Genomic DNA, 85718 nt, shown 5'->3' on the forward strand with positions numbered 1-85718 from the left:
GGAAGGGTATTTCAGATCCGAACAGAGCTAGCTTCAAAGCATTTACAAAATTTCATGACAAAGCTTTCGGAAAGGATTACAAATATCAGGATTTCGCGAAAGGTTTTACCTGTGAAATGTTTAGTCCGGATGAATGGGCTAAAGTTTTTGAAGAATCAGGGGCAAAATATGTTGTTCTTACCTCCAAGCACCACGAAGGATATACCCTTTGGCCAAGTGCACAGTCATGGAACTGGAATGCAGTTGACCTGAATCCTCACAGAGATCTTGCAGGAGATCTTATGAAATCTGTAAGAGAGAAAGGGCTTAGAATGGGATATTACTATTCCTTGTACGAGTGGTTCAACCCGCTTTATCATAACAATGTTAAACAATACGTTGATGATCACATGATTCCTCAAATGAAAGATCTGGTAACCCGGTATAAACCCGATGTGTTATGGACTGATGGAGAATGGGACCATCCTTCAGAAACGTGGAAAAGTACAGAGTTTTTGTCATGGTTGTACAACGACTCACCTGCCAAAAACGACATTGTTGTGAATGACAGATGGGGAAAAGAAACCAGAGCTAAACACGGAGGTATTTATACAACAGAATATGATTTAGTGCATGATCAGAATTCTACAGGTATGGAAATCAATCATCCCTGGGAGGAATGCCGAGGAATTGGCTCTTCGTTTGGCTATAACAGAAATGAAAATCTGGAGGATTATTCTTCTTCAAAGGAGTTAATTGATATTCTGGTTGATAAAGTAGCAAGAGGAGGCAATTTATTATTGAATATCGGACCAACGGCAGATGGAAGGATTCCGGTTATTATGCAGCAACGTTTAAAAGATATTGGTCGTTGGTTGAAAGTGAACGGAGAGGCTATTTATGGTACCAGAAAATGGACAAAGGCTCCTAAAGTAGGAAAGAATACCAAAATCTTTTTTACAGCAAAAGGCAAGGATCTTTATCTCATCAGTACAGAATGGAAAGATGAACCAATCGCTATTGAAGGTATTTCAAAAAGCTCAAAAGTGAGTTTACTCGGATTCAATGGCCTGATAAAAACAGGTATTAAGTCTGGTAAATTCCTTATTACTCCGCCTGTGCTTTCTCCATTAACGAACCCAAGCCAATATGCCTGGGTTTACAAAATTGAGAATGTCCTGTAAGTAATGAAAGTATAAAACCTGCTTTAGTCATTGATTCAGCTAAAGCAGGTTTTATGCTAATCAGATATTTTAAAAATCAGTTTCTCTTTGCTTCCTCCCAATAAACATCCATTTCAGCCAAACTCATATCTGTCAGAGATTTTCCTGATTCTTTGGCTTTTTCTTCAAGAAATTGGAATCGTTTTATAAACTTCTTATTGGTTCGTTCAAGCGCAGTTTCAACATTGATATTTATAAATCTGGCATAGTTTACCAGAGAAAAAAGCAAGTCTCCGAATTCTCCTTCAGCTTTTTCCAAGTCTATTGCCTGATTATCAATTACATTAAATTCAGTTTTGAATTCCTGCATTTCTTCTTCTACTTTCTCCCAAACCTGACTTTTTTCCTCCCAGTCGAAACCGGCTCCTCTTGCTTTTTCCTGAATTCTCATTGCTTTAACCAAGGCAGGTAAAGATTTTGGAACACCTCCGAGAACAGATTTATTACCTTCTTTAAGTTTTAAGGCTTCCCAGTTTTGTTTTACCTGTTCTTCATTTTCTACTTTAACATCTCCATAAATATGCGGGTGGCGACTGATTAGTTTCTCACAGATTCCGTGTAATACATCAGAAATATCAAAGGTATTTGTTTCAGAGGCAATTTTTGAATAGAAAACAAGATGAAGCATTATATCTCCGATTTCTTTCTTTACTTCCGGTAAATCGCCCTCTATAATAGCATCAGAGAGTTCATAGGTTTCTTCGATTGTAAGATGGCGAAGGCTTTCAATCGTCTGTTTTTTATCCCAAGGGCATTGCTCCCTTAATTCATCCATAATTGTCAGCAATCTGTTAAATGCCATCAATTGTTCTTGTCTTTTCTCCGGAAGTTGTTGAAATGTCATGCGTTTCAAAAATGTAGTTTTCAGGTCAAAGTTAGTCAAAATCACCATTATTTCGTGGGAAATAACGAGATAGAGTTCTCATTTTAGTGTTGAAATACCATAAAAAAGCCGGAGATTTCGCTCCGGCAAAGTAATTATTATCAGGAAAATATTACAACCCTTTCCACTTTATAGCACAGCCCACAGATTTTGTAAAATTGGTAACCACCGGTTTTCCGGCTAGTAAATTATTTACGGCCTCTTCTACATATTTTTTCGTAGCAGAACCGGCATCCTGAGAATTATCATCAATGGCTCCGACATATTGAAGAATAAAACGATCATTCTCTTTCTTTATCACATAAACCGAAGGAGTTCTGGAAGCTCCAAAAGCTTTGGCAACATCCTGTTTTTCATCCTGAACATAAGTGAATGTATAACCTTTACTTTTGGCAACAGCTTTCATGTTTTCAAAACTGTCTTCTTCATAAGCACTTGGATCATTCGGATTGATGGCTAAAACTGGAAAACCCTGATTCGCAAATTTTTGATTCAGGGCTATAATTCTGCCTTCGTATGCTCTTGAAAAAGGACAATGGTGACAAGTGAATACAATAATATAACCTTTTGCAGTACGATTGTCAGCTAAACTTACCATTTTCCCATCAACACTCCTTAAGTGAAAATCAGAAACGGCATCTCCGATTTCATATCCCTGAGGATTAATATGCTTTTCGGAAAAGGCAAAAATGAAACTGAGTCCGGAAAGAATAACCAAAGCAAGACCTAAAAACCGAACTTTATTGAATAATGTTTTCATTTCTTTAAGATGATAGAATTATTAAAGTATAAATACAAATTAAGTAAGTTTTTCAAATTTCTTATGATGACTTAGAATGATAAACCCTTCTGAATAGCGGATAATTCTTAAAATCTTCCGAATCTTCGAATCAGAACAAGTTATAATTTGATGATCGTAACTAATCTGATAATCAAATTCTTATCAGGTTTTGTATAATACAGAAACCTATACTCTTTAAACGAAAAAAAGGTAAATAGTTTCTATTTTTCTGTTAAAAAATGCTTAATAATCTATGTTTTTTCCTGAAACTCAAATAAATGTATAAAGTTGTTTTCGTTTTTCAAAAGGAATTTCTTAACTTTGCACCCCAATTTATGCATTATACTACTTGGTTTTAAGCTGGTTAGTACCAATGCTGAAAGAAGTTTTTAAATCAAAAAATAACAAAAAATGTACGCAATCGTAGAAATCGCTGGTCAGCAATTTAAAGTTGAGAAAGACCGTTACCTCTACACCCACCGTTTGGCGGGAGAGGAAGGCGCTGCACTGGTTTTCGACAAGGTACTCCTTGTTGACAATGGCGGAGTTATTACTGTAGGAGCTCCGACCGTTACAGGTGCATCTGTATCTGGCAAAATCTTAGCACATGTTCGTGGTGAGAAAGTTATCGTTTTCAAAAAGAAACGTCGTAAAGGCTATCAAAAACAAAACGGTCACCGTCAGGATTTAACAAAAGTTTTAATCGAAGGTATTTCATTATAAGTTTTAAGTCAGGAGTTTACGGTTTTTATACCGCAGACTGAATTCTGTAAGCTATAAACAAAATAAGAAAATGGCACACAAGAAAGGGGCAGGTAGTTCCAAAAACGGTCGTGAGTCGCATAGTAAACGACTTGGTGTTAAGATTTTCGGTGGTCAGCCAGCTATTGCAGGCAATATCATCGTTCGTCAAAGAGGTACAGCACATAATCCTGGTGTAAATGTTGGTCTTGGAAAAGATCATACTTTGTTCGCCCTGATTGATGGTACTGTACATTTCAAAAAAGGGTTCAAAGGACGTTCTTTTGTAGAAGTACTCCCTTTTCATAATGCTGTTTTAGTTGATGCTCCCGTGAAGGCTGCCGAAGAAAAAGGTGGAGCTAAAAAAACTACTGAAACAGCGGAAGCGAAAATTGCTTCCACGGTAGCAGCTGCCGCAGATTCAGCTGATGTGGAAACATCAGCACCAAAAGTGAAAAAAGCAAAAAAAGCTGAAGGCGATGACCTGAAAATTGTAGAAGGTATCGGTCCGAAGATTGAAGAACTTTTCCACAATGCAGGAATCAGGACTTTTGCAGAATTAGCTGCAACGTCAGTTGAAAAAATGCAGGAAATTCTTGATGCTGCCGGTTCACGTTATGCTGTTCATAATCCTTCTACCTGGGGAAAACAAGCCGAATTGGCTGCTGCCGGTAAATGGGATGAATTAAAAGCATGGCAGGATGAACTTAATGCCGGAAAAGAATAATTCTTCTCATAAGCTACTGAAAAAGACCCGCTTGGAAAGTTCTGAGTGGGTCTTTTTTTTAAGTTGGGAAAAAATGAAAGAAATTTCATTTTGCCAAACCAAAATATTTAGATTTGTGTTCTAAGAAAATACAATCATTTTGAGATAATTACCTTTTAAGAAAATGTTGAAGCCGCAAATATTTATTTATACAGAATCAACTCCCAATCCTAATTCAATGAAGTTTGTATTAAACTTCGAAATTGTACCGGATGGTTCGTCTTTTGACTATGCCACCCCGGCCGATGCTTTGGCTGAAGGAAGAAATTCTCCTTTGGCTGTTGAGTTGTTTGGGTTTGACTTTGTGAAAAGAGTTTTCATTTCATCTAACTTTATTACTGTTACCAAAGATGATGAAACAAAATGGGAAGATGAGCTTTTCGGAGTAAAACAATTTATCAGGAAGTTTTTCGAAGAGAAGAAAGAAGTTTTTACTAAAACTACAATTGCTGCTCATGAAGCTGCAAATGGCGGAGAAGAAGATTCTGAGGCTGTTATTAAAATAAAATCGGTATTGGAACAATATGTTCGTCCTGCCGTCGAATCTGATGGGGGAGCAATTAACTTCCATTCTTTCAATGACGGTATCGTAAAAGTGCTTTTACAAGGTTCTTGCTCAGGTTGCCCTTCTTCAACAATGACGTTGAAAGCAGGGATCGAAAACCTTCTTACCAGAATGGTTCCTGAAGTTAAAGAAGTTGTAGCTGAAGGTGTATAATTTTAAGGTTATGATAAAAAAATCCCGAAGGCTTCTGGCTTCCGGGATTTTTTATGAATACTCCAATAAAAACTTAGGACGGAATTTTAATTATCAGTAAATTTTACCCCCCCGTAATTTGAGCGGATCACAATTTTTGTACCGGCTCCTTTTCCAATTTTACCCTTATAGATTTTTGTTGATTTCCAGCCCATTTTGCCATTTTCATCGCTATCATTATCTGAATTAACACTGAATGTAGCTTTGCCTTCGGGGATTCTGAAATTCGCATAATTGATGGTTACATCAAAGTCAGCATTACAATCACCATTTACGGGTAATTTTACAGAAGTATAATTCGACTTAATATCTAAAGATTTCAGTGTTTTTGGCATTTCTGTCAACTGAACACCATCGGAATAACTGATATAGATTTTTCCTGATTCTCTGATTACCCCGATTTTCCCGCTTGAATATTGAATATTGGCATCAAGGTTATTTACATCATGCAGGTTCATAGAACCGTAATTATTAGTTAAATGGAGATTATCCGCTTTGTCTATTCCCAATGAAGAATAAGCCACATTCAGCACACCGTCATCCATTTGTTTGATATTTCCTGAGCCATACTGAACCTGAATGTTTTTATCTCCTCCTGAAAGTTTATCGCAAGTAAAACTTCCATAATTTGAAGAAATTTTCAAAGGAGCAGAGAACGTAGGAATTTTAGTGCTTCCGTATCGGTTTGCTACGATAAGAGCATTCGTTTTAGGCATATAGATCATATAATTGATTTCAACGCCACGTTTACCATTCGATTTCTCGTCACCTCTGCTTTTCCAGCTCCAGTTCCAGTTTCCGCCCCAGTTTCCACCATTTTCAGATTCAATGAGCGTTTTTAAAGAGATCATATCACCATCACGCTGTTCCTTGATATCTACTCCGTTAATCAGTTCCTGAGCTTTTTTCTCAGAATTAGCATATCCGGTAATGGTTACGTCAACCTTGATTTCATTTTTGGACCAAAGTTCTATCTTAACTTCACCATGCTGGTTGTTGATAGAAAGTTTATCCTTGGCATCGACGCTATACGATTTAGAAATAACTTTCTTTTTTTCAAAAGGATTTTCAGACTCCTGTTGCTCATCCTGATCTCCGGGTCCGAACTCTGCATTACGAACCTTTAGGGCTAAGGCCTGAGCATTTTTGGTAAGAGATTTTATCTCTTTTTCCAGCTGTTTAACCTCCTTTGCCGAGAGGATTTCATTTTTTTCTATCGGGTCGGAAGCCCGGGCGGTTAATTGCTGAGCAAAAGCATTATTTACTATGAAAATCCCCAAAAATAATACTTTACACATTTTGCATATCTTTTCCATGGTTTTGTTTTGCTTGTTTTATCTTTTGAATAATTTGAAGTTGCTGATTCAGGATGTCAAGTTGTACCTGTAAATTCTGAATCATTGCTTTAACTAGATCTTCCTGATTTGGAGTTTGGGGCAGTTCCGCTTCAAGGTTTTGATAGTCAGCATTGAGTTTTTCTATTTCTTCAGAAAACTCTTTATATAGGGCGGGATCCTGGGCCTCTAATTGACGAAGTTCATCTCGTTTGGTTTCAATCAGGCTTGCATATTGATACACCCTTTGTCCATACGCAGGGTTGATTTCTGTTACGATTTTATCAGTATTATTATCATTGCGGCCGGTAAGGAAATAAACAGAAAAGCAGCCCAAAAGCATAACTATTCCGGCGGCTATCTGCCACCGTCTCTGTCTCCAGACGGATAATTTTTTAGGAGAATCTGATAGTGCAATAATTTTAGCGGGTTCTGCCTCATTAAGTACCGGAGGCAAACCGGCATCAATTTTTGACCATAAGTTCACTGGCGGCTCGTAAGAATCAAACTCCTCACGATTGTCCCTCATAAATCTTTCTAATTTCGTTTTTTTCATTTTCTACTGTGCAAAGTTTTGACAAAAGTTTGTAGCAATTGTTTAATCACCCCGCTTTTTCAAAATTTCTAACAATCTTTTCTTGGCTCTGATATATTGTGTTCTTGATGTTGACTCTGCAATTTCCAGAATATCTGCAATTTCTTCATGATCATAACCCTCCAATAAATAAAGGCTAAGAACTGTTCGGAAACCATCCGGAAGTTGCTGAATGGCAGTTCTGACAGCAGCAACATTCATGTCAATATCATCTTCATCAACATAATCTTCATCCTGAAAATCGCCGGAATCCGCTACGTCAACTAATTCTACTTTTCTTTGACGTAATTGATTGATGGCTCTGTTAACTACTATTTGTTTTAACCATGCTCCAAAAGTGGAGGTCTGGCGAAAATCACTGATTTTTAAGAATGCATCCAAAAAAGCTTCCTGCAGAACGTCTTCTGCTTCTCCCACGTGGTTGAGAATACGCATACATACGTTGAACATCGCCTTTGAGTAAAGCCGATAGACCTCGTACTGAGCCTTGCGTTCGCCCCGACGGCAAGCCTCAACTAAATGCAAATGTTTGTCTATGTAAAGCGTTTGTTCCAGAGTTGGTGTTAGTTTTATAAGTTTAAGTTACGTTTTTTTAGTTTTCTATCTCGTTCACCAACACCCTTTTATCTTTCTTTTTCTCATCTGTGAACTAATTTCATGAGAATGACAACGATGTAAATAGGAATGTTGCATCAGGTTTTAATATTTTTTAAGAAATTTGCTGAAAAATAGTCTTTTTCAAAAAAAAAGTGGCTCAATTATACAATAACCGACATAAGTTTTTTCGTTACAATCCTCCGACTTTAATTAAACCTCAGTTTTAACCATGAAGAAACCTCAGTTTTGGATAGGAAAATATGAAATGCAAAAGCATCCGGAAGGAGGATACTTTGCCGAAACATATCGCTCAAAAGAAAAAATCGCTAAATCAGGACTTCCTGAACGCTTTAAAGGTGATCGTAGTTTTAGTACAGGGATCTATTTTTTATTGGAAAGTCATCATATCTCAGCTTTTCATAAAATTGAATCTGATGAAATGTGGCATTTTTACACAGGGTCTCCACTCGATATTTATGTAATTAGCCCTGAAGGAGTACTTGATGTGATTAAATTAGGAGAAAACTTTGAGAATAATGAGGTTTTTCAGGCTGTAGTCCCGGCAGGAAGTTGGTTTGGTTCTAAACCTGCGGTGAAAGACAGCTATTCTCTGGTAGGTTGTACCGTTGCTCCGGGTTTTGATTTTGATGATTTTGAAATGAAAAGCAGAAAAGAACTTATTGCTATGTTCCCGCAACATGCTGAAATAATAGAAATATTGACATATTAACATAAAAGCCATGTCTGATCAATACTACCGATTTAACAAAGACAATGTTCGACGAAAAACCGGGACAATCAGCCTGAAGGAAGCGATTGATGACTTGCTGAATTTATATAAGCTCAGAGGGAAATATAATGAAACATATATAGTAGCGTATTGGGAGAAAATTATGGGAAAACCCATAGCTTCAAGAACAAGCAAAATTTATGTTTCTGAAGGTAAATTATTTATCCAGATAGATTCTGCTCCGTTGCGAAGCGAACTTCTTATGGCTAAAAACAAAATAATTCAGCTGATTAATCAGGAGATAGGAGAGGAAATGATCCGCGAAGTGATTTTTATTTAGAAATTTGGTTAAAAGACGCTATTCCTTTCCTTAGTCCAGCGTCTCTTGTTCCAGGCTTTCTGTTTTTAAAAGAATTTCCCAATGTAGTTTTAACCAGACAAAAAGTAATGGAATAACCATCAGAGCATATCTGTTTATATATTCGTTTCTGATGAATTTTGGAAAAATATCCGTTGGAGAAAAGCTTGTGATGATTAATGCAAACCAAAGCAGAAATGTATCAAATGTGGTTTTCTTACTTAAAATGTACCAGATGGCTACACCTACAAACCCAATCACCATTGTAGGAGATTCAGAACCTGTACTGGCTAATATCACAAAAAGCAATACAGAGGCAAGTAATCTCATTTGAAATACCGGATTTTTAAATGCTCTGATTTTAAGATAAGAAGAGCCCAGAATCAATACCCCCGGAATGATAAAATAGAGATTTGAAAGACTACCGTCATTCAGAATTCTTCTGAAAAAACCCATCACACAAACATCCGTTCTCGTATTAAGCAGGTCAATGTTGAGGTCATTTTTATGTGCCAGAACATTGTACCAGTCAGCATAGCATTGAAGTGTATAATCAATACCGACAAAAAACATGGGCGTAATAAAGAAGATGAATGCCCATAAAATAGAGTATGCTATGTATTTGACCTTATTTTCAGAGAAAAAGAAAAATGCCAGTCCGACGATACCATAAAGTTTTATCATTGTTCCCAACACCATAAAAGCGGTAGCGGCAAACTCATTTTTTTTCTTCAGCTGCGTATAACTGAGAATAATCATAGCAGCCGAAATATTATGAAACTGAGTATTGAGCATAGCAGTAATGGAGCAATTCAGCACAATCCAGCTAATAATAGCTTTATTCTTTTCAGAAACAGGTAACTGATAAATAGCATAAAGCAAGAACAATGAATTAATAATACTCCAGAGTGAAACACCGATGATTGTAGGGAGAACAGCAAGCGGGGCAATTAAAATGGGGAAAATTGCTCCGTAAAGGAATAAGTCGAAATACTCTTTCGGGTATTCCAGATAAAGATTTTTATGTTCTAAAAGATGCTTGAAACTGGTCTTAAAAATGATATAATTATTGATATGAGAATTGACTTCTCCCAGAGAATACTGTTTAAGCCCGATGATTAAGCCAGCTAAAAACCAAATAACAATAATATTTCGTTTGTTGAGGAAATGTTTGAAGTCGTAAGTCATAATTATTGAAATATTTTGGCGTATTCATTCATAGTAATAAACTCACCTTTATCCTTAAGCCAGCTGAGATAAGTTTCCAGCCTTTCCAAAAGCAGGCCTTTTGAGAATTTCTTTACATATCCGGGCATTTTATAGGCTGAAAGATCAGTAAATTCCCAGGGATGAAAATAAATGTTCAGAAAACCGTTTTCCTGCAAAGCATTTAAGGAAAGCATTTTGAACAAAGGCAGGGGGAAATTTTTAAAAGCCAGCCAGAAAAGGGGTATTCTTAAGGTAGGTGAAACGGAAGCCGGGATATTTAATACACCATTTTCGAAAAAAGGGGTCATCGGTTTGTCAAGATGATTATACCTTCCCGGAATATAAGTAGGGTTCAGGGATGAATTATAGACATATCCTGCTTTTAGTATATCCTCTTCTTCAATGGGCATCATTCTGGCCATTCTGAAGCCCGTAATAGTTTGTCCGGTTATTTCTTCTAATACCTTTCTGGAACCCGCCAGATCAACTTTGGGGTCCATGCTGCCATGATACATACCATGTGAAGCGATTTCATGCTTTAAGGATAGTTCTTTGATAAGAGACTGATTATGCATGGCATACACTCCGGTTGTAAAAATCGTAGAAGTTACCTGTAATCTGTCCAGCATCTTTTGAAGAGCCAGTAACCCTTTGGTTGACACTTCAAGCTGTTCTTCCAGGGAAATATTATTGCCATATTCGATTGCTGCATCAAATTCTTCAACATCGAAAGTAAGAAGTATTTTATTCATAGAACATAAGAGCTATTGCAATCGGTACTATACTGGATCGATTATTCAGATTTGCTGAAAATCTGACTAAAATTAAGTAATTCTGCCTTGATCGTTTTCCAGCTCATTCTTGAAAAACTGATGCCATCTCTTACCTGAACCGGAATAGAAGCAATTTTTAAATCTTTTCTTCTGGAAGCCAGAACGAGAAATTCCATGTCGAAAAGAAAAGCATTGATGGTAGTTTTCAGAAAAACGACTTTACCGTTTCTGTTAAATCCTTTCAGGCCAGATTGTGTATCTTTTACAATTAATTTAGGGAAAAAGATATAATTCATATATTTCAGAGACAAAGAGAAAACTTTTCTCATGAAAGGAAGCTGTTCATAATAATGATTATCTCTTACCCCTACCACAATATCATAATTTCCCTTGCTTAATAACTCAAACATTTCCCAGGCGTTTTCCATCCGGTAAGGATAGTCGGCATCGGTATAGATGACGAGATCTGCTTTTGTTTCAGAAACAGCTTTCCGCAGGGCATAGCCTTTCCCCTGATTCTTCTCATAAGAAACAAAGGTGAAATTCGGAATATTGGTATATAAAAAATCAATAGCAGATTGTTCAAGTCCTCTCTGAGAACCATCATTTACCACATAGACGCTTGTTTTAACATCCCGGGGTATTCTGCTCATAAACTGATTATAATACAACAATAATTCCTTCTCCCAGTCGGCATGAGGATTATAACAAGGATGAACGATATCTAGACTCATAAGGTGAGACAAACTCGAAAGGATTATTGTTTAAAGAGAAACTTCTGCAAGTTACGAAAACCCTTTAATTTTATCTAAATTGCATCTCAATTATGGCATTATTGAAAAGACATATCAGACATCATAGCCTCGAAGAAGCCGAAAAAAGAAATGATATCGGCTTCGGGACTTTAGTAACGGATGTACCTACCCGGCTCATTAACCGGGACGGTAGTTTTAATGTAAAGCGCCTTTCAGAAACTTTCTGGGGGAAGCTTAATTTATACAATCGCCTGATTACCATTAGCTGGCAGAAATTCTTTCTTCTGGTGATCAGTTATTTCTTTATAACTAACCTGATCTTTGCACTGGCTTATGAGCTGATTGGCATTGAATATTTACATGGGATTGAGCTAACAAATGAGTGGACAAAATTTTATGATGCTTATTTCTTCTCTGCTCAGACTTTAACCACAGTAGGTTACGGAAGAATAGCCCCTCATGGGTTCATTGCCAGTACCGTCGCTTCTATTGAATCTTTATTGGGTTTGCTTACGTTTGCCCTGGCAACCGGGCTTCTTTATGCCAGGTTTTCAAGACCGGAAGCAAGAATCCTTTACAGCAAAAATGCTTTAATTGCACCTTATCTTGATATTACCGGTTTAATGTTCAGAATTGTGAATGAAAGGCAGAACCAATTGATTGATGTTACGGTAGAGTTGGTTTTTACAATACTTGAGCAAACTCCGGAGGGCAAAAAGGTGAGAAAATACTACGGACTTCCGCTGGAGAGAAATAAAGTACAGTTTTTCCCTATGAACTGGACCATTGTGCATCCGATTATAGAGGAAAGTCCGGTGTTTGGAATGACCAGAGAGGATATGCTAAAAGGAGAAGCAGAACTATTTGTATTGATTAAAGCTACAGAAGATACATTTAATCAGTCGGTTCATTCACGCATGTCGTATCATGCAAAAGAAATGGTTTGGGGGGCAAAATATGAAAGTATGATTTGGGAGAAAAATGGTATGATTACCATGGATTTGTCAAAATTATCGGACATCAGAGAGGTGCCATTGACAAGTGAATATATTCCCGACGATAAATACGAAGAATCGGAAAAACAAGCGGATTGATTTTGTCTGATTTATAGGTTCATTTGTGCTGAAATACTTGCTTACCTGATTTTGAAGATATAACACACATTTTTAATAAGTTTCTTGAAATTAATTTTAAACTCTCTACAATATTAAAGCTATGATACAGCCGAAAAACCTTCAAAAAGGAGATACCGTTGGTTTAATTGCAATGGCCTGGGAAGTGGATATGGAACTATTGAAACCTAGTATTCAAACCCTTGAAAGCTGGGGTCTGAATGTCGTTTTCGGGGAATCTCTCATCAGTAAATATCATCAGTTTGCCGGACCGGATGAAGTGCGGGCCGGTGATTTTCAAAAAATGCTTGATGATAAAAGTATTTCTGCCATTTTCTCTGTAAGAGGAGGTTATGGGAGTACAAGGATTCTTGACAGGCTGGACTTTAAAAAATTTAAAGCTAATCCCAAGTGGGTAATTGGTTTTTCAGATATTACAGCCGTCCATTGTCATCTTCATAATTTTGCTGTTGAAAGTATTCATGGACCGATGCCCAAAATATTTATGCAGGAAGGGGGAGAAGAGGCGCTGGAGAGCCTTCGAAAGCTGCTTTTCGGAGAACCGTTTATTTATCAGGTTGCCTCAAATCCGATGAACAGAACAGGAGAAGTCAGTGGTCTGATTGTGGGAGGAAATCTTGCAATGCTTTCACATGTTATCGGCTCGAATTCGGATATTAGCACAGATGGGAAGCTATTATTTCTTGAAGACGTAGGGGAATACCTTTATGCTGTTGACAGAATGATGATTCAATTGAAACGTTCCGGGAAGCTGAGAGGGCTAAAAGGATTAATTGTTGGTCAGTTTACAGAATTAAAAGATAATGAAACTCCTTTTGGTAAAACAGCCAATGAAATTATAGAAGACACAATTTCAGAATATGATTTTCCGGTATGCTATGATTTTCCTGTTGGTCATGTTCCTAATAATCTGGCAATTCCGTTTGGAAGGAAGGTTAATCTGAGTATTACAGAGCAGGAAGTTAAATTAACAGATGTGTCTTCAGAACCGGTTACTTTTTTTACTAAATTTAGATTTTAGTTTTCACCTTCTTAAAATTATAAAAATATGCTTGCGAAGACTTTTGGAAGTGCTGTTTATGGCGTAAATGCCACAATGATTACAATAGAGGTAAGTGTAGATCAGGGAAAACATTTCTTTATGGTCGGATTACCTGATAGTGCTGTTAAGGAATCAGAGCAGAGGGTAGAAGCAGCCATCAAACATTATGATTATTTCTTTCCCCGCAGAAAGGTTGTTGTAAATTTAGCTCCCGCAGATATCCGGAAAGAAGGTTCAGCTTACGACTTACCCATTGCACTGTGTATTCTCCATGCTTCCGAACAAGCCGTTTTAAATGACCTGGAACGATATGTTATTATGGGCGAATTGGCTCTGGATGGGAAATTAAGGCCAATAAAAGGCGTCCTGCCTATTGCCATTGAGGCTAGAAAACAAGGATTTAAAGGTTTTATTCTTCCGAAAGAAAATGCCAATGAAGCCTCTATTGTTAATAACCTGGATATCATAGGAGTTGATAATATCATCGAAGCAATAGACTTTTTTGAAGGAAGAAAGAAAATAGAACCCCTTATTTCAGATACCAGAGATATCTTTTCAAATGCTCAGAATGACTACGATGTAGATTTTTCACATGTTCAGGGGCAGGAAAATATAAAAAGAGCACTGGAAATTGCCGCAGCGGGAGGACATAATGCGATTATGATCGGCCCTCCGGGGGCAGGCAAAACCATGCTGGCCAAAAGACTACCGACAATTTTGCCTCCATTAACCTTATACGAGGCCTTAGAAACCACTAAAATTCATTCAGTTGCAGGGAAACTGGGAGCAAAGGCTTCGCTAGTTTCCACAAGGCCTTACCGTTCTCCGCATCATACGATTTCCGATGCGGCTTTGGTGGGAGGAGGAAGTGTACCACAACCCGGTGAGATTTCTCTGGCACATAACGGGGTACTGTTCTTAGACGAACTCCCGGAGTTTAAAAGAACTGCACTGGAAGTAATGCGCCAACCTCTGGAGGAACATAAAGTCAGTATTTCAAGAGCAAGATGGGCTGTAGAATTTCCTTCAAACTTTATGCTTTTGGCAAGTATGAATCCATGTCCTTGCGGATATTATAACCATCCTGAAAAAGAATGTGTCTGCGGTCCGGGAGTGGTTCAGCGATATCTTAATAAAATTTCAGGGCCATTACTGGACAGAATTGATTTGCATGTGGAAGTTACGCCTGTCAATTTCGACCAGATGACTTCCAACCGTAAAACGGAAAGCAGTCAGGAAATAAGGGAAAGAGTTATTAAAGCCAGAGAAATTCAAACACGTAGGTTCAAAGATTTTCCTGAAATTCATTCGAATGCCATGATGCCATCACAAATGGTTAAAGAAATGTGCGAAATCGGAGATGTAGGAAGGTTACTGCTAAAAAGAGCAATGGAAAAACTTCAGTTATCCGCCAGAGCTTATGACAGGATACTGAGGGTTGCAAGAACAATTTCGGATCTGGCAGGTTCGGAAACAATTAAAACGGAACATCTGGCAGAGGCTATTCAATACAGAAGCCTGGATAGAGAAAACTGGGCCGGATAAAAGCAATAATGCTGAGAGGAACATTGAAATTATCCAAAAGTTCAACGGAATTGCTGAAAAGAATACGCTATGAGAAAAATAATATTCCTGCTTTTTACAGCTAATCTGTGTTTTGGTCAGATTTCCATCACGGAAATTGATGCGGAAATGCAAAAGCATTTTCCGGAGAATCAACCCGGAGGAGCATTGGTTATTATAAAAAAGGGGAATGTTTTGTACAAAAAAGGCTTTGGACTTGCGAGTCTGACCACCGGAGAGAAAATCAATGCTTCTACCAACTTTCGGATGGCTTCCGTTTCGAAGCAGTTTACAGCCATGTGTATTCTTCTTCTGGAAAAGAAAAAACAATTATCATTCGATGATAATTTACTGAAATTTTTTCCGGATTTTAACAGAAAGGTAGGCTCAAAAGTAAAAATAAAGCACTTACTTACTCATTCTTCCGGAATCTGGGCTTATGAAGATTTACTTCCTGAAAACCTTAAAAATCAGATTCTTGATGAGGATGTGCTAAAATTTCTTCTGAAGAAAGACAGTACCTATTTTATACCGGGAACAAAATTTCAGTATAGCAATTCCGGCTTTTGCCTTCTGGAACAAATTGTGAGGAAAGTGTCTGGAATACCTTATGCTTCGTTTATCCGGCAAAATATTTTTGCTCCATTAGGGATGAGCAATACAAGGATCTTTGAAGAAGGGAAATTAATTCCTGACAGGGCATTCGGATATGCCAGAAATGATAAGAATGAAATCATCCCATCGGATCAGAGCCTTACCAGTGCAACTAAAGGAGATGGATGTGTTTATACTTCTTTAAATGATTATCAGAAATGGTACGAAGCTTTAGTTTCTGATAAATTAGTTGATTTAAAAGCTGAGTTAAAAAAGATAGGTTTCAGCATAACCGGAACGAATAACAGCTTTTATGGACTTGGGTGGTTTTTTCGAACAGATGCGGATAAAAACCTTGAATTAAATCATACCGGAAGTACGTGCGGATTTAGTAATGTTGTTCAGATTATTCCTTCCAAAGGGTATATGATTGCTCTTTTTTCGAACATAGCCAATGACCATGAAGTATATTTTCAGCTTGAAAAAATATTGAAAAAGCAAGGGGTAGATCCTTCGCACAGTGATTTGAAAAGTATGCTGAATCTTACCAACTAAGACGTATAAAGGTTGTTAATGATTGTTAACAGTATAATTTCAAAGAAATAACAACGTTTTCATCTAAACAAATAATTAAAAATTATGAAACAAGTAATCATTCTTTTTGCGGCTATGCTCGCAGGTGTTTTCAATGCAAATGCTCAGACAATGGATCACAAAGAACCTATCAAAAAAATAGAAGTAACAGGAAGTGCTGAACAGGAAGTTTTACCGGATAAAGTTTTTATTTCAATCTCTTTGAAAGAATATCAGAAAGACTCAAAAAACAAAGTGGATATTCTGGTACTGGAACAACAGCTTCAGAAAGCAATAGCTGATGCAGGATTACCAAAGGAAAGCCTTAAAGTAGGAGATATTTCCGGATATCGTGAATGGTTTGGAAAGAAAAAGCCAACCAATTTTCTTGAAAGTAAAAACTATGTTTTAACGGTTGAAAATTTGTCTAAAATTGATGGCATTCTGAATAAAGTTGATGAAAAAGGAGTTGCATCTGTCGGAATTGACCACTTCGACTATTCAAAAATTGAGCAGCTTCGTAAAGAGGTGAAAATAAAAGCTCTTCAGGCAGCAAAAGAAAAGGCTAAATATCTGCTGGAAGGAATCGGAGAGCAGTTAGGTGAAGCCATTGAAATAATAGAAATCGATAATGGCTATATCCCTCAGCCAATGTATGCCAATGCCAGAATGAAAGTATCGGCGGCAATGGAGGATGCGTCACAGGAAAGTACCGTTGACGTTCAAAAAATTAAGGTTCGCTTTGAAATTAAAGCCAGTTTTAAAATCAAATAATTACAACAAGGGAAGGCCTCTGAATAAAAGGAGAAGCCTTCCTTTATTTTTTCATTAAACACCAGAGCTATGTTGAAAAATATACTTTATCTGTTGACAATAGCCATTTGCGGATTTACCGAAATTCATGCCCAAAACTCAAGAGGGGTCGATTTTCAGAAATTTGATGATATTCAGAAGGTTTTTGACCTTGCTAAAGCACAGAACAAGAATGTTTTTGTAGAAGCGTTTTCGCCCACCTGCCAGCATTGCGAAGCTTATATTCCTACATTCAGCAAAACAGAGGTTGGTAATTATTATAACTCCGGTTTTATCAGTTATAAGCTGGATCTTACCCAGGATAAGTCGTTCAGGTTTCTGAATAAACATCATATCTGGATTCCGTCAACTCCTACAATGATGTTTTTTGATGCCAATGAAAATCTTTTACATATAGTTCCCGCAGGAGACGAGCAGAATAATGAACAAGGGGTCATTCTTTTTGCCCGAAATGCACTGGATCCTGCCCAGAGGACCAGTTCTTATAAAGCCAGTTATGCAGCAGGGAACAGAGAGGTTAATTTCTTGTATAATTATGCTTTTGTAGCAAGAATGACTCAGGATACAACTGAAAATATTGAAGCAATGCGTGAATATGCCATTAAAGTTCCTGAGAGCCAATACAGCAGCCCCGGCAATTTCCTGATTTTGCAGAAGATAGTCATGGATGATGAAAATCCTATGTTCAGGTATATGATCTCTCATTTGATTGAATTTAGTACTAAAAATGACCCGAAGCAGGTGAAACAGGCGGCAGAAAATATCATCATGTTTTCACTCTACAGCAGCAGAGGCAGAAAGTTTACGGAAGAAAAAAGGAAAGAAATGAAAGCTAATCTGGCAAAACTGGGAATTGACGCAAAATCTATCGCAGGAAGGTTTGTGGTTTCTGATGTAAATTATGCTTTAGACCAGAAGGATGAAGAAAAAGCATTCAGATATATAAATGACTTTTATGAAAATAAGCCGATTCCAGTGAAAGAGGCTGATTTCTGGTGTAGTTTATTAAAAAGCAGAATCACTTCTCCGAAAACAGATAAGATTTGTAAAGCTGCCGGAAAATAGAGCAGTTTGCGGTAATTATCAGGATAGACCCCGTTGTTTCTCTTAAAGATAATCACTACTTTTCAGGTAATGAGAATGCCTGAAACAGAACAGGTATTTTCTATTGATTAACTATTTCAGGAATAGCATTTTAAAACCCCAAACAAATTTACCTATGAAATTAATAAATAACTCCCGTCGGGATTTTTTAAAACAAGTGGCATTAACCTCAGGAGCTATGGCTCTTGCACCGGAGCTTCTGATGGCAAATAATACGCCAATAGTAGAACCTGCCAAAAACATGTTTTTCGAAATATCTTTAGCAGAATGGTCTTTACACAAAGCAATTTTTGGTGGGAAAATGACGAATCTTGACTTTCCGGTAAAGGCGAGAAAAGATTTTGGTATCGGTATCGTTGAATATGTGAATACTTGTTTTAAGTCTTCCACAAAGACCTTTCAGGAAAATGGGAAAGATCAGACGTATTTGAAAGAGTTATTGATGCGCTGTAACGATAACAATATAAAGAATCACCTGATTATGTGTGATGCCGAAGGAGAGTTGGGGAATGCAGATGCCAAAAAAAGAATGGAAGCTGTTGAAAACCATTACAAATGGGTAGAAGCTGCCAAATTTCTGGGTTGTAAAACAATCAGAGTAAATGCGGCGGGCTCAGGGACAAAAGAAGAGTTAGCTAAAACAGCTGCAGATGGTTTATCAAAACTTTCTGAATTTGCGCAAAAACATGATATTAATGTGATTGTGGAAAACCATGGAGGGTATTCTTCTATCGGAAGCTGGCTTGCCGGAGTGATGAAGCAGGTAAATATGAAAAATTGCGGAACATTGCCGGATTTCGGCAACTTCTGTGTTAAACATAATCCGACTGATTATAAGATTTGTGAAGAAAATTACGATCGTTATAAAGGAACACAGGAATTAATGCCTTTTGCAAAAGGGGTAAGTGCAAAAACAAATAATTTTAATGCAGACGGAGACGAAAGAGATATGGATTATATGCGCCTTATGAAAATTGTGAAAGATGCAGGGTTCAGAGGATATGTTGGCATTGAATTTGAGGGTGAAACGTTAAGTGAAGAGGAAGGAATCAGAGCAACAATCAAACTCCTGAATAAAGTCGGTGCGAAATTAAGCTGATAAAGTTAATTGTTAAATCCGGAGTTTGACAAATATACCCTGATAATAACTCAGGCAAAAAAAGCCTGAGTTATATGTCATTAGAACACAACTTTTTATACCTTTGATTAAAAAAAGAGTTGCAGAGACCTGAGTCTGAAAAAGATCACTTTCTCTCACTTTTTGAAGGTACCTTATGGTGGTTTTTAAGGCATATTTTGCAGTTTTCCACAGGTTTAACTACTAAGTTTATGAAAAAGAATTTATTTTTCCTGATAATTTTCCTGACCTGCATTTCAGTCTATGGTCAAACAACCCAGACTGCTGTACAGCCAAATGTTACTACAAATGCAACACCGGGTAAGATTCAATGGATGAGTTTGGAACAGGCTTATAATGCAATTAAGACCGAACCCCGAAAAATTTTAATTGATGTATATACAGGCTGGTGTGGCTGGTGTAAAGTAATGGATAAAAATACTTTTACTGATCCGAAAGTAGTAGAATATGTTAATAAGAAATATTATGCGGTAAAGCTTGATGCTGAACAAAAAGAAGATATCATTCTCGGTGAAAAAAAATATTCGTATGTCCAGCAGGGAGCAGGTGGCTATCATGAAGCGGCAGCCGGATTATTAGGCGGAAAGATGAGTTACCCTACAATTGTTTATCTCGATGAAAAATTTAATATGATCCAACCGGTTGCCGGGTATCAGGATGCTAAGCAATTTCATCAGATTGTAACTTTTTTCGGAGACAACTTTTATAGAAATACCGATTGGAATAAATTTCAGGCTGAAACCTATGCCAAACAATATGGCGGAGAAAATTCTGTACCTGCAAAACAATAAAAAAAACTTTGGTTAGATATTACAGAAAGAGCTCGCCATTGCGGGCTTTTTCTGTAATAATATTGGAATTGTTTTAGAGTTTACGTGAATAATTCTATATTTTGGATAAACTTTTTTTTAATACTTACAAAAAAAACGCCAAACTAACTTTTTTTGTAAATTAGTATCTGGAAAAATCTTACGCAGACATATTTTTAGATGAAAAGACGCTTTACCTGTTTTTTAGCACTTATTGTAATTACTATTTCTACTGCTTCACATTTCCCTGCAAATGACGATGAGCTGGTTGAAATATTTAAGGAGATAAACAAGGAAGTACTAACTAACAGCAGAGCCTATTTAACCTTGGGAGATGCCTGTAAGACGATCGGACATCGCCTTACGGGAAGTTCAAACGGAAAGCGGGCAGAGGAATATGCTTATAATTTGTTTAAATCTTACGGTTTTCGGGATGTAAAATACCAATCTTTTCAGGTTGAATCCTGGTCAAGAGATACAGTAACATTAGCAATAGCTCCCAGAAAAAGTGATAATTTTAAGGACGTAGAAGTGGTGTCTCTGGCGATGACTCCGGTAGAAGCTAAAGTTAATGCCGAAATTGTAGATGTTGGAAATGGATTAGAGCCTGATTTTCAGGTAGTAAAAGATAAAATTGCCGGAAAAATTGCATTGGTAAATATTGGTCTTCTGCCTCCTTTGAAAGGGACAAGAAATTTGCATCGTTCAGAAAAAACAGCTTTGGCGATGCAATATGGTGCTTTAGGTGTTATTTTTGTAAATACTGTCAAAGGAAACGTCCTTTTGACAGGAACAGCGTCGGTTACCGGGTCATTGATTGATATTCCTGCCGTTTGTATTTCTTTGGAAAGTGGTATGGAATTGAGAGCCTGGCTAAGTGAAGAGCCTAACCTGGTTGCATTGATTGATATGCGCAATTTCAGTAAGGTAATTAAAGCCAGAAACGTAATTGCTACAATCAAAGGTGACAGTAAGAAGTATTCAAAGGAAAAGATTGTAATCGGCGGACATTTGGATTCATGGGATCTTGCAGAAGGGGCATTAGATAATGGCGTCGGCTCTTTTTCTATTCTGGATATAGCCAGAACATTTAAAGCTTTGGGCCTGAAACCAAAACGTACAATTGAGTTTGTGATGTTTATGGGTGAAGAGGAAGGGCTGCTCGGATCGAAAGCAATGCTGGATAAGCTGGTACGGAACGGATCTGTTAACCAGGTTAAGTTTATGTTTAATCTTGACATGGCAAATAATGTTAACGGATTCAATACTTCCGGGAGAGAAGAAATGGTACCTTTGTTTACAAGTATCGGAGAGAAAATAAAATTGGTTGATCCAAGTTTTAAAAATACAGTAATTAATAAAGCAGGTTTACATTCTGACCACCAAAGTTTTATGCTGGAAGGAGTGCCGACTGCTTCACCAATAGGAAGTATTGCACCTGATGCAGTTGGCTGTTATCATGCTAACTGTGATAAATTTAATCTGATAAATAAAGATGAAATGATGAATACGGTTCGTTATACTGCAATGATGCTTTACGGTATAGCAAACGCTTCTGAAATTCCAGCAAAAAAACTTGATTTTTATTCTACAAGAGATTTTTTCATAAAGGAAAATTTAAAGAAGGAGCTTGAACTTGGCAGAGAGTGGAAATGGGGAGCAGACGAGTAAATTCCAACACACAGGCAACAGAATTAAAATTATCCTAACCACGCCCTTAAGAAAACCCATTCGATCAAAATTAGATCTGTGTAAAAATGGATCTGATACACCTAAATATCCACAACTTTCAAAAATTTCTGAAACTTATATTCTGAATTGTAAAAGTTTTACTAATTTTGAGTTACGAAAAATTTCGTAGTGACACCCTTACGTTGTGTCTCTACTCCTAATCTGAAACCATATGGCATTCTTCGAGCATAATATTGAAATTCCTAACGAGAATACCTTTAAGTCCATTATCAAAGTTATTGGTGTGGGAGGAGGGGGATCAAATGCTGTTAAACACATGCATTTGATGGAGATAAAAGGGGCTGACCTTATTATCTGTAACACTGATGCTCAGGCTTTAGCGTCAAATCCCGTTAAGAATAAGTTGCAATTAGGTACAGAACTAACCAAAGGTTTGGGAGCCGGAACGGACCCAGAGCAAGGACGCCAGGCTGCAATTGAAAGCAAAGATAAGATAGAGGAACTTCTTTTGGGAGGAACAGAAATGCTGTTCATTACCGCTGGTATGGGAGGGGGTACCGGTACCGGAGCTGCTCCTGAAATTGCTAAAATTGCTAAAGCAAAAGGCATTCTTACGGTTGCTGTTGTTACCGCACCATATAGCTGGGAAGGGACTGATAAAATAAACTCGGCTTATCAGGGTATTGCCGAACTTAAGACCACTTGTGATACTGTTCTGGTAGTTCTGAATGATAATTTATTAGAAGTTTATAAAAATCTGAAACGTCGTGAAGCATTTGCCAAAGCAGATGATGTTTTAGCCAATGCTGTTAAAAGCGTAGTTGATGTTATAGCGAAACCCGGAGAAGTCAACACGGATTTCATGGATGTGAAGAAAGTTTTGACTGACGCAGGTCAGGCGATGATGAGTTCTGCCGGAGGAAAAGGAGATGAGCGTGCCTTGAAAGCTATTTCTTCTGCTTTGCAGTCTCCATTGCTTAATTCTCAGGATATTGCAGGAGCTAAACGTATTTTGGTGACTGTTGCAACCAGTGAGGATTATGACCTAGAAATGACTGAGCAGATTGTCATTACAGATTATATCACCAAACAGATCGGACAGGCTCCGGCTATGTTTAAACTGGGTTTCTCAGTAGATGAAAAACTTGGGGATGAATTATACCTGACTGTAATTGCTGCAGGGTTTGAGTCTAATGAAGAAATTCCGATACCTGTCATAATTCCTCCTGATGATAAAAAAAATAAGAAAGAAACTAAAACGGAAGAAGTTGTAACTGAAGTCACAAAAACTGAATCGAAAGAAGAAGTAACTGAAGCCGAAGTTATAGAAATCGTTTCTGAGGTTACAGAAGAAAAGTTTTTTGATCCAAGCCTTATATATAAACCGGAAGATGACAGTTTAAGATTAAGGAAAATGATTGATGCTTTTTGCCAGAGAATGCCACAGGAAAGTGATCTTGAAGCTCCTGCATATGCACGTTACAAGGTTCCATTAGTTGATATTTCAAAAATTCCCGCCGAAGATCTGATAGAGAATCCTTTGTAAGGGCAAGATTTTTAAATACATATAAAAAAGGGGCTTTTGCCCCTTTTGATTTTTACAGGATTAGAATAGTAAATGCCTATTAACTTTATAAAAAATTAGCCTACGTAAAATGCCGTTAACAAAAGAACAAGTCCTGAAACAATATTTTGGATATGATAAATTCCGACCACTTCAGTCTGACATTATAGATTGGGTTCTTTATGGACAGGATGCCCTGGTTTTAATGCCGACTGGCGGAGGAAAATCCATCTGCTTTCAGGTTCCTGCTATGGTGATGTCGGGTATTACCATCGTCATTTCCCCGCTTATTGCACTTATGCAGGATCAGGTAAGAGGATTGCTGGCAAATGGTATTCCGGCTGCTTATATTAATTCTTCCCAGACCGGCTCTGAAATATCACTGATTGAAAAGCGCTGTAAAAGCGGGGAATTAAAACTCCTTTATATTTCTCCGGAAAAACTCTTTTCTCCGGGCTATTTCGACTTTATTAAGTCGCTTAATGTGAGCATGTTTGCCATAGATGAATCTCACTGCGTTTCGGTATGGGGACATGATTTCAGACCGGAATATACTCAGCTTGGGATTTTAAAGAAATCTTTTCCTGATGTCCCGGTAATAGCGCTTACGGCAACTGCTGACCGGGTTACAAGGAAAGACATATTAAATCAGCTGGCTATTCCGGAAGCCAGGGTTTTTGTATCTTCATTTGACAGACCGAATCTTTCCCTTGCCGTTTTGCCAGGCCGGAACAGAATAAAAATCATGCAGGATTTTATTCAAAAGCGTGCTAATCAACCAGGAATAATTTATTGTCTGAGCCGAAAGAATACAGAAGATGTTGCTTCGGCCTTACAAAAAGTCGGGATCAGGGCGAAGTTTTATCATGCCAAAATGAACCCGGAAGACCGCGCTAAGGTTCAGGATGATTTTATCAAAGATAATTACCAGGTAATCGTAGCTACTATTGCCTTTGGAATGGGAATTGATAAGTCGAATGTGCGATGGGTAATCCATTATTCTTTGCCTTCCAACGTGGAAAGTTTTTACCAGGAAATCGGAAGGGCCGGAAGAGACGGCCTCAGGTCAGATACTCTTTTGTTTTATACTTTCAATGACCTGAAAATGAGACAGGAGATGCTGGATCAGTCGGGATTGCCTGAAGAAATGAAAGAGACGCAATTGGCTAAGCTGGAAAGGATGAAACAGTATTCCGAAGCAGAAATTTGCCGGAGAAGGATACTTCTGAGTTATTTCAATGAGGAAACAACAGAGGATTGCGGGAATTGTGATGTATGCAGAAATCCTCCGGTTCGTTTTGATGCTACCATATTAGCTCAGAAAGCCCTTTCTGCTATTGTGCGGACGAATGAAAACATCGCCATGGGGATTTTGATTGATATATTGAGAGGTTCCAGAAATCGTAAAGTAGTAGAACATCAATACCATGAAATCAAGACATTTGGTGCAGGTAAAGATTTGAAGTTTGAGGAATGGGCTGACTATTTACAGCAAATGCTGAATTCAGGAATTATGGATATAGCTTATGATGAAGGACATAGTTATAAATTAAATAATCGTTCCCGGGCAATTTTAAAAGAGGGGCAAAAAGTAGAATTAGTCAGATTTGAACCTTATGATGTAAAAAAAGCCAGAAAAGAAGAAGAATATCCTCTTGAAAGATCGAAAAAGGAAATAATCAGAGATGCTTTATTCGATCGGCTTAAATTTCTCAGAAAGCAGATCGCCGATGAAGCCGATATTCCTGCATTTGTGGTTTTCTCAGATGCGACCCTTTCTGATATGGCCCAGAAAAGACCAATTAATAAGATTCAGATGCTTGCGGTTTCAGGAGTCGGAGAGCAGAAATATCTTCAATATGGAGAAAGGTTTATGAACGAGATTCTCAATTTTGCGAGAGAAAATTCAGGAACAGGAAGCAGAATTGCCAATGGGATGACATATGTTGAAACGTTTGATCTTTATAAAAAAGGCCTTTCTCCTTCAGAAATTGCCAGAACAAGGGGTATGAATGAAATAACCATTTATTCTCATCTGGCAAAACTGTATGAAGACGGAGAGCGTATTAATCTTGAAGAATATGTGCATACTACTGAACTAAAGAAGATTATCAGACAGGCAGAAATAATGAATATCAGAAAAGGAGAACCCTTAAAACCGCTTTTTGAAGCATTAAACGGGCAGCATGAATATCATAAACTGAGAATGGCCCTGGCAATCTGGGAGAGGAATAAATAATTACTGAGACATAATACAGATGAAATCTGAAATAATTATACAAATAAAAGAGTCAATAGATCAGCGTATGCAGACTTCACGGGAAGCTATGCAGGCAGCTCAGAACTCGGCCAATGAAGAGAGCAAAAGTTCTGCGGGTGATAAGTACGAAACCGCAAGAGCTATGGGACAACTCGACCGGGATATGCATGCCCGTCAGTATGAACAGGCCCGTCAGGAAAGAGTGATCGTAGAACGTTTAGACGACCATATTTTTACCGAAAAAATTGGATTAGGATCGTTAGTGAAAACAACTGAAATCTGGTTTTTTATTGCTGTAAGCACAGGACTGATAAGTGTGAAAGGCCAGCAGGTAATTGTAGTTTCACCACAATCTCCTGTTGGCCAATTGCTTATTGGTAAAAAAAGTGGAGATTTCTTCACTTTTAAAGGGAAACAGACAAAAATTGACGAAATTCTGTAGAATTTTATTTCTCCGGCATACCTGCAAATTTTATTGCCTGGTTGCCGGAATACCTTTGTCTGAATTTTAAGACAAGTGTAAAACTTACGATAAAAATAAACCATATTTAACTTATTTTAACATGAAAAACACATCAGGAATTATTCTGTTTATTCTCCTTATTTTATGCAGTTTATCCTCGGTTTTAGCACAGAAAAAACCTGAAAAAAAAGACTGGATTTCTCTTTTCAACGGAAAAGACCTCAGTGGTTGGGATATTAAGATTGCCGGTCAGGCTGTCAACGATAATTATAAAAATACTTTCAGGGTTGAAAATGGTATCCTCAGAATCTCATACGATGAATATGAAAAATTTGATGGCAAGTATGGACATCTTTATTACAACAAACCCTATTCATATTATATTTTGAGGTTTCAATACAGATTTGTTGGAAACCAAACACCGGGAGGAGCTGTATGGAATGTGAGAAACAGTGGGGTAATGCTGCATTCTCAATCAGCTAAAAGCCTGTCATTCGGGCAGGATTTCCCGGTTTCTTTAGAACTTCAGCTTTTGGGAGGGTTAGGAAAAGGAGAACGCCATACAGGAAACCTTTGTACTCCCGGTACCGAAGTTTATATGAAAGGGAAGATTGTGAATGATCACTGTACTGATTCAGATTCTAAAACTTATGACGGTGATCAATGGGTTACAGCAGAGGCAATCGTATTAGGAGACTCAATCATACATCATGTTATAGAAGGTGATACTGTCCTGACCTATGAAAAACCTCATATCGGCGGAGGATTTGTTAGTCCGGAATATAACTGGAAAACGGCACATATCGATAATGGGGATGAATGGATTAAAAAAGACGGAAAATTATTGAAAGAAGGTTACATTGCCTTACAGGCAGAGAGTCATCCTATTGACTTCAGAAATATTGAAATTCTTAACCTCAAAGGCTGTACAGACCCCAAAGCTTTGAATTATAAGTCATATTACCAAAAATCAGATAATTCAAAATGCCGGTATAAAAAATAAAGCAGATTCAATTATTAGAAATGGAAACCCTTCTGAATTTTCCTCAGATGCCTTGAAGGTTTTTAATTAACTTTGTGGCAAAAACAAAAAACAGGAGTTACTTCTGCAGCAGAATTATGGATTATATTGAAGTGAAACTTACAGTTTCTGAAGACTTTACAGATATTTTTATGGCCGAATTAGGTGAAATAGGCTATGAAACATTTACGGAAGAAGACTATGGATTAAATGCATACATTACAAACGACTTGTTTTCCGAAGAATCGCTGAAAGAAGTGTTGGCGCGTTATGCTGAGATGACTTCTGTAGAATATAGTTTTCAGACTCTGGTAAAACAGAACTGGAATGAGGAATGGGAGAAAAACTATCAGCCAATCAGTGTAGATGGGATTGTGCAGGTGCGTGCGGGTTTTCATCAGCCTGATCCTTCCTTTAAGTATGATATTGTCATTAATCCTAAAATGTCTTTTGGAACCGGTCACCATGAAACAACTTCAATGGTATTAAGTCTTCAGCAGGAAATCAATCATACTAATAAAAAAGTTCTTGATGTTGGATGTGGCACAGGTATTCTGGCTATTATGGCCTCAAAACTTGGCGCCTCTCAGGTGGGTGCTTTCGATATTGAGGAATGGGCTGCAGAGAATTCAAGAGAAAATGTAAGCTTAAATGATTGTAGTAATATTGAAGTAAGACAAGGGACAATTGAGGATGAACCCGCTGATCAATATGATATTGTTTTAGCAAATATTAACAGAAATATCCTTATTCGTGACATTCCTAAGTACATAGAATTTATGAAACCTGCTCCCTCACAGTTGGTAGTAAGCGGCTTCTATCAGCACGATATAGAAGATATTGAATCTGTTGCAAAAAAGTGCGGATTAGCTAAAGTGAATGTGAGAGAAAAAAACAACTGGGCAGCTATTGTTTTCGAAAGAATCCAGTAAAAATGAGCCTTCGCAGAAGAAAAACCATGCCTTTTGCGAAGTTTTTTTTGAATTAAAACAAAAAAATCTCAATAAAATACAAAAAAATACCCTAAATTTATTTATTTCTTCAAAAGTGTAACAGGTTGGTTTACAGTTTTTTAGTGTTTTTGTCATTCGCTTCTTTGTCGAAAAAATCCATAAAAAGTTGTTTTTTATTTAAAATTCTCTAAATTTGAAATTCAGAGAAAACCCAATTGTTTGAAAAAATTCCGTTTAAACTGCTTTCTATACTGCATTTTGTATAGGGTGTAGCTTAACCGGCAGCAAGTATTTATCTGAATAACCTCAAATTTAAAACGAAGGTGGGCAACCCATTGTGGGAATAGTCCTTTCTTTCTACCTATTTTTATGAAAGTTTCAACAACAGAACCATTTCAAATAATTTATTCATTTCTCTCGCACGAATACCTCGGATATCTGCTGGAGTCGTTCGTCGTGCAATTAGATACCAAAGGCCAGTTAACTTTATTAAATCAAAACGTTTCTGCCAAAAATATTAAAGAATTTTCCGAAGGACTTGATGATGCGGATTACAAGCTTGTTAAACTGATCGATTCGATTCAGCAGGAAGCGATTTTTAAAAAATTTGCAGGTTCTAAAAAAAAGACCATAGTGGATTTTTTCCTGAAAGTGTATGATCCTCAGAAAGGCGATAAGCCTCTGCAGGAGCTTATTGGGAGTTATGTGGAAAATGTGAGAGCTGAAATAATGCCCCTGCTAAATGGAAAACAGCTTTTTATCATGGGCGGAGACGGAAATCCAATATGGCAAAAAGTGGAGGTTTTACCCGAGAAAGCTACAGTACTATTCCATTTCATGAGGAATGAAGAGAATACACATTACTTTCCTACCATAAAATATCAGGGGGAAAAAGTGGATTTTCAATATAAGAATGCCTTTATCGTATGTGATGAACCTGCCTGGATGGTTCTGGAAAATCGACTGTATCATTTTGACAAGGATGTCGATGGAAAGAAACTGAGACCCTTTTTCAATAAAAAATTTATCATTATTCCCAAAACGGTAGAAGAGGACTATTACAGGAAGTTTGTAACCTCAATTATTACCTTGTTTGACGTATATGCGAAAGGGTTTGAGATACGCTCTGAAACCTATAGCTGCGTGCCTGTTTTGAGTTTGTCAGAGATGAAAGTAAAGAGCCATACTGTCGGGGTTTTTGAGGCTCAGGAGGCTGAAAGCGAAGAAGATGACGAAAGTATGGTGAGCTTTGTACTTTCTTTTAAATATGGCAAATATAACTTTCATTTCGACAGCTTCTCTTCTTCGGCTAATGTCAGTATGGAAAAAAAAGGAGATGATTATATTTTCCATAAAGTACGGAGAGACTTATACCGTGAAAAAGAAAAGCTCCGTATTTTGAAAAGCCTGGGTCTGGAAATAAAAAACGGGAGAATCAGTATTTCTAAGTCTGAAGCATTTATGTGGCTTCAGGCGAATTATCCGGCTTTAATAGAGGCTGGTTTTGAAATCAGTCAGAAAGTCGAAAATAATGCGAAGAAATACTTCCTCGGCTATTCAAATATAGATGTTAAGATTACAGAAGGACAAGACTGGTTTGATATTCATGCGCTGGTACGTTTTGGGGAATTTGAAATACCTTTTCTCAAACTGAGAAATCTGATTCTGCAAAAAAAGAGAGAATTTACCTTACCTAACGGGGAAGTTGCCGTAATTCCGGAAATATGGTTTACTCAATATTCCGAGTTATTCTCTTTTATGGAGCATCATATTGATAATGAAGGATTTATTCTGAAAAAACATCATTTGTCTCTGGTGCAGGATCTCCAAAAAGAGTCGCTTGCCAGAGCTGTCATGACCCGTAAACTTGAAAAACTCCGGGATTTTGATGAGATTCAGGAATATCCGGTTCCGCAGGGATTTACCGGAAAATTGCGGCCATATCAAAAAGCCGGGTATGACTGGATGAGATTCCTCAATGATTATAATTTTGGTGGATGTCTTGCCGATGATATGGGTTTGGGCAAAACCATTATGTCACTTACTTTGCTGCAATCACAGAAAGAAAATGGAGCAAAAGATCCTTCTTTATTAATTATGCCAACCTCCCTGATTTACAACTGGGAAATGGAAGCTGCTAAATTTACACCGGATCTTAAAGTTTTAGTCTATACAGGAACTTATCGGGATAAGAATATTGAACAGTTCCGGGATTATGACCTGGTGCTTACTTCTTATGGAATTGTAAGAATAGATATTGATTTATTAAAGGATTTCCGATTCCATTATGTAATACTCGATGAGTCTCAGTCTATTAAAAACCCCTCTTCTTTTATTACAAAGGCTGTTACACAATTGAATTCCAGATACAGACTAATCCTTACCGGGACACCTTTGGAGAACAGTACCTTAGACTTATGGTCTCAGATGTCTTTTGTCAATCCCGGACTTTTAGGAAATCAGACATTTTTCAGAAATGAATTTCAGATTCCCATTGAAAAGAAAAATGATGAAGCCAAGACGCAGCGCCTGTATTCAATTATAAAACCATTTATGCTTCGAAGGCATAAGTCGCAGGTTGCTACCGAATTACCTCCTAAAATTGAAAGTATTCATTATTCACAAATGACCGATCAGCAGGAACATGAATATGAGGAGGCAAAATCATATTATCGTAACCTGATACTGGAACATATTGAAGAAGAAGGGATTGCCAAATCTCAGATGGTTGTATTACAAGGTCTGACCAAGCTTCGGCAGATCGCAAATCATCCCCGCCTGACTGATACAGAATATGATGGTGATTCCGGAAAATTGGATGATGTTTTGCAGAAAATGGAAACAGTGGTAGAAGAAAACCACAAAATTTTGATTTTTAGCCAGTTTGTAAAACACCTGGAATTGTTCAGGGAAAGGCTGGAAGAGCAGGGGAGGCCTTATGCTTATCTGGATGGAAGTACGTATGACAGACAATCTCAGGTTGAGCTTTTCCAAAATACAGAAGGAGTCAAAATATTTCTGATTTCTCTTAAAGCAGGCGGGCTGGGGCTAAATCTGACAGCCGCAGAATATGTATTTATCCTGGATCCATGGTGGAATCCGGCCATAGAGGCACAAGCCGTTGACAGGGCGCATAGAATTGGTCAGCAAAATACCGTTTTTACCTATAAATTTATTACAAAGAATACAGTCGAGGAAAAAATTCTGGCTTTACAGAGATCAAAACAAAGACTTGCCAGCGAATTGATAACTACAGAAGAGAGTTTTGTGAAGTCTTTAACGAAAGAAGATTTAATAGCATTGCTGGAATAATATAAATCGGTAAATATTTCTTTATGAGGGATATATCAGAACCGCATATTGGTATTTTTGAGGGATTTTGAAAAAAGAAGGTTTGAGTTTGATGAACATTTGTTCAGATTTGTCACTTTTTTGCGTCGTTGTCAAATGTCTATCTACGTTGATGTAAAACCTGCTTTTTTTTATTGAGTATAAATAAGATTAGTATCCAATTTGTTTAAATTTGTACTGCATTTAACTATGCTGACTTTATAGCCTGACAGAGTGGCGGCTCTGCTCAGGCTTTTTCGTTTCTAAAGCCTTCCGGCAGTAAGCAATCTTTTGATTTTCAGGCTATTTTTGCTCAATAACCAAAATGTTTTTTGCTACCTCATGACTGATGAAAATGGCATTGCCGGAAGAGATGGAGATAGAAAGAGATTTGTCGAATTCGTTTAATTCCAATATTGTAATTCCGGCACCTAATATCAATCCGGTTTTGTCAAGATATTGAAGAAAAGCTGAGGAATGCTCAGAAACACCAACCATCAATACATTTTTGCCAACTTCAATTTCCGAGAGGTTCTGATAACCGAGAACCGGCATTCTTCCGTTATGGTCCGGAATGGGATCACCATGTGGGTCAAATTTTGGGAAACCCAGAAATTCATCGAGTTTTGCTACTAATTCTTCGGAATCAATGTGTTCAAGTTGTTCTGCAATATCGTGCACTTCATCCCAGTTAAACCCAAGTTTCGCTACTAAAAAAACCTCCCAGAGTCTGTGTTTTCTGATGACAGAAAGGGCAACCCGTTCACCCTCAGCAGTCAATGTAACTCCCTGATATTTCTGATAATTCACTAATTGTTTGTCAGATAATTTTCTCAGCATATCCGAAACAGAAGCTGCTTTGGTTTGAGTTAATTCTGCTACAGCATTGGTACTCACTTCGCTATTTGTTTCTGCGGAGAGTTTATAAATAATTTTAAGGTAGTTTTCTTCGGTAAATGATGTCATTGTTGATCGTGAATGGTAAAAAATAAGGAAATATAAAGCGATTGATTGTCAAATACTTTCGCCGTTATTTACCTGCTTTAAAAAGCAACACAAGTTAAGATTTTAAAAATTAATAAAGAATTTTTAGATTAATCTAAAAAAACAATTTGAAATGCAAAAATCATGAATTAAGTTTGTTAAGATTTCATAAAGGTCTGTCACAAAAGGAATTGAAAAACACATTATCAGTCCGGTACTTTTGAACAGTTTGGTTTTATGAATCTGAACAAGGTTGCAGAAACTTTGATTATTTTAAACAATATAGTTTAGTAAAGGAAAGTATTGTAATGGCAAAAGCTTGGAAGAATAATAATGTAACACCTTCATTACCGGAAGTTTATTCATCAGTAAATGTGCCGCAATTCGGCACTTTCTGGCAAAAGTTAAAAGCTTTTGCAGGTCCGGGATTAATGGTAGCAGTAGGGTATATGGATCCGGGAAACTGGGCAACGGATATTGCCGGAGGAGCGCAATTTGGTTATATGCTTTTATCTGTGATTCTGCTTTCTAACCTCTTTGCGATGCTTTTACAGCATTTATCTCTTAAACTTGGTATCGTAACAGGGCGTGACCTTGCTCAGGCCTGTCGTGGGGCTTATTCGAAGCCTGTCGCTATTTTTCTCTGGATTTTGTGTGAAATTGCCATTGCTGCCTGTGATCTGGCGGAGGTGATTGGTTCTGCGCTGGCATTAAATCTTCTGTTCGGAATGCCTCTGACGATGGGAGTAGTAGTGACGGTGCTTGATGTGCTTGTGCTTCTGTATTTTCAGGGGAAAGGATTCAGGGTATTAGAGAGCATTGTTGCAGCATTGATCTTCATGATATTTTGTTGTTTTGCCTATGAAATAGTTGTTTCGCAGCCTTCTGTAAATGAGATGCTGGGAGGACTTATTCCTAAACCGGAAATTATTTCAAATCCTTCTGCTCTTTATGTAGCAATCGGGATTCTGGGTGCTACAGTAATGCCACATAACCTTTACCTGCATTCGAGCATCGTTCAAACCAGAAATTTTCAGAAAACCGATGAGGGAAAGCGATCGGCTATAAAATTTGCCACAATTGATTCCAACATTTCACTTTCACTGGCCTTTTTAATAAATGCAGCCATTCTGATTTTAGCTGCTGCCTCTTTTCACAATTCAGGAAACACCAATGTGGCAGATATTCATGATGCGTATCATTTACTTGATCCGGTTTTGGGAGTGAAATTTGCAGGAATTTTATTTGCGGTGGCTCTACTGGCTTCCGGCCAGAATTCTACATTGACCGGAACATTGGCCGGGCAGATTGTGATGGAGGGTTTTCTGAATATTAAATTAAAACCCTGGAAAAGAAGATTGTTAACCCGGCTAATCGCCGTGATTCCGGCATTGGTCGTAACGATTATTTACGGAGAAAAAGGCACAGGAGACTTGCTGGTTTTGAGTCAGGTTATATTATCTCTTCAGCTTAGTTTTGCAGTAGTTCCGTTGGTGATGTTTACAAGCGATAAACTCAAGATGGGGAATTTCGCTAACTCTCCGGTTTTAAGGATAAGTTCCTGGATTGTTGCGATAATAATTATCGGATTGAACTCTTATTTACTTTGGGATACACTTTTCTAAGGTTTTCAGAAAGAAGACTTTAGAAAACGTTCAGTCTGAACTGAAAATAGGTTTTTGCCAGTAAAGTGATTTTCTGAAAATCAGGCACGCGGATCCTTTCGTTCTGAATTTTAGAAGCAGGACACCCTTTGATTTTCTCAAATAATCTCAGATAATATTTATAGGCAAGATAAACGCCGGCTTTTGCACCTTTAGGCAATCCGGTGATACCAATATAGGCGGCATCAAAATCGGCCTGAATATCGCGCTCAATCAATTGTTTGTCTTCTTTGGTAAAATTGGCAAAATCTACATCCGGAAAATAGGTTCTTCCTCTTTCCTGATAATCTGCTTTAATATCCCTGAGAAAGTTTACTTTTTGAAAGGCGGAGCCCAGACTCCTTGCACCATCTTTTAGACGTTCGTAGGTATCGGCATCGCCCTCACAGAAAACTTTCAGACACATTAATCCAACTACTTCAGCAGAACCATAAATATAATCTTTATAGCCAACCTCATTGTAATCCGTCAGATACAGATCCATTTCCATAGAATTCAGGAAGGCTTCAATTAATTCTTTATCAATTTTGTATTGCTTCACAATAATCTGAAAGGCGTGCAAGACCGGATTTAAACTTATTCCTTCATCAATGGCTTTGAAGGTATCCTCCCTGTATTTTTTGAGCAATGCTTTTTTGTCAAAACCTTCAAAAGTATCTACAATTTCATCTGCATATCTTACAAAACCATAAATTGCATACACAGGCATATGAAATCTTTTGTCCAGGGTTTTAATACCCAGAGTAAAAGATGTACTGTAGTGCTCGGTTATGAGCTTGCTGCATTCAAAAGTTGTTGTATTATAAAGAGATATCATAGTAAAACGGCAAAAGGTAAAATTTTAACTGATCGGGAATTCTTTTTCAACTTCGCTGGCAACCACTAATCCTGAAATAAGCGAAGGAGGAACCCCTGGCCCCGGAACGGTAAGCTGCCCGGTATAATATAGATTTTTAACTTTTTTATTTTTAAGGGAAGGTTTTAACAGCGCTGTTTGCCTCAGGGTATTGGCCAAACCATAGGCATTTCCTTTGAAGGCATTGTAATCACTGCTAAAATCCTTATGTGCATAACTTCTTTTAAAAATAACGGAATCTCTGATAGAAATACCACAATATTTTTCTAAACGATCCATAAGGATGTTATAATATGTCTCCCTGATTTCATCATTGTCTTCCAGACCGGGGGCAACCGGAATTAAAAGGAATAAATTTTCGCAGCCTTCCGGCGCTACCTCCGGATCTGTTTTTGAAGGAGCCGAAATATAAAAAAGAGGTTTCTCAGGCCATTCAGGTTCTGTATAAATTTCATGAGCATGAAGCGTAAAATCCTCATCGAAGAATAGATTATGATGCTCCAGTTTCGGGATTCTTTTATTGATACCCAGATAGAAAAGTAATGATGATGGTGCCATGACTCTGCTATCCCAATATTTTTGATCATAGTTCTGCAATGTTTTGTCAAGAAGTACTGAATCAACATGGTGATAATCAGCACTGGCAATGACAACATCTGCGTCGAAAGTATCTGTATCAGTAATAACCCGATGGGCCTTGTCTTTCAAAACCTCGATTTTTCTGACATTCTGATTAAAAGTAATCTTAACACCTTTTTCTTTTGCCAGGGAAACCATTCCTTTTACTATTTCATGCATGCCGCCCATCGGATACCAGGTTCCCAGTTTAATTTCAGCATAGTTCATCAAACTATACATAGCCGGAGTATTTTGTGGGATTGCTCCGAGAAATAAAATAGGAAACTCCATAAGCTTCAGGATTTTTTCATTCCTGAAAAATTTCCGGATATGTGTATGAAAAGATTGGAAAACATCCAGTCTGATTACATCATATAACAGCTTCAAACTTAGAAATTCAGTAATGCTTCTGGAAGGTTTCCACACAAACTTCTTGATGCCAACCTCGTATTTATAACCAGCCTGATCAAGAAATTTATAAAGGTTTTCTCTGCTTCCTGTCTCTATACTTTCAAAGAGATTGCCAAGTTCTTCAAGGTTCGACGGTAATTTAATGGTTTCATTTCCTTCCAGAATGACCGAATAGGAAGGATTTAGCCGAACCAACTTGTAATAATCTTCCGGTTTTCTGCCAAATTTCCCAAAATAGTTTTCGAAAACATCAGGCATCCAGTACCAGCTTGGTCCCATGTCAAAAGTAAACCCCGACTCCTTAAAAACCCGTGCTCTGCCACCGGCGGAGTCATTTTTTTCAAGAATAGTAACATCATATCCCTTTTCCGCTAAATCTGTTGCTGCTGCTAAACCTGAAAAACCAGAACCGATGACTATTACTTTTTTCATTATTAATCTGCCGATAAAGTATTAAAAAAAATCAAATTTAGGGTAAAACTTAATGAAAGTATTGATTTGGCGAATAAATGCTGGTTTTTGAATATAAACACCCCAATATGTATTTTGTTTAATTATTTTGTAATTATAATAAACAAAACAAAAAAGCCAGACCAAAGCCTGACCTTTTGTAATGTTCTTCTGTTAACCAAAAATAATGGTTTCTTTATGACTACTTAAATGTTCGAAACTAGTTTGAGTAAGCGTACATATATAGCTTATCCTTTAATTCTTTTCTGGCAATATGAATTCTGTTTTTAACTGTACCGATCGGGATACTTAATTTTTCTGAAATTTCATGATATTTAAAGCCTCTGAAGTGCATCAGAAACGGAGTTCTGTATGCTTCGTCGAGTTGTGCTACTGCTGTATCAATATCTCTTAATGTAAAGGATATAAGGGCTTGATTTTCAGTGCAACTGTCAAGAGAATTAATATAATGAAGGTTATCTGAGGTATCAATGAATGTATTCTTTCTTACCATTCTCTGATAATTGGTAATGAAAGTATTCTTCATAATAGTATATAACCAGGCCTTAAGATTGGTACCCTCAGTATATTTTTCCCGATTAGTGAAGGCCTTCATAAGGGTATCCTGAAGCAAATCATTTGCATCTTCCACATCACGTGTCAGCTTTATGGCAAACGGCTTAAGGGACTTGGAAACCTTTCCGATGTTGTATGTGAACTCTAAAGCAGTCATATGTATATTAGTTTTGATACATGTTTAACAAATTTATAAAAATATTAAACAAAATATCAAGTAAAATGCCTCATGTTTAACAATTTAATTTTGCAGAAGGCTTTTTGCTCGCAAAATGCCCGGGTCTGTCCACTTCTAAATAGTATACCGGCTGAAACCCTGTTAAATCTTATTAATCTGAAATGGCAAACAGCGAATAGGGAACAGATTTTAAAATGCTGTATCACGCTTGTTGTTTAATAGATCTAAAAACAAAATTTATAATATGCAATTATGTTGCAAAAATTAAAAATTGACTGTGAAAAAACTCTATCTTTGTATGGCTAATATCAACATACAAACAGGAATGAGAAGATTGATTTTTTTGATACTTACGATAAAATTGCTAACTGGGTTGTCGCTTATGGCACAAAAAAGTGAAAATTGTGAGTGTGTTTTGAGTGGAACTGTAAAAGATAGTGAAACCAAAGAGCCGATTATTGGTGCAGTGGTATATTTGAAAGGAACCAATAAGGCTGTAAATACAGATGAAAAAGGGCGTTATATCTTAAAAAATATCTGTCAGGGAAATTATAGGCTCGTTTGTCAATTGGTAGGCTATCAGTCAGTAGAGTTGGTTGTTGACCTTAAAAAAGAACATGCAGAGGATATTGCCCTGGTTGAATCTGATGAGCATCTGCAGGAGGTTATAGTTTCAGGGAAAAAAGTAGAAAGTTTCTCTCAGGTTAAAAATACCCTGGAAGGACAGTCTTTAGAGCAGTCGAGAGGGCAAAATCTGGGGGAATCCCTCAAAGGAATTACTGGTGTAACTTCTTTACAGACAGGGAGTAGTATTTCCAAACCGGTTATTCATGGAATGCACTCTAACAGGGTTTTAATATTGAATAACGGTGTCAGACAGGAAGGTCAGCAATGGGGAAGTGAGCATGCTCCGGAAATAGACCCTTTTGTGGCAAAAAAACTCTCAGTGGTAAAGGGCGCTGCGGGTGTAAGATATGGCTCTGATGCTATTGCAGGCGTTATTCTGGTAGAACCTGATGACCTTCCGGATTCTTCAAAAATAACAGGAGAATTAAATACTGTAGGATTTAGTAATGGCAGACAGGGGGTTATTTCAGGCATTTTGCAGGGAGGAGTTACCGGGTTAAAAGGGTTATCCTGGAGGGTGCAGGGGACTTTGAAAAAAGGAGGTAATGTAAGTACTTCCTCATATAACCTGGCGAATACAGGAGTTGAAGAACAGAATTTCTCTCTTACTACCGGATACAAAAAAGCTAATTGGGGTACTGAAATTTATTTCAGCAGATTTAGCAACCTGATTGGGATATTTCTGGGCTCTCATATCGGAAATAAAGAGGATCTGGAAGATGCGATTGCAAGAAGCAGACCTTTGGAAATATATACTCCTTCTGAATTTTCCTATACCATAGATCGGCCATATCAGGATATAACACACAACCTTCTCAAAAGTAAAAGCTTTCTTAAAAGTGATAATTTCGGAAAACTCAATCTGACTCTTTCCCGCCAGTTTGACCGCAGGTATGAATATGATGTATTAAGAGCAGGGAAAAATGTCAATACTTTACGGTTTTTATTGGAAACATACACCGGAGAATTACTGCTTGAACATAAGCCTGTTTTTCACAAACTTTCCGGAATGGTTGGTCTGAGCGGGATGTATCAGGAAAATGTTTCTTCCGGTGACATTTACGATAAGCCGCAATTGACTACAACACTTATTCCGAATTTTCAGAATCAGACCATGGGAGTTTTTATTATAGAGCGTTTGCCATTAAAGAAATTTGATCTGGAAGCTGGTTTTAGATTTGACCAAAGAAACCTGAATGTTTACAGACCTACCCAAAGTTATTCTACAAGCATTACTCAGAAACAAACAATTAACAGAGGCCTGTCTGGTAATCTGGGAGTTAATTATCGCTTTTCCACTGCTTTATCGGGAAAATTTAATGCCGGAACAGCCTGGAGAGCCCCTACGGTAAATGAATTATACAGTTATGGGGTGCATCATGGCGCAGCGGCATTTGAAATCGGAGATTCCACATTAGCCGCAGAAAAAGCCTATAATTTTTCTCTGACATTTGAATATACGCTTAACAGACTTTCTGCCGAATTAAACCTCTATAATAATTACATCAATGATTTTATCTATCTGAAGCCTGGTTTTACCAATGGTGTTCCTGATTATATTCTTACGGTGAGAGGAGCTTTTCCGGAATTTAATTATACTCAGGTCGATGCCGTTTTCAGAGGAATTGATTTTTCTCTGCACTATCAGATTACAGATCGGCTGTCTTACACAGGAAAGTATGCGATGGTAAGAGCAAAGGATGTCAGAAATAATTTATACATGGTCAATATCCCTTCCGACAGAATTGAAAATACAGTGAAGTATGAATTTGGCAAAAAACATACTTCTTACCTGAGCATAGGGAATTTGTTTGTAGCACATCAAAACAGAGTAGAGGCAAACTCAGATTTTGTTGCACCTCCGGCAGCATATTCCCTGATGAATATTCAGGCAGGAACTGCCATAAAAAATTTCGAAATCGGATTGGGAGTAAGCAATTTATTCAATGTTTCATATCGTGAATATCTTAATCGTTTCAGGTATTTTACGGATGACATGGGAAGAAATGTCAGTTTGAGGGTAAAATGGAAATTTTAAGGAAAAACAACTGAATTGAAAGCAGATATATTCTGAAGAAGACCTGCCGTGAAATTCGTTTTAAGGCCCAGGAATTGCCATTTTATATCGTTTTTGTATATTTACTATAATATTCGACAAATTAAAACGATGATTTCAACGGAAAACCTAACCTTTCAGTATTCTCCTTCTAAAAAATTCCAGTTCCCTGATTTTGCCTGTGCAGACCGTGAAACAATGTTGATTTTGGGAAAATCGGGAAAAGGGAAGACTACCCTTCTGCATCTTATGGCCTTATTACTTCATCCGACCGGAGGGAAAATTCAGATTAATAATAAGGAAATCAGTGAGCTGTCTGTTGGTGATGCCGCCAGGTTCAGGGCTCAGAATGTGGGTATTATTTACCAGAAAGCACATTTTGTGCATTCTCTTTCTGTAATGGATAATTTGCTGTTGGTAAATTATCTCTCAGGACAAAAACAGGCAGTTGAAAAAGCCAGGCATTTTGCTGAAAGTCTGGGTTTTGCTGATCACCTCAAAAAGAAAACAACTCAATTGTCACAGGGAGAGCAGCAGAGAGTAAGCATCGCCAGGGCTTTGATGAATAATCCTTCCGTAATTCTGGCAGATGAGCCGACTTCAAACCTTGATGATGATAATTGTTTGAAAGTGGTGGATCTTCTTAAAAATCAAACCAATGAAATCGGAGCAAGTCTTGTAGTTGTTACGCATGACCAAAGGCTTAAAGACGTTTTCGAAAAACAAATTCAACTTTGATAGATTTTTGTCCCGAATAATCAGAATATATGATTTAAATGCAGACAAACGTCTGTCTCAATGATATGAATTTAATAAAAATTTCCTGGAGTAACCTCAAGGATAAACCTCTGACGAGTTTTTTAAGTATTTCATTAATGGCCCTGGGAATTGGAATAATCTCTTTGCTTTTACTGGTTTCCAAACAGCTGGATGAAAAATTTACCCGGAATGTAAAAGGAATTGATATGGTAATAGGGGCGAAGGGGAGTCCATTACAGTTGATTTTGGCCAGTATTTACCAGATTGATGCTCCAACAGGTAACATTCCGTTAGAGGAAGCAACTAAACTTACAAGAAGCCCGTTGGTTAAAACAGCCATACCATTGTCGATGGGAGATAATTATCAGGGATATCGTGTTATTGGTACAAATGAGAAATATCTTCAGCATTTTGAGGTGGAATATGCTGAAGGAAAGGTTTTTTCTAAAGCGATGGAAGTAGTAGCAGGTGCTAAAGCTGCTCAGAATCTGGAGCTAAAAGTGGGAGATTCTTTTGTAAGTCAGCATGGGTACGATGGAGAGGGGCATAAACATGACGAACAAAAATTTAAAGTAACCGGAATCTTAAAGACAAATAATTCGGTTGTAGATCAATTGATTTTAACGCCTTTGGAAAGTGTCTGGGCTGTGCATGAACATCATGAAGAAGGAGAACAACATGCTGATTCGGGGGCAAATGCTTTAAAACTGCTGGAAGAGGATGGAAGTCATAAAGAGGAGCATGAAGAAGAACCTAAAGAAATAACTTCCATGCTGATTAAATTTCGGAATCCTGCTTTGGGAATGATGATGGCCAGAAATATTAATCAGAATACAACCTTGCAAACTGCTACTCCGGCTATTGAAATTAACAGACTTTTTGCTCTTTTAGGGGTTGGACTAGATACACTTAAGTGGATTGCACTGGTTATTATTATTGTTTCAGGACTAAGTGTATTTGTCTCTTTGTATAATTCTTTGAAAGAGCGTAAATATGAAATGGCATTAATGCTTTCGATGGGAGCTACAAGAATCAGATTGTTTCTTTTACTTTTATTGGAAGGATTAATGATAAGTATTATTGGTTACGCGGCAGGGGTTTTACTCAGCCGCCTGGGGCTTTGGGTAATGGCAGAAAATGTGGAAAAAAACTTCCATTATGACTTTAATGTACTTTCTCTTTTGCCTGAAGAAATGTACCTAATGCTGGGAGCTTTGGTTATCGGATTGCTAGCGGCTGCATTACCAAGTCTGGGAATTTACAGAATCAATATTTCCAGAACGCTTGCAGATGAATAATCAGGCAGAATTAAACGTTTTAAAAAAGACTATTTTTATGCTTTCTTTTAGGAAAAAGCTTTTTCTGAAATTAATTTGCAAAAAGAATGGATAAAAGCACTCAATAACTAACAGATAACGAATAACTTAATATGATGAATCTTAGAAAAACTGTTTATACATTTCTGATTTCAGGACTTATTCTCGGATGTTTTGTCGCAGCAACTCCTGAACAAAAGACAGAGGTAAAAACACTTCCTGCTGAACCTGCCAAAGTAACCTGGGAAATGCTGAAAGATGTTACTTTCAAAAAGAAGTGGTATCCGCAGGAGTCAATTTTTATGCTTTATCCTACTTTCGGCCCGGGGATTAAAAAGATGGAGGGGAAAGAAATTATAATAAAAGGTTATCTGATTCCCGTAGATGCTTCCACAAATATGTATGTGTTATCTGCTTTTCCTTATAGCCAGTGTTTCTTTTGCGGAGGTGCGGGACCTGAATCAGTGATGTCTTTGAAATTCAGAAAAAACAGCAAGAAATTCAAAACAGATGAAATGCATACCTTATCAGGAGTGTTACAGTTAAATGCCGATGATGTTTACGAGATGAATTATATCCTTAAGGATGCAGATATTGAGGATTAAAAATAATAAACCGGCTTTTATGTTTAGTCCATTTTTTGAAATGGTCAACGTAAAAGCCGGTCTTTAAGATTATTGACTTACCTTCCTCTCAGCCATGCCTCCGGATTCTGGCGGCTTGTATTCTTCCAGATCTGGAAATTGATTTCCGATGTTCCATCGTTATCAGTAGCTACTACCCCGATTTTTTGCCCCATTTTGACTTTCTGTCCGCTTGAAACCGTCACGTTTGATAGTTTACTGTAAACTGTGAAATAATCTCCGTGCTGTACGGTAACGACCATATTTACACCAGGAATTAACACGACCATTTGTACTATGCCGTCATAAACAACTTTTACGTCATTTCCGGCATTGGTTTGAATATCCACCCCATTATTGTTCATCATTACACCTTTTAATACCGGGTGATTATGTACGCCAAAGTGGTCGGATATAAAGCCGGAGCTTACAGGAAGAGGCATTCTTCCTCTTAGAGAATTAAAAGAAGTAGCAAGTTTTATTTCCTCGTCGTTCATTGCAATAGAGCGATTATCCACAATTCTTTCTTCACGGGTATCGACTTCTCTTTCTTTCTCTCTGTCTTTTTTACTTTCTGTTCTGTTTTCAGCATCTTCAGCTTTCTGACGGGCAATTCTGGCAGCTTTTTCTCTTTCCTGGCTTCTTCTGATTTCTCTTTCAACAATAGAAGCAATCATATTTTCAAGTCGGGAAACAGCCTGTTTGTTATTTTCAAGCTGAGCTTTCAGTTCTTTTTCCTTCTTGCTGAGTTGTTCTACAACTTCTCCCTGTTTCGACTTTAATGTTTCAAGATTTTGTGTTTCTGTAATTTTTTCTCTCAAAACCTGTGATTGTTCCTGTTTCTTTTGAAGTACTTTTACCTGTTCCGCCACAAGATCAGCGCGGACTTTTTCAATAAGTTCTGCCTGTTTTTTACGGGCTTCAGAATATTGCTGTAAATATTTATACCTTCTTGCTAACTGGTTAAAACTGGATGCAGAAAAAAGAAAACTGAGCTTGTTATATCTGTCAGATGATTTTGAGGCGGCGAAAACCATTTTAGCGTACTCTCTTTTCAATTTTTCTAAATTTCCGGATAGCTCGCCTTTAACCCTGTTTAATTCATCTACTTCAACCTCCAAAAGCTGTTGGTTTTCAGTAAGCAGGTCAATTTGTTTAGCCTGTTTATGGATTCTTTCGCTGATTGCGTTGAGTTTACCAACAGAAGCCTCCTTTTTTTCAGAAGTCTTATCAATGATTTTATTAAGATCCTTGATTTTTTGAAGGTTCTGGCGTTTTTCTGCCTCAAGTCTGTCTTTTCTTTTGGTTTGAGAAAACGAATCAAAAAAAGAGAAACATAATAAAACAACAAACAGTCCTGAGTATATCTTCAGGGCTGTTGAATTGTTGAATTGCTGCTTAAAAATCCTTGAGGTCGGAAAGCACATTTAAGGTTCGGGATTTTAATGTTTTTTCAAAAGTTTTTCAGGAACCTTGAACGGAAATTCAAGGGGAGTATCCAGTAATTCTACTTTGCTATGTTTAATGTTAATAACTGTCTGATAAAATTTCTGATCAACGTTTGACTGATAATCAAGTGTTATCAGACTTGAAAATGGGAAAAGAATATCATTAAGGCTATTGAAATCCTCGAAATCCATTGTCAGCTTGTTATTGGTAGGCTGCTCGGTCAATAAAAGTTTCTTTAACTTACGATTTTGACCAATATAGTTTTCAATCTGAACCTTTCCTTCTTTTTGTTTCAGCAAATAATAATCATTTTCACGGATTACTCTCGACTTATTCTTTTTAAATGGCTGATTACCAATGATTAATGATTGAATTATGTCATAATTTAACTTGACATTGTAAGCCGTGCTTAAAGAATCATAATTCAGCTCAGTGTATTTACCATGAAATTTATCATAAAACCTGGCCATGTCTTTTGTAAAAATACCGGTTGCAACAGAAATTCCGAGTGCAGTGATATTCATCCAGATGACACTGTCTTTTTTCATCCGGATATCAAGGGTGAAACTTTGACTTTCCTTAGGCGTTTTATAGGACACCTTTGTTTTGGCTTTCAGGTAATTGAAGCTGATGTCGTCAACTTTAAATTTAGAATCGTCTGTTTCAGCAGGTTTTGAAACGACAGGATTTGTTGTCTGAACTGAGTCAATACGTGGAATAGTACTAATTGCGGTAGAATCTATTGCCTGTATTTCTGATGATTTGTTCATCTTCTGTCGTTTACAGGAACTAATAAAAAATAGTAAACTCAGGCAGATGATTAAGTATTTATTCATAATAAATGATGTTGAGCAAGAAGTTTGAATAACTGAGAATGATCAAACAACCGCTATTCATAGATTTTCTGTTCAGTAATTTTTTTGTCTATTAAGGTACTTGTTCCGCCAAGGTTTTTAGCTTTTTTCCATTGTTCTGTAGCTTTTTCTTTATCTCCCAGCTGAAACAGGATATCTCCATAATGTTCTACCACTGTACCGCTGGATGCTTTGCTTCCTTCAAGAGCTTTTTCCAGATAAACTTTGGCTTTTGCATACTCTTTATTCACATACAGAACCCAGGCATAGGTATCAAGAAATGTTCCGTTGTTAGGATTTCTTTCTACCAGCTTTTCGGCCATTTCGCGGGCTTTTTCCAGCTTTTGTTTTCTCAGAGAAAGGAAATAACTGTAATTATTCAGTACATGATCGTTATTAGGATTTTCTTTCAGAGCTGCTTCATAGGCTTCATCGGATTTCTCATGTTTTCCCATAGAATTGTAAGTATCTCCTAATTGAGCATCGATATGTTGCGCCAGTTCATAACCTGCAGGTGCTAATCTGCGTGCTTCTTCAAGTGATTCAATGGCTTTTTCGTGATTTTGCTTCAGATAATAGGCTGTGCCATTCTGAAACCAAAAAACCGATTGATTGGGAAATACCTCTATCGCTTCTTCTGAATGAATAATCGCACTGTCTAATTGTTTCAGTTCAAAATCCAGCTGAATGATTCGGCTCCAGACTTCATTAATGGATTTATCTAATCTTGCAGCTATAACATACTCATTGCGGGCATTTTCAGTTTCCCCTTTTTGAAGTAATAGATCTCCGTAGATAGCATGCGATTTCGGATCGCCCGGATTAGATTTGATGAGTGTTTTTACAAGATTGTAGGCGACGGTTTTTGATTTGTCATCTTTCATCATTCCTACATAGCTGATAAGGATACGTGCTTTAGTTGTAGCATCAAGACTACTGTCAGCGAATGCCAGTTCTAATTCTCTGTTGCATTTCTCAATATCACCTTTTTCCTGATAAATCTGGGCTAACATTACGTGAGACTGGGCATTTTCAGGATTTACTTTCAGAATTTTCTCCAGATAAGGAATTGCCTGATCATTGCGTTTATTAGTCATAAGCAATTCTGCCTGATCAATTTTATACTCAATTTCTTCCGGGTCTGAAGTAATGAGTTTTTCTCCTTCCTTAATCGCATCTTCAACCTTGCCTTCCTTTAACAACACCAATTGCTTCTGATGAGTAAGTTCTTCTGTTACACCCATGATGCGTTCAGCACGGTCATAGGCCTTAATCGCATCCTGATATTTTCCGTCAAAAATATAAACAGCAGCCAGTTCTATGTTATATTCAGCATTAGAAGGATCTTTTTCAATCAAGTCTTTGTAAATCCTTACAGCATCTTCATAACGATGTTTTTTGACATACAATTCTGATAGGAGAATACCGAAAGAAGCATTGTTGGGGTCCTGGGCAACAGCTTTTTCAGCGTTAGGAATGGCTTTGTCTTCTTCCTTCAATTTAGCGTAAGCATTGGAAAGCGCATAAAAGATTCCTCCGTTTCCCGGAGTGATATCTAATGCTTTTTCAAAAGAGGGGATAGATTTTTCATAATCCTCCAGCATGTACCACTTCATTCCCTCTGTAAAAAGAGCTTCAGCTTCCTGCAATTGGGCAGAAGTCCGCTCTTCACCCTTTTTCTTTTTTTGTGCAAAAGAAGAATGAGCCGAAAAAGAAACGACCGTAAGAAGAAAAATATATTTAATTAAGAATTTCATTTTGTGATAAAAACGAACTTTAGCCCGTAAACAAAAGCCGGATCCGATGTAGTAATTCAAACTCAATTTACGAACTAAAGAAGTGTTTTTTATACTTTAATAGCATTATAGTCACCAACACTTAAATCAGCCGCATTTCCCTCCAAAGTTACAAAATTTCCAACCATTGAGTTGGCTAAATTGATGTTAATAATGTCACTGTTTTCCTGAATGATTGAATTTTTAATAACCGAATTTACAATTTTTGTACCACTTCCTACTGAAACATGGGGGCCTATTACTGTATTTTCCAAAACTACATCTGCTCCAATGAATACCGGCGGTACAATTACTGAGTTTGTCATCAGTGCTGAAGCGGCAATAAGTGGTTGATTTTTAATGAATTCCAGATATCGTTGATTGGTATTTACGGTAGCTTCCTTATTTCCGCAGTCAAGCCATTCAGCAACCTGACCCGGAACAAATTTAGTACCATTATTTTTCATATTCTCAAGAGCATCAGTGAGTTGATACTCTCCCTTAACCTTAATGTCATTATCAATCAGAAATTCCAGTTCTTTACGGAGATATGCTCCGTCTTTGAAGTAATAAATTCCAATAATGGCTAAATCCGAGATATAATTGGCAGGTTTTTCAACAAAGTCAGTTATTTGATTTTGCTCATTCAGTTTTACCACGCCGAATGCACTCGGGTCTTCCACAGCCTGAACCCAGATAATTGCATCCTGGTCTACATCCAATATAAAATCGGCTTTAAAAAGTGTATCCGCATATGCAACGATAACATTTCCTTCTAAAGCTTCTCTGGCACATAAAATGGCATGAGCAGTGCCTAATGCTTCCTCCTGATAATGAATCGAGCCTTTTGCTCCTACAGACTCAGCAATCAGAAGCAGGTTTTTTTCAACTAAATCTCCGAAATCCCCAATAATAAACGCTATCTGATCGATTTTGGTATTGCAAACTTTAGCGATATCTTCTACCAGACGTTGAACAATCGGTTTCCCGGCAATCGGAATAAGTGGTTTTGGAACGCTTAATGTGTGCGGTCGCATACGCTTGCCCATTCCGGCCATTGGAATAATTATATTCATAGTTTTATTGCTCTTTCTTAATAAACACGTTTAACAAATCATATGGTGTTTTGATAATCGTGATTAAACAAAACAGTTTAGAAGTTACGGTTTATTAAAATAAGAATTTTTTTGTTAAGATGGAAAATATTCGAAAATTAATGCAAAAATCGGCAATATGTAACAGATATTTAAGGTTGTACCGAAAAAAGTCTTTGAAAACTATTAAACGCATATCAGAATACAGGAATCTACTTATATTATTGCATGAATCAATAGCAGAAAGAGACCAGACTTTTTAAGTCACCCCTTAGTTTTACGGAAAATAAGATCAATATTAACTAAAAGGACAGGATTTTATCTAACAGAAAACAAAATATGATATTTCAGGACGCGAGTATTGAAGAAATAGAACAACTTATGAAGGCTTCGAAAGAAGCATTTAAGTTATACAGAAAAACACCAGGTAAAAAGAAAGCCGTGTTTTTGAGGGCGATTGCCGAAGAAATTGAAGCATTGGGAGATACATTACTCAATCTGGCAAAGTCTGAAACAAATTTACCGATACCGAGATTAGTCTCCGAGAGAGGCAGAACCCTGTTTCAGTTAAGAATGTTTGCCGATTTATTGGAGGAGGGCTCCTGGGTAGATGCAAGGCTTGACTATGCCGATCTTTCCAGACAGCCTTTACCTAAACCTGATTTACGAAAAATGCTGATCCCGGTTGGTACAGTAGTGGTTTTTGGAGCAAGTAATTTTCCTTTTGCTTACTCTACTGCCGGGGGTGACACCGCCTCTGCTTTAGCTGCGGGCTGCCCGGTGATTGTAAAAGGGCATCCTGCTCATGGCGGAACTTCTGAAATGGTAGCACAGGCTGTATTGAAAGCTGTGGAAAAAACAGGAATGCCTGATGGTGTTTTTGCTCATGTTCATGGAAAGAACTTTGAGGTTGGTAAAGCATTGGTTTTACATCCGATAACTAAAGCTGTGGGTTTTACCGGCTCATTTATTGGAGGAAAGGCCTTATTTGATCTGGCGAATCAGAGACAGGAGCCTATTCCGGTTTTTGCAGAAATGGGAAGTGTTAATCCCGTGATACTGATGCCTGAAAAAATGAAATCAGAAGCCGGGAATATAGCAAAAACTTATGCTGCTTCAATTACAGTAGGCGTCGGGCAATTTTGTACAAATCCGGGTTTGATTATCGGAATAGAAAATGAAGACTTGTTGAAATTTGAGGAGGTTTTAAAAGAAGAAATAGAGAAAATTGCACCGGAACAAATGCTGAATGCCGGAATCTATCAGAATTTTGAAGGTAAAAGAACAGTAGTTTTAGCTCAGGAGCATGTTGAGGTGCTGGCAGAAACGCTGATAGAAAGATCTGCAGCGATTCAGGGGTTGCCAACAATTGCCAAAGTAAAAGCAGAAGTATTCCTCAATAATCCAACCCTGCACCAGGAGGTTTTCGGGCCTTTCTCTCTGATGGTTATTTGTAAGGATCTGGAACAGATGCAGGAAGTTCTGAGTCATCTGGAAGGGCAGCTTACGGCAACCTTAATGGCAATAGAAGCAGAATTGCAGGAAAATCCTGAAATATCTGATACTTTAAGAAATATTTGCGGAAGATTGATTTTTAATGGTGTGCCAACGGGCGTAGAGGTTGGTTTTCCAATGCAGCATGGAGGGCCTTTTCCCGCCAGTACGGATTCACGATTCGGGGCGGTAGGTCCGGATGCAATCAAACGGTTTGTTCGTCCGGCTTCATATCAGGGTTTTCCGGAAAATTTATTGCCTGATGAATTAAAAACAGATAACCCGCTGAATATTTTGAGATTAGTACAGGGAGTTTGGAAAAAATAAACACTACTTTTGAGAAAAACTTAGTATTCTACACTTATAAAAATATGTTTGAAGCCTTTATTAATTTGCTTTTTCCCAGAACCTGCTATGCCTGTTACCAGCCTTTGGAATCAGCTGAACAGATTATTTGTACAAAATGTCATTTAGATTTACCAAAGACCAATTCCCATCTTGAACCTTTGCCTGAACTGAGGCATAAATTTTTGGGGAAGGTTGAGGTAAAATATGCTTTTTCTTATCTGAAATTTGTGAAAGGAGGGAAGATTCAGCGACTGATGCATGAATTGAAATACAGAGGAAAACAGGAAATAGGAGAAACGCTTGGCCGATGGTATGGCGGTGATCTGAGGGAAAGCGGATTTTCCGGAGAATTTGATATGATTTTAACGGTTCCTCTGCATAAAAAACGCCTGAGAGAAAGAGGATATAATCAGTCAGATTGTTTTGCCAAAGGACTTTCCGAAAGTTTGGGAGTAATGTGGGATGGGAGCATTTTAATCAGAACAAAGAAAACAGACTCTCAGATCTCAAAAACCAGGACAGAACGTTTTCTGAATATGGAAGATGTTTTTGTTGTTTCTGATAGTGCAGATTTGAAGAGAAAAAGGATTCTTTTGGTTGATGATACCATTACAACGGGCGCTACACTTGAAGCGTGTATCATCGCACTACAGAAGGCAGATGTATCAGAAATCTCAGTTGTAACTATTGCAATGGTCATATAAAGAGAAGAGCCGCTGATTTTTCAGCGGCTCTTCTCTTTGTGATAATACGATTGATACTATTTGTTAGTACCGGCTCTGATCATTGCACAACGGAAACCAATTGTTGAAGTTGCAGAATCCTGATCAAGGAAGCGGCGTGTTCCAGGAGCTAACCAATAAGCAATATCCGCCCATGAACCACCTTTGAAAACTCTTGATTTATTGTCAATTAACGAGTTATTATGTGCTTTATCATAAGTCCCTTCTTTATCAAGGAAATCATTACGACGAATTGGATTCAGGTCATTGATATCCTGATAAGACAATGGACGATACAAGTCATAAACCCATTCGTTGACGTTACCTGCCATTTGATACAATCCAAAATCATTCGGAGGATAAGTATAAACTTCAGTTGTAATAATCGCACCATCATTTGATTTACCTGCAATACCGGCATAATCTCCACGGCCACGTTTAAAGTTCGCTAACATTGTACCTTTCTTACGTCCGCGGGCAGATCTCATATTTGGTCCATCCCAGGGATAAATACGCTGATTAGTCTGATTTTCATCTTCCTGTTGCGTTCCGATCATAGCTTTTGCCGCATATTCCCATTCCGCTTCAGAAGGAAGACGATAACTTGGTAATACTTTTCCTGACTCAATGGCTAATCTTCCTCCCTGATTCGTCGGAGCTGCTGTTACTTGTTCAGCTTTGCCTTTCTTAGCTTTTGTTCCTTTTGCTTTTTTAGGAGATTTAGCTCCTTTCATAGCAAGGTCCATATTTACCGCTGCTGTACGCCAGTTACAATAATCATTAGCCTGTACCCATGATACGCCAACTACCGGATACATACGGAAGCCCGGGTAACGAAGGTATTGTTCTACATAAGAGTCGTTGAATGCTAACTCATTCTTCCATACTAACGTATCAGGAAGAGCTGATTCGTAAAACTCCTGAGTGGAATCTTTTTGAATAGAGTTAAGATATTCCAGATAGTGAACGTTGGCAATTTCAGTTTCATCCATATAAAAAGACTGAACAGAAACCGTTCTCTCAAGGTTATCACGGGAATTAAGTACATCCTCTTCCAGGGAGCCCATTGTGAACCTTCCACCTTCAATAAATACCAAGTTCGGACCGGTCGGTTGACCTTTGAAACTTTTATCTACCTGAAAGCCGCCTTTTTTATTGTATGATATGCCTGTTGCCGTACTATTTTTGCCCAGCTTGACACTAGTAGCTTTTTTGCTTTTACAGGAACTAACCAAGGCTAATCCAATCAACAAAACCGCTAACGATTTTATAGACAACTTCATTTTTGAAATAGTTTATATTGTCAATTATTTATTAAGAATTTAAAATTCGAAGACACGAATCACAAATTTACAATTTTCAGGATAAGTAATCTGATAAATATAATGATAAATTTTGATTATCGGCTTTTAAAAAATCAATCAAAACCTTTTAAAATTATGATAACACTCGACTTCCAAACATTGAAAAAACAGGTTTTATCCTTTTATGTCACTGAGAATTACCTTCATTTCATGAATAGAACTGATTTTTTCGACGTTCAGAATTAACTTACCTTTGGCTTCTTTGAGTTGGCATTTACGCGAATTTACTTTCACGTACTCAAGAATCTTGCCAAAAATATCTGATTTATAATACTTTTCATTCTCCGAAGAAACGAAGTACAACTTCAGATTATTGTTTTTCAAAATAATTTTTTCGATTCCCAAAGACTCCGCTACCCATCTGACTCTCACGATTTCGATCATATCTTCTACCTCCGGAGGAATAGGACCGAAGCGATCTTTAATGGTATTCTGGAAGGTTTCTAATTCCTGATTGTCTTTTATGTCGTCCAATTTAGTATAAAGCGATAATCTTTCAGAAATACTTGATACATATTTTTCAGGAATCAGGACCTGTAAATCGGTTTCTATCTGACAGTCAACGGATAATTTATCTACCGTTTCCAGTAAATCTTTTTCAAATAAATCACGGAACTCCTGTTCTTTTAATTCCTGAACTGCTTCGTCCAGTATTTTATGATAAAGTTCATAACCCAGGTCGTTAATAAACCCGCTTTGTTCGGCTCCCAGAAGATTCCCCGCTCCCCGTATATCGAGGTCTCTCATCGCCACTTTGAATCCATCTCCTAAATCTGTAAATTCTTCCAGGGCACTTAATCGTTTTCTCGCATCAGAAGTCAGTGCTGAAAGAGTAGGCGTTAACAGAAAACAAAAAGCTTTTTTATTTGAACGCCCTACACGGCCTCTCATTTGATGCAAATCTGACAATCCGAAATGGTTTGCATGATTAATGAAAATGGTGTTGGCATTCGGAATGTCAAGACCAGACTCGATAATGTTTGTTGAAACCAAAACATCATAATGCCCTTCAATGAAACTCATCATGACTTTTTCCAGTTTTTCACCATCCATTTGTCCGTGAGCAATTCCAATCTTAGCATCAGGGACCATTCTCAGAATGGTATTGGCAATAGATTCCAACTCGTTAACTCTGTTGTGAACAAAATAAACCTGTCCTCCTCTTTTCAATTCATAACTTACTGCATCTCTCAACAACACCTCATTGAAGACGTGTAATTCGGTTGTTACCGGTTGTCGGTTTGGAGGAGGAGTGGCAATTACTGAAAGGTCCCGTGCTCCCATTAAAGAGAAATGAAGCGTTCTTGGAATAGGAGTGGCCGTAAGTGTTAAAACGTCAACATTTACCCTCATTTCCTTTAAACGATCTTTTACTTTTACTCCAAATTTTTGCTCTTCATCTATAATCATCAAACCTAAATCCTTAAAAAGAACATCTTTGTTGACAATTCGGTGAGTTCCGATAAGAATGTCGGTTTCACCATTGGCAACTCTTTTCAGGGTTTCCTTGATTTGCTTGTCTGACTTAAACCGGTTAATGTATTCAACCCTGCATGGGAATTTCTCAAGCCGGTCTCTGAATGTACGGAAATGCTGCATGGCCAAAACTGTGGTTGGCACTAAAACGGCAACCTGTTTGGAATCAGCAACTGCTTTAAATGCTGAGCGGATTGCCACCTCGGTTTTTCCAAAACCCACATCTCCGCAAACCAGCCTGTCCATTGGATGAGGTTTTTCCATATCCGCTTTAACATCAGCCGTTGATTTTGCCTGATCGGGAGTATCTTCATACAAGAACGAAGATTCCAGTTCGGCCTGCATAAAACTGTCCTGAGAGAAAGCAAATCCCGGAGCTGTCCGGCGCTTGGCGTAAAGCATGATTAATTCTTTCGCGATATCCTTAACCTGTTTCTTTACTCTTGATTTTTTATTTTCCCAGTCTTGAGAGCCAAGCTTTGAAATAATCGGAGGCCCGCCTTCCTTGCCTGAATACTTCGCAATTTTATGAAGAGAATGAATGGAAACCGATAAAAGATCATCATCCCGATATACCAAACGGATTGCTTCCTGTTCGGAATCACCTACTTTTATCTTATCCAGTCCGGCGAATCTTCCTATTCCATAATCTACGTGTGTGACGAAATCACCTACCTGAAGTGTTCGTAATTCTTTTAAGGTAAGTGCTTTCGATTTAGAATATTTATTTTTTTCTCTAAATCTGTGGAATCGGTCAAATATCTGGTGATCAGTATAACAGGCCAGTTTCAGATTTTCATCAATAAAACCCTCCCGTAAAGAAATATTTAAAGACTGAAAGCGGACATGCTGATCAATTTCTGAGAAAATGACTTCCAGTCGCTCCAGTTGTTTATGTGATTCCGAAGAAATAATATTGACAAAATGAAAACCCTGGTTTTCCCGGAGGTTATCAGAGAGACGTTTGAAATCTTTATTAAAAGAAGGCTGAGCTTTAGCCTTAAAATTCAAGGTTGAAACTTCAGCTGCAGGGGAGCTTTTAAAATAGAATCTCCGGCCAAATTCTACGGTACCAAATGTTTTGATCTGATTGAGGAAGCCCCTTCTTGTTTCAAAAAGCTGATTTGGATCACTTACTACTTTTATGCCGCCACTTCTTCCTACAATCTCCTGCAGGCTGGCTTCCACTTTTTTAAAGGAATTATCAATGATTTCTAATACCAGATCTATTTCCCTGAACCAGATACGGGCATTTTCGGGAAAGAAACTTAAAAAAGATTCCCTTGTTTCCTGTACAAGTTTGGTTTGTACATCGGGTATGATATTAATTTTTGAAACAGATTCTACAGAAAGCTGACTTTCAGGATCAAATGTCCTGACACTTTCTACTTCGTCACCAAAGAGGTCAATTCTGAAAGGTAATTCATTGGCATAAGAGAATACATCTACAATTCCCCCACGGATAGAGTATTGACCCGCTTCGTAAACAAAATCTGTTTTTTCGAAATCATAGCTTGCCAGTACCTCCCCCAGAAAGCCTGTGTCGAGTTTTTCTCCTACAGTAATTGTAAAAGTATTTTTCAGTAAGGAACGTTTGTTAATTACTTTTTCGGATAAAGCTTCCGGATAAGTAACGATTATAATCCCCTCTTCTTTTGAATTATTGAGTTTGTTCAATACTTCAGCCCGTATTAATACATTGGCATTATCAATTTCTTCGTATTGATAAGCCTTTTTATAAGACATCGGAAAGCTCAGAACATGTTGATCTCCCAGAAGGTTCTGCAAATCATTAAGGAAATAAGCCGCTTCCTCCCGGTCATTTAATACAAGCAGGTAGGTTTGTGGAAAGCTTTGAAAAAGAGCTGAAACCATAACAGCATCTAAACTGCCGCTAAGTCCTTTAAGCTGTATATGAGGAAATATGCGGGAATCTTTTAGCTGCTCAGAAATTGTTTTCACAAAACCATCTTCACGATAGAGCGTCAGGAAATCTTTTACTAACATTTCAAACGGTAGAGATAGCGTTTCCGGAAAGCAAAATAAAAACTTCCGGGAACAAGTTTAGCCACCAATTGCCCGATCCTGAAAAACAGGAACAAACAATTTGTGGCGAAAAGGATTGGTAATACAAAGGTATTGAGAAAACTCAAATAAAGGTGAAATGGTTTGTCTCGCTGCAAAATTGCTGTTTTTTAAAGTGTTTTAGCTATTGTTTATAAATTCTTAACATTCTCCTAATCAATAATTTATAAGGGAATTACAAATTTGTTTAAACAAAAGATAAAACCTTGGAAGTACTTATTTATAGTCAAAGAAGAAGCATTCATAGGGACAAATTTTATAACAGACCGACTTTTTAATCTTATGAAAGCTTCTGCACAGTTTCGTACTATTATCATTTCTGATTTGCACTTAGGCACTAAAGGATCTAAGGCTAAAGAAGTGACGGATTTTCTCAAACAGTATCGTTGTGAGAAACTGATTCTGAATGGAGACATTATTGATGGCTGGCAACTTAAGAAACAGGGAACCTGGAAGAAAAAGCATACCGGTTTTTTCAGGGTTGTTTTGAAGATGATAGACGAATATGGTACCAAGGTGATTTACTTAAGAGGAAATCATGACGATTTTCTGGATCAGGTAATGCCTCTTAAGATTGGTAAGCATTTCTCAATTCAAAGGGATTATATCCTTCGTTCAGGTACAAAGCAGTTTTATATTACGCACGGGGATATTTTCGACAGCATAACCTCTCATGTGAAATGGCTGGCCTATCTGGGAGATATTGGTTATACGCTGCTGCTTAGCATTAATAAGTTTTATAATCAATACAGAGCATGGCGAGGCATGCCATATTATTCTTTATCTCAGGTAATCAAGCAAAAAGTAAAGGCTGCGGTCAATTATATCTCGGATTTTGAGGAGAAACTTGCCGAATTGGCCAGAGCGAATGATTGTGAAGGGATTATTTGCGGCCATATTCATAAGCCGGTTATTAAAGATATTGACGGGATTACTTATATGAATTCCGGCGATTGGGTCGAGTCACTAAGTGCTTTGGTGGAAGATTTTTCAGGAAAATGGAGCCTGATTTATTACCAGGATCAGATATCAAAATTTGAACCGCTTATCCTGGAAGATGATGAAGAAGAGGTTCAGAAGATAGATTTGATCAATGTTTCTTAGAGAATACTTAAGGACTGTTTGAAAGTAATAACGTAACGATTAATGAGGAGTCAGGAGTAGAGATTAAAATAAACCGCTTTGTTAGACGATTTCAAAAATCGTTGTTTTAAAAAAATGAGTAAATTCCTTTTTATCGTACAAGGAGAGGGGCGAGGTCACATGACCCAGGCTATTTCTCTTTATGAAACGCTTACCGCAGCCGGACATCAGGTAGTAGCAACAATGGTTGGCACAGCTGAGGGGCGTGAGGTTCCTGATTTTTTTCAGCAAAAGGTTGATGTTCCTATGCGTACGTTTCCAAGCCCTAGTCTGGTTTATGGTATGGGAAAGTCGGTAAATCTTTTACAAACTGTATTGAGACCGCTTTTAAAAGCTAAGAAATATTGGAAAAGTACAGAGTTGGTTCATGAAACGGTTGAGAAATATAAACCGGATGTAATTGTTAATTTTTATGAGATGGTCTGTGGTTTTTACTATGCCAGATATCGTTCTCAGATTCCTTGTGTAAATATTGCTCATCAATATTTATTGCTACATAAAAACTTCGTTTCGCTTCCGGATAAATGGTTCGACAGGGTATTACTTAATATGAATACCAAGCTTACGATGATTGGTTCTACCCGGAAACTGGCACTTTCTTTTGTAGAAATGCCAAACGATACGGCTCAGAATATTTATGTAACTCCGCCTTTGCTGAGAAATGAAGTAAGAGATCTTGTTCCCAAACAAGAACCTTATTTACTGGCATATATAACCCATCATCGTTTGAGTGAAGACATTATAGAATGGCATCGTAACCATAGAGATGTTAAAATTCATTGTTTTTGGGATAAAAAAGATTTTGGTACAGAATGGCATTTTTCAGAAAATCTGATTTTCCATCAGATTAATGCAGAGAAATATCTTGAAATGATGCAGAACTGTACAGGCCTGGTTAGTACCGCAGGTTTTGAATCAGTTTGTGAGGCTATGTATCTTGGAAAACCTGTGATGATGATTCCGGTCCCTAATCATATTGAGCAGGCGATAAATGCTCTTGATGCAACACGTGCCGGAGCAGGTATTACTGATACAGGATTTGATTTCTCTAAATTCCTGGAATACCTTCCATTACATAAAGATGTAAGTCATGATTTTCAGAACTGGCATGCCCAGACTGGCAGAATGTTCCTGAAGCATTTGGAGGAGTTGGCTCAACCTCGTCAGGAAGTATATTCTCTTTCCGGAAAATTACCCCGCAATCCATTGAGATGGTTAGCGCTGAGATAAGGAATAACTGAAATAATGCGGATTTGATCCGGTAAAATATTTTCAAAGATTAATTACACCTTTTAGGAAATCTTCTAATTCTTCTAAGCCTAAAAAATATACAAAGTGGTTTTATGGTTAAATTAGCCCGGCATTGCCAGGCTAATTTTTGTTTTAATCGTGTATCAGAAATTTTTTATGCTGAGCCTCTCCGGTTATTTTTGAACGTCTTTTTCTAAAGAAAAGCTGAATTTTAACCAAAATGAGATTCATAAGATAAAAATTTCTTAATGGCCGGACAAAGAATCTCATAAAAGGCTGGTATAAAGAAAGTTTAATATACTCTTTTAAAGTTAATATACTGAAATTGTTTTTAGATATGAGCTTTGAGTATTCATTCGCAGACCATTTAAGGAGATTTAGCTGTGTGTCTACCGGATCTGATAATAGTTTTTGCAAATACTCTTCCTGGGGAAAAATAACCTTGTTTTTATCATAGATACTCCAGTGCAGAGCTGCAAATTTTAATACAGAAGGTTCTTTTGAAGCACTGATTTTAAACTTTGCTTCATATGCTCTGTTCATGAAATCTCTGTCAATATGCTTACTGACTACTCTATGGTCTCTCCAGTTTCCAATGGAATGAGCAACTTCCTTTTTATGAAGCCATCCTGATGGGCATACCATATAATTGCCATAAGAAAGACCTTCACAAGGTTCTCCCATAATGTATATATAAGTGGGAGTAATTGTCAGTACATTAGCATGAACAAAATCATCACCGGAGCTTTCAAGGTATTCTACCAGCTTTCCTAAATGCCAGGGAAGCCATAGATCATCATGATTAATATAAGCAATGTACTTTCCTTTTGCTCTCTTTAATCCTTCATTATTCGGTCCGCTTTGTGTGCCGAAATTTTTAGGGAGATTGTAAAAATTAATTCTGGGATCATTAAAAGAGTTTACAACAGCCTCTGTATTGTCTTTGCAGCAATCACCAATAACCCAAACCTCAAAGTCTTTATAATCCTGATTGATTACACTTTTAAGGGTGAAATGTATGTATTTTTCAGAATTATAAGCCGGAATTATTATTGAAACAGTCGGATTCATCTTGTTTTGGTAAAGCTCGGGATTAACGGTCTTATATCGCTTAGTGCAGGTAATTTTAGATCTCTTTCTGAAATTCTCGGATTAGCATCAGGCCAGCTGAATTCCAGGCTCTTGTCAGCAAAATGACATCCTAATTCATCTTCCATATCCCAGTATTCACTTACTGCATAAATATGCAATGAAGGTTCAAGCATATAAAAACCATGTGCTACTCCCGGGGGGATAAATAAACTCTGATGTTTCTCGGCAGAAATTTCTACCATCGCTGATAAATTTTCAGTAGGTGAATCAGGTCTGAGGTCTTTTAATGCGAAAAGGATTCTGCCTCTCATTACAGTAAGGTAATCATAATGCTTTAAATGAACATGAACCCCTCTCAGAATGCCTTGTTCGGAATTGACAGCGTTCCATTGTATGAATTTAGGGTGTTCAATCCAGCTTTCTCTGAGTAGTTCAGTGAATGTGCCCCGGTCATCAATATTCATTTTCAGCGTAGATAGTTTTACGCCTTCAGGTAAGTTCATAGTTAAAAATTTGGTGTGGTAATTTTTGTCTAATATTTCCGGGCAAAGTGTTTATTTAGCAGACAGATTTCTCAGCGTTTCAACTGTATTTACAATATTTACGCCTTCTTCTGCATTGCTTTTAGGGCTGATTCCCGAACCTTTCAGATAATCAATAAAACACTTCAGTTCATCAAAAAGCGGCATATTTACTTCTAATTCAATATTTCTGACAGACAAGGGCTCTTTGGCGTGTAATTCATCGGTTGTGTAAATCTGAATGCCGTCACTATAAGCATCTTTTAGCATGGCAATAGCTTTATCAAAATGAATTCTGACTTCACGCTGATGTTTTTCAAATCGCTCAGAAACTTCAATGATTGCCCAGGGAGATTTTCCCAAACCGGCGAACATTCCTCTTACTTTTCCATTGGTTACATCCAGTCTTGCGAATTCCGGTTCCGGAATATAACCCAGAATTTCCAGCAAAATTGAGACATCATGGGGTGCCAGGTGCCATACCGCATCACTGTCTTCATGAACAACGCCTTTACTTAAACGCTTTAACGTAATACCAACAACGTCTCCGTATTCTTTGCTTTTGACCAGACTGGATAAAGCCTGCACACCATTATGATAACGCCATTTATCCATAATAAATAAAGATTCCGGTGCCAGTTCAAACAGTTCTCTGGCATGTTCTGTATTAATACAAAGTGGTTTTTCAGTAAAAATGGGTGTTTTGCCGAATTTTAAAATCAGGGATTTGGTAACTTCATAATGTGTGTCAGAAGGTGTGCAGACCACAATTCCTGAAAGTGTATCAGGCAGATCATTAATAGAATCGACAATTAATGACGCTCCGATTTCCAACGCATTTTTCTTTGTTTTTTCTGATCGTGCTACTACGATCACTTCACATTTAAGTATTAATAGGTCTCTCAGAACAAGTTTTCCCCAGGAGCCGCATCCGATTAATCCAATGGTTAGTGTGTTATTCATAAAATATATAAAATAGAGTTTGGTGGCTTAAAAATAAGCAAAGAAATTCTCAAATCTATTCCGGTTTAAAATTAAATAGGCCCCGCTGTCTGAAAGCGAGGCCTGTTAATGTTATTGGATCTTCTTAAAATAAGTGTCAACCTGTTGTTTGTAATATGGATTGAGGTTGGGAGGAACCGTTCTTAGTAATTCTGTTTGCTTTTGTTTGTCTTTGATATACTGTTCAAATTGCGGAGGTGCCTTTCTTGCAATATTTTGTTTGGCCGTTTCTGCTTTTCGTTTGTTATCTTCCTCCTGTTCCTGCATGGCTTTTTCTGATTCCAGCAATCGTGTTACAAGTTCCTGCTGTCGTTTCATCGTATTTTGGTCAATCCGCTTGTTTACGAGGTCGGTTTCCGTTTCTTCCATCTTTTTGACCATATCTTTAATCTGATCACCCAGTTGCTTCCCTTTTTCGGTTCCTTTGTTATTGTCCAGAAACTGTTGCAACATCTTTCTGAGCTGACCTTGTTCTCTGGCTAATTTTGCCAGTTCTTCAGAAACTCCACCCTGGCCTTTAACTCCCTTTTCTCTGGTTTGCTGCATCTGCTCATTCAATTGCTTCTGTTTCTGGCCAAGGCTAGGCATTTTGCTTTGTCCTTTGTTTTTATTTTTCCCTTTGCCAGAGCCGGCCATCATGTTCATTTGCTGCTGTTGCATTTGTTTCAGAACATCCGAAAGCAATAAGGCCAGATTATTCATAGAAGTCATGGCGAACTGCTGTTTTGATGCTGTCAATGCCATTTTTCTGTCTTTAATGAGTTTTACCGCATCATTCATATAGCCTTTCATGTTACTCATTTCACGGGTAACAAAGGTTTCAATCTGCATGACTCTTTTCGACAATGTATACAGGCTGTCTTCAATTACTTTGGCATCGTCCTGTAGTTTCAGCTGATCCTGCGATAGTTTTACGAAACGCGGATCGGAAGGATTTATCCCTCTGAAATCTTTCATTAATTTTTCCTGATCAAAAGACAGCGTTACAAGATTTTCAAGAATATCCCTTAAGTCATCTATGTTTTCCTCATTCTGCTTCATTTCAGCCTGTGCTTTCATATCCTGCAGTTTCTGCGCAAGATTCCGCATTTGTCTGGCGGCTCTCTTTTGCTTTTGGGAAGCAGCTTTATTATCGCCCTGCTCTGTTTTCTGTTTGGAGTCTTTCTGATCCTGAGAGATATCTTCCTGTTGTTCCTTGCCCATGTCCATCGGCTCGGAATCTTTCATCTCTTTGTTCATTTTCTCAGCCTCCTGAAGATCTTTTTTGGTATCCTCAAATTCTTTGTTGAGTTTCTCCTGCTCATTTTTGGTGGCTTCATTATCAGCTTTTTTATCAGGGGCATTATCTGGTTTATTACTTAGCTGTTCATTTTTCTCAGCAAGTTTATCCTGCTTGTCTGCCTGATTTTTCAGATCATTGATTGTTTTATCTAATTTCTGATCTAACTGAAGTTTTTTGAAAAGGTTCTGCATTCTCTCAAGCTCCTTTTCCATATTCTTTTCTTTATTCTTTAATTTGTCCATCATGTCGAGCATTTTATCATCCTGATTCTGCTCCAGCATTTTTTTCAGATCTTCGTAATTTTTCTCAGCATCCTTATCAAGCAACTCCTGCATCATTTTCTGCAAAGCATCTATTTTTTGCTGAATTTCAGGCTTCTGTTCATTGAAACGTTCTTGTTTTTCGTTCAATGTTTTGTTTTGTTCCTGTAATTGCTTGATTTCATTGATTAATTCTTCTCGTTTTTTCAGCAGTTCTTCAGCTAGTTTTTTATCCTGATAATCCAGATCTTTCTTGTTTTTCAAACGATTTTCCAGTACTGAAATCTCTTTTTTGAGTTTTTGGGTTTTTTCCAGTGCTTTTTCCAGCTGTGCCTGGGTTTTGTCGATAGAATTATCAATTTCCTTGTCGATTTGTCTTTTATCAGGAATGGCGTAGTTCATGATTTGAGAACGGCTTGATTTAGCACCATTTACACCATCATTATCCCATACCTGCACATAATACTCGATTTTATCTGCAGGATTGAGTTTCAATGAATCCAGTCCCCACTGATAGTAAAAACTTTGAATAGTTTGAGTGTGGTTAACAGGAAGATTGATATTGCGATAGGCAGCATTGGAAGGTTTACCTTCTCTTAATATTTTGTAGAAAATAGCAAGCCTGCTGATCCCGTAATCATCTGAAATATTACCACCTAATACCATAAAGTTGTACAAGGTGGAATCTTTATAGTTTTCCAGACTTATCTGCGGATGTTTATCAGGAATTACGTTCAGGAAATAATTAATGCCTTCACGATTTGAAGCATATTTATTTTTCAGGAAAACCTGATAAGAACCAGAATTTTTAACTTTTCGGGAAAATGTAAAACCTCCGCCTAATAACTTTTTGTCGGCACTATAACGAAATTTGTCCCCTTCAAAGGTCATTAAAATAGAATCTGTGTCACTTACATTGTAATCCCATTCTACGTTAGAGCCTTCCGGAAAGGTGAGATTTCCTACATTTTTAAAAGATTCATTCGGTTTGTTCAGATAAGAAGGGTAACTCACGTTTACTTCAAAAAAAGCAAGGTTAGGTCTGTTCACTACTTCTACATCATATGTTGCAGACTTGAATCCGGCAGCATCAAAAAGAAACATAAAATCCTTCTGAACTTTACTGAATGTATAACTGTAATTTCTCCGGTCAGTGCTTTCCATTTTAAGCCTTCTGTCGTTATGAAGTACATAAACTGCTTCCGGAATCGTATTTCCCAGCAGACTGAGCTTTACGGTAAAATCTTCATTTTTGAAAGCTTTCAGTTCTTCATTCTCTAATTTGAAAGTAAAAGGGGCTTCTTCCTGGTACTCGTTCTTGAAATTGACAATTCTTTCAGAGCTTTTGGTAAAAAAAGTCGGATAAATTACCAGAATTGCCCCAATCAGAACAGCAGGAACAGCGGCATACTTCACATACTTTTTATTATCATTTACATTGATGGCATCTGCAAACCTGACAAAGCTTAATTGTTGGGATTTTTGATTGATAGAGGCCTGTAATAATTCATTTTGCTCTTTGTCCAGATTTTTTGACAACTGTAAAGTGTTAATCAATTTGTCGCTTACTTCCGGGAAAAACCGACCGATCTGTTCTGCAGCCTGTTCGTTTGATAATGGTTTTTGTTTCCCGTAAAGAAACATTGCAGGTTTAATAACCCATAAAATTACTGAGGTAAGAAATGCAATCAGGAAGGAAAAGAACAAAACAGCGCGGAATGTCGTACCAAAATGCCCAAAATATTCAAGGGTGTTAAACACCAGAAATGCAGAAAGGATAAGTGTTACAGAAAATATAGTTCCTTTTATCAGGCGATTGAGGTAAAACTTTCGTTTATAATCCTCAAGTCTCATTAATAAGGTAGTTATAGGAGAATTTGTCATTTTCTTAGGGTAAGGTTTTTAGTTATGCTGCGATTTCTATCTCCTTTGATGTTTTAATCCTGGTCAGGAGTAGAAAAAATCAACAGATCTGCCGTTTTAACCGGAATCCGAAATCCTGTTAAATCATATAATGGCTCAGGCCTCTGAAACTATTAACAATAAACCTGCCAGTCATCAGATTTCAATATCGCAATTTAGAAATTTTGGAAATAATAAAAGCAATTCCTCCGGGATTGCCATTGTTTTAGTACTGAAACAATCAATGATTCTGGATATAATAACGAACAAATCGTGTAAATTTGGTATCTGTGTTTTCAGGCATTCCTGAAGTTTAAGCTATATCTTTTAAAATTTATCTGTAAAATGACATTTCAATCGCAAGAGCAATTCCAGTTTATTGAAAGTATCTTGTTTGAGAACCTTGGAAAGAAACCTGAAATTATTGATTTTCAATTCTTTTACGGAGGAAACTTTAACCTTGCTGTTCGCGTGAAAGTGAAGGAAGGAGATTTTTTTATAAAATGGAATCAGGGCGGGCTTAATGATATGTTTGAGTCTGAGGCGAATAGTTTGCAATTATTACGGGAAACGAATACAGTTCATATCCCGGCAGTTATTAACCACGGAAGAAACGGAGAGAAAGAGTATCTGATGATTGAATTTGTTTCGGCAGGTTTTCAGCAGGAGAATTATTGGGAGGATTTTGGTCAGAAACTGGCATTGTTACACCGGAATTCTAATGAACAATTCGGACTGCATTTTAATAACTATATCGGGGCATTGCGGCAAAGTAATGAGTGGATGGAGAACGGTGTGGCATTTTTTATTGAAAAACGATTAAAAATTCAGGTAGAGCTGGCATTATATGACCGAAAAATCACTCCGGAGATTGCCAAAAAGTTTGAAAAGCTTTTCGAAGAGATTCCTAACCTGATTCCTAATGAAAAACCAGCATTAATTCATGGTGATTTGTGGTCAGGGAATGTTATGACAGATAGCAAAGGCTTGGTTGCTCTTGTTGACCCGGCAGCTTATTATGGTTTAAGAGAGGCTGAACTGGCCTTTACTACCATGTTCGGTGGTTTTGAGACTACATTTTATGAAGCATATCATGAAGTGTATCCCATTGCCAAAGGATATAGCCAGAGAATTCCGATTTATAATTTATATCCACTGATGGTTCATGTGAATCTCTTTGGCGGAGGTTACCTGGATGCGGTAGAAAAAATTCTGAAGAAATTCGAATAATTAAGATATTGATAAGGAAGTAAGGAGAAATTTTCTTAGATTAGTTTAATAACTTCTTGTTTTGTTATTGTTTTAATCTTTTTCGATGAACCTTTCGACTGAAACATGGATTTGGATAGGCATAGGCTATTTGGTTCTTTGCGTCATTGTTTATTTTATTCAGGAAAAGTTTATTTTTAAACCTGAAAAACTCCCGGAAGACTTTCAATATCAATACGATGCTCCTTTTGAAGAATTGTTCTTCGAACCGGAAGATGGGGTTAAAATTAACGGCCTGAGGTTTTTTCATGAAAAGCCTGAAGGACTGGTAATCTATTTTCATGGAAACAGCCGTAGTATTAAGGGCTGGTCAAAATACGCTTCAGATTTTACCCGATACAATTTCGATGTTCTGATGATTGATTACAGAGGTTTTGGCAAAAGTACCGGAAAGCGAACAGAAGTCAATTTGTACAATGATGCACAATACGTTTATAACCGGATGCGCGCAAAGTTTGATTATCAGGAAGACAGGATAATTATTTACGGGCGGTCGCTGGGAAGCGGATTTGCCTGTAAACTGGCTTCCCAGAACAAACCTAAAATGTTGATTCTGGATGCTCCGTATTATTCATTTTCGCATTTAACCAGCAGATTTTTACCTTTTTTGCCTATCTCAATTCTTTTAAGGTTTAGCATCAGAACAGATATTTGGATACGTTATGTCCGTTGTCCGATTTATATCATTCATGGTACGAAAGACTGGCTGATTCCCTTTTCCTCAAGTGTAAGATTGCAGGGACTGGTGCCGCTTGCAGCGAGACTGGTTCCCATTTATGGCGGAGGGCATAATAATCTGCCTTCTTTCCAGGAATATCATCAAAAGCTTGAAGAGATCCTGAAAGGTCGTTTTGACCTGGTTTTTGATAAATATGAAAGCTGATTATTCTGATAAACAGTAAAGGCTGCCGGAATTTCCGGCAGCCTTTACTATGATTTATTTCCTGAAACCGGAAAAATTTATTGTTCCATCAGATATGCTTTGATGAAGTCATTAATTTCCCCATTCAATACGGCATCGGTATTCGAAGTTTGATGATTGGTTCTATGATCTTTAACCCTTCTGTCATCCAGTACATAACTTCTGATCTGAGAACCCCATTCAATTTTCTTTTTCCCTGCTTCTACTTCCGCTCTTGCAGCATTTCTTTTTTCGATTTCTATCTGATAAAGTTTCGATTTCAAAAGCCGTAAAGCTACTTCTTTATTTTGTAGCTGTGAACGTTCCTGCTGGCAGGCAATAATAATTCCTGAAGGTTTGTGTGTTAAACGCACTGCTGTTTCTACCTTGTTTACGTTCTGACCACCTGCACCACCGGAACGGAAAGTGTCCCAGTCAATATCAGCAGGATTAATGTCAATTTCAATTGTATCATCGGCTAATGGATACACATACACAGAAGCGAAAGAAGTATGTCTTCTGGCGTTTGAGTCGAATGGAGAAATTCTTACCAGCCGATGTACGCCATTTTCAGACTTGAGATTTCCGTAAGCATATTCACCATCAATTTCAAGGGTCACGGATTTTACGCCGGCTACATCACCATCGTTATGGTCAACCTCACGCACTTTGAAATTATTTTTCTCTCCCCACATGATATACATACGCATAAGCATCGCTGCCCAGTCCTGAGACTCAGTTCCTCCGGCTCCGGCGTTGATTTCCAGAACGGCCGACATATTATCTCCTTCGTCGGACATCATTTTCCGGAATTCCAGTTCACCGAGTTTGTCTTCCAGTTTTTTCCCTTCTGTATCAACTTCATCCTCAGATGCTTCTCCCAATTCGTAGAACTCCCAGATGGTTTCCAAATCGCCTAAAAGCCCTGCTAATTGCTCAAAACCATCTGTCCAAAATTTCAGACCACGCATTTGGCGCATGGTATTTTCAGCCTTACCCGGTTCGTTCCAGAAATTAGGATCAAGTGTTACGGTCTCTAATTCAGAGATCTGGTATTTCTTATTATCGTAGTCAAAGATACCTCCTTAGAGCCTCTACTCTGGCCCTCAGGTCATTGAACCTGTCTTTAGTCATGGTTTTAATCAGATTTAATAATTAGTGTACGCAAAGATAAATACAAATTTCCGGAGGAAAGAGATTTTAACGCTTCTTCTGACTTCAGAATACATAAAATTCAGATTTTAAGATAAACAGTTTTCAAAAATGGACAAAAAATGCTCTGAAACACATCACATAATGATGTGAGTGGCTAATTAACATATGGTACAAACAGGTGATTAACATAAGATTAGAAGGAATTTAAGGCATTTGGGCCTGTCACATCATTGGGGGATAGTGATATTTACAGAAGCAATACGACGTTAATTTTACGAATCGGAAATCACACAAAAATTCAAAATTATAAAGATTAAGCAGACCTTTTTTTAAAAATCAATCACTTAAACATATCACATAACATACTTATGAAAACTAAAAAAATTCTCGTTTACTCTTTGCTTATTCTGGGTCTTAGTGCATTCCAATGGTCATGTAGTAAAGACAGTGACAACGTAACTCCGGATGCAGTTCCTCAGGATCCTAATGCGCCGAAAGGGCAGGTAAGAGTAGGAATTACGGATGCTCCTATAGACGGGACAGAAGTAAAGGCAGTCTTTGTCACAGTTACTGAAGTAAGATTAGACGGAAAGAAATTTGATGCTTTTCAAGGTCCGAAAACAGTAAATATTGCCGAATTGAATAATGGTAATTTCCTGACTTTAGGAGACGGACAGTTGCAAACGGGTACTTACAGCAAACTTACTCTGATTTTTGATTATGAAAAAGATCAGTCCGGCAATGCTCCGGGTTGTTATCTTTTGAAATCCGACGGTACAAAAAGCAAACTGGCTATTTCAGGTAATGCAAGAAATTCTGTAGAAGTAACAGCGAAGCAGTTTACGGTTAATCAGAACGGAACGACAGACCTTATGATTGATTTCGATTTAAGAAAATCTATCAAAACATTTAATGAAAATGCCAGGAAAAACTACTCTTTTGTAACATATGGGGAATTACAATCTTCAATCAGAGTAGTTAATAAGAATGCATCAGGGACTATCTCGGGAAATGTAAGCGGATACAATGCTGCTACTATGGGAAATGTAGTAGCCTATGTCTATAAAAAGGGGGAATTTAACCAAAATACTGAGGCTAAAGGACAAGGTGAAAGCTCAGTTGAGTTTAAAAATGCAGTATCAAGTGCGAAAGTTGATGTAAATGGTAATTTTAAAGTTTCCTTTCTGGAAGAAGGAGATTATGAAGTGCATTTTGCCTCGTATAAAAATAGCGGAGATGCAAATGCTTCATTATTACTGAATTCATTCCTTAATCTTTCCAGCAACATTGATTTAAATAGTATATCTGTAAAGACAGGTCTTGAAGTCCGTTTATCATTAACAGTAAAAGGAGTCATTGGTCTGTAGTTATTAAATTATAGTTTAGATATTCCGAATCAATCACTAACAGACCGGAAAGCACTATCGAAAGGTAGTGCTTTTTATTTTTAATCAGGTTGAGATACGGAGAAATGAAGAAAGATGTCTGTAAAAGCCTTTTACGAAAAGCAACAGGATCACTGAGATAAATTTTGAATAGAGATTCTCTCGAAAAACTTCAGCCATAATCCTTATGAATAATTCGATATGACTATATTTGTGGCAAAATTGTACTTTTTTATCAAAAATAAATTAAAATGGCTACAAGTTATGATTTAATAGTGATTGGCTCAGGTCCAGGCGGATACGTGGCAGCAATCAGAGCTTCTCAGTTGGGTTTGAAATGTGCGGTTGTTGAACGTGAATCTTTAGGAGGAATTTGTCTAAACTGGGGTTGTATCCCGACCAAAGCACTTTTGAAGTCGGCTCAGGTATTTGAGTACATCAAACACGCTTCAGATTACGGAATCAATGTGGCAGATGCCAGTGCAGATTTTGGAGCAGTAATTAAGCGTTCACGCGGAGTGGCTGATTCCATGAGCAAAGGAGTTCAGTTCCTGATGAAAAAGAACAAAATTGACGTTATCATGGGAACGGGTAAAGTCAAAACCGGTAAGAAAGTAGAAGTAACTGACGCTGAAGGCAAAGTTACAGTATATGATGCCAAAAACATCATGATTGCTACCGGAGCAAGAGCAAGAGCTTTACCAAATATTCCGATTGATGGCGTAAAAGTAATTGACTACCGTAAAGCCATGTCGCTTGAGAATCAACCTAAATCAATGGTAGTAATTGGTTCAGGAGCTATCGGTGTAGAATTTGCTTATGTTTATGCAGCAATGGGAACAAAAGTAACCGTTGTGGAATTCCTTCCGAATATAGTACCTGTTGAGGATGAAGATATTTCGAAAGAATTAGCTAAACAATACAAGAAATTAGGAATTGAAGTTTATACAAGTTCTTCTGTTGAATCGGTTGATACATCCGGAGAAGGCTGTAAGGTTTCTGTAAAAACACCGAAAGGTGATATTTCAATTGATGCGGATATCGTTCTTTCAGCAGCAGGAGTAATTTCAAACCTTGAAAACATTGGACTTGAAGATGTTGGTATTGCTACTGACAAAGGTAAAATCCTTGTTAACCAATGGTATGAAACTAATATCCCGGGTTATTTTGCCATCGGAGATGTTACACCAGGTCCGGCACTCGCTCACGTAGCTTCTGCTGAAGGTATTATCTGTGTTGAGAAAATAGCTGGCCACAAAGTTGAACCTTTAGATTATTCAAACATTCCGGGTTGTACTTACTGCACACCTGAGATCGCATCTGTTGGCTTGACTGAAAAGAAAGCTAAAGAAGCCGGATATGATATTAAGGTTGGTAAATTCCCATTTGTTGCTTCCGGAAAAGCTACTGCAGCAGGAGCAAGAGACGGATTTGTAAAAGTAATCTTCGATGCTAAATATGGTGAATTCTTAGGAGCTCACATGATCGGGTATAACGTAACTGAAATGATTGCTGAGGTTGTCGTTGCCCGCAGACTGGAAACTACTGCCCACGAAATCATGACATCAATTCACCCTCATCCAACTATTTCAGAAGCTATCAAAGGCGCTACTGAAGCAGCATATGGTGTTGCAGTTGATCTTTAAAAGTTTTCAGGACTAGTCCTGAAAACCTATAAATCAAAAAACAGTAGAAGCTCTTTGGCTTCTACTGTTTAATTTATCTAGTTTTAACCCAGTATCGGTTTTTCAGAACTAGTCAAATCAACAAATGATAGGCCCTAAGTATATCCAAAAACTTATCTCTGCTGATATGTAAAGCACTCAGCTCCGGATTTAAATGGTAATATAACTTTCTGCTTCCAGGCTGTAGCTTACGCTTTCTTCTTTTTGGGTTGTGTACTCCCGGATTGTTCAGACGAAGAGTTTTTTCGGATATCTATCTCGTATTCCTTCTCTGCTATATCTATCATCATGTCAAAGATAATTGACTTTTGATCTGCAATATAGCGCTGATGCTCCAGCTGGGCTTTCTGCTTTTCCAACAGTTTCACTTTTGCTTCAAGCTCCATAATTCTCTGTTCGGGTGACTTTGGCATATTAAATGATGTTTGATTTTCCCAATCAAAGTTACCATATTTCTGCAACCATTTCTTCACAGTATTATCTCCTTGGATACCATACTTTTTCCGGGCTTGCTGAAGACCTAATGTGCCCGATTCAATTTCTTTAACTATTTGAATCTTAAAATGAAGACTATAATCTTTCTGTGTTCGCCTCACATAGTTATTCCCTGTTTCCATTTTGATATGTTTTTTTGTATCACTATGTCAGGACAAGACAATTTTCGGAAACGGTTAAAGTAAAAGGGCCTCCGGAATTTTCCGGAGGCCCTTCTGACTAGAAATATTATCTGCGTCTGCGTTTCTTTGTTTTAGCTTTTTTAACCACTTTGGCTTTACGTGACTTGCTTACCTTTTTGTGATGCGTAGCCGCTTTTGCTTTTGAAACTTCCTGATTACGTTCTTCAAGTTCTTCTACCAGTTGTGTAGTGTTTTGCTTACTTGCCTCATAAGTATCATTGAGGGTTTTGTAATTGCTTTGCAGTTTATTGTAATCAACAAGCAGGCTATTGTATTTTTGACCTAAAGATTCGAAGGTTTCTCTGCTATCCTGCTGACATTTAATGTATTGCTCATTTTTTTGTTTGAATTGACTTTCGAGGTTAAAGCGGAAAGTGCTAAGTTCTGTGTTTTCCTGACGTTCCTTGTTAACCTGGGTTTCGAGGCGATGAATCTGATCTTTCAGTTCGGTTATCTTTTTGCTTTCAACACAACCAGTAAGGGAAATAATCAGAGAAAAAGTTATTAAAAGAATACTGTTTTTCATGAAGTTAGGAATTTGCAGCGCGTGAAATTTCGATAAAAATTATTTAGAATCTGAAAAAAACGGTCCGGTAATTATACACTCAATCTTTCAGAAATCACTTGTAAAAGTCTCTTTTAGACTGCCTGGAAGATGGAAAGAGTGTGTAAATCAAAACAGTTAAATATTCAAATACATTAACTCTATAAAATTAGTGGAAAACTTTTTTCTAAAAAATCCTTATTCGAAGAAATTTCTTTATTAAGTTTGTATTAAAATCTATATATTTTATAGAGTAAAAAAACGACTGATTGCTGAAAAAGAAAAGTTCAAAACACGAAAGGGAACTGTGTTATTTGAATTTTAGTTAAAATAAGTACATAACTACTCAGTAGCCAGACAGTTACTCTTGGTCACAGTGTTTGAAAATAATAAGAAACCATGCAAAGTTTTAGAACCGAACTCGAAAATCCTTTAGTTGAAAAAGATATTGTTGATTTGGCGCGTAAAATTCAACTTTTTCGTGAAGGTAAAATACATGAGGAGAAATTTCGGAGTCTCCGCTTAGCACGTGGAGTCTATGGACAGCGTCAGCAAGGTGTTCAGATGGTACGTATCAAATTGCCATATGGTAAAATGACTTTCAGGCAATGGAAGCGTATTTCTGACATTTCTGATGAATATTCAACAGGAAACTTACACCTTACTACCCGTCAGGACATACAGATACACTTCGTATCATTAGATCGTACCCCGGAATTGTGGTCTAAACTGGAGCAGGATGATGTGACGCTTCGCGAAGCCTGTGGAAATACGGTAAGAAATGTTACGGCTTCTCCAACAGCCGGGATAGATAAAAACGAGCCTTTTGATGTTACACCGCATGCTGATGCGGTTTTCAGATACTTTCTGCGCAATCCTATTTGTCAGGAAATGGGACGTAAGTTTAAGATTGCCTTCTCAAATACAGATGAAGACACTGCGCTTACTTACATGCATGATATGGGCTTTATTCCTAAAATCAAGGATGGAAAGCGTGGATTTAAAGTAGTTTTAGGTGGAGGATTGGGAGCGCAGCCGATGCTGGCTCAGCTTTCTTTTGAATTTTTGGAAGAAAATCAGATTATTCCATACCTCGAAGCAACTTTAAGAGTTTTTGATCGCCATGGTGAAAGAAATTCAAGAAATAAGGCACGTATGAAGTTCCTTATTCAGAAAATAGGTTTTGAAAAACTTACAGAACTTATTAAAAGTGAATGGAAAGCACTGAAAAATAAAGCGGTAGAAATCGATATCACAGAAGGAGCATGGGCATTATCTGAAGATCAGTTTCCTTCTAAAACTTCAGAAGAGCAGGCCCCTGCTACTTCAGAGTATGAAATCTGGAAGGCTACTAACACATTCGAACAAAAGCAATCCGGATATTACGGTGTTTATGTCAGAATTCTGAATGGAAACGTATCGTCTGTTGTCTCAAGGTCGCTGGTAGATCAGCTCGAAGGATATATCGGAGATGATGTAAGGGTGACAATCAATCAGGGTTTGATGTTGAAATTTGTTCCTGAAGCAAATTTGCCATATGTATTCTCAGTTTTGAAAGCACATGACCTGGCTGCCGCAGGCGCTAATTCTATTGCAAATATTACAGCTTGCCCGGGTACAGATACCTGTAACCTTGCAATTTCAGATAGTACCAATATTACTTCAAAGTTGGAAGAAGTAATTACCGGCGACTTCCCTGATTTAATTCATAATAACAATATTAAAATTAAGATTTCCGGTTGTATGAACTCTTGTGGTCAGCACGGAATGGCAAATATTGGTTTTCACGGTTCTTCTTTAAAATCTGCGGACAAAAGGGTTTTACCGGCACTTCAGGTTTTATTAGGCGGCGGAACGCTGGGCGATGGTGTTGGTCGTGTGGCCGATAAAGTCATCAAAGTTCCATCTAAACGAGGACCGGAAGTATTAAGAGTTGTCTTGAATAACTATGAAGAAAATGCACTCGAAGGAGAGTACTTCAATGATTATTATGACAGACAGGGTGAGAAATATTTTTATGCATTATTGAAGCCTGTTGCTGATTTGACAACTTTGAAAGAAGATGATTTTATTGACTGGGGTGCTTCTGAGCAATTTCAGACTGAAATTGGGGTAGGAGAGTGTGCTTCTGTGATAATTGACCTTGTTGCAACGCTTTTGTTTGAGTCAGAAGAAAAATATACCTGGACTGAGGCGGCTTATGAGGAAAACCGTTGGGCCGATTCTATCTATCATGCTTACAGTGTTTTTGTAAGTGCAGCGAAAGCTTTATTGTTGGATAAAAGCATCAGTGCTTCTACGCAAAGTGGAGTAATTGATAAATTCGAAGAAAATTTCGTAGCTACCAATGAAATCTCATTAGGCGGAAAAACATTCAGGGAATTGGTTTTACAGATCAATCAGAATGAGCCTTCTCCTGAATTTGCCAGATCTTATGTTGCGGAAGCCAAAGCATTCCTTGAACTGGCAAAAGCATATAGAGAACAGTTGGTAGTTAACAGTTAACATTAAACAGTTTGCTATTTTGAGCATCTCTGATCATTGGGATGCTCAAAAAGACGCTCTCTGATAACTGAGATGAGTGTGGAATCTTTTAACAATTTAGTACCGATACCAAAATTAACGGTTGTGGGGGCTGGGCCGGGTGATCCGGATTTGATTACCATGAAGGCTGTAAAAGTTCTTCAGAGTGCAGATGTCGTACTTTATGATGCCTTAATCGCTGAGGAAATATTGTCGTACTGTAAGCCTGGGGCCGAGAAAATATATGTAGGGAAAAGACCCGGTGAAAGCCATTCTCAGGATTCCATCAATTTTTTAATTGTTGAAAAAGCCTATATGCACGGGCATGTGGTCAGGTTGAAAGGTGGAGATCCGTTTATTTTTGGTCGTGGACAGGAAGAAATAGAATATGCCAGACAATTTGATCTGGAAACAGCTTATGTGCCTGGAATATCCTCTTCGGTGGCAGCAGCAGGCTACGCTGGAATCCCTATGACAGCAAGAGGAGTCAGCGAAAGCTTTTGGGTAATTACCGGGACAAAGTCAGATGGCTCTTTATCCAGTGATTTGGCAACGGCTCTTCAAACTACGGCAACGATTGTTATCCTGATGGGAATGAATAAGTTATGGCAGATTGCTGAAGTTTGTGAGGATATGGGTAAGGGAAATCTTCCCGTAGCAATTATTCAGAACGGAACAACCAAACAGGAGAAAACAGGTTTGGGATTGGCGAGAAATTTGCCGGAAATTGCCAAAGAAAACAAACTTTCAAATCCTGCTGTAATTGTTTTAGGAGAAGTTGTCAGGTATGCAGATACAACAGAAATACAGAAGATTTATAAGCATTACCAAGGTTAAAATCGGTGATTTTTAAGGTTGAAGCTCAGGAGAATTATTTTCCTGAGCTTTTTTATTTTGAAAATCCGGACAGGGAAAAATACAGCAGTATTTTTGTCTTCTGCGTATAATCTTACCGATATATATTTAAATTTGAAAAGACTTCATTTTAAACATTTTACTATGACCTCTCTGACTTTTCTCTCATCTCTTAATGCCCTCATTTTCGGAGTAATTTCCGGTCTTCATGTTTATTGGGGATTTTGTGCTTTGTTCGGAATAAAATCAGAGAACATGACCTCTGTGGTTCCTGAAATACATGGGAGGCCGGTTTTTGTTCCCTCCGCCGTCTCTACCTTTCTCGTTGCTTTAGTACTTGGATTGGCGGCTTTTATTTCTCTGAGAAGTTTAACGGTATTTAATGAAAATTTTACCATTTTTCCAGTCTGGATTGTTTACGGGAATCTGGTAATTTCTGTAATTTTCCTGATCAGAGCGATTGGGGAGTTTAAATATGTAGGTTTTTTCAAAAAGGTTAAAGGGACCCTCTTTGCGAAAAATGATACCTTATTCTATTCACCGCTTTGCCTGCTGATTTCAATAGTTGCACTATTTATTTTTCTGAAAATCAGGAATTAATGATGAACCTAAGGTGATTGAAAATATTTATTGGCTTCCGTAACTGGTTTGGGCAGTCAGCGATGCATCCGACTCATTATGAAGCCGGTCAAATGAAGTAACAACGTAGGTATATCCACGGCCTTTTTCAGCGTTATTGTCATTGAAATAGGTTTGTTTTCCTAAATAAACAATTCTGTCAGCCCTCTCAAGATTCATATTTTCAGACTTTTCAAATCTGTAAACCGCATAGGAATAATTTTCATTGCCATCAATAGCTTTATCACCAGGTAACCATGATAAAGAAACTTTGCCGTTGGCTTTGGTAATAATAATACTTCTGGGGGGATTGGGAGGGATATTATCTTTCCAGGACATTGAGGGAATAATAGCCGGGAGTCTGTAGAAATCTGCTCTCAAAGAATCCTGAATACCTCCGTAATTTTCGGTCAGGCACTTTGAGCTAAAAAACATACTGCCCTGAATACCTGCATTGAGACGGTTATAACGCAATTGATTTGGGATCTCAGAAGTACTCCAGCTGGCAGTTTTAATTTTATAAGGACTTTGTCCGATATACAGATGACGTCCATAGGTATTCTCTGCCCACCAATCAGCGAGGGCCTTATAAGGAACTTTACCGTGATTTATGTCGAAATATAACTGGGGTGCAATATAATCTATCCAGCCTTGCTGAAGCCATTTCTTCGAATCGGCATATAAATGTCCATAAGAAGTGGTTCCGCCAATAGTTCTTGAACCTGAAGGGTCTTGGGTACTGGCATTTTTCCAAACCCCGAAAGGGCTGATTCCAAATTTGATAAAAGGCTTTATATTCCGAATACCATCACTTATCTGTTTGATTAAGAGGTCCGTATTTCCTCTTCTCCATTCCTCAATGTTCTTAACACCTCTGCTGTATTTTCTGAAAGTTTCCTCGTCTTTCAAAGTTTGTCCCGGCACAGGATAAGGATAAAAATAGTCATCGAAGTGAATGCCGTCAATATCATAATGTTTGACAATATTCAGAACTACCTCAGTGATATAATTTCTTACTTCGGGAATACCGAAATTCAGTAATTTCTGCCCGTCATAGGTAAGCATCCAGTCGGGCCTTGTATTACTGATATGATCCGGAATCGTATTGGTATTGCGTTTGAAAGTAGCTCTGTTAAGGTTTAACCAGGCATGAAATTCAAGGTTTCTGGCATGGGATTCCTCAATCATAAAATCCATAGGATCATAAAAAGGAACCGGAAATTTCCCCTGAGTCCCGGTCAGAAATTCAGACCAGGGTTCAAGGCTTTTGGCATAATAAGCATCGCAGGCGTCTCTGATCTGAACCATTACAGCATTTAAATTGGAGCGCTGATGTTCGTCAAGAATTCTGATAAAATCTGCTTTCTGATCTGCGGAATTATACTGACCTCTCCGGGGCCAGTCAATGTTATCAACAGTAGCAATCCAGGCTGCACGAAACTCTCTTTTGGGAGAATCGCTCAAGACCCTTCTGGGTTGAGATTCGCAGCTGAATATATTTACAACGAAGAAGAATAATACCGTAAAAAAGCACTTTATCATAGTCAAAATGTTATTATCATCAAAATCCATTACCTGCATAGAAATGGTATTTAGCCTTATACCTCATGAATGAAAATAATGATAATGTCCTTTTCCCCGGGGAAAAGTCAAATCAAAACGAGTCTGTTAAATGGAAGAAAAACCTAATGCAAGTTACCCAGATTTTCTTCAAATTTCTTACCAAAGAATAATTAACGGATACAAATACTCATTTTTTGAGCACTGGTCTCTTAAAAAGATTAAAATTTTACTGCTGTTTATTTACAACATTCTGAATGTCAGACGGTGAAAAGAAGTTGTTCCATATTCTTTAATGGCAGCTCTGTGTTTAGGTGTTGGATAACCTGCATTATTTTCCCAGCCATACATCGGGAATTTCAGAGCAAGGTCTTCCATTAAATCATCCCGATATGTTTTTGCCAGAACAGAAGCTGCTGCAATTGATAAAAACTTACTGTCTCCTTTTACAATACAAGTATGAGGAATTGAAGGATAGTTGATAAAACGGTTTCCGTCAATCAGTAAATGTTCAGGTAAGATGTTTAACTTATCTACTGCCAGGTGCATGGCTTTAAAACTCGCTTTCAGGATATTGATTTTATCAATATCTTCATTTGAAACTTCTGCAACAGCCCAGGCAAGGGCATCGTTTTCAATGTCTTTTCTAAGTGATTCTCTTTGTTTTTTGGTAAGTTGTTTCGAATCATTCAGGAAACTATGCGAGTAATTTTTGGGAAGAATCACGGCAGAGGCCATAACAGGGCCAGCCAGACATCCTCTTCCTGCTTCATCCAGGCCCGCTTCAATCAAATTTTCATTATAGAAACTTTTCAACATATAGTTTTACTGATGTAAGAGAATTCAGGTAGTTTATTTTTTCGAAAATTAATCAATTTTTCCCAACGGCTTCGTTCATTGGCGTGATTTTTGTATAGAAAACCCTAGAATCCGCACAATTCCCGCCAAGTGGCACGATATTCGTTATGACTTTTATAGTCAGGATACTGCCTCCTTTTCCCATGATTTTACGAAACCTGAATGAACAGAAGTATCGTTTTCGTTCTTCCCGCATTCAAGGAGTTGATAATTATTATGCTTATGTGAATTATTCATTTATTTTGAATAAGTTTTTAAAAACTGACATGCCCAATTTCAGACAAATAGGACTGATTCTTATTTCTGCAATTACTTTGCTGAGGGAAGCATCTGGCCAGCAATCCGCTGGTTTGCTTACGGAAGCGAACAGAAATTTTGAGTTAATGAAATATCCTGCTGCGGTGCAGGGATATGAGCAAATTTTAAAAAAGAAGGACGTTAGTCTTTCTGATGCCGATAAACTTGCTGCTTTGCTGAAGCTTGGGTTTAGCTATAAGCAGGTTCGTGACGGTGCCAATGCAGAAAGAGTTTACCGGGAAGCCCTCCAGGCAAACCCCACACTCTCCGGAGAAGACAATAAGGCCTATCTGTATTATGCCCAGTCTCTCGCCAATAATGGTAAATACGAAGAATCACAAAAGTTTTACGAAAGATATAAACAATCCTCAGGTACTGCGGATGTCAGTAAATTCTATGGAAAAATAAATCAGACTTTACCGGATGCTTCAAATTCTACTTCAAAATACATTGTTGAATACCTGAATATTAATAGCAACAGGCCTGAATTTAGTCCGATGTATTACAAGAGCGGAATCGTTTACTGCTCAGGAAAAGGTGCAGCATCTAAGCTTCTGAGCGAGAAAAAAGGACCTTTTCTGGATCTCTATTATATTAATGACTTAAGTTCACTTAATGCCGTTTCTGAAGATGGTCATGTGCTTAAAACCACAAAGACCCCGGGAGAGAAGTTTTTAGGGCATGATTATTATTCCAGATCAACCGCTAATGATTCGAAGACGTTAAATTATTTTGCTGATAATTTACCTAAACCTCAATCTAAAGCAAAAGTAATAGAGCCTACTCCTGAATCTGAGCAATTCAGTAAATCGCTTAATACCAAATATCATGAGGGTCCGGCGACTTTCAGCAAAGATTTTTCAAAGATTATCTTCACCAGAAATAATTTCAATGAAGGTGCTCAGGGTAAAAGTGAGGATAATGTGACGAAATTGAAATTATATACCGCAGAGTCAAATAATGGTGTCTGGGGAGAAGCAGTGGAATTGCCCTTTAACAGTAATGAATATTCAGCAGGACATCCGGCATTAACAAAAGATGGGAAACTTCTTTATTTTGTGTCTGATATGCCCGGTGGTTCAGGTGCGACTGATTTGTACGTTTCTGAAAATAAAAACGGAAAATGGACTGCCCCTAAAAATCTGGGCAATCTTGTCAATACCAAAGGCAGTGAAATGTTTCCTTTTGTGGATGAGAACGGAAATCTGTATTTTTCTTCTGATGGGTTACCGGGGAAAGGATATCTGGATATATTTTTCATAGAAATAAAGAATGGTTTACCGGTTGGAAAGGCTATGAATCTCGGAGAACCATTTAATTCACCCAATGACGATTTTGGAATCATTACAGATGGAGAAAGAAAAGAAGGATATTTCAGCAGCGACCGTAAGAAAGGGGATGACGATGATATTTACAGATTCAGAAGAGAAAGTATTCTGTACAATTGCAGAGAACTGACTCTTGTTGTATTTGATTCTGAAAGTAAAAAGGCCCTCGACAATGCTGAGGTAGAGCTGGTACGGAAAAACGGTATTTCTGAGAAAAAATTCACCAATAAGGATGGCAATATTAAATTCTGTATGAATGAAAGTGCGGAATACACTTTCAAAATTCAGAAAAGCGGGCATTTGATTAATACTGTAGGCTATTCTACAATTGGAGAATCTGATAATAATCCTTCACGCATTGAAGTGCCACTTTCAAAAATCCCTGAAATTTCCTCAATACCTGCCACATTACCTTCTTTAAGTACGACGCCTGAAAAAGTAGAAGTTTCCCCTATTTTGCCGGGATCTTCCGTTAAAAAGCCTGTAAACGGAGGTTCTATATTAAAAGGTATTGTAAAAACAGAAGTTGAAAAAAGACCTATTGAGGGTGTAATGGTAATACTTAGAAATGCCTGTGACAATACTTCTCAGAGTGCTGTTACCGGACCTGATGGTGTTTATAGCTTCGAAATGGAAGATGGATGTGATTATATCCTCGAAGTAGCGAAGGATGGATATGGCAAAAATGTTAATAAAATCAAGAAAATTAAAAAAGGCAAAGTAAAGGAGATTTCACAGGATTTAAGCTTGTTTAAGGAAGGGGACGTCGTTACGATTGACAACATTTATTATGATTCAGGTAAATCCTCTATTCGTAAAGATGCTGCCCGGGAATTAGATAAACTTGCTGCCACCTTGTTGAAATATCCTGAAATGGTGATTGAAATAGGCTCTCATACAGATAGCAGGGGAGAGTCGGCTGAAAATCAGGCATTGTCTGAGAAAAGAGCAGAAGCTGCTGTTGAGTATATTTCACACAAAGGCGTTGACCGCAACAGAATGCTGGCAAAAGGGTATGGAGAAAGCGATCTGGTAAATGAATGCGGTGACGGAGTCAGTTGCACAGAAGCAGAGCATCAGAAAAACAGAAGAACAACGGTTAAAATTATTAAGGTAAAGTAAGTACGGTAAAATTAAATTTATTAGCTAATTTAGGAGGCGTCTGGCCTGATTTAGAAATTCAGAAATATTTTAAGTCTGAGGTAATTCGCAAAAATCCTGTTTATTTAAAAATTATAATCTTATGCGTTCTTTTCTGCTTTTTACAGTAATAGTAGTAATTTCATTTTGTTCAAATGCACAGTTTCATAAAGAAAAAGTACTTTTCAGGTTGGGTGTCAGACAATTAGGAATGACCGGCGATGTGCCATTCAAAGATGATGCTTCTCTTAATATTGGTGTTGATGCAGGAGTTGGAATCAGTTATAAAATTACCTCTAAATTAAAGTTTCAGCCGGAAATACATTATAGCCAGAGAGGCTTTCGCTCAAAGCATAATTATACAGATTCAACCTATATCGAAAACACCATTTCCTTACATTATGTTGATTTTAGCCCGAATTTATCATTTAATCTTTTGAAAAAAGGCCTTCGTGGCGATTGGCTTAATATTTGGGGAGGCCCTTATGTAGGATATGGTTTTGCCGGAAATACCACCGTTTCAGAAAAAGTACTGAACGACCGTACTAATAAGGCAGATACAACTCTTACCAGATCTGTTAATAGTTTTTCTAACGGAGTTAAAAGATTGGATTATGGGGTAAATGTAGGAGTAGGATTTAAACCTAATCAATTTGTGACGATAGGAGCAACTTATAGCCTTGGTCTGAATAATCTTTCGGACGATAACAAGTACACTTTATATAATCATTCATTTGGCCTGTTTCTGACCGTACTGTTTGATGACTTATTTTAAAAAGAAACTGGCCTGAAAGACCGTTTTTACAATTCTTCCAGGCCAGTTTCTTTTTCCTGTTATCTTTCAAAAAGGAGTCTTTCTCCTTTTTTACTTTCATCAAATTTGCCGTTTTCAAAAGCCAGATGTCCGGAAACGATAGTGTGTGTAATTTGAGAATGGAAGGTTTTTCCCAAAAGAGGAGACCAGTTGCACTGATAGAAGATATTATCAGCGGTTACTTTTGACTCAGCCCCGAGGTCAACCAGAACCAGATCTGCCCAATAACCTTCTCTGATGTATCCTCGTTTTTCCAGCTGGAAACAGTCTGCCACAGCATGAGACATCTTTTCAACAATTTTTTCCAAACCGATTTTTCCCTCCCGGCTCAGTTCAAGCATCATTTGTAATGGATGTTGAACCAATGGTAAACCTGACGGAGATTGCCAGTAAGCCTTTTGCTTTTCTTCCCAGAGATGCGGCGCATGGTCTGTTGCAATAACATCCAAACGGTTGTCGAGAAGTCCCTGTAGTAATTTTTGCTTATGGCCGTCAGCCTTTATAGCCGGGTTACATTTGATTTGATTTCCGAGTGTCTCATAATCACGGGCATCAAACCAAAGGTGATGAACACAAACTTCAGAGGTGATTTTTTTATCTTTTAAGGCAATAGTGTTATCAAATAAAGAAAGCTCATCAGCAGTAGAAATATGTAAAATATGAAGTCTTGTTCCGTGCTGACGTGCTAATCTCACCGCCATTGAGGAAGAAATAAAACAAGCTTCTTCATTTCTTACCAAAGGGTGAATTCTGGCATGAGGTTCGTCACCATATTTTTCTTTAAAAATTTCAGTATTTCTTCTGATAGTCGCTTCATCCTCACAATGCGTAGCCACTAACATCGGGCTATTTGAGAAGATATTTTCCAGCGTTTTTTCGTTATCTACCAGCATATTTCCGGTTGAAGATCCCATAAAAACCTTAATACCGCAGACATTTCTTGTATTGGTTTTTAAAACCTCTTCAATATTGTCGTTCGAGGCACCCATATAAAATGAATAATTAGCCAGTGCAGTACCTGAAGCAATTTGATATTTATCTTCTAAAAGTGTCTGGTTAAGGGCATTCGGGACAGTATTCGGCATTTCCATGAAGGAAGTTACCCCACCTGCCACAGCAGCTCTTGCTTCAGAGTATATCGTCGCTTTGTGCGTCAGACCTGGTTCGCGAAAATGTACCTGGTCATCAATAACACCCGGAAGAAGATATTTTCCTCTGGCATCTATAATTTTATCAGCGTTTAATCCGGAGAGGTCTGAACCTGTTTTCTGAATTAAACCATCCTTAATGAAAACATCAAGTGATTGTATATTGCCTTCGTTAACGACTTGGGCATTGATAATTAAAATGCTTTTCATTTTATGTGAATTTTTGAATGGCAAAAATAGTAAAAACCCTCAGACTTTCGGAACGTTTTGCCTGAAGCCTGAGGGTTTTACAAAGTATAATGCGTTATTATTTAATTTCCAGAACCTTAAATTCTGTTCTACGGTTCATCTGATGCTCTTCTTCCGTACAAGGTACTCCATCGGCACACTTGTTAACTAATTGGGTTTCTCCATATCCTTTTGCTACAATTCTGTTCGAAGAGATTCCTTTGGAAATAATATAAGTTACGGCTGATTCTGCACGTCTTTGAGAAAGTTTCAGGTTATATTCTGACGTAGCTCTTGAGTCAGTATGAGAACCTAATTCCAGCTTAATGGAAGGATTATCTTTCAGAATCTGAACAATTTTATCAAGCTCTACTGAAGCATCAATTCGGATATCAGATTTGTCAAGATTGTAATAAATTGGTGCAATTTCAAACAGCTTTGTGATTTCTTTTCCGACTTCCGGTTTGTCTAGTTTAATAGCCACCAGAAAAGTTGTATCCGTTTCAGCCCTGGTTAAAGATTCCAACGCAATACTTTTCCCGATCATTGAGAAATTCTCACGTTTGGTAAAATATCCGTTTTTTTCTGAAATTAAAGTATAACTCTTCCCTTCTTCGAGCCGGGCTTTCCCAAAATAACCTGAACCTGAAGTATAAAGCTCTTCAATGGCCTGTCCTGAAGAATTTTCCTGAATGGTAACTTTTACAGAATCCAGCGTTTTGTTGTTTATATCTGAAACTGTTCCGGCGAGAAAATAACGGATTTTCTTAGGCACATCTTTTTTAACAATAACAGGAGGCTCTTCAATGTATTTTTTACCAGGCTGGGTATTTTCATAATAATAGATATCATCATCACCTTTTCCTCCTTCACGATTTGATGAAAAATAGCCTTTTGTAGAATCAATGGCAACCAAACCAAAATCATCTGCTTTTGAGTTAAGTGGAATACCAAGGTGTTCTACGCTGATTTCTCCGTCTTTACGCGTTGCTACAAATAGATCCAAACCACCTAAACCGGGATGTCCGTCAGAAGCAAAATATAATTTCCCGTCTTGTGTAACGTATGGGAACATTTCATCTCCGGCAGTATTGATATCGCTGCCCATATTTACCGGACGGCCAAATCTTCCTGAATTATCAATATTTGCCCGATAAAGATCTATGCCGCCTTTTCCTCCGGAACGATTTGAACCGAAATATAAAGTTCTGCCATCTGCTGAGAAGGCCGGGCAGCCATCCCACGACAAGGAATCTGATACGGAGATCATTTCCGGTTCTGACCAGACGCCGTCAGCGAGTCTTGAAATATACAAATCAACATCGGGAGAAAGATCACGGCTTTTTCCGGTATTTCCTCTCGCAAGAATCATCATCTTTCCGTCTTTGGAAAAAGCAGGAGTTCCTTCGTTGGCATTTTGAATAAGAATATTCTGACTGAATAATTCCGGAGTACCTGCTTCAGTAGTAGAGGATAGTTTAGCTTTATAAAGTCCTAAAAAAGGTAAGCCGTTATTCTTGTAAGTTTGATCCTTGCGAGAAGCAGTAAAAATCAAATCTGATCCTTGCAGTACGGGAGCAAATTCTGACCCGGTAGTATTAAGGCTGACGGGTTTAATTTCTATATAAGTTTTCTGTTTTGCCAGATTCTCAATTTCCGGTAACATGTCAAGCTCTTTTTGAGCTTTTATCTTAAATTCTTTGCCTGGAATACCTGAAAGGTATTTCTCCAGATTTTGAGCTGCTTCCTGGTATTTTCCATCAGCTTTCAGGGCGTAAGCCAAATGGAAACGCAGGTCATTTTCCTTACTTCCGCCGGCAAGTGCTTTTTCGTAATAATTTGCAGAAAGAAGCGGTCTGTTTGAAAGTCTGTAAGACTCTGCAATCAGGTAGTTGGTTACAGCTGTGTTATAGTTGGCATTTGAAACAGGCACTAAGTCTTTTATTGCAAGATCATATTCTCCCTTGTCAAATCTTTTCTGACCTTTTTTGAAGGATTGAAGAGTAGAATTGCAGCTACAGATCAGCGCTGTTATTGACAATAAAAATATCGTGGTACGCAGTTTTTGCATAGTAAAGTAGAATTTTTTCACAAGATAGGCAGTTTAGCCATTTTACAAACGAATTTAGCAAGGAAATGATTGTGAAATTATACAGTTTTTCAGAAATAATAGAGAGAATAATAGTAGTGTTTGAAAATTGTCGTAACTTTGCACCCTTGATTTTGAGGAATACTAATATTCTCATTTTCAGAAAGTTATTGTTTCCTGTTTTTGAAATAAATTTTAGAGGATTAATTAACAGAGAAGTCCTTAGCTCTCAGAATCAGCGCAATAAAAAAATATTTTTTTACAGCAGTGATGTTGCAAATATTTAACAATTAAAAACATGAGAAAAAGAATTCAAAAAGAAGAATTCAGCAGCGAGAGAAGACAAAATACTCGCCAGAGAACACAGGATGTTCAACGTGAACTAAGAGGAGAAAAGAGTGAACCAAAAGGAGATCGTAAACCATTTGGAGAGAAAAAATCCTTTGGAGGAGAACGTAAAGATTTTGGTGACAGAAAACCTTTTAACAGAGATGGTGGGAATGGATTCGGGAAAAGAGATGATTTCAAAAAGAAAGACTTTTCAGGAAACAGAGGAGAACGCAAAGATTTTGGTGACAAAAAACCATTTAAGAGAGATTCAGAAGACGGATTTCAAAAGAGAGATTTTTCGGAAAATCGTAGAGAACGTAAAGATTTTGGAGATAAAAAACCATTTAAGAGAGATTCAGAAGGCGGATTTGAGAGAAAAGACAGCTTCCAAAAGAGAGATTTTTCAGAAAATCGTGGAGAGCGCAAAGATTTTGGAGACAGAAAGCCATTCAAAAGAGATTCAGAAGGCGGATTTGAAAAAAGAGAAGGTTTCCAAAAGAGAGATTTTTCAGAAAATCGCGGAGAGCGCAAAGATTTTGGGGATAGAAA

Annotated in this window: 68 protein-coding genes and 1 pseudogene (1 of these 69 only partly in view); 40 read left to right on the top strand and 29 right to left on the bottom strand. The window is 37.7% G+C overall.

Annotated elements, in window-relative coordinates; translation table 11 throughout:
- Positions 1-1163 carry the 3' portion of an alpha-L-fucosidase gene (locus BM179_RS06400; protein WP_092014001.1) on the top strand. 241 nt of this gene lie to the left of the window's left edge, so 1163 of the gene's 1404 nt are visible here — the last part of the coding sequence; the start codon falls outside the window, past its left edge; it ends in the stop codon at positions 1161-1163.
- A 76-nt stretch (positions 1164-1239) separates the two neighbouring features.
- On the opposite strand, the gene mazG is transcribed toward BM179_RS06400, so the two are convergent.
- Together mazG and BM179_RS06410 are read right to left on the bottom strand one after the other, a co-directional pair.
- The gene (gene mazG / locus BM179_RS06405; RefSeq protein WP_092014958.1) at positions 1240-2046 is read right to left on the bottom strand and encodes a nucleoside triphosphate pyrophosphohydrolase; all 807 of its coding nucleotides are present in this window, start codon (positions 2044-2046) and stop codon (positions 1240-1242) included.
- Between the two features lie 151 nt (positions 2047-2197).
- A complete protein-coding gene (locus BM179_RS06410) occupies positions 2198-2845 on the bottom strand; it encodes a thioredoxin family protein (RefSeq protein WP_092014004.1) in 648 nt (215 codons plus the stop codon).
- Between the two features lie 432 nt (positions 2846-3277).
- Here BM179_RS06410 and rplU point away from each other — a divergent pair, with 432 nt between their 5' ends.
- The 3 genes from rplU (at position 3278) to BM179_RS06425 (ending at position 5091) form a co-directional block, all read left to right on the top strand.
- Positions 3278-3589, top strand: a complete 312-nt coding sequence (gene rplU, locus BM179_RS06415; RefSeq protein ID WP_092014007.1) for a 50S ribosomal protein L21 — start codon at positions 3278-3280, stop codon at positions 3587-3589.
- A gap of 70 nt (positions 3590-3659) precedes the next feature.
- Positions 3660-4334, top strand: a complete 675-nt coding sequence (gene rpmA, locus BM179_RS25860; RefSeq protein WP_092014009.1) for a 50S ribosomal protein L27 — start codon at positions 3660-3662, stop codon at positions 4332-4334.
- A 163-nt stretch (positions 4335-4497) separates the two neighbouring features.
- The gene (locus BM179_RS06425) at positions 4498-5091 is read left to right on the top strand and encodes a NifU family protein (protein ID WP_092014012.1); all 594 of its coding nucleotides are present in this window, start codon (positions 4498-4500) and stop codon (positions 5089-5091) included.
- Positions 5092-5177: 86 nt separating this feature from the next.
- Here BM179_RS06425 and BM179_RS06430 read toward each other — a convergent pair whose 3' ends face one another.
- From BM179_RS06430 to BM179_RS06440, 3 genes are read right to left on the bottom strand one after another with little or no spacing between them, the layout of a single operon-like run.
- Complete coding sequence (locus BM179_RS06430) at positions 5178-6446, bottom strand: DUF4097 family beta strand repeat-containing protein (RefSeq protein ID WP_092014015.1); 1269 nt, start codon at positions 6444-6446, stop codon at positions 5178-5180.
- A complete protein-coding gene (locus BM179_RS06435; protein ID WP_092014017.1) occupies positions 6421-7020 on the bottom strand; it encodes a hypothetical protein in 600 nt (199 codons plus the stop codon). The genes BM179_RS06430 and BM179_RS06435 overlap by 26 nt, the downstream gene beginning before the upstream one ends.
- 42 nt (positions 7021-7062) lie before the next feature.
- Positions 7063-7614: an RNA polymerase sigma factor gene (locus BM179_RS06440; RefSeq protein WP_092014020.1), complete on the bottom strand. Its 552-nt coding sequence runs from the start codon at positions 7612-7614 to the stop codon at positions 7063-7065.
- Positions 7615-7885: 271 nt separating this feature from the next.
- On the opposite strand from BM179_RS06440, the gene BM179_RS06445 reads away from it, so the two are divergent.
- Both BM179_RS06445 and BM179_RS06450 read left to right on the top strand, forming a co-directional pair.
- Positions 7886-8386, top strand: a complete 501-nt coding sequence (locus BM179_RS06445) for a cupin domain-containing protein (protein WP_092014023.1) — start codon at positions 7886-7888, stop codon at positions 8384-8386.
- 10 nt (positions 8387-8396) lie between these two features.
- Positions 8397-8726, top strand: coding sequence for a DciA family protein (locus tag BM179_RS06450; RefSeq protein WP_092014026.1), 330 nt, complete (start codon positions 8397-8399; stop codon positions 8724-8726).
- Between the two features lie 30 nt (positions 8727-8756).
- On the opposite strand, the gene BM179_RS06455 is transcribed toward BM179_RS06450, so the two are convergent.
- The 3 genes from BM179_RS06455 to BM179_RS06465 are packed head-to-tail and all read right to left on the bottom strand — an operon-like array spanning position 8757 to position 11460.
- The gene (locus BM179_RS06455) at positions 8757-9932 is read right to left on the bottom strand and encodes a glycosyltransferase family 87 protein (RefSeq protein ID WP_092014029.1); all 1176 of its coding nucleotides are present in this window, start codon (positions 9930-9932) and stop codon (positions 8757-8759) included.
- A 2-nt stretch (positions 9933-9934) separates the two neighbouring features.
- A complete protein-coding gene (locus BM179_RS06460) occupies positions 9935-10705 on the bottom strand; it encodes a polysaccharide deacetylase family protein (RefSeq protein WP_092014032.1) in 771 nt (256 codons plus the stop codon).
- A 41-nt stretch (positions 10706-10746) separates the two neighbouring features.
- Positions 10747-11460, bottom strand: a complete 714-nt coding sequence (locus tag BM179_RS06465; protein ID WP_092014035.1) for a glycosyltransferase — start codon at positions 11458-11460, stop codon at positions 10747-10749.
- Positions 11461-11552: 92 nt separating this feature from the next.
- Between BM179_RS06465 and BM179_RS06470 the strand changes: the two genes are divergently transcribed.
- The 15 genes from BM179_RS06470 (at position 11553) to BM179_RS06540 (ending at position 31515) form a co-directional block, all read left to right on the top strand.
- Positions 11553-12575, top strand: a complete 1023-nt coding sequence (locus BM179_RS06470) for an ion channel (protein ID WP_092014038.1) — start codon at positions 11553-11555, stop codon at positions 12573-12575.
- Positions 12576-12696: 121 nt separating this feature from the next.
- Positions 12697-13635, top strand: a complete 939-nt coding sequence (locus tag BM179_RS06475; protein WP_092014041.1) for a S66 peptidase family protein — start codon at positions 12697-12699, stop codon at positions 13633-13635.
- A gap of 27 nt (positions 13636-13662) precedes the next feature.
- Positions 13663-15201 (top strand): YifB family Mg chelatase-like AAA ATPase, encoded by a 1539-nt coding sequence (locus BM179_RS06480; RefSeq protein WP_092014044.1) that lies wholly within the window; start codon positions 13663-13665, stop codon positions 15199-15201.
- Positions 15202-15270: 69 nt separating this feature from the next.
- Complete coding sequence (locus tag BM179_RS06485; RefSeq protein ID WP_092014047.1) at positions 15271-16368, top strand: serine hydrolase domain-containing protein; 1098 nt, start codon at positions 15271-15273, stop codon at positions 16366-16368.
- A gap of 84 nt (positions 16369-16452) precedes the next feature.
- Positions 16453-17160 carry an SIMPL domain-containing protein gene (locus BM179_RS06490; RefSeq protein ID WP_092014049.1) on the top strand — a complete coding sequence of 236 codons (708 nt, stop codon included), beginning with the start codon at positions 16453-16455 and terminating at the stop codon, positions 17158-17160.
- A gap of 69 nt (positions 17161-17229) precedes the next feature.
- Positions 17230-18264: a thioredoxin domain-containing protein gene (locus BM179_RS06495; RefSeq protein ID WP_092014052.1), complete on the top strand. Its 1035-nt coding sequence runs from the start codon at positions 17230-17232 to the stop codon at positions 18262-18264.
- 163 nt (positions 18265-18427) lie between these two features.
- Positions 18428-19402 (top strand): TIM barrel protein, encoded by a 975-nt coding sequence (locus BM179_RS06500; RefSeq protein ID WP_092014960.1) that lies wholly within the window; start codon positions 18428-18430, stop codon positions 19400-19402.
- A 230-nt stretch (positions 19403-19632) separates the two neighbouring features.
- On the top strand, positions 19633-20232 hold the full coding sequence (locus tag BM179_RS06505) for a thioredoxin family protein (RefSeq protein WP_092014055.1): 600 nt from the start codon (positions 19633-19635) through the stop codon (positions 20230-20232).
- Positions 20233-20430: 198 nt separating this feature from the next.
- Entirely contained in the window at positions 20431-21921 is a 1491-nt protein-coding gene (locus BM179_RS06510; protein WP_092014058.1) for a M20/M25/M40 family metallo-hydrolase, read from the top strand.
- A gap of 232 nt (positions 21922-22153) precedes the next feature.
- Positions 22154-23488: a cell division protein FtsZ gene (gene ftsZ, locus BM179_RS06515; RefSeq protein WP_092014061.1), complete on the top strand. Its 1335-nt coding sequence runs from the start codon at positions 22154-22156 to the stop codon at positions 23486-23488.
- Positions 23489-23597: 109 nt separating this feature from the next.
- On the top strand, positions 23598-25745 hold the full coding sequence (recQ, locus tag BM179_RS06520; protein WP_092014064.1) for a DNA helicase RecQ: 2148 nt from the start codon (positions 23598-23600) through the stop codon (positions 25743-25745).
- Positions 25746-25764: 19 nt separating this feature from the next.
- Positions 25765-26208, top strand: coding sequence for a GreA/GreB family elongation factor (locus tag BM179_RS06525; protein ID WP_092014067.1), 444 nt, complete (start codon positions 25765-25767; stop codon positions 26206-26208).
- Positions 26209-26329: 121 nt separating this feature from the next.
- Entirely contained in the window at positions 26330-27232 is a 903-nt protein-coding gene (locus BM179_RS06530) for a 3-keto-disaccharide hydrolase (protein WP_092014070.1), read from the top strand.
- A gap of 116 nt (positions 27233-27348) precedes the next feature.
- On the top strand, positions 27349-28182 hold the full coding sequence (prmA, locus tag BM179_RS06535) for a 50S ribosomal protein L11 methyltransferase (protein WP_092014963.1): 834 nt from the start codon (positions 27349-27351) through the stop codon (positions 28180-28182).
- 390 nt (positions 28183-28572) lie between these two features.
- On the top strand, positions 28573-31515 hold the full coding sequence (locus BM179_RS06540; protein ID WP_092014072.1) for a DEAD/DEAH box helicase: 2943 nt from the start codon (positions 28573-28575) through the stop codon (positions 31513-31515).
- 321 nt (positions 31516-31836) lie between these two features.
- Here the strand turns inward: BM179_RS06540 and BM179_RS06545 are convergent, their stop codons facing one another.
- A complete protein-coding gene (locus BM179_RS06545) occupies positions 31837-32499 on the bottom strand; it encodes a metal-dependent transcriptional regulator (RefSeq protein WP_092014074.1) in 663 nt (220 codons plus the stop codon).
- Between the two features lie 326 nt (positions 32500-32825).
- On the opposite strand from BM179_RS06545, the gene BM179_RS06550 reads away from it, so the two are divergent.
- Positions 32826-34142, top strand: a complete 1317-nt coding sequence (locus tag BM179_RS06550) for an Nramp family divalent metal transporter (protein WP_092014077.1) — start codon at positions 32826-32828, stop codon at positions 34140-34142.
- Between the two features lie 19 nt (positions 34143-34161).
- Here BM179_RS06550 and BM179_RS06555 read toward each other — a convergent pair whose 3' ends face one another.
- From BM179_RS06555 to BM179_RS06565, 3 genes are all read right to left on the bottom strand, one after another.
- Positions 34162-34998 (bottom strand): phytoene/squalene synthase family protein, encoded by an 837-nt coding sequence (locus BM179_RS06555; RefSeq protein ID WP_092014079.1) that lies wholly within the window; start codon positions 34996-34998, stop codon positions 34162-34164.
- A 24-nt stretch (positions 34999-35022) separates the two neighbouring features.
- Positions 35023-36498, bottom strand: a complete 1476-nt coding sequence (gene crtID, locus BM179_RS06560) for a bifunctional phytoene desaturase/3,4-desaturase (protein WP_374754571.1) — start codon at positions 36496-36498, stop codon at positions 35023-35025.
- 238 nt (positions 36499-36736) lie between these two features.
- Complete coding sequence (locus BM179_RS06565; protein ID WP_092014085.1) at positions 36737-37249, bottom strand: RNA polymerase sigma factor; 513 nt, start codon at positions 37247-37249, stop codon at positions 36737-36739.
- A gap of 403 nt (positions 37250-37652) precedes the next feature.
- Here BM179_RS06565 and BM179_RS06570 point away from each other — a divergent pair, with 403 nt between their 5' ends.
- The 4 genes from BM179_RS06570 (at position 37653) to BM179_RS06585 (ending at position 42633) form a co-directional block, all read left to right on the top strand.
- The gene (locus tag BM179_RS06570; protein ID WP_229632907.1) at positions 37653-39935 is read left to right on the top strand and encodes a TonB-dependent receptor; all 2283 of its coding nucleotides are present in this window, start codon (positions 37653-37655) and stop codon (positions 39933-39935) included.
- A 129-nt stretch (positions 39936-40064) separates the two neighbouring features.
- Positions 40065-40691 (top strand): ABC transporter ATP-binding protein, encoded by a 627-nt coding sequence (locus BM179_RS06575; RefSeq protein ID WP_092014088.1) that lies wholly within the window; start codon positions 40065-40067, stop codon positions 40689-40691.
- A gap of 65 nt (positions 40692-40756) precedes the next feature.
- Entirely contained in the window at positions 40757-42010 is a 1254-nt protein-coding gene (locus BM179_RS06580) for an ABC transporter permease (protein ID WP_092014969.1), read from the top strand.
- A 131-nt stretch (positions 42011-42141) separates the two neighbouring features.
- Positions 42142-42633, top strand: coding sequence for a DUF3299 domain-containing protein (locus tag BM179_RS06585; RefSeq protein WP_229632908.1), 492 nt, complete (start codon positions 42142-42144; stop codon positions 42631-42633).
- Between the two features lie 77 nt (positions 42634-42710).
- Here BM179_RS06585 and BM179_RS06590 read toward each other — a convergent pair whose 3' ends face one another.
- From BM179_RS06590 to BM179_RS06605, 4 genes are all read right to left on the bottom strand, one after another.
- Entirely contained in the window at positions 42711-44078 is a 1368-nt protein-coding gene (locus BM179_RS06590; RefSeq protein ID WP_092014091.1) for a murein hydrolase activator EnvC family protein, read from the bottom strand.
- A 15-nt stretch (positions 44079-44093) separates the two neighbouring features.
- Positions 44094-44936, bottom strand: coding sequence for a lipoprotein insertase outer membrane protein LolB1 (gene lolB1, locus BM179_RS06595; protein ID WP_092014094.1), 843 nt, complete (start codon positions 44934-44936; stop codon positions 44094-44096).
- A gap of 53 nt (positions 44937-44989) precedes the next feature.
- On the bottom strand, positions 44990-46711 hold the full coding sequence (locus tag BM179_RS06600) for a tetratricopeptide repeat protein (RefSeq protein WP_092014097.1): 1722 nt from the start codon (positions 46709-46711) through the stop codon (positions 44990-44992).
- 89 nt (positions 46712-46800) lie between these two features.
- The gene (locus tag BM179_RS06605) at positions 46801-47805 is read right to left on the bottom strand and encodes a sugar phosphate nucleotidyltransferase (RefSeq protein WP_092014099.1); all 1005 of its coding nucleotides are present in this window, start codon (positions 47803-47805) and stop codon (positions 46801-46803) included.
- A gap of 357 nt (positions 47806-48162) precedes the next feature.
- Here BM179_RS06605 and BM179_RS06610 point away from each other — a divergent pair, with 357 nt between their 5' ends.
- Positions 48163-49644, top strand: coding sequence for an aldehyde dehydrogenase (NADP(+)) (locus BM179_RS06610; RefSeq protein ID WP_229632909.1), 1482 nt, complete (start codon positions 48163-48165; stop codon positions 49642-49644).
- Between the two features lie 44 nt (positions 49645-49688).
- Positions 49689-50369 (top strand): ComF family protein, encoded by a 681-nt coding sequence (locus BM179_RS06615; protein ID WP_092014102.1) that lies wholly within the window; start codon positions 49689-49691, stop codon positions 50367-50369.
- Between the two features lie 56 nt (positions 50370-50425).
- Here the strand turns inward: BM179_RS06615 and gldJ are convergent, their stop codons facing one another.
- Together gldJ and mfd are read right to left on the bottom strand one after the other, a co-directional pair.
- A complete protein-coding gene (gene gldJ, locus BM179_RS06620) occupies positions 50426-51670 on the bottom strand; it encodes a gliding motility lipoprotein GldJ (protein WP_092014105.1) in 1245 nt (414 codons plus the stop codon).
- Between the two features lie 195 nt (positions 51671-51865).
- Positions 51866-55234: a transcription-repair coupling factor gene (gene mfd, locus BM179_RS06625; protein ID WP_092014108.1), complete on the bottom strand. Its 3369-nt coding sequence runs from the start codon at positions 55232-55234 to the stop codon at positions 51866-51868.
- Between the two features lie 360 nt (positions 55235-55594).
- Here mfd and BM179_RS06630 point away from each other — a divergent pair, with 360 nt between their 5' ends.
- Positions 55595-56416 carry a UDP-2,3-diacylglucosamine diphosphatase gene (locus tag BM179_RS06630; RefSeq protein WP_092014111.1) on the top strand — a complete coding sequence of 274 codons (822 nt, stop codon included), beginning with the start codon at positions 55595-55597 and terminating at the stop codon, positions 56414-56416.
- Between the two features lie 114 nt (positions 56417-56530).
- Entirely contained in the window at positions 56531-57685 is a 1155-nt protein-coding gene (locus tag BM179_RS06635; RefSeq protein WP_092014114.1) for a glycosyltransferase family protein, read from the top strand.
- A gap of 153 nt (positions 57686-57838) precedes the next feature.
- Here the strand turns inward: BM179_RS06635 and BM179_RS06640 are convergent, their stop codons facing one another.
- The 4 genes from BM179_RS06640 to BM179_RS06655 all read right to left on the bottom strand — a co-directional run bounded on the left by BM179_RS06640 (position 57839) and on the right by BM179_RS06655 (position 63747).
- Entirely contained in the window at positions 57839-58777 is a 939-nt protein-coding gene (locus BM179_RS06640) for a glycosyltransferase family 2 protein (protein WP_092014118.1), read from the bottom strand.
- A complete protein-coding gene (locus tag BM179_RS06645) occupies positions 58774-59301 on the bottom strand; it encodes a dTDP-4-dehydrorhamnose 3,5-epimerase family protein (protein ID WP_092014122.1) in 528 nt (175 codons plus the stop codon). Before BM179_RS06645 ends, BM179_RS06640 begins: the two co-directional genes overlap by 4 nt.
- Before the next feature lie 51 nt (positions 59302-59352).
- Positions 59353-60282: a Gfo/Idh/MocA family protein gene (locus BM179_RS06650; protein WP_092014125.1), complete on the bottom strand. Its 930-nt coding sequence runs from the start codon at positions 60280-60282 to the stop codon at positions 59353-59355.
- A gap of 111 nt (positions 60283-60393) precedes the next feature.
- The gene (locus BM179_RS06655; RefSeq protein ID WP_229632910.1) at positions 60394-63747 is read right to left on the bottom strand and encodes a DUF4175 family protein; all 3354 of its coding nucleotides are present in this window, start codon (positions 63745-63747) and stop codon (positions 60394-60396) included.
- 363 nt (positions 63748-64110) lie between these two features.
- Here BM179_RS06655 and BM179_RS06665 point away from each other — a divergent pair, with 363 nt between their 5' ends.
- Complete coding sequence (locus BM179_RS06665; protein ID WP_092014132.1) at positions 64111-64995, top strand: fructosamine kinase family protein; 885 nt, start codon at positions 64111-64113, stop codon at positions 64993-64995.
- An 85-nt stretch (positions 64996-65080) separates the two neighbouring features.
- Positions 65081-65917, top strand: a complete 837-nt coding sequence (locus BM179_RS06670; protein WP_092014136.1) for an alpha/beta hydrolase — start codon at positions 65081-65083, stop codon at positions 65915-65917.
- Positions 65918-65994: 77 nt separating this feature from the next.
- Here BM179_RS06670 and prfB read toward each other — a convergent pair.
- Positions 65995-67069, bottom strand: a protein-coding gene (gene prfB / locus BM179_RS06675; protein WP_143095162.1) for a peptide chain release factor 2 whose coding sequence is annotated in 2 segments (ribosomal slippage) — positions 65995-67008 and positions 67010-67069 — 1074 coding nt in all. Because the reading frame shifts where the segments join, the coding sequence is not laid out codon by codon here.
- Positions 67070-67458: 389 nt separating this feature from the next.
- On the opposite strand from prfB, the gene BM179_RS06680 reads away from it, so the two are divergent.
- Positions 67459-68457 carry a DUF4382 domain-containing protein gene (locus tag BM179_RS06680; RefSeq protein WP_092014139.1) on the top strand — a complete coding sequence of 333 codons (999 nt, stop codon included), beginning with the start codon at positions 67459-67461 and terminating at the stop codon, positions 68455-68457.
- Positions 68458-68726: 269 nt separating this feature from the next.
- Positions 68727-70121 (top strand): dihydrolipoyl dehydrogenase, encoded by a 1395-nt coding sequence (lpdA, locus tag BM179_RS06685; RefSeq protein ID WP_092014142.1) that lies wholly within the window; start codon positions 68727-68729, stop codon positions 70119-70121.
- Between the two features lie 227 nt (positions 70122-70348).
- On the opposite strand, the gene BM179_RS06690 is transcribed toward lpdA, so the two are convergent.
- Both BM179_RS06690 and BM179_RS06695 read right to left on the bottom strand, forming a co-directional pair.
- A complete protein-coding gene (locus BM179_RS06690; protein ID WP_229632911.1) occupies positions 70349-70777 on the bottom strand; it encodes a transposase in 429 nt (142 codons plus the stop codon).
- A gap of 106 nt (positions 70778-70883) precedes the next feature.
- Positions 70884-71363, bottom strand: coding sequence for a hypothetical protein (locus BM179_RS06695; RefSeq protein WP_092014148.1), 480 nt, complete (start codon positions 71361-71363; stop codon positions 70884-70886).
- A gap of 417 nt (positions 71364-71780) precedes the next feature.
- Between BM179_RS06695 and BM179_RS06700 the strand changes: the two genes are divergently transcribed.
- From BM179_RS06700 to BM179_RS06710, 3 genes are all read left to right on the top strand, one after another.
- Entirely contained in the window at positions 71781-73886 is a 2106-nt protein-coding gene (locus BM179_RS06700) for a ferredoxin-like domain-containing protein (RefSeq protein ID WP_092014151.1), read from the top strand.
- Positions 73887-73958: 72 nt separating this feature from the next.
- The gene (cobA, locus tag BM179_RS06705; protein ID WP_092014154.1) at positions 73959-74741 is read left to right on the top strand and encodes a uroporphyrinogen-III C-methyltransferase; all 783 of its coding nucleotides are present in this window, start codon (positions 73959-73961) and stop codon (positions 74739-74741) included.
- Between the two features lie 162 nt (positions 74742-74903).
- A complete protein-coding gene (locus tag BM179_RS06710; RefSeq protein ID WP_143095163.1) occupies positions 74904-75359 on the top strand; it encodes a DUF3995 domain-containing protein in 456 nt (151 codons plus the stop codon).
- A 27-nt stretch (positions 75360-75386) separates the two neighbouring features.
- Here BM179_RS06710 and BM179_RS06715 read toward each other — a convergent pair whose 3' ends face one another.
- Positions 75387-76919 (bottom strand): glycoside hydrolase family 10-like protein, encoded by a 1533-nt coding sequence (locus BM179_RS06715; RefSeq protein ID WP_092014981.1) that lies wholly within the window; start codon positions 76917-76919, stop codon positions 75387-75389.
- A gap of 261 nt (positions 76920-77180) precedes the next feature.
- Positions 77181-77756, bottom strand: coding sequence for a ribonuclease HII (gene rnhB, locus BM179_RS06720; protein ID WP_092014159.1), 576 nt, complete (start codon positions 77754-77756; stop codon positions 77181-77183).
- A gap of 182 nt (positions 77757-77938) precedes the next feature.
- Between rnhB and BM179_RS06725 the strand changes: the two genes are divergently transcribed.
- Positions 77939-80542, top strand: coding sequence for an OmpA family protein (locus tag BM179_RS06725; RefSeq protein ID WP_177219316.1), 2604 nt, complete (start codon positions 77939-77941; stop codon positions 80540-80542).
- Between the two features lie 121 nt (positions 80543-80663).
- Positions 80664-81335, top strand: a complete 672-nt coding sequence (locus tag BM179_RS06730) for a porin family protein (protein ID WP_092014166.1) — start codon at positions 80664-80666, stop codon at positions 81333-81335.
- A 59-nt stretch (positions 81336-81394) separates the two neighbouring features.
- On the opposite strand, the gene BM179_RS06735 is transcribed toward BM179_RS06730, so the two are convergent.
- Positions 81395-82732 carry a dihydroorotase gene (locus BM179_RS06735; RefSeq protein ID WP_092014169.1) on the bottom strand — a complete coding sequence of 446 codons (1338 nt, stop codon included), beginning with the start codon at positions 82730-82732 and terminating at the stop codon, positions 81395-81397.
- A gap of 97 nt (positions 82733-82829) precedes the next feature.
- A complete protein-coding gene (locus BM179_RS06740; RefSeq protein ID WP_092014181.1) occupies positions 82830-84821 on the bottom strand; it encodes a CHU_0125 family OmpA-like outer membrane integrity protein in 1992 nt (663 codons plus the stop codon).
- A gap of 316 nt (positions 84822-85137) precedes the next feature.
- Here BM179_RS06740 and BM179_RS25215 point away from each other — a divergent pair.
- Positions 85138-85718: pseudogene (locus BM179_RS25215) on the top strand (hypothetical protein); the annotation flags it as partial.

It is taken from the genome of Pseudarcicella hirudinis (assembly GCF_900115665.1).
In the GTDB taxonomy this organism is placed as follows: domain Bacteria; phylum Bacteroidota; class Bacteroidia; order Cytophagales; family Spirosomataceae; genus Pseudarcicella; species Pseudarcicella hirudinis.

What these genes read in the sequence shown, in the direction of transcription:
- mazG (WP_092014958.1), bottom strand. Translation starts at nt 2,046, where the DNA reads ATGACATTTCAACAACTTCCGGAGAAAAGACAAGAACAATTGATGGCA.
- BM179_RS06410 (WP_092014004.1), bottom strand. Translation starts at nt 2,845, where the DNA reads ATGAAAACATTATTCAATAAAGTTCGGTTTTTAGGTCTTGCTTTGGTT.
- rplU (WP_092014007.1), top strand. Translation starts at nt 3,278, where the DNA reads ATGTACGCAATCGTAGAAATCGCTGGTCAGCAATTTAAAGTTGAGAAA.
- rpmA (WP_092014009.1), top strand. Translation starts at nt 3,660, where the DNA reads ATGGCACACAAGAAAGGGGCAGGTAGTTCCAAAAACGGTCGTGAGTCG.
- BM179_RS06425 (WP_092014012.1), top strand. Translation starts at nt 4,498, where the DNA reads ATGTTGAAGCCGCAAATATTTATTTATACAGAATCAACTCCCAATCCT.
- BM179_RS06430 (WP_092014015.1), bottom strand. Translation starts at nt 6,446, where the DNA reads ATGGAAAAGATATGCAAAATGTGTAAAGTATTATTTTTGGGGATTTTC.
- BM179_RS06435 (WP_092014017.1), bottom strand. Translation starts at nt 7,020, where the DNA reads ATGAAAAAAACGAAATTAGAAAGATTTATGAGGGACAATCGTGAGGAG.
- BM179_RS06445 (WP_092014023.1), top strand. Translation starts at nt 7,886, where the DNA reads ATGAAGAAACCTCAGTTTTGGATAGGAAAATATGAAATGCAAAAGCAT.
- BM179_RS06450 (WP_092014026.1), top strand. Translation starts at nt 8,397, where the DNA reads ATGTCTGATCAATACTACCGATTTAACAAAGACAATGTTCGACGAAAA.
- BM179_RS06455 (WP_092014029.1), bottom strand. Translation starts at nt 9,932, where the DNA reads ATGACTTACGACTTCAAACATTTCCTCAACAAACGAAATATTATTGTT.
- BM179_RS06460 (WP_092014032.1), bottom strand. Translation starts at nt 10,705, where the DNA reads ATGAATAAAATACTTCTTACTTTCGATGTTGAAGAATTTGATGCAGCA.
- BM179_RS06465 (WP_092014035.1), bottom strand. Translation starts at nt 11,460, where the DNA reads ATGAGTCTAGATATCGTTCATCCTTGTTATAATCCTCATGCCGACTGG.
- BM179_RS06470 (WP_092014038.1), top strand. Translation starts at nt 11,553, where the DNA reads ATGGCATTATTGAAAAGACATATCAGACATCATAGCCTCGAAGAAGCC.
- BM179_RS06475 (WP_092014041.1), top strand. Translation starts at nt 12,697, where the DNA reads ATGATACAGCCGAAAAACCTTCAAAAAGGAGATACCGTTGGTTTAATT.
- BM179_RS06480 (WP_092014044.1), top strand. Translation starts at nt 13,663, where the DNA reads ATGCTTGCGAAGACTTTTGGAAGTGCTGTTTATGGCGTAAATGCCACA.
- BM179_RS06485 (WP_092014047.1), top strand. Translation starts at nt 15,271, where the DNA reads ATGAGAAAAATAATATTCCTGCTTTTTACAGCTAATCTGTGTTTTGGT.
- BM179_RS06490 (WP_092014049.1), top strand. Translation starts at nt 16,453, where the DNA reads ATGAAACAAGTAATCATTCTTTTTGCGGCTATGCTCGCAGGTGTTTTC.
- BM179_RS06495 (WP_092014052.1), top strand. Translation starts at nt 17,230, where the DNA reads ATGTTGAAAAATATACTTTATCTGTTGACAATAGCCATTTGCGGATTT.
- BM179_RS06505 (WP_092014055.1), top strand. Translation starts at nt 19,633, where the DNA reads ATGAAAAAGAATTTATTTTTCCTGATAATTTTCCTGACCTGCATTTCA.
- BM179_RS06510 (WP_092014058.1), top strand. Translation starts at nt 20,431, where the DNA reads ATGAAAAGACGCTTTACCTGTTTTTTAGCACTTATTGTAATTACTATT.
- ftsZ (WP_092014061.1), top strand. Translation starts at nt 22,154, where the DNA reads ATGGCATTCTTCGAGCATAATATTGAAATTCCTAACGAGAATACCTTT.
- recQ (WP_092014064.1), top strand. Translation starts at nt 23,598, where the DNA reads ATGCCGTTAACAAAAGAACAAGTCCTGAAACAATATTTTGGATATGAT.
- BM179_RS06525 (WP_092014067.1), top strand. Translation starts at nt 25,765, where the DNA reads ATGAAATCTGAAATAATTATACAAATAAAAGAGTCAATAGATCAGCGT.
- BM179_RS06530 (WP_092014070.1), top strand. Translation starts at nt 26,330, where the DNA reads ATGAAAAACACATCAGGAATTATTCTGTTTATTCTCCTTATTTTATGC.
- prmA (WP_092014963.1), top strand. Translation starts at nt 27,349, where the DNA reads ATGGATTATATTGAAGTGAAACTTACAGTTTCTGAAGACTTTACAGAT.
- BM179_RS06540 (WP_092014072.1), top strand. Translation starts at nt 28,573, where the DNA reads ATGAAAGTTTCAACAACAGAACCATTTCAAATAATTTATTCATTTCTC.
- BM179_RS06545 (WP_092014074.1), bottom strand. Translation starts at nt 32,499, where the DNA reads ATGACATCATTTACCGAAGAAAACTACCTTAAAATTATTTATAAACTC.
- BM179_RS06550 (WP_092014077.1), top strand. Translation starts at nt 32,826, where the DNA reads ATGGCAAAAGCTTGGAAGAATAATAATGTAACACCTTCATTACCGGAA.
- BM179_RS06555 (WP_092014079.1), bottom strand. Translation starts at nt 34,998, where the DNA reads ATGATATCTCTTTATAATACAACAACTTTTGAATGCAGCAAGCTCATA.
- crtID (WP_374754571.1), bottom strand. Translation starts at nt 36,498, where the DNA reads ATGAAAAAAGTAATAGTCATCGGTTCTGGTTTTTCAGGTTTAGCAGCA.
- BM179_RS06565 (WP_092014085.1), bottom strand. Translation starts at nt 37,249, where the DNA reads ATGACTGCTTTAGAGTTCACATACAACATCGGAAAGGTTTCCAAGTCC.
- BM179_RS06570 (WP_229632907.1), top strand. Translation starts at nt 37,653, where the DNA reads ATGGCACAAAAAAGTGAAAATTGTGAGTGTGTTTTGAGTGGAACTGTA.
- BM179_RS06575 (WP_092014088.1), top strand. Translation starts at nt 40,065, where the DNA reads ATGATTTCAACGGAAAACCTAACCTTTCAGTATTCTCCTTCTAAAAAA.
- BM179_RS06580 (WP_092014969.1), top strand. Translation starts at nt 40,757, where the DNA reads ATGAATTTAATAAAAATTTCCTGGAGTAACCTCAAGGATAAACCTCTG.
- BM179_RS06585 (WP_229632908.1), top strand. Translation starts at nt 42,142, where the DNA reads ATGATGAATCTTAGAAAAACTGTTTATACATTTCTGATTTCAGGACTT.
- BM179_RS06590 (WP_092014091.1), bottom strand. Translation starts at nt 44,078, where the DNA reads ATGTGCTTTCCGACCTCAAGGATTTTTAAGCAGCAATTCAACAATTCA.
- lolB1 (WP_092014094.1), bottom strand. Translation starts at nt 44,936, where the DNA reads ATGAATAAATACTTAATCATCTGCCTGAGTTTACTATTTTTTATTAGT.
- BM179_RS06600 (WP_092014097.1), bottom strand. Translation starts at nt 46,711, where the DNA reads ATGAAATTCTTAATTAAATATATTTTTCTTCTTACGGTCGTTTCTTTT.
- BM179_RS06605 (WP_092014099.1), bottom strand. Translation starts at nt 47,805, where the DNA reads ATGAATATAATTATTCCAATGGCCGGAATGGGCAAGCGTATGCGACCG.
- BM179_RS06610 (WP_229632909.1), top strand. Translation starts at nt 48,163, where the DNA reads ATGATATTTCAGGACGCGAGTATTGAAGAAATAGAACAACTTATGAAG.
- BM179_RS06615 (WP_092014102.1), top strand. Translation starts at nt 49,689, where the DNA reads ATGTTTGAAGCCTTTATTAATTTGCTTTTTCCCAGAACCTGCTATGCC.
- gldJ (WP_092014105.1), bottom strand. Translation starts at nt 51,670, where the DNA reads ATGAAGTTGTCTATAAAATCGTTAGCGGTTTTGTTGATTGGATTAGCC.
- mfd (WP_092014108.1), bottom strand. Translation starts at nt 55,234, where the DNA reads ATGTTAGTAAAAGATTTCCTGACGCTCTATCGTGAAGATGGTTTTGTG.
- BM179_RS06630 (WP_092014111.1), top strand. Translation starts at nt 55,595, where the DNA reads ATGAAAGCTTCTGCACAGTTTCGTACTATTATCATTTCTGATTTGCAC.
- BM179_RS06635 (WP_092014114.1), top strand. Translation starts at nt 56,531, where the DNA reads ATGAGTAAATTCCTTTTTATCGTACAAGGAGAGGGGCGAGGTCACATG.
- BM179_RS06640 (WP_092014118.1), bottom strand. Translation starts at nt 58,777, where the DNA reads ATGAATCCGACTGTTTCAATAATAATTCCGGCTTATAATTCTGAAAAA.
- BM179_RS06645 (WP_092014122.1), bottom strand. Translation starts at nt 59,301, where the DNA reads ATGAACTTACCTGAAGGCGTAAAACTATCTACGCTGAAAATGAATATT.
- BM179_RS06650 (WP_092014125.1), bottom strand. Translation starts at nt 60,282, where the DNA reads ATGAATAACACACTAACCATTGGATTAATCGGATGCGGCTCCTGGGGA.
- BM179_RS06655 (WP_229632910.1), bottom strand. Translation starts at nt 63,747, where the DNA reads ATGACAAATTCTCCTATAACTACCTTATTAATGAGACTTGAGGATTAT.
- BM179_RS06665 (WP_092014132.1), top strand. Translation starts at nt 64,111, where the DNA reads ATGACATTTCAATCGCAAGAGCAATTCCAGTTTATTGAAAGTATCTTG.
- BM179_RS06670 (WP_092014136.1), top strand. Translation starts at nt 65,081, where the DNA reads ATGAACCTTTCGACTGAAACATGGATTTGGATAGGCATAGGCTATTTG.
- BM179_RS06680 (WP_092014139.1), top strand. Translation starts at nt 67,459, where the DNA reads ATGAAAACTAAAAAAATTCTCGTTTACTCTTTGCTTATTCTGGGTCTT.
- lpdA (WP_092014142.1), top strand. Translation starts at nt 68,727, where the DNA reads ATGGCTACAAGTTATGATTTAATAGTGATTGGCTCAGGTCCAGGCGGA.
- BM179_RS06690 (WP_229632911.1), bottom strand. Translation starts at nt 70,777, where the DNA reads ATGGAAACAGGGAATAACTATGTGAGGCGAACACAGAAAGATTATAGT.
- BM179_RS06695 (WP_092014148.1), bottom strand. Translation starts at nt 71,363, where the DNA reads ATGAAAAACAGTATTCTTTTAATAACTTTTTCTCTGATTATTTCCCTT.
- BM179_RS06700 (WP_092014151.1), top strand. Translation starts at nt 71,781, where the DNA reads ATGCAAAGTTTTAGAACCGAACTCGAAAATCCTTTAGTTGAAAAAGAT.
- cobA (WP_092014154.1), top strand. Translation starts at nt 73,959, where the DNA reads ATGAGTGTGGAATCTTTTAACAATTTAGTACCGATACCAAAATTAACG.
- BM179_RS06710 (WP_143095163.1), top strand. Translation starts at nt 74,904, where the DNA reads ATGACCTCTCTGACTTTTCTCTCATCTCTTAATGCCCTCATTTTCGGA.
- BM179_RS06715 (WP_092014981.1), bottom strand. Translation starts at nt 76,919, where the DNA reads ATGATAAAGTGCTTTTTTACGGTATTATTCTTCTTCGTTGTAAATATA.
- rnhB (WP_092014159.1), bottom strand. Translation starts at nt 77,756, where the DNA reads ATGTTGAAAAGTTTCTATAATGAAAATTTGATTGAAGCGGGCCTGGAT.
- BM179_RS06725 (WP_177219316.1), top strand. Translation starts at nt 77,939, where the DNA reads ATGATTTTACGAAACCTGAATGAACAGAAGTATCGTTTTCGTTCTTCC.
- BM179_RS06730 (WP_092014166.1), top strand. Translation starts at nt 80,664, where the DNA reads ATGCGTTCTTTTCTGCTTTTTACAGTAATAGTAGTAATTTCATTTTGT.
- BM179_RS06735 (WP_092014169.1), bottom strand. Translation starts at nt 82,732, where the DNA reads ATGAAAAGCATTTTAATTATCAATGCCCAAGTCGTTAACGAAGGCAAT.
- BM179_RS06740 (WP_092014181.1), bottom strand. Translation starts at nt 84,821, where the DNA reads ATGCAAAAACTGCGTACCACGATATTTTTATTGTCAATAACAGCGCTG.